The organism is Bacillus ndiopicus (assembly GCF_000612805.1).
GTDB classification, from domain to species: domain Bacteria; phylum Bacillota; class Bacilli; order Bacillales_A; family Planococcaceae; genus Metasolibacillus; species Metasolibacillus ndiopicus.
The window spans coordinates 115344-230686 of sequence record NZ_HG964407.1 but is presented as its reverse complement, the minus strand read 5'-3'; the positions used below and the strand labels follow the sequence as shown (position 1 = coordinate 230686).

The window sequence follows — 115343 nt, the reverse complement described above, 5'->3', positions numbered from 1 at the left end:
TCGAAGCAAGCTTAAACTTCCTTGAAGAAGGCGGGAAGCGAGTAATTATTACGAATCCTGAAAGCTTAAAAGATGCAATTAATGAAAAAGCTGGTACACATATTATTAATTAGTGTTAAAAAGTAAGTATAGCGAGAGTGCTGAAAAGTTCTGATAATATCGACTTTTCTAGCACTCTTTTTACATTAATTTGTGTTTTCCAATTAAGGTTCAACAGAAGACATAAATTTGTAGGAAATATCCTACGAAAGTTTGGCGGACTCTAAATAAGTTGTAAATCGTTGTATAAAGTGAACAAAAATTCTATGGTTAACAGAATGGTAACCTGGGTATAATAATTATTCTAAATCTTGTATAGCATGACCAATAGAAGCGTAATTATTTGTACTACATGTACAATGACAAATTTATGCATATTATATAAATTGATTACAGAGGAATAAAAAAGTTTATAGCGCGAAATACCCACAAAATACTTATTTTATGTTAGTCAAATGAAAGCGTTATCAATGGTTTATTTTCAAAAAAAATCAAGAAAGTAAGGAGTATTAGCCATGCAACAAACAAAATTAGAGCAGGATTATGAAAGATATCAGTCTTATGGCTATGCGGAAGATTTATTACCAAAAACCCCAAAGCAAAGGGATTGGAAAATGTCCAATTATGTAACACTTTGGATGGGTGCTGTTCATAACATTATGTCATATATGACAGTTGCTGGGTTCTTCGCTTTAGGATTGAATACGAAGCAAGTTTTACTAGCAGTTATGCTGTCAGCTATCATCGTATCGTTTTTCTATGTTGTAAATGGATACTCAGCTTCTAAATATGGTGTCCCTTTTGCAATGCTGTTAAGAGATTCCTTTGGTGTAAAAGGAGCAATTATACCTGCATTATGTCGTGGGTTAGTAGCGGGTATCGTGTTTTTTGGAACGACCACTGTCGTTGGTGCAGAATCATTAAATGTAATTTTCGCTAGATTTTTCCCAAGCTATATGGAGCTTGGAGGAGACTTTAATATTTTCGGTTTAAATTTACCTACAATGATTTCTTATGCAATCCTTTGGGTAATTACAGTTTTACTATTTTTAGGTGGAATGAAGTTCCTTGGTAAATTCGGTAACTGGGCTTCACCAATTGTTTATATCTTTATTATTGGTGCAGCTGTTTGGGCAATTAATATCGCAGGTGGATTTGGTCCAATTTTAGACTACGTACCAGCAAATCCAGATGGAAGCATCCTAGTATTTATTGCTTGTGTAAGTGCTTTAGTATCTAACTGGGCTGGTCCAGTTGTTAATATGGCTGATTTCACACACCGTGCTAAATCGCCAAAAGATGTAATTATTGGCCTACCATTAGGCTTCATCTTGTCGTATGTGCTGTTCGCAATTACTTGTGTAGGCTTAATTGCAGGTACAGAAATTGCATTCGGTGAACCAATTTTTAATATTGTTTATGCATTAGATAAAATGGAAAGTACATTTGCAGTTGTTGTTTTAATTTTAGCGCTTAATGTTGGAGCGATTTCCTTCGTAGTTTATGCGAATTTGCTACCATCAGGCTTGCAAATGTCAGCGTTATTGCCAAAAGTATTTACTATAAAATCAGCAGGTATTTTAACTGCAGTTATTGGAACAATCATTTTACCTTGGAAGCTTGTTGAAAGCGCCAATACATTATTCTATTTCTATAGCTTTATCGGTTCAATATTTGGTCCAATTGCAGGTATTATGCTATCTAGTTTTTATATTCACCGCAAACGCGAGTTGAATTTAGATAATATTTATGTACCACAAGGAAGCAATGGTGAATATAAAAATGGCTATAACCCAATCGCGATGATTGTTTTAGCTATAAGCTTTATTCTTCCAATGTCAGGTGCATTTTTACAAAGCGTACCATTCTTAGTGACATTAAATAAATTTGCGTTCTTTAGTGGGCTAATAGTATCGTTTGTTCTTTATACAATTTTAAGTACAACAATGAAAAAAAGTAATTAACAGTTAAACAGGGGGCATAACAATGGATTACATGAAAATGGCAGTAGACGCAACAATTGAAGGTATGAATAAAGGTCATGGTGGACCATTTGGAGCAACAATCGTACGTGGAGATGAAGTAATTGCAGCGGTTAGCAATACAATGATGAAAGATACAGACCCATCAGCACATGCCGAAATGGTAGCGATTCGTGTAGCATGTGAAAAATTAGGTACAATGGATTTATCAGATTGCGTAATTTACGCTACATGTGAGCCATGTCCAATGTGTATGGGAGCTATTATTTGGTCAGGTGTGAAAGAAGTGCACTATTGCAGCACACGTCATGATGCCGCAGAGCATGGATTCTCAGATATTCATTTACGTGAGTACTTAGATGGTTCAGATACAAGCGTTGTTAATATGATTAAAGTGGAAGAAAGAGAAGATTGCGATAATCTATGGACTCACTTCCACAAACTAAACGAAGAAAAATAAGAGCGTAAAGTGAAAGGCTTTGAGCTTAACACTTGAAATGACTCTGCTTTTGTCAAAAATACAACAAAAGCAGAGTTCCTCTATTTCGGAGGACATTTTCATATGCTTTTATATGTTCGAGATTGTGTATAAATTTTCCTTACATGTGTTAGTCGTAATAGAAAATAACCTTTAATCCCTACATAAGAAGGATAAAGGTTATTTTCTATTAATCATTTAAATGGATATGCAGGAAATCAAGCACTTCTTGCAATGCATTTTGTACAGTAGGATTGTGGAAGTCTCGCTCGAATACATGCTCACCATTTGGAATGGTAATTAATTTAGCTTTCACGTTTTCTTTAATAAGCGCGGCTCTCATAAATACAGATTGTAAATAAGGAACGTCTACATCCTTTGTGCCATGCAATAACAAAGTAGGGGGGTAATCTGCTGAAACATTATACATTGGAGAAAGCTTTTTTAATTCATCTACATGCAAAGCTGGATTTAAGTCAGTTATTAGCTGAATCCATTCACCTGTTTGGCGAGCATATAAATATAAAAGGAAGCGTTCTTCTACAGATGCATTTGTTAAAACGGCGTTACCAATAAGCTGTTGAGCCATTTCTTTTGATACTTTATCTTTTTCACAATAATGACTATTTGGTTTTGTAGCCCAGTCGGCACTAATGTCGCCATAGCCGTAAAATGACACAATGGCGCGTGGCTTTGTGGCAAATATACCAGTGCTAAGAGCGAGGAAGCCTCCTGCTGAACTACCGATGACTGCTATTTTGCTAGCATCAATGGAAAATTCTTTTGGCCCCTCTGTTGTTAACCAATTTAAAGCATCTTGTACATCATCCAAAATATGCTCTATTTTTGTTTCGGGAGCTAGTCTATAATTAATAGAAAATAGTCCGTAGCCATTGTTTGTGTATAGCTGAATCAAATCGTCGCTAATTTCTTCCTTTTCACCCCAAAGCAAGCCACCACCGTGGATATATGCAATAACAGGGGCATTTGGTCGATTAGATTCATAAAAATCAGCTTCTAAAGTAAATTGATTAGTTGCTTTATAAACGATTGTTTTTTTCATCATGTGTACAAATTCACGTCCAATCAAGTAAATGTAGTATGGATAAAGTATAGCATTATAAGAAAGTTACACCATTGTATAGTATGCACAAGAAATCACTGTTTTACTTGTGATGACTTTACAATGGCATAGTAGCAAGGAGGAGTTGCTGTATGGATAGTAAGAAAAGGTATGAGCTATTGTTTAATAATATTAATCAATATAATTCGGACGAGGGTACTGCAGGTATTACAAGGCTGGCCTATTCAAATGAGGAGCAAAGCTGTACACATGCCTTTATGCGTATGTGTATGGGCGAGCACTTGAAAATTCATATGGATCAATGTGGTAATGTTATCGCAAGACGAGAGGGGAAAGTAAAAGGGCTACCCCCTGTTGTTATTGGCTCTCATCTGGATACAGTTTATCAAGCTGGAAAGTATGATGGTGTTGTAGGGGTAACAGCTGCTCTAGAGATTATTAGAAGATTAAATGAAAAAGAAATTGAAACGGATCATCCGATAGAAATTATTTCATTTGCCTGCGAGGAGTCAGCTCGCTTTGGTGTATCAACAGTAGGAAGTAAAGCGATGGTTGGTAAATTTGATCATAACCGTTATCGTAATATAACAGATAAAGATGGCGTAACGATGGAAAAAGCTTTTGCTTTATGTGCATTAGATTTTAACAGTGTAGAGCAAGCAAGTCGTGTAAACGAAGAGTTTAAGGCCTTTTTTGAATTGCATATTGAACAAGGCCCTGTGCTGATTAACCAGGAGAAAAAAATAGGAATTGTCACAGGCATTGCGGCTCCGTTGCGACTGCATTTAAAAATAAAAGGTAAAGCCTCTCACTCTGGTACAACACCTATGGGAATGAGAAGAGACGCTTTATTAGGAGCCTCTGAAATAACATTAGCACTGGAAAAAGCAGCTAAGCAAGAAGAGGAATTTGGTACTGTAGCAACGCTGGGTGTTTTAGAGGTGCACAATAGTGCAATGAACGTAGTACCAGGCGATGTAGAAGCCAAAATCGATATACGCTCAGCTTCTATGGCATCTAGACAGCGTGTTCTAGATTATTTAAATGCAACAATTGAAGAAATAAAAATAAACCGACAGTTAGATATTGAAAGTATAGAAATCAGTAATGAGGAGCCTGTACTACTATCAGAAGCAATTAATGAGCAAATTATTAATATTTGCGAAGATAAAAATATTTCTTATCAAGTGATGCAAAGCGGTGCAGGGCACGATGCGATGAATATGACAAAACTATGCCCAGTAGGTCTTATTTTTATCCCATCAGTAGACGGTCTAAGCCATCACCCTAATGAGTTCACATCTCTGGATGATATCATGCTAGGGATTGATGTATTAGAGCAGGCTGTTTTACATTACAGTAAAGCAGATGCAACAAATTTATAAAGCAAAGGGGAGCTAGCTAAAATGCGAGCTCCCTTTTGTTATGGCGTGTACTATTCTGCTTTTGTCTCTAACGTTAATGGCAAGAAGGCATAATCTCCGTCGCGTATAATTTCACCTTTCTGAATTGCGATGGGCTGTTTGAAAATAGGTCCATCAATAACCGTTGTATGGAACTCGCCACTCTCTCCACAAGGATCAATCCCACGTTCTTTTAGCTCTTGTACATATTCATGCGTTAAAACTTTCCCTAAGTCGCTTTCTTGCATTCCGAAAGTTAAATTAACCGTTGTAATAATGGTTTTAAAGCCTAGGTTAATAAAGCGTTCTACCACTTCTGTATGATTTACTTCCCATAAAGGCATTCCAAGCTTTAGGCCTGCAATATTTGCAACTTTTTCATGCCAGCAGCCATGCTCAGGCATATCAAGATCCCCTGTTACAAGTGCCTCTGCTCCCAAGGCTTTCATTTTCTTAAGCATTTCAATAAAAGTTACTTCATAGTTTGTCCAGCTTGTTGCAGTTAAATGAATTGGTAAACCGATTGATTCTGCTTGCGCTTTTATTAAATCCACTGTCATACCGTGTGAGCGAGAGCGTGTTCCGTCTTCTTCAAGTACAATAATTAAGCCGATTGCTTTTCCGGTTTTCATGGCCTCATACAAAGCTAATGTACTATCTTTCCCGCCGCTAAAAGAGGCTACAAATTTTTGTCCATCTGCACCTGTTTTCCACTTTTTTGAGTTTGTCATAGTTATGTACTCCTTGCTTTTGTTTATATCGTTATTTTAGCATGATATTGCTGGTCAGTGTTTCTTAGATAACTAGTTTGGCCTTTCTATCTTGATTCAGCAATGCTTTTCTGTACAAAAAACAACTCGTCAGGTATAAATATAAAAAGTTCCACTCCTATAGGCAGCTAGATGAATGCCCATTTTATTTTCTATGATTCAGTGGGTATACAAACTCATGCTGAGAAAGAGGAACTCAGTCTAAGAACGCTACTTACGCGTACAACGACTGAGTGACCTGCGCCAAAGCCCTAGCGGATGTCACAGATTTTGAAGAGGTTTCCCTCGCCAACAAAAAAATTGACTCAGGTTAGTTGAGGTGTAATTAAGAAAAATGCAAGATTTTGCACAAAATCCTGCATTTTTAAAATTGTATAAATAGCTTAATAAATTTCTTGGAATTCGTATTTTATGTCATTTAAACTAGTGCCGCTAAATTTAACATATATTTCTTTTGGTCCATTATTGCCGTATTTATCAATAACAAGAACATCATTTTTTGCCGTTATTGAAAATTCAAGCGGCCATTCATTTTTAGAAGCTACCATTAATGACTGGCTAATAGATGAGCCAATATTGACTAAATCAGACGTATCAATTACACGATTACCTCTAATTCGCTCTCCGTTACTATTAGTTAAAACATATTTTAATTCGAAACTACCTGCCTTATCAGATAGTATAATATCTTCATTAAAAGTAAAACGTATATACACAGTGCCGTGATGATTTTCAGAGAAAGAAATTTCCTTTAATGTAGGTTTCTCATTATCTTTATTAAATTCAAGTGTTTGCGTATAAGTCGAAACGATATTATCTGATTGAATTAAATTAATGCGAATCTCTTTTTCACCATAAAAGCGTTCATTTAAGAATACTTGGTGTTTTGCAGTCATTTTTAATTCTCCGAAAGTTACGTGTTGTACTTTTTTTCCATCAATATATATTTCATAGTAAACATCAGTTGGTTTTGAAAAATTAATAAATATACTATCTTCTTTGTCTTGTTTAATGCTTAGGATTTCTACATCAAGTTTTTTGGTTGGGTTTTGCTTTTCTAGTGAATTTTTATTTTCAGATTCAAATTGATTGTTTGAAATTTGCATAGCTCTATTAAGAAACGTACTGAACTGAGCTCGTGTTAATGGGTTATTAGGCTTAAAAGTATTATTTTCGTATCCTTTTGTTACCCCAGAAGAATAAAGGATAGTAATGTAATCATAGTATTCATAAGATTTTGCAACGTCTTTAAAAGGATTTGAAACATTAGAATTAGTAAGATTGAATGCTTTAGTTAAAACTCGTGCCATTTCACCTCTAGTTATTGCTTCGTCAGGTTTAAAATATGATTGTTTAGGAAACAAACCTAAATCAGTAGCAATTGAAATTTCTTTAAAAGCAGAGTGCTTTTTTGCAACGTCTTTAAAACCTGGGTCTTTTGCGGTTTTATTTTGAGCTTGGAGAGCACGCACCATCATTATTGCTACTTGAGATTTAGTTACATGCGAATTAGGTCTAAAAGTATTATCTGAATATCCTTTTATTATGCCCTGATTGAAAAGTTCTGTAATATCCTTATGGTTTGGATGTGAACTAGAAATATCTTTAAAATAAGCTCCATATGCTGTTGGGGAATTAATAAGTATAACTGAAAATATTAAAATTAATAAAAACTTTTTCAATATAGACTCCTCCATTTTCTATAATGCTAATATTTAAATACTACTTATGTTTGAATTATAACAAATATAAAAGGTTATAAGAGGTATTTTTGAGAATTTAGTTAACAATAAAGAATTAGTTTTGAAGTTGTGTTACATGGACTTTTTGACTAGTTGGAGGGATCGTTACATCAATTGCATCTCTGTGAGCTTTTTGGGGCTAAAAAGCGAAAACTGTTATGTCACACACATGGTTAACTAATCTCCATTGTGTGGAGGAGAGGAGCTTTTAATTGAGATTTTTTCAGTAAATAGAACGCCAGCTTTAGATACTAACATTCTCGCTTGTAATTGATACTTGCCCCGCTTGGTGATGGAATGACGTTATCAAGAGTGAAATAGTTAAAAACCCTGTAACGAAAATTTCCGTTGCAGGGTTTTTCATTTACTCGCTTAGCATCGCCTTTAAAGTTCGCTTCTGCCATCCGAGTTTGAAATAAGCATATTGCATTATGAAATGAACGCAGAATGTAATAGGGTATGCAATCCAAACACCATTCAATTCAAGTGCTGTATAATGTGATAGATAGAATGCCACAGGTACTTCTACTAACCAGATTGTTAATACTAGGAAAATAGTTGGCCATAATACAACACCTGTTGCTCGCATCGTTGCAGAAACAGTTTGTGTATGTCCAAATATTAAATAGCTCCAAAACGTAATCATTAAATAATTTTTCGCAATATCGACTGTTTCAGTTGAAGTAATAAAGAGTGATAGAATTGGCTCTGCAAATATATATGTTACTAAAATGACTGCTCCACCTAAAATGTAATTAATTTTCACACTGATGCTACGAATTTTTTGAATCATTTCTGTTGAGCTTGCACCTAATGCTTGTGCAACAAAGACGGATGTAGCGATGGCAATACTCATTGCAGGAACCTGTGCGTAGCTAGCTACTTGGTTTACAACACCATAGGCAGCTGTTGCACTTGATCCATAAGCATTAACAAAGCCTATAACAGCAATTTCTGCAACTGAAACAGCAACCATACTAATACTTGCTGGTATCGCAAGCTTAAATAATGAAATTAATATATCCTTTTTTAATTTAAAATGCTGTAAAACGGATTTATCTAAGCGTAAAAGATGATTCGTTTTATGCAAATAAGCAAGCAGTAGAATCATCGTTACTAGATTTGATAGTACAGAAGCGTATGCAGCACCGTTTAAGCCGAATGCAGGTAAGCCAAACCAACCAAAAATCAGTGGTGGAAGGAAGGCAATATTTAATACAACGCTCGTTACTAAAAAAATAAACGGCGTTTTTGAATCACCCACACCTCGAATAAATGTGGTATATGTCAGGTACCAAAATAAAACTGGTAGTGTTATGAATAAAATTTTTGCATAGCTTACACTCATACTTAAAATGTTTGCAGGCGTTTGCATAAAGCGTAAAATCCATTCAATGAAAAAGGCACCAAAAAGCGCTACTGCAATGGATAAAATCGTTGTAAATGCTAATGTAACGCCGACAACTTCCTTCATTTTTTCATGATTGCCAGCACCGTATGTTTGCCCAACTAAAATGGAACTACCTGAGCCTATACCTATTGCAAAGGCCATTAAAAAGAAGAAAAATGGGAAGAAGGCTGCAATAGCTGCTAACGCATCATCACCTAGATTGCGTCCAACAATAAACATTGCAACAACCTGCCCTAATGATTGCAGCACATTTGCTAGCATAACAGGAATTAAAAACTTAAAAAATGCTTTCCTTAGTTGTTGATCATCTTGTAATAATTGTCCATTCATTTCAATATCCTCATAAGGTTTAATAACCCATTTCTTTTAAAATACGTGACAAGGTGCGTAAACGTTCACCGATGAGCTCCCCATCCTCGCTTAATGCCTGGTTGAAAAGTTTAATATCTTCATTAATTTGTTCATTTTCTGTGCATACTTCTACTGTCATTGCGTCACCCTGTAAGCCTACGCGTTTAATAACAGGGTTGGCTTCATCGTATAAATTTTCATAGCGATAAGCATCTTTGAAGTGTAGCTGGGCCTCACAAACTAAAATAGCAAGATCCAATACACGGTGTAAAGGCAATTCCTCAGATTGACGAGACCATTTACCACCTGTATGACGCCATACTTTTGCAGAAATATCGACTTTCCCACGGTCATTCCATTGTGCTAGACCAAGCGACAAGCCTTGTGCATCTGTTTTGTAGGCTGTACGTCCATCAATATTTGCATAGTTTTCTGCAACGATTACAGGTTTATGTTTTAAATGTGTAGGTATTTTCATCATCACATTTCCTTTCGATTTAGATTTAGTAATTTACTAAATTACTGACTTAGTAAAAATAACATTGTCTAAATCAAAAGTCAATAAATTATAAATGGGTATGAGGAGAATATGCATTTAGTGTCCGATATTGATGAAACAATTGCTTTAACAAAAAAATAGTTGATGGGGTTTATTTATGTCGCATAAGAAAATTTAAGAGAGGTTGCTATGCTTCTACAAGTTCATTTTATGATTGGTTGCCTGTAGGACAATTTTAGACACCTCTTTTACAACCTGGAAGTATCTTAATTTTCATTTCAATGACTGTTGATGATATATTGCAACTTGAAAAAGAAATTAGTCTTGCACAAATGGTATGGAATTTTCATAAATATGCGGTAAGAGGCGAAATCTTGTCGATATATTTCTAAACGAATAAAAAGTGAAATCAACGGTGTGATTTCACTTTTTTCATTTCTTTTTGAGACTACTTATGCCCTAATCTCTTGCTGTTTTACTATAAATCATTCTTTTTTCCATTGGATTTTTTATTTAATTTCATAAAATCTTCAACTGAATCAATACTTGCACTGTAGGATACGTAATCACTTTTATTGAAATATATACGAGTGGCTTCAGTATACCAGAGAACAGAGTCTTCATCTTCTGTGCCTGGTTCACCATATTTCGCGACTAATGACTCATAGATTTCTTTGCTATCTTCTTCGTCTATATCCCTAAAGAAGTATTCCCCCTCTATTAATATAAAATCATTAAATTTTACATCATCAGGAAGACTATTAAATTCTTTTATACTTTCTTCGTCATTCGAAAAATCACCTGGGTACATTAAATACTTACTAATCTCATTATAAAAAATATACTGGACATCTGCTAAATATCCATTTACTACTACGTCTTCGTATTCTATAGTAATTTCATCATCATCTGAGGTGTCTTCAGTGTAAAGCTCATTACCAACTTTCTTTTCATTACTAATTACTTTTTCCATCTTCATTCCCCATGTGCCTTCTTTAAAGCCTTTTTCTTTATCTCCACAGGCAGACAGTAATAAAACAGCAAAACAAAGTAGCAAAATCCTTTTTATAAACATATGTATTCCTCCCAAAGTGATATAATTATATTTTACTATTATACAACTTCTAAGGATAGGAAAAAAAGTGTGTTACCAACATATTTTACTCTCTTTTGTGATTCTTAAATACCACTTCAACTTCTTCCTATTACTTAGTATCTAATATTGCCCATGGTATTGAAGATAACCTATCGAATGGAAATGAGTTACAATTTTAGGTAATTGATTGACCGAATATACTGCTTGTCACCTTGATCCTTCACGATAATACCTAGCTCGCTTAAATCTTCCAGCAGCTGACCAACTTTTTCTTTTTCTTCGCCTCGCAGAGCTTGGCACAATCGCACAGGCCATTACAATGCTAAATCAAGAGTTAGCATTAATTACACAGCAAAATAAAGTTATTACAGAAACTGCCTATAACGCTTCAAATATTTCTGCTCAAACAGCAGCGGCCGTAGAGGAAATTACAGCCTCAATTGATGAGCAAGTTGGCGCGATTTCACAAGTTGTTATTTCTGCTGAACAATTAACAGACTTAAGCCAAGCATTAAATGATATTGTAGTAAAGTATGAGCTATAAAAAGGGACTTGTTAGGTAGTTATTAAAAAGAAATATACCTCTTAGGGTCGGTAATGTTTTAAGTAATAAATACTTCAAGGAAATAAGGCAGGGCAGTTAGAAATACAGGTGTAAGCCTACTTTTCTAACTGCCCTTTATTAAATGTTTACGTAGTTTTGATGAATGTGAAAGCTTTACTAACAACAGATGCTAACACTTGTTGAAATAGCATTCCAAAAACAACAGGCATCGCCACTTTAGGCGGGAAGTAAGTTGTGGCAATAACCACACCTAAGGAAATATTGCGCATACCCCCCGTATAAACAAATGCAATCATTTGCGCACTGTCGGATAAAAAATAACGCCCAATGAGCAATGTGAAAATATAACCGCAGATTGCAATAAGTAATACGAGCATAATGACAAAGAGGAGCTCCATATTAAGCTCTTTCAAATATGGTGCAATTGTGCTGCTATTAATCATAATAACTGCGAATAAAGCGAGCTTAGAGAAGGGTGCTAATTTGCCTGCGATTTTATGTGGTATTTTTCCTTTCGATAGTTCATTTACGCCAATCCCTACTAGCGTTGGTAAAACGATCATGAAGATTAGGCTTGTCATTAATGAAGAGAGTTGTAGCTGAACCTTTTCTCCTGAAACGGCAAATAATAGCACAGGCATAATAATAGGTGCTAGCAATGTATCAATTAGCACAATCGACAAGCCTAGTGGAATATTTCCTTTGCATACAGTAATCCATATTATGCTTGTTACACCTGTTGGCACAGCGACAGATAACACGAAGCCTATTATTAACAAATGGTCATCGATAAGTAAAGAAGATAAAAAATAAGTCCATATAGGCATTAATATATGTAAAAAAGCAATCGATGTTAAGATAAGTATTGGGTGCTTAATAAATACATTTAAGTCCTTAAACTTCATTCGTAGACTACCTGCAAATGTCATAAAGGCAAAAATCCAAACGACGAGAAAAAGCAGGTGATGCAAAATATTTTCGAACAGCACACCGATAACTAAACTGAGTGGTGTTAAAATAGCGATATATCGTTGGAGAAAGACATTTAGTTTTTCGAGCACATAAAAGACCTTCTTTAATTTTTTAGACCTATTGTAGCATAGCTGTTTTAAGATGATAAGGGGTGAATAAAATGCAATTTGTAATAGTTGAAGGAGTGCCATATAAATATTTAGCACAATTACAAGAGCTTCATGCCCATGTTTTCAAGGGGGCCGAGCTACCGTTAGCAAAGTTAGAAAATAAGAAAGGCTTACTTTGCTTGTTCGCAATGAAGGAAGGTGAGATGGTCGGATTTAAGCTAGGTTATATACATCCAGACCAAGTATTTTATAGTTGGTTAGGCGGTGTTCATGAGGAGCAGCGAGGGCGTGGCATTGCAAGTGAATTAATGGTACGACAACATGAGGAAGTGCAGAGACAGGGAATTAAAAAAGTACGCACATATGGGCGCAATAATCGCAAGGCGATGCTAATAACAAATATTAAGCATGGCTTCGAGATTATATCGACGTTTGTTGATGCAAAAGGTAGACATAAAATTATTTTTGAGAAATCATTCGTATAGGAGATAAATGAGATGAAAGCATATTTAGCAAATGGACTTTTTTCATTAGGGGATCGCTATGTCAATGAACAACTAGCAAAGGCAATACGTGAAGCAATACCAAATATTGATTTGTATGTACCACAAGAAAATGATGCAATTAATGATAAAACGGCATATGCGGATAGTTTAGCGATTGCACAGGCAGATTTAGAAATGTTGGAGCAGAGTGACGTGCTAATTGCAGTGTTAGATGGTGTCGAAATTGATTCAGGTGTGGCAGCTGAGATAGGTGCTTTTTCGATGTTAAACCGCCCAATCATCGGCTTATTAACAGATGTGCGTCAGCAAGGTCGAGATAATCAACAAAAAATCGATGCACTTATACAGGATGGTGTTGAAAATCAATTTATTTACCGCAATCTATTTGTTGTGGGCTTAATTAAGCGTAATGGCAGCATTGTGTCAACAATTGATGAGGTAGTTAAGGTAGTACAAAACATTTCCGTTCCACATAACTAGGAGAGCTCTTGTGTTTACAAATGTGCAATTACAAAGTTTTATCTTGATTCAGCAAATATTTATCTGCTGCGTAAGTAGCCAAGTGATTAACAAGGTGTTGTCCCAAAGCTCGCACGATGCAGGTTAGTTAACTGTTGGCGCGTGTAGTGATGGTTTTAAGTGTTTGTCCAAAAAATCCGGACTAGAGTTAGCCAAGGCGTAATGGGGAAGAATTTTGAATAATATTTGGAGGTAATGTAATGGGAAAATCAATAGTTAGCTTGTGTATTATGTTAGTCGTATTGTTTTCTTTTAGTGGAGTAGTCAATGCGAAATATCAGTATTCCGATGTTAATACATCAAGCTCACATTATGAAGGAATTGAAGTATTGCGAGAGAATGGTTTAATTGGAGGCTATAGAGGAGAAAAAGGGGGGTTCCTTTTTAAACCTAATGATTATATAAATCGCTCTGAAGTAGCAGCTATATTTTATCGTGTGCTAGGGTTACCTGAACAAGATAACTATGAAGAGATTATTTCCGAATTTAAAGATTTAGATGTAACAAACCCATTAGTTATCCCACTTGCAGCTACAATAGAAAATGGAATTTTTACAGGTGAAAATGGTTATTTCAATGATAGTGAGTTAAATCGTGAACAAATGGCAACGACTATAGTTCGTGCATTCGGCTTTACATCTAACTCAAATAATGAAGTAAAATTGAATTTATCTAATGTATCACCAAGTCATCAAGCCTCTGTGAAAATTTTGTCGCAGTTAGGAATTACAACAAAAGTTGATGATTTTAGACCTAAAGAAAAGGTGACTAGAGCACAGTTTATAACATTTTTATACAGAGCAATGAAGATTGGTGGGGTAGAACAATACATTAAATACGAGTTACCTGATATAGATATACCGATTGATAAAGAAAAATATCAATCAGTCCAAATTTTGCATGATTCTATTTATATATATGCAAATGAGATATCAAATGGAATTGCAAAAAATTCAGGGTTACAACAAAAAGAAGTTGAAATGGTTGCATCATATGCCGTTGCTTTTCCTAATACAACTATAATTTATAAAAATTTGAAATCAATTCATGTTCCTCAAAAAGATGTCCTTTCATTTTGGATAGCGAATGATCTTACATATTTAAAGAAACTTAAGACATTTGATTATAAGTCAACAGATGATATCGTATTACCTCAAGGAAAAACGTTACTTGAAGTTGAAAATGATCAAGAGAGAAAAGTAAATATGCTTAGAAAGCAAAATGCTTTATCTCATGTTCGTGGATCTCACTTGTTGTATAGAGAAGGTTATGATAGAAATGTTGCATTAAAATCAATGAGTACTACTCTTGATATGCCATATGATGAATTAATATCAATAATTAATTATACAATTCAAACCGGAGACGTATATGATGGAAAATATTTCATTACGTATTTTGATTTTGACCTAGGAACACAATGGTACATCACTAAAGATTAATAAATGTTACTTTGATTTTGATTCTCGTTCATTTAAAGAACAGCATACGAATTAAAGATATTTTTTGTTGAAAAACCTAAAATATGTATTGACATTTTTTATTTCCATGTTAAATTATTTCTATAAGATTAGTTGGTTTTAGTTTTTCCAAATCGATAAATTCCTTTGTATCAAAGGGAGAACATAATTATATTGTAGTAGCTCACTAGAAAAACTAGAGGCCGCTCTTTAGAAAAGAAGTATTTCTTTTCTATGGGGTGGTCTTTTTTGTTCAATCAAGCTGAAGTGAAGGGTGTAAGGTTTTTTTGCAAGGGCCCGTTAATGCTTTGTCTGAAATGGGTTTAAACAGGAAGAAGAATATCTTAAAGTGGACTTTTCGAATAAGGATAATTAGTTATAGAAGGAGATGTTTTAAATGAAAAATCGTGTGTTGTTCAAAGGGTTAGTAGTGATTTTTTCTACTTTAATTTTGTTAGCAGCTTGCGCTAATAAGGAAGCCTCAACTGGAGATAAAGTTGAAATTTTAAATGCCTCATATGATCCAACACGTGAATTGTATGATGAATTTAATAAAGAATTTGCGGCATATTGGCAAACTGAGAAAGGGCAGAAAGTAGTAATTAAACAATCGCATGGTGGTTCAGGAAGTCAAGCACGTTCGGTTATCGATGGGTTAGATGCAGATGTAGTAACGCTAGCCTTGGCATACGATATCGATGCAATAGCAGAGAAAAAGTTAATTGATGAAGGCTGGATTAATCGTTTAGAGCACAACTCTGCGCCGTATACATCGACAATCGTATTTTTAGTTCGTAAAGGCAATCCAAAAGGTATTAAAGATTGGGATGATTTAGCAAAGGCTGATGTTTCGGTTATTACGCCTAATCCGAAGGCGTCTGGAGGGGCTCGATGGAATTACTTAGCTGCTTGGGGGTATGCATTGGAAAAATTCGGTGGTGATAATACAAAGGCAAAAGAATTTATTTCAAGCATTTATAAAAATGTAGAAGTACTAGACTCTGGTGCACGTGGCTCAACTACAACATTTGTAGAGAAGGGTATTGGGGATGTGTTAATTACTTGGGAAAATGAAGCGCTCCTAGCTTTGAAAGAAATGAAAAAGAATGAATTTGAAGTTGTAGCACCATCCATAAGCATTTTAGCGGAGCCATCCGTAGCGGTTGTGGATAAAAATGTGGATAGAAAAGGTACAAGAGAAGCTGCAGAAGCCTATTTGCAGTTTTTGTATACAGATATCGGGCAGGAAATAGCAGCTAAAAATTACTATCGTCCAAGAGCAGAGGAAATTGCAGCAAAGTATAATAGTCAATTCCCGGAAATCAAATTGTTTACGATCGATGAGAAGTTCGGTAGCTGGCAAGAGGCTCAAGAAACACACTTTAGTGATGGTGGTGTTTTTGATTCCATTTATGAGCAATAAGAGGTGGTATAAATAATGAAAAAAAAGAAGAACGTATTGCCTGGCTTTGGCTTGTCGATGGGGATTACAACGCTGTATTTAAGCTTATTTATCTTAATACCGTTATCAATGATATTTATTGAGTCTTCTAAACTAGGGTGGGTAGATTTTTGGAAGGTTGTGACGAGTGAGCGTGTAGTGCATGCATATAAAATCTCGTTTATTACAGCATTTGCAGCAGCTCTTTTTAACGGTGTATTTGGCTTATTAATTGCATGGGTACTCGTTCGCTACAGCTTTCCTGGGAAAAGATTAATAGATGGACTTATTGATTTACCTTTCGCTTTGCCGACAGCAGTAGCAGGTATTGCATTAACTACTTTATATGCGAAGGATGGCTGGATTGGTCAATGGTTTAGCGCGATAGGCATTAAAATCTCGTTTACACCAATTGGTATTACACTGGCATTAATGTTTATCGGTTTACCGTTTGTCGTTCGAATGGTTCAGCCAGTGCTGGAAGGATTAGAACGTGAAGTGGAAGAGGCTGCGTCAAGCTTAGGAGCGACGAAAGGACAGATTTTTAGAAAAATTATTTTCCCAGAAGTATTGCCAGCTTTATTAGCTGGGTTTTCTCTCGCATTTGCAAGGGGGCTTGGGGAGTACGGGTCTGTAGTGTTTATTGCAGGGAATATGCCAATGAAAACAGAAATTGCACCACTGATGATTATGACGAAGCTAGAGCAGTTTGATTACGCTGGTGCGACGGCAATTGCCGTTGTTATGCTTGTTGTCTCTTTTATTTGTTTAATTTTTATTAATTTCCTTCAAAAGTGGAGCCAGAAGCATGTATTACAAGAGGAGTAGGAGGTAGGAAAGTGGAGAAAAGCAACAATTCTGGACGTGTAAAAGGGCAGAAAAGTGCAGTGAAAGGGGTTTTAATTTCTTTAATGCTCCTATACTTAACACTTTTTCTACTTGTACCGCTTATCTTTATTTTCGTCAAAGCGTTTGAGCAGGGAACGGCAGTTTATTTTGCGGCAATTACAGATAGCGATGCTTTATCCGCCATTAAGCTGACGCTACTTGTCGTCATTATAACGGTTCCATTGAATACGGTGTTTGGAATAGCGGCAGCTTGGTGTATTACGAAATTTCAATTTAGAGGAAAACAGCTATTACTATCTTTAATTGAATTACCCTTCGCTATATCGCCAGTAATCGCTGGGTTAATTTTTATCTTATTTTTTAGTCCACGAGGCGCTTTAGGTTCGTTATTAATGGACTGGGGTATAAAAATAATTTTTTCAGTGCCAGGAATTATTATTGTAACGATGTTTGTTACACTGCCATTTATTGCGCGTGAGTTAATCCCGATTATGCAAACACAAGGAAAGGCAGAGGAAGAAGCAGCTATTTCTCTTGGGGCAAGCGGCTGGAAAATGTTTATGCTTGTCACTTTACCAACTATAAAGTGGGGTCTATTATACGGGATGATTTTATGTAGTGCTCGCGCAATTGGTGAGTTTGGTGCTGTGTCAGTTGTCTCAGGAAGAATTCGCGGGATGACTAATACGATGCCTCTACATGTAGAGATTTTATACAACGAATATCAGTTTTCCGCTGCTTTTGCTGTAGCATCGCTCATGTCATTATTGGCCTTGGTAACGTTAAGTATTAAGTCATTTATTGAATATAAGACAGAGAAACAACAAGTAGGTGAATAGGATGTCTATCGAAATACGTGATGTAACAAAGCACTATGGCTCATTTCAAGCATTAAAAAATATTAATTTAACTATTTCAAAGGGGGAACTAGTTGCACTTTTAGGTCCATCTGGTTCAGGTAAGACAACACTTTTACGGATGATTGCAGGGTTAGAGTCGGTTGAAGAAGGGAGCATTTCGTTTGATGGGAAAGATTTAAGCACAGTGCATGTGAATCAACGAGATGTTGGTTTTGTTTTTCAACACTATGCCTTATTTAAGCATATGACGGTATTTGATAATGTGGCATTTGGCTTAAATATACGAAAGAAAAGCTTGCGACCATCTAAGCAAGAAATCGAGAAAAAGGTACATGAGCTTCTAGAACTAGTGAAGCTAAGTGGCTTTGCACATCGTTATCCGTCTCAGCTATCAGGTGGGCAACGTCAGCGTGTAGCACTGGCACGAGCATTAGCTGTGGAGCCGAAAATGCTACTGCTAGATGAGCCGTTTGGAGCGCTTGATGCGAAGGTTAGAAAAGAATTACGTCGTTGGCTGCGTAAATTGCATAATGAAATGCATATAACGAGTGTATTTGTCACGCATGATCAGGAGGAGGCACTCGACGTTGCAGACCGCATTGTCATTATGAATAAAGGGAAGATAGAGCAGGTTGGGACTCCTTCAGAAGTTTATGATAAACCTGTTAGCCCGTTTGTTTATGACTTTTTAGGAAACGTGAATTTATTTCACGGTCGACTACAGCAAGGGAAATTAAATCTAGGCAGTGCTCAGCTCGATGCACCAGATTATATCGATAAAGACGAGACAGACGCGGTAGGATATGTGCGACCACATCATCTAACGGTTGAGCGTGTAAGGCAAAGTAAGGATGAAATCGCAGCAAAAATTACATTTATGCATTCGATCGGGCCAACTTGGCATATTGAGATGAGACGTGAGGACATTGATGCTTATGTCGAAGTAGAGTTAAGCAAAGAAGAGTTTATGCAATTGGATTTAAAAGTAGGAGAAATCGTTTATGTAAGTCCAAAGGAAATGAAAGTATTTATACCAGAAGATTTCATTATTTAGGGGGGAATAGCTTGTTAACGTATAATACGTGGGAAAATCCAGATATCGTGTTTGAAGTAGATGAGCAATATAAAGGAGCTTTAGAGGTCATTAAATGGAGCTACCAACAGTATGGAAAAGATATTGTTTATGCATGTAGCTTTGGGATTGAAGGAATTGTTCTAATTGATTTAATCGCAAAGGTTCAGCCAGATGCACAAATTGTTTTTTTAGATACAGATGTACATTTTAAAGAAACATATGAAACGATTGAGCGTGTGCGTGAGAAATATCCAACGTTAAATATCGTGCTAAAAAAACCTGCATTGACATTGGAGCAACAAGCACAGCAGTTTGGTGAAAAATTATGGGAAGTAAATCCAAATCAATGCTGTAATATTCGAAAATTGGAACCATTAAATGAAGTGCTATCAGGTGCAAAAGCGTGGATTTCAGGCTTGCGTCGTGAGCAGTCTGAAACACGCAAAAATGTAGAGTTTATCAATAAGGATAGTCGATTTCAATCTGTGAAAATTTGCCCACTTATTCATTGGACATGGAAAGATGTATGGCGCTATGTGTCAAAGCATGAGCTTACTTATAACGTACTACACGATCAAGGGTATCCAAGCATTGGCTGCTCACATTGCACGAAGCCTGCATTTACATTAGAAGATTTGCGTTCAGGTAGATGGCAAGGGCAGGGGAAAACAGAGTGTGGGCTTCATAGCCAGTGAGATTTAGCTATTTTGATGAAAAGGAGAAGCGCAAATGAAAGAACTTACTCACCTCGACCAGCTTGAGGCAGAAGCGATTTATATTATTAGAGAAGTAGCGGCGGAATGTGAAAACCCTGTTATGCTCTATTCGATTGGGAAGGATAGCTCTGTCATGCTGCATTTAGCGATGAAGGCATTTTATCCAGAAAAACCACCATTCCCATTTATGCATATTGATACGACGTGGAAGTTTAAAGAAATGATTGAGTTTCGTGATCGTCGTGCAAATGAATTGGGCATTGAAATGATTGTTCATTCAAATGAAGAGGGGCTTGAGCAAAATATTAACCCATTTGATCATGGCTCAGCCTATACGGATATCATGAAAACACAGGCATTAAAAGATGGTTTAAATAAATATGGATTTACTGCTGCCTTTGGTGGAGGGAGACGTGACGAAGAAAAGTCGCGTGCAAAGGAGCGCATCTTTTCATTCCGCAATAAAAATCATGCATGGGACCCTAAAAATCAGCGCCCTGAAATGTGGAAGCAATTTAACACGAAAATTCATAAAGGTGAGAGCATGCGTGTTTTCCCAATCTCGAATTGGACGGAAAAGGATATTTGGCAATATATCCGCAGAGAAAATATCGATATTGTACCACTGTATTTTGCCAAAGAGAGACCCGTCGTTTATCGTGAGGGCAATTATGTCATGGTAGATGATGAGCGCATGCGATTAGAGCCAAACGAAGAAATTTTAATGAAAGAGGTCCGTTTCCGCACATTAGGCTGCTACCCACTGACAGGTGGTGTTGAATCCAAAGCAGTGACATTAGATGAAATTATCGAAGAAACATTAGGGGCTGTAACATCTGAGCGAACAACGCGTGTCATTGATCAAGAAGCTGTCGGTAGTATGGAGAGACGTAAGCGAGAGGGGTATTTCTAAATGAGAAGTTTATTAAGATTTATTACGTGTGGCAGTGTGGATGATGGTAAATCGACGTTAATAGGCCATATGCTGTATGATGCCAAGCTATTATTTGCGGATCAAGAAAAGGCATTGGAGCTAGATAGTAAGCTAGGAAGCCGTGGTGGAGAAATTGATTACTCACTTCTTTTAGATGGACTATTAGCTGAGAGAGAACAAGGCATTACAATTGATGTAGCTTATCGTTATTTTACAACGGATCATCGTTCATTTATCGTCGCAGACACACCGGGTCATGAAGAGTATACACGCAATATGGCAGTAGGTGCTTCATTTGCGGATCTCGCTATTATTCTAGTAGATGCAACGAAGGGTGTTATAACTCAAACGAAGCGTCATGCGCGTATTTGTGCACTAATGGGCGTAAAAAATCTGGTGCTAGCTGTAAATAAAATGGATTTAATCAATTTTAATGAAGTACGGTTTACTAAAATTAAAAATGATTTCTTACAGTTGATAGAGGAGTTTCGCCTTGAAAGTGTTCAAGCGATTCCAGTTTCTGCAACGAATGGGGATAATATTACGAGGAAATCCGAAAATACACCATGGTATGACGGGTTAGCGTTGCTACCGTATTTAGAAGTAGTAGACATTGGCCATGAACAGAAGCAAAATGAATTTTTAATGCCAGTTCAGCGTGTCAGTAGACCAAACCATACATTCCGAGGCTTTCAAGGGCAAATTGAAGCTGGCGTAGTTGCAGTTGGTGATGAAATAACTACTTTACCGAGCTATGAAAAGGCGAAGGTTAAAAGTATTTTAGTAACAGATCGTGAAGTGCAATCTGCGAGTGCTGGGCAGCCCGTTACGATTCAGTTACACAGAGAGGTGGATGTTTCGCGCGGCTGTGTGCTAACAACTGATCAAAATATAGCTGTAGCAGATTTATTTACTGCCCAAATTTTATGGATGGATGATACAGAGCTTGAAGTAGGGAAAAATTATTTAATTAAAGTTGGGACAAAAATTATTCCTAGCACAATAGTGGCGATTCACCATAAGGTAGATATTAATACAGGGCAGCATTTAGTAACGGATAAAATTACTAAAAATGAGCTAGCAACTTGTGATATAGCATTGTCTGAAAAGATTGTTTTTGATTCTTTTGATAGAAATGAAGCGTTAGGCAACTTTATTTTAATTGACCGTATCACGAATATGACTGCGGCATGTGGTGTTATTAAAGAGGCAGTTTTAGACGAGAAAAATGTTATTTGGCAGCAAACAGATGTGACGCGAGAAGTACGCGCTGAACAAAAGGGGCAAAAACCATTAACATTATGGTTCACAGGGCTTTCGGGGTCAGGCAAATCGACACTTGCAAATGAGGTTGAAAAGCGCCTTCTGTCATTTGGCTACCATACGATGCTACTTGATGGCGATAATGTGCGACTAGGATTAAATAAAGATTTGGGCTTTGATGAGATTGGACGTATTGAAAACATTCGTCGCATTGCTGAAGTGGCGAAGTTGATGAACGATGCGGGATTAATTACATTAACGTCGTTTATTTCACCTTTTGAGCAGGAACGTCGAAAAGCGCAGCAAATTGTAGGGGAATCCTATATCGAAATATACATTAGCACGCCTCTCGAAGTATGTGAAAAACGTGATGTAAAAGGCCTTTACCAAAAAGCTCGGGCGCAGGAAATAGCTGATTTTACAGGTATTTCGAGCCCTTATGAGAAGCCAACAAATCCTCATATTGAAATCGATACAAGCAATATTTCTTTAGAGGAAGCAACTGATTACATTGTTAAAGAAGTATTAAAGGCATTAGCGTAAGTGATGATTCGCTCATAAGGCTAAGCAACCCCAAAATTAAAACGTAAGAAATCAATTGATTTCTTACGTTTTAATAGTAGAGACTACTTGCTTCTTGTCACAATATGAAATGGATTTTTTAACTGTGGTTTATTGTATTGTAAAGGCTCTTTTGTCGTGAAATTAAATACGTGACCGCCACTATATTTAACAATTGCTTCACCGGCAGCCGTATCCCATTCCATTGAATAACTAAGTCGGGGGTACACATCTACTTTACCTTCTGCGACAAGGCACATTTTAATGGAGCTACCAGATGTCACAAGCTCTACATGTTGATGCTGTTCTCGCTTTGCTTGGATATAGGCCTCGGTATCGCTAGAAAAATGTGACCGGCTTACTGCAATGGCAAAGGATTCTCTATTTGTATCAATGGGTAACTTTTGAGAAAGAGCGAGTAAAGTTTCTTCGGTATCGATTTCTTTAAGATTTTCTGTACAGTCAGTTAATTTATATGAACCAATTTCACTAGAAGCAAAATATATGCTATCTAGTACAGGACAATAAATTACGCCAAGCACAGGCGTACCATTTTCAATAAGTCCAATATTTACTGTGAATTCTCCATTGCGCTTAATAAACTCTTTAGTGCCATCAAGCGGATCAACTAACCAGGCAGTTTTCCAGTGGCTACGCTGTGCATAATCAATTATTACGCCTTCCTCACTGATTACTGGGATATGAGGATAGTCGTTTACAAGCTGATTATAAATCAAATGATGTGATTTTTTATCTGCTATTGTTAAGGGAGATTCATCATTTTTAAATTCTACATTAACTGTATCAGTATTATACACATCTAAAATTTCCTGACCAGCTTTGAATGCAATATTAACAATATTTAAAATTTGTATAACTGTTTCCATTATATAGACTCCATTTCTTATTTACGATGTTTTCAACTCCCGCAATGCCTCAATAAATATTTTTACATTTCTTTTTTCCTTCATTGTGGGAGTGTAAATATACGACAATGTTCGCCAAAAAGGAGGGCTCTCTAGCTGCACTATATGAATCTCTCCCATTTTTAAATCACGTTCAATAACACTTCTTGATAATAAAGAAAGACCTAAATTGTTGATAACTGTTTCTTTTATTCCCTGGATGCTGCTGATGGACAGTAATGTTTTTACTTTTAACTCGTTTGCTTGTAAAAATTGCTTTAAATATTCGCCTGTTCCTGAACCGATTTCGCGAGTAATCCAATCTTCATTTTGGAGGTCAGCAATTGTTACTGTTTTTTTAGCTGCAAGTGGATGCTTGACAGAGGAAACAATGACTAGCTCATCCGCTTTAAATGGCTCTACGATAATTTCTTTTTCATTTGTTTTGCCTTCGACTAAACCGATGTCGACTTGAAACAGCCTAGCATACTGAACAATTTCGTCAGTATTACCAATAATAATTTGAAAGGAAAGCTCAGGATATTTTTCTTTTAACTCAGCGAGTAAAGGAGGAAGTATGTATTCTCCAATAGTAAAGCTTGCACCAATTTTTAGATGACCTCGAACTGCATGGTGATGATCTAAAATATCTTGTCTTGTTTGCTCATAGAGCTGGACCATCTGTTTGGCACGTTCAAGTAATATTTCTCCCGTAGGTGTAATACATAGTAGCTTTGGAGAACGCTGAAAAAGCTGAGTTTGAAATTCTCTTTCTAAATTTTTAATATGCAAGCTCACTGTTGGCTGTGACATACATAAAGCATCAGCGGTTTTCGTAAAATTTTTAATTTCACATAATTTAATAAAAGTATGTAATTCTTCGATATTCATTTAATTATCCCCTTCCTCCAATGCGATTACTATTGCTAATTGCGTTGATTATTAATTGTTATTTTACCAATCAATCTCCATATAGTAAAGTAAGTTTATTGGAATTATATAAATTAAAAACGTAGTTAATTTATTTGTATTATATGTATTTGATGGAGGGATATAAATGGGGAAAGTTTATATTGTTGGTGCTGGACCTGGAGATGTCGAGCTTATCACATTAAAAGGGCTTCGCTGCATTAAAGAAGCGGATGTTATTTTATATGATCGCTTAATTAATCGCGAGTTGCTGAGCTATGCAAAGCCAAATGCGCAATTGATTTTTTGTGGCAAACTTCCGAATCGTCACGCGATGATTCAGGAGCATATTAATCATTCTCTTGTTCAGTATGCAAAGCAAGGAAAGGTTGTAACTCGTTTAAAGGGTGGAGATCCTTTTGTTTTTGGTCGGGGGGCTGAGGAGGCTGAGGTACTTGCAGAGAATCATATTCCATATGAAATTGTTCCTGGTATTACAGCAGGCATTGCAGCTCCTGCTTATGCAGGAATTCCCGTTACGCACAGAGATTTCGGCTCAAGCTTTGCCATTGTGACAGGACATATGAAAGAAGGTAAGGACGATTCAATAAAGTGGGAAAGTCTCGCTAATGGGGTTGATACATTAGCTATTTATATGGGGGTAGGGAATTTACCATATATATGCCAAAATCTTTTAAAATATGGACGCTCTGCTACAACACCTGTGGCACTTGTTTATATGGGAACATTCGAGGAGCAGCAGACAGTAACTGGGACACTTGTAACAATTGTGGAAATTGCACAGGAAACTCAAGTGAAAAACCCAAGCATTATTATCGTTGGTGAGGTTGTTTCGCTAAGAGAGAAAATTCAATGGTTTGAACAAAAAAAGGAGGCGCTAGACTTATTAAAAGAGAGCGTCGTGTAAAAAGCGGGTGATGGAATGCAGGCGATTTTATATGTCGGTCACGGTACAAGAGTAAAGCAAGGTGTCGAAGAGGCAATTCAATTTATCGAAAATATAAAAAAAGAAATTAATATAGACATTCAGGAAATTTCATTTTTAGAGCTAGTAGAGCCGGATATTTTGCAAGGCGTAAAAAATTGTGTAGAGCGTGGAGCAACAAAAATAGCGATTGTTCCATTATTACTGTTAACAGCTCAGCATGCAAAGGAAGATATTCCAGCAGAGATAGAAAAGGCTCGGTTCATTTATCCGCATGTACAATTCACTTTTGGTCAACCATTTGGTATTCATGACAAATTGATTGATACGATTTATAAACGCATTGTTGAACAGCAAATAGATATTTTACAGGATGCGGAAGTGCTATTAATTGGTCGTGGCAGTAGTGACACAGCGGTTGTGCGTGACATGCTAGAAATAAGCGAGCATGTCCAGAAGAAATTTGGCTTTCATTCCGTAAGCGCATGTTTTTTATATGGAGCAGGTCCAGCTTTTCATGATGCATTGGAAATGATTAAAAAAAGGAATGTTAAGCAATTATTTATTGTTCCTTATTTATTGTTTTCGGGTTTGTTAAGTAGAGGGATTGAAAAAAGTATAAAGGAGCTGCAATTCGATAGTTCACGGTTTATTTTATGTGCCAGCTTAGGCTATGGCGAAAATGTTCAGCAAGTGCTTTTAGAACGAGTACAGGAGCTATTGAATAAGTGAGGAGGGGGACATCTATGTCAAAGCAAAAGAGCAATAGCGAGGTTACGTGCGAGAGCATTAAAGAAATGCTAGAAACAATTAAATTTGGAACGATTACACTCATTATTCAAGACGGACATGTTGTTCAAATTGAAAAGAACGAAAAAATTCGTTTGAAATAATTAGCTAATAATTCGAGAGGTGGAAAATTTGACTTTACAAGTATTAAACAGTCCTTTTAATGAGGAGCAAGTAAAACAATTAAATGTACTATTACCTACATTAAATGACTATCAAAAAATTTGGTTAACAGGTTATTTAAGTATTGCGCCAGCAGCAGGTGTAGCGGTTTTAGAGGAACCAGCTGCCAGCATAGAGGAAGAAGTGAAATCAATAGCTACAGAGCCACAATCTGCAACTATTTTATATGGCTCTCAAACTGGCAATGCGCAAGCCTTAGCAGAAAAGCTTGGTGCTAAGTTAGCTGAGGCTGGAGTAGATGTAACAGTTGCATCAATGTCAGCGTTTAAAACAAATCAGTTAAAGAAGCTAACAAACTTATTTATTGTTACTAGTACGCATGGTGAAGGAACACCACCAGATAATGCAATTCAGTTCCATGAGTTTTTATATGGCAAACGAGCGCCGAAGCTAGAGCATCTACAGTTTTCGGTATTAGCACTAGGGGATAGCTCCTACGAATTTTTCTGTAAAACTGGTGCTGACTTTGATGAGCAATTAGAAAAGCTTGGTGCACAACGTATCGCACCTCGCGTTGATTGTGATCTTGATTACGATGCTTTAGCAGCACAATGGTTTGAGGATGTAAAAAAAGCAATAGTTGCTAACGATGCACAAGCTGCTTTATCTCAAGTTAATACGGCAACTAAAGAAGTAGGAGGCTCAGAATACTCTAAGAAAAATCCGTTTTATGCAGAGGTGCTTGAAAAAATTAATTTAAATGGGCGCGGCTCTAATAAAGTAACGTATCATCTTGAGCTTTCATTAGAAGGATCTGGCTTAACATATGCACCTGGAGACAGCATAGGAATTTTACCAGAAAATGATGAGCAGCTAGTCGGAATTTTAATTGAAGCACTTGGCTTTCAGCAAACGGAAGTGGTAACAGTTGAGCAACAGTCCTTAACATTAGCAGAGGCATTACAAAAGAAGCTTGAAATTACTGTTTTATCAAAGCCGCTACTGCAAAAAATTCAAAACTATACGGTAAACCCAGACTTTGCGGCACTTGTGCAAGACAATTATAAATGGAAGGACTACGTGTATGGGCGTGATTTATTAGACGTAGTGCAAAACTACGGCCCCTTTTCATGGAATGCACAGCAGTTTGTTGAATTGCTACGCAAAATTCCAGCGCGTTTATATTCAATTGCCTCTAGTCAAGCTGCAAATGAAGATGAGGCACATTTAACAATTGGGAAAGTAAGCTATGAAACAGATGGGCGCGGTCGACAAGGGGTATGCTCAGGTCAGATTGCAGAGCGTATTGAAATTGGTCAAAAGTTACCTATCTACATTCATTCTAACCCTAATTTTAAATTGCCACAGGACGATGCTACAGCAATTATTATGATTGGTGCTGGTACAGGGATTGCACCGTTCCGTTCATTTATAGAGGAGCGTGCAGCACGCGAGGCAGAGGGGAAATCGTGGTTATTTTTTGGAGATCAGCATTTTGTAACAGATTATTTATATCAAACAGATTGGCAGGGCTGGATAAAGGATGGGGCATTAACCAACTTAACAACAGCGTTCTCTCGTGATGGTGACCAGAAAATATATGTACAGCATCGCTTACAGGAGCATGCAAAGGAACTATATGAATGGATTGAGCAAGGAGCCATTATATACGTTTGTGGAGACGAAAAGGCGATGGCAGCAGATGTTGATAAAATGATTCATGCGATTGTTGCAGAGCAAGGAGGCAAATCAGCCGAGCAAGCAGCTGAATATGTAAGTAGTCTTAAACAACAACAACGTTATCAGAGAGATGTGTATTAAAGGCAAATGAAATGAGGCGAAAATAATGACTGAGAAAATCGTATTACCTTCACAGCCTGGTAAACCAAGCGATGTGGAGCGTATAAAAAGTGAAAGTAACTATTTACGCGGAACACTTGAAGAAACAATGCAAAATCCATTAAGCTCAGGTATTCCCGATGATGATAACCGCTTAATGAAGTTTCATGGGAGCTATTTGCAGGATGACCGCGATTTGCGTAACGAGCGTCAAAAACAAAAACTAGAGCCTGCTTATCAATTTATGGCACGTGTTCGTACACCAGGTGGAGCTGCGACACCAGCGCAATGGCTTGTAATGGATGAGATGGGGAGAAAGTATGGCAATGGCTCATTAAAGCTAACGACACGACAAGCTTTCCAAGTACATGGAATTTTGAAGTGGAATATGAAAAAATATATGCAGGAAATTCATGAAGCATTGTTAGATTGTATTGCGGCGTGTGGTGACGTGAATCGTAACGTGATGTGTAATGTTAACCCAAATCAATCTCAGCTACATGAGGAAGTATATACGTGGTCAGTAAAATTAAGTGAACATTTATTGCCAAAAACACAAGCATACCACGAGCTATGGTTAGATGGGGAAAAGGTTTATGACGGGCAAGAAAAAGAGGTTGAGCCAATGTATGGCGCACTTTATTTACCACGTAAATTTAAAATCGGCATTGCTATCCCCCCAAGTAATGATATAGATGTTTTTTCTCAGGATATTGGCTTTATTGCCATTGTGGAAAATAATAAATTAATCGGCTTTAATGTTGCTGTTGGTGGCGGTATGGGTATGACACATGGGGATACTGCTACATATCCACAGCTTGGACGTTTAGTCGGCTATATTCCGAAAGAGCGTTTACTGGAAACGGCAGAGAAAATTTTAACGATTCAACGCGATTACGGAAACCGTTCGGTGCGTAAAAATGCCCGCTTTAAATATACAATTGATGCACGTGGGCTTGATTGGTTTAAGGAGGAGCTTCACCAACGTTTAGGCTGGGAGCTTGAGGAGACTCGCAAGTATTCATTTAACCGTACAGGTGATGAATTCGGTTGGATTAAAGGTGAGGATGGTAAATGGCATTTTACGCTATTTATTCAAAATGGACGTGTTCGTGACTTTGAGGACTATCAATTAATGACAGGATTAAGAGAAATTGCGAAAGTGCATACAGGTTTATTTCGTTTAACACCAAATCAAAACTTGCTTATTGCGGATGTAGCACCTCAGAAAAAGCGAGTGATTGATGCTTTATTGAAAAAATATAAAATTACAGACGGTGCTCATTATTCTGCACTACGTCGTAACTCTATTGCCTGCGTATCGTTACCAACATGTGGTTTAGCAATGGCCGAGGCAGAGCGATATTTGCCAACATTAATTACAAAAATTGATAGTATACTAGAAGAGTTTGGTTTACTTGAAACGGAAATTGGTATAAGAATGTCAGGCTGCCCAAATGGCTGTTCAAGAGCTGCAATGGGAGAAATCGGCTTTATCGGAAAAGGACCTGGCAAATATAATTTATATTTAGGTGGCGATTTTACAGGTCAACGCTTAAATAAAATTTACCGTGAAAATATAGGTGAAGAGGAAATCCTTGCAATATTGCGTCCGATATTCGAGCGTTATGCAAAAGAGCGAGAGGAGCAGGAGCATTTTGGCGACTTTGTTATTCGTCAAGGTTATGTAGAGGCAGTAACAGATGGTCGCTATTTCCATTCGTAATAAACTTTTTATACCAAGTAGCTTTGAGGTTTAGAAATAACTATTTATCCCGCTTTTTAAGCGGGATTTTGTGTTTGTCACAACTTATTTTCGAAAGGTAAAAGAGCTAATAATTAGTCAGAATTTTAATATAAAAATTTTACCATTCTTTATAGAAAAAATAGTCTAGCAGAAAAAAATTTTTTTGAAAGGTTGAGCTTTTGATAAAGTATTTATATGATTGGTTTTTGAGAGGGGACAATTTTTATGTTAAACAAAATTAGCAGAATTTTCGGTATTGACATATTTAGGCTCTAAAATATATAGTTATTCCAGCGCAATTTTCGGAATATTCAAGGCAATATATTACACTAACTTGTACCTACAACCTGTTGACATGTAGTGGTGTTGTCGTGAATATTTTTTACGCTTGTTATCTTGATTCAAAAAATGTTTTACAAAGGCATATATACGAAAGATTGCTATTTTTGTAGTGTCTTAAACATCGTTGAAGCAAGATAAGAGCTCTGACGGATGTTACAGAGCATGACTATTTAGGTTAACCTTCACGAATCAGCTTAAAAAAAGCTGGACAATGACTAGCTAAGATGCAATTGATGAAAGCGTTTACGTGAAGTGCATATTTATATGAGGGGGAAAATTAATGAAGAAAGTACGAATCGGCGTTATCGGCGCAGGATTACGAGGCAGTTTAGCGCAATACTGGCATAAGCCTGATGGAGAATCTGAAATTGTAGCTTTAGCAGATATTTCAGAAGAAAGACAAGAAAAATTTCAAGCGAAGTTTGATACACCATTATTTTTGACTAAAGATTATAAAGAGCTGTTAACAAAAGATGATATTGATGCTATTGCTGTATTATCGCCAGACTACCTACATGAAGAGCATGTGATTGCTTGCTTAGAGGCTGGGAAGCATGTTTATGCTGAAAAGCCATTAGCGATTACGGTAGAGGGCTGTGACCGTATTTTAGATGCATGGAAAAAATCAGGCAAGCATTTAATGGTTGGCTTCAATATGCGTTATATGAGCATGTACCAAACGATGAAAGGTTTAATTGACTCTGGTGCAATCGGAGAATTAAAGGCAATTTGGGTACGCCATTTTGTAGGCTTTGGTGGCTACTTCTACTATCATGATTGGCATGGTAACTCAAGAAATACAACATCTCTATTATTACAGAAAGCATCGCATGATTTAGATGTTATCCATTGGATTTCAGGCAAATACGCTACAAAGGTATCAGCTTTTGGTAGCTTAGATTACTATGGTGGCAACCAGCCGAACACATTAACATGTCCAACATGCGATAAAAAAGATACGTGTCCTGAATATGTACCGCATACATTTACGGAATGTGCATTCCGAGAAGAAATCGACGTCGAAGATAACAACATGCTTATTATGGAGCTTGAAGATGGCATTAAAGCTTCTTATCTACAATGTCACTTCACGCCAGATTACTCAAGAAACTATACATTCATTGGTACGAAAGGTCGTATTGAAAATGATGATGTTAACAATAAAGTGTATTTAAAAACACGTAAGCAAAATTCTTGGCAAGAATTGAGCGATGTAGTGTATGAAATGAAGCCTGAAAACGGTGGTCATGGTGGCGCAGACCCTAAAATTGCACAAGATTTCGTAGACTTAGTGCTTTATAATAAAGAGCCTTTAACAACGCCATTTGCTGGACGTATGAGTGTTGCAGTAGGCTGTGCAGCAACAGAATCGCTTCGCAATGGAGGTAAGGTTGTAGAAATTTCACAGGAATCTACAATTTAGCAAAATCAATAAAACAGGGGGATGGGTATGACACTGTTAAATAAGACCACTGTTGAAGAAGCATCTAAGGATCAAGGTTTTTCTAGCAAAAAAACAAAGGTAAAGAAAAATCATTGGCTTGAATGGAAAAAGGCTTTTAAGAAAAACTGGCAGCTCTATTTATTACTTACACCAGTTATCCTTTACTTCTTAGTTTTCCATTACTACCCTTTATATGGTTTGCAAATTGCCTTTAAGGATTTTATAGCTACTAAAGGGATTACAGGAAGTCCATGGGTAGGCTTTAAACATTTCGAACGCTTCTTTGATAGTTATTACTTTTGGAGATTAATTAAAAATACGATTGGTATCGGGGTATTTACATTGCTTGTATCATTCCCAGTACCTATTATCATCGCACTATTGTTAAATGAGGTAAAAAGCCTGCGCTTTAAAAAGTTTGTCCAAACGGTTATTTATGCACCACACTTTTTATCAACAGTTGTTGTTGTCGGAATGTTGCTGTTGTTCTTAAAACCTGACGGAATGATTAACCAAGTGCTTGTATTATTTGGCGGCACACCACTTGACTTTATTTCTGAGCCGGCATGGTTCAAATCTATTTATGTGCTATCAGATGTATGGCAAACAATGGGCTGGAGTTCGATTATATATATTGCAGCATTAGCAGCTGTAGACCCAGCGCAGCATGAGGCAGCAATGATGGATGGGGCATCGAAATTCCAAAGAATCATTCATATTAATATACCTGCAATTATGCCGACGATTATTATTTTATTCATCTTGAACATGGGTTCAGTAATGGCTGTCGGATTCGAAAAAGTATTTTTAATGCAAAATGATTTAAACATGTCTGCATCAGATGTTATTTCAACATTTGTATACCGTAGTGGTATTTTAGAGGCGCAATATAGCTTCTCAGCTGCTGTAGGATTGTTCAACTCAATCATCAACTTTATCTTACTTATTATGGTGAATAAAGTAGCTAAAAAAGTAAGTGACACAAGTTTATGGTAAGGGAGTGATGGGATTGAGAGAATCAAGAGGCGATCGAGCGTTTACAATTTTTAATTATATTTTCCTTGCAGTTGTTGCGATAATTGTACTTTATCCGTTGCTGTTTGTCTTAAGTGCTTCGTTTAGTAATCCACAATACGTTATTTCAGGAGAAATGTGGCTATGGCCAAAAGAATTTACTATTGAGGCATATGAAAAGGTATTCAAAAACCCAGATATTATTAACGGCTTCATTAACACAATGAAATATACGTTTTTTGGTACACTACTGAACGTTGTAATGACAATTTGTGCAGCTTACCCTCTCTCTCGTAGAGATTTAAAAGGAAAAGGCTTCATTATGGCATTTATGGTATTCACAATGTTTTTTAGTGGAGGTCTAATTCCTACCTATTTACTTATTCGTGATTTAGGGATGATTAATACATTTTGGGTAATGATTATCCCGAATGCAGTGGCTGTATGGAACATCATTATTATGCGTACATTCTTCCAGTCAATTCCTTATGAATTAGAGGAATCTGCAACAATTGATGGAGCAGGGAACTTCCGTATTTTGTGGAGCATTATTTTACCACTCTCATTCCCTGTAATCGCTGTTATGGTGCTGTTTTATTCAGTAGGACATTGGAATTCATATTTCCAAGCATTAATTTATTTACAAGACCAAAATAAGTTCCCGCTTCAGCTAATCCTTAGACAGATTTTAATTCAAGGACAGGCTGACGATATGATTCAAGCAACTTCAGAAAGTTTCTTAGCTCAAAAACTTAGCGTTGAAGGGTTAAAATATGCTGTTTTAATCGTTGCTAACCTACCAATGCTAATGCTTTATCCATTCTTACAAAGATATTTTGTAAAAGGTGTCATGATTGGTTCATTAAAAGGTTAAAGAATAGGGGAGATTTCTATGACAGTAAAAAAGAAACATGTATATGGTTTAGTTGCAAGTATGATGTTAGCTACAAGTATTTTAACTGCATGTGGAGATAAAGGTGGTAATAATGAGGCTAATACTAACGCTAATTTAGACAACTTTAATGAAGCTAGTATGCCAATAGTAAAGGAAAAAATCGATGTGGATGGCTTTGCAGCTAAATTCTTTGCTTCACAGGATTGGAACAAACTAATGCTTTGGGAAGAATATGAGAAAATGTCTAACATTCATATTAACTGGACTACTGTGCAAACAGAAGCATTAGCAGAGAAAAAGAATTTATTACTAGCTGCGGGTGATTATCCAGAAATTTTCTTTGCATCAGCATTTTCAAGAACGGACTTAATTAAGTATGGGCAACAGGGTGTATTTGTACCATTGAATGATTATATTGAAAAGTATGCGCCAAACTTTAAAAAGCTTTTAGAGGAATATCCAAGTGTAAAACAAGGGATTACAATGGCAGACGGCAATATTTATGGCTTCCCAACAATTTACGACCCAAAATTCCAATCTCTTCGTGTAGGTGCACCATGGATTAATCAGGAGTGGCTTGATAAATTAGGTTTAAAATCACCTGAAACAACAGAAGAATTATATCAAGTGCTAAAGGCGTTTAAAGAACAGGACCCTAATGGTAATGGCATTCAAGATGAAGAAGGTTGGGGAACTGGCTACGGTATTAGACAGCATATTAATTATTTAAGAGGTTCATTTGGCTTAAACAAGCAAGGTACAATGAATATTAACCTTGATTTTAAGCCAGGCACAGAGGAATTCCGTTTCGTTCCAACAACAGATGAGTATAAACAATTACTACAGTTTTTAAATAAGCTATATAGTGAAGGCTTAATTAACAAAGATATTTTTACAACAGAGCCACAAAAATTTGCAGCAGAAGCGGTTAAGGGAACATTCGGTATGCTAAGCGAGGTAGACCCAAAAGAGCTGTTTAAATTAGATAACTACGTAGGAGCACAAGTGTTAGAGGGACCAAACGGTGACCGTCAATATACTGCGATGTCTAATGGTCTTGGAAACTTAGGGATGTTTGTAATTACAGATAAAGCGAAAAATCCAGAGGCTATGGTGCGTTGGATTGACCATTTATATGGTGAGGAAGGAACAAAAATGTTCTTCATGGGCTTTGAAGGTGTTACTTATGAGGAAGATGCTGAAGGAAACTTTAAGTATTTAGAAACAATTACAAATAACCCAGATGGTAAAAATTTAGACCAAGCAATTAGTGATTACTTAACATGGCCAGGTGGTTATTATCCAGGAATTGTAACGCAAAAATATTTCCAAGGAGCAGAGGCAAAAGAAAACTCAATTAAAAATGCAGAGCAAGTAATGCCATATGCATTAAAGGACGAGGATATTATTCCGGGCTTGAACTTTACTTTAGAAGAAAATGATAAAGTATCAGCTATTTTAACGGATATTCAAACATATGTAGATGAAATGGCTGCAAACTTTATTACAGGGAAAGCAAGCTTTGATAAATGGGAAGAATACAAAAAGACAATTGAAAAAATGGGCTTAGAAAGCTATATGGAAGTAGCTCAAGCAGCATACGATCGTACAAAACAATAAAGTAAAGCTTTAATTAGTGGGAGACTTTTATCCACCACTTATTGTTTGTTAATGCAGGATAATGTAAACAATCATGCACGATGCATATCATCGTGCATGCATTTCTATCTAATAGTATAGAGAAGTATGAGGGGGCATAGTAAATGAAATTTGAGGGCTGGAAAGGAAAGCTATATTGGGCTGTTGAATTAATTACACTGTTAGCAGTATTACAACTACTGTGGATTGGTTTAACAATTGTTGGCTTTGGGCTGTTCGGTATAACACCTGCTACAATAGCTATGTTCACTGTACTAAGAAAAAGATTACAAGGAGAAGATGATTTAAAATATCTTACGAAAACTTATTGGAAAACATATAAGCAGGAGTTTATTGCTTCTAATAAAATAGGTTTGATTATTTTAGTTGTTGGCTATTTTTTAACAATTAACTTCCAAATTATTTCTTCGATGAGGGGTACAGTAGGTTTATTATTGTTCACTGTATTTATTACATTTAGCATACTCTATGTAATTATGGTGTTGAATATTTTCCAAATCTATGCCCACTATGAGCTACCCTTTACGCGTTATTTTGCTGTCTCTATAGTATTTAGCATATCCTACCCTCTTCAGATGATCGGGTCAGCTATTGGTCTTGCTATTTTATACCGAATTTTTACTTGGGTTCCAGGACTACTACCGTTCTTTGGAATTAGTATAACAGCTTTATTTTTAACATGGATGTCTTCACATATTTTTAAAATGAAGGAAGAGGCAGAAGGGAAATCGAAAATCGGTCATTATCATGAGGAAGGAGTAACTTCATGAAGCATACTTGGCTTATTCATGCCAATATTGTAATGGAAGATGGCATTTTATTTAATGGCTTTTTACAAATGAAAGATGGAAAAATTGCAGCGCTAGATAAAATGGAGCACTGCCCTCCCTTATTAATGATGGAAAATGTAATTGATTGCGAGCAGCAAGGCTATGTGATACCTGGCATGATTGATATACATATTCACGGTGCAATCGGCTATGATTTTATGGATGCTAATCCAAAGTACTATGCTGAAATAGCTAGGCATTTGGCCAGTGAAGGTGTAACTTCCTTTTTAGCAACTACAATGACTTGCCCAATGCCAGAAATTGAAGCAGCTATTTGCGCACTTGCGGTATATAATGCTAACCAGCCAAATGATGTAGCGCAAATGTTGGGCATTCATTTAGAAGGTCCTTTTATTAATCGTTCTAAAAAGGGGGCGCAACCTGAAGCAGCTATTTTGAAGCCTAACGTACAGCAGTTTCATCATTTACATGAACAGTCGAATCATATAATACGCCTTGTAACATTTGCACCTGAAGAGGATATAGATTTCGCATTGCTAAAAACATTATGTCAAAAAGGTATTATTGCCTCAATTGGCCATTCAGATGCGGATTATGCTACGACAATTCAGGCAATTAGGGCAGGTGTTACACATGCAACACATTTATTTAATGGGATGCGAGGTATTCATCATCGCGATCCAGGTGTTGCAGGTGCAGTGTTGCTAGAGGATGAAGTATACGTCGAGTTAATTCCAGACAATGTGCATTTTCATAAAGATTTACTAGCATTAGTACGCAAAATGAAAGGGCTAGAGCGAATGCTTGTTATTACTGATGGTATTCGTGCGAAAGGGATGCCAGATGGAGTATATTCGCTTGGTGGCGAAGAGGTAGAGGTAGTAAATAATTGCTGTATCCAACGCAAGACAGGCTCATTAGCAGGAAGTGTATTAAATATGAATGAGGCAAGAAAAAATATAGAAGCATGGCTCTCTTTATCATTAAGTGAACAAGTTCGCCTTGTATCTTTGAATCAAGCAATTCATTTAGGTATTGCTGATAAAAAAGGCTCGCTTGCTGTAGGAAAAGATGCTGATATAGTATGGTTAAATACTAATGGAGAAGTAGAAAAAACCTTCTGTTTAGGGAGCTTAGCTTTTGAACAGAAATAATATAAGAATAGGCATCCTTTTAATTAGATGATATATTGATGATAACAACAGATGAGGAAGAGGATGTGAAAATATGAGACCTTTAGATTCAACGAGTGTAATTCCATTGTATCACCAATTGAAACAAAGATTATCAGCTAAAATCCAATCAGGCGAATGGAAGCCAGAGGATAAAATAGATTCAGAAAATCAATTGATGGAAATGTTTTCGGTGAGCCGTAATACAGCCAAAAAAGCGATTGAAGAATTAGTGCAAGAAGGGAAACTGTATCGTATTCAAGGCAAAGGTACATTTGTTTCGAAGCCACGATTCGAACAGTCACTTGGTGGTTTCTATAGCTTCAGCCGCGTTTTACAGGAAAAAGGGTTAAATCCAAGGGATGAAGTATTGGAAATCCAAGTAGTATATCCTTCTACAAAAGTAAGACAGGGTCTTGAATTAGAAGAGGATGAACAAGTTATTGAAGTGAAGCGACTACGTTTTGCAGACAATGAGCCAATCGTATTGGAATCTTCTTTTTTACCGAAAAAAATCATCAAAGATATCGATATTCTAAACGAGGTTAGCTCAGTTTCATTATATAGTTTATTAGCACAGCGTTTAGATATTGTTGTTGTAAGAGCTAAAGAAGCTTTTGAGCCTGTACTTATTCGAAAGGATGAGGCACATTTATTAAAAACAGATGTAGGGCGACCTGCTCTATTACTTGAGCGAACAGCATTTGATACATTAGATCGGCCTGTAGAATTTTGTATTTCCATTGTAAGAGGTGACCGTTGTCGCTTCTACACAGAGCTAAACTAAACTCATAGTCATTTTCTATGAGTTTCTGCGTTTTAAATTATACCAACAACCCGTTGACGGAGGAGTAAAAATGACATTAGTTACTACAACTGAAATGCTACAAGATGCTTATAAAAATAATTATGCTATTGGCGCTTTTGGGGCGCATAATTTAGAAATTATTAAAGCGATTATAACTGGGGCAGAAAAAGAAGGGGCTCCAGTTATTTTACAAACAACTTCAAGCACATATAAGTATGTTGAGATGCCATATATGATTGCAATGGCAAAGGCTGCTGCTGAACAAGCTAAAGTGCCAGTAGCATTACATTTAGACCACGGTGAATCGTTTAGTGTAGTAATGGAATGTTTAAGAGCAGGCTATACATCAGTTATGATTGATGGTTCTCATCTACCTTTTGAAGAAAATATCCAACTAGTAAAAAAAGTTGTTGAGGTAGCTAGTGCGGTGAATGTACCTGTCGAAGCAGAGCTAGGTACGATTGGCGGCGTAGAGGATGATTTAGAGGTAGATGAAAAAAATGCCTTCTTTACAGACCCAAAGCTTGCGGAACGATTTGTGCAAGAAACAGGGATTCAATCATTTGCACCAGCCTTTGGTACAGCACATGGCAAGTATAAGCAAGAGCCGAAGTTACAGTTTGAGCTTTTAGAAGAAATTCACAATGTAACCAACATACCGTTAGTAATGCATGGTGCATCAGGTGTCCCAGAAGCAAGTGTACGCAAAGCAATGAATTACGGTATTGCCAAAGTGAATTTTTCAACAGAGCTAAAGGATTTATTTGCTGAGCAACTGCGAGCTTTCTTTATCCAAAACCCAAATGAAAATGATCCTAGAAAATACTTTCTTCCAGCACGTGAAGCATTAGTAGAGCTAGTACAGCAAAAGATTGTGATGTTACAAAAATGATTACAACAATTACTTTAAATGCAGCAATTGACCAAGTTTATGAGATGGATAGTTTTATAGTTGGTCAGACAAATCGCGTTATCAACAAGCGTCAGCAAGGTGGAGGCAAAGGCGTAAATGTTGCACGTGTTATTACAGCTCTAGGTGGTCAGGCATGTATTAGCGGTTTCGTTGGAGGCTTAAATGGGAAGAAAATCGACTTGCTATTAAAAGAGGAAAAAATGCATGCTGAATTTGTTCATATAGCGGGAGAAAGTCGAGTTTGCTTAACTGTCATTGATAAGCAAACAGAAAATATAACAGAACTATTAGAACAAGGACCGACAATTCAACCTGAGGAATGGCAGCGATTGCTTTTATGGCTGAAGGAGCAAACAAAGAAATCCACTTATTTCGTATTATCAGGTAGCTTACCTAAAGGACTTCCGACAACTGCTTATGCAACGATGATTACGCTATTAAAGCAAAAAGGGGCTCGGGTCATGCTTGATACAAGCGGCGAAGCTTTATATGAAGGGGTACGAGCAGTACCTTTCGCGATTAAGCCAAATGAGGATGAGGTTACACAGCTTCTTGGTAAAGCAGTTGAATCAGAGCAGGATTTAATACAGGCTGGTGAAAGGCTACAAGCGTTAGGCATTGAACATATTTGCTTTTCTCTAGGAGCTAAAGGAGCGCTATTCATTAATGAATCTGGTGTATTTCGAGTAAATGCACCGAAAATAGAAGTTGTTAATACAGTAGGTAGCGGAGATTCCTTTTTAGGGGGGCTCACGTATAAATTATCACAAGGTGCACCGTACAGCGAGGCTTATAAATGGGCTGTTGCATGCGGCTCAGCCAACGCAAGTGAAAAAGACATTGGCAAGGTACATTTACAGGTTGTCGAGGATTTTGCCAAACAGTTACTTATAACAAAAATAAAATAAAAAGAGGGATTTATTATGCATACGTATAATGAAATTATGACACAGGCTAATCAGCTAGAAAAAACAAATAAAATTGTACAAGAACAAATATTTAACGAGGAAGCTGTAGACATCACATTATTTACAGGCTGTGGTACATCATTTTATTTAGCAATTGCCGCTGCACGCTATTACCAAGCTGTAACAGGAGAGCTAGCTCTAGCAGTTCCAGCATCGGAGTTATTTTTACACACTAGTACGCATATTTTACCAAGTAAAAAATACCGCATTGTTGGGATTTCACGTTCCGGTACAACTTCGGAAATAATTATTGCATTAGAACATTTAAAAGGTGCATCTAATATTAAGACAATGGCAGTTACATGTAATGGTGATACACCTATGGCTGAAGTGACTCAAGAAGTAATTGCTTTAAATAGTATTTCAGAGAAAAGCGTAGTTATGACACAGTCATTCTCAAATATGCTTTATGCATTGCAGCTCTATGCAGCGAAACAGAGCAAACGTGCTGATGTATTAGAACAGTTAAATAAAGTACCCGCATTCGTAAGTGCTGCGCTGGAAAAAGGGGAACAATTAAAGCAAGTAACAGAGGATGTAACGAAAAAACGCTTTATTTTCTTAGGCTCAGGTGCTTATAATGGCTTGGCAAAGGAAGCAACACTGAAGCTAAAAGAAATGACACAAACAGAATGTGAAAGCTACTCTAATTTAGAATTCCGACACGGTCCAATTTCTATTGTAGATAAAGAAACAGTTGTTGTTTTATTTACACAAAAGGAAACGAAGGAGTATGACCAAGCATTAATTAAAGATATTCAAAAGCTTGGTGGGTTCGTTATCGTAATAGGGGTTGCTAATGAGGAATTACAATCTGATTTAATTATTAAACTGTCGGATGAATTAGACGATTTAAACCGACTTGTCGAGGTTGTTCCTTACTTCCAGCTTTTAGCGTATCAACGCGCGATATTTAAAGGCTTTGACCCAGATAAGCCACGCAATTTAACGCAAGTAGTAAGCCTTTAATTCCCTATAGCATTCGAACGCCTTGTTATTTCCAGATTTATTAGTAGGTTTCAAAACAAGAACTTTAGTTCGTTGAGGCGGAATAGATTAGTCATTTGGTGGTGATAGTATGAGTTTTATTTTAGTAGCAGATATAGGCGGAACAAAGTTAGCGACAGCTTTGTTCAATCAAAATCAGCAATTAATAAATAGAAAAGAAGTGCCTAGTGATAAAACGAGTCGAGAAGCGTTATTCAATTGTTTACTTGCAAGCTTTCAAACCTTATGTGAGGAGCAAGAAATCTCAGTAAAGGATATTTCGAAAGTGTGTGTAGGTGTACCAGGTATTGTTGAACCACAGCAAGGAATTGCTGTTTTTCAAAATAATATCCCATGGGAGAAGTTCCCTATTTGTGACCGGTTAGCAAATATTTTCCCACATGCTCATATTAAGATGGATAACGATGTGTATATGGCTACATGGGGAGAATATAGAGCTAGGTCATTTTCCAAGGAAACAATGGTTTATATGACATTAAGTACAGGTATTTCTTGCTGCACAATTGTTAATGGAGAGTTTGTTAGAGGGGCTGGCTTTGCAGGAGAGATTGGTTTTAATGTTGTTAGTACAGACGGAGCAACATTGGAGGAAAAAGTTGCAGGTCCAGCTATTGAAAAGCTAGGAAGGCAGTTGCTAAATGCTCACAGCATAACATTAAAGGATATGATGATACTTTATTATCAAGGAAATGCAATTATTTCAAAAATTATTGAGCAATTAGTTCAGCAAATAAGCAAGCAGTTAGAGCAAATTATTTTATTACTTGACCCACATTGTATAGTACTAGGAGGTGGCTTCTTCAATCACCACCCTATTATTGTAGAGCGCATTCAAGAAGAGTTAAAAGACCGTTTTGAAAATACTATCTTTGCAGGAAAAGAGAGAGCTATCGAAGGCAGTATAAATAGAGGAGATGCAGGACTCTACGGAGCAGCATTAAAATAAAAATAAATTATTATACCCCAGCTTAACTATAGTCCAGACTTTTCTGAGCTTGCTCAGAAAAATCTAGACAAGGATTAGCTGGGGTAATTGTTTTATCTTAGCGGATGCGTACCTCAGTATCCAAATCGAAGAAATGGGCGCGTGACATATCAAAGAAGAGCTTAGCTAATTGTCCTTGAGCAATTTTTGTATCAGAGTTAACACGCGCGATATATGGCTGACCATGAAGCTGTGTATGAAGCATTAACTCCGCTCCTGTTAATTCAGATACTTCTACATTAGCTGTTACTTCTGTAAAGAATGATTCTAAATTGACAGAGGAACCCTCATAAATATGCTCTGGGCGAATGCCAAGGAATAGCTCCTTTTGAATATAGCCTTGCTCCTTTAGTAGCTGATGTTGCTCTGCTGGAACTGTTAGCACAGTATCTCCAATTTTAATACCACCCTCTTGTAAAACCCCTTTAAAGAAATTCATAGATGGGGAGCCAATAAAACCACCAACAAATTTGTTTTCAGGTGTTCCATATACTTCCTCGGGTGTGCCTATTTGCTGTACAATACCATCCTTCATAACAACAAGGCGAGATGCCATCGTCATAGCCTCTGTTTGGTCATGCGTTACATAAATCGTAGTTGTTTTTAAACGTTGATGTAGCTTAGTAATTTCAGCTCGCATTTGTACACGTAATTTAGCATCTAAGTTAGATAAAGGCTCATCCATTAAGAAGATATGCGCATCACGAACGATTGCTCGGCCAAGTGCAACACGCTGTCTCTGTCCCCCCGATAAAGCCTTTGGTTTACGGTCTAAATATTTCTCTAAATCAAGAATAGCTGCTGCATTATGTACACGCTCTTTAATTTCCTGTTTCGAAAATTTGCGTAGCTTTAAGCCAAAAGCCATATTATCAAATACCGTCATATGCGGATATAGCGCATAGTTTTGGAAGACCATTGCAATATCTCGGTCTTTTGGAGGTACATCATTCATTCTTTTTCCATCAATTAAGAAATCCCCTGATGAAATTTCCTCCAGCCCTGCAATCATACGTAAAGTCGTTGATTTCCCACAGCCAGAAGGACCGACAAGTACGATAAATTCTTGATCTTGAATTGCTAAATTGAAATCTTTAACTGCAGTTACGTCACCTTCATATTTTTTGAAAATATTTTTTAATACTACTTTTTCCATCGTAATACCCCTTTGCTTGTTTTTTTTAGTGTATAGAAAACAAGCGAAAAAGCCTATGTTGAAAACGCCCAATTTTCAGACATTATTTTTGTGCATTTTTTGAAAAGGTCTGCAAAAAGCTTGCAAAATAAACAACGATTGCTCCATCCATACTTTTTGTTGAGATATTTGTTATATCTTGAAATTTTTGAAGACGATAATTAAGTGTATTGCGATGAATATGTAATTTTTTTGATGTGATTGAACTATTCAAGCCACATTCATAAAATACCTTTACAGTATTTAGTAGCTCCTCGTCAGATTGTAATGGTATTACGATTTGCTGCTCAATAAATTGTAATATTGAAGAAGGCATTTGTTTCATAAGTAAAATGGGTAATATCATCTCGAAAGAATACACTTGCCCCGTATTTTTATAATGGATACATTCTTCAAACCATTGTACTTCGCGTTGAAATTTTAGTGGAAAGTTCTCATCCACTACATAAAACTCACCTTGATATAAATGAATTCGAGCGAAAAAATCTACTTCGAGTGTGCGTATAAGTGCAATGAAATCCTCCTTACCATTTATAGATTGGGCTTTATATTCAATGACTATAAAATGCTTCGAGGAAGCTTGGAGTATTATTGAATTTGAATGAAAAAAATTTAATAAAGCCTCTGATAAATCCTCAAAGGAAGGTGAGTCGTTAGAAAATACTAATTGAATAACTCGCATTTGCTTTGCGGCTTGCTTTACAGGTATATCACCCTGTGTATATAAAAATGCATGCCACTCCTCTCGAGGAGTACTTACTGTAGCCATTATTTCAATATAAAGAGTGCTTAGCCATTCATAATCGCGTGTGCTAACCTCTCGCTTAGCAACAGAAAACCATTCTTCTGCTTGAGGGGAGTAGAAACAGTAAGAATCATCTTGTAAACTTACAGGCTTTACTTTATAGCGTTGATATGTTGAAAATAATTCTTGGAGTTGAATGGTCATAGTGCATTCCCTTTCCTAAATATTATTAAATGCGTTAATCTTATTTTAAAGAAAAACCTTTATTTTATAAAGAAAAGGAGGAGATACAATGTATGAGCCAAAAACGAAAGAAACGGACAGCAGTGTTATTGAATTTATTGAAGGTGTAGATAGTGTGAAAAAACGGGAGGATGCTTACGCATTATTAGAAATTTTTACTGAGGTAACAGGCTATGAGGCAAAAATGTGGGGACCAAGCATTATCGGTTTTGGTAAGTATCATTATAAATATGCTTCAGGGCATGAGGGAGATGCACCATTGGTTGGCTTTTCACCTCGCAAGGCAAAAATTAGTTTATATTTTGCACCAGGTGATCCAGCACGTGAGGCACTGCTTAATAACTTCGGTAAGCATACAACAGGAAAGGCCTGTGTTTATATCAATAAAATAGCAGATATTGATGTGGATATTTTAAAGGCATTAATTAAGCAATCGGTTGTGTTTTTACAGACAACATATCCAGAATAAAAAAGTGGATTTTGCAGTTTTTTGCAAAATCCATTTTTGTTTAGAAAGTAGAAAACATAGCCCAGAAAGCAAGGGCAAATAAAGTAAATAAAATAACGAAAAGAATGGTAACAGGAACCATGAGCGTGAAAAATGCTCTCCAATTTGAAAAACGATGTGCTTCAGCTACCACACCAACAGATAATACAAAGCCCCAAATGAGAATTATAAATGATAATAAAGCAATAACTGTAAAGAAAGCTGGGTATGGTGGTAAATAATCATAATATAACATAACTTCAGGCTCTACAATAAACCAAATAAGATAAAAAGGGCTAAGAATTATAGAGGGGATGGATACAATGCTCATCGCTTTAAACATATCTGCGTATGTTGAGCTTCCTTTAAACAGCTTTCCAATCCCCCATATGATTAACACAGAAAATGCTACGCCCAATATAGTTACGATAGGTGAAAAAATCGCCATTGATATAACTGAGCCCAATGACACAGGTTCACCCCAACCTAGTAAATTAACAGGTAAAGAGATGATTGAACAAACTAGTAAAATGACCGCGGCAAAGCCAAGTGTTTTATGATCAATCATATAACGAGCGGTTTGCTTAGGGTGCAACCACACAGATAGAAATGGGTTTAACGTTTTGTTATCCATAATGTCCCTCCAAAATAAAATATGTATTTACTTACAGTATAGCAAATAAAATAATCATATGTTTAATAATTTACTATAATGCTAAAGTAATAGTTAGCAACGCATCATTATTTATTTTAGTTATTTTACAATTTGGCTTTGTCGCATTAAACTAATGAAGAAAGTTATTAAAGGAGGCATTTTTATGCACAAAACTGAGGATATTTTAGCAGCTAAGCAATTTATTATGGATAAAATCACAGAGCAGCCAACAATCGGTATGATTTTAGGTTCGGGTTTAGGCCCACTTGCAGATGAAATCGAAAATGCAGTAACAATTCCATACAATGAGATTCCGCATTTTGCTAAATCAAGTGCTATTGGGCATGCAAATGAGTTAGTAATTGGGCAGCTAAAAGGAAAAACTGTTGTGGCAATGAAGGGGCGTTTCCATTATTATGAAGGATTTACTCTAGATGAAGTAACATTCCCTGTGCGAGTAATGAAGGCGCTAGGCGTTGAAAATTTACTAATTACAAATGCTTGTGGAGCTATTAATACAGATTTTAAACCAGGTGATTTAATGTTGATTACAGACCATATTAATTTAGTTGGTACAAATCCATTAATCGGACCGAATAATGATGAACTGGGGACACGTTTCCCAGACGTATCACAAGTATACAATCGAGAGCTACGCAATATTGCTTTAGAGGTAGCAGCAGCACAAGGAATGGCGTTACAGCAAGGTGTTTATGCTTGGTGGAGCGGTCCTTCTTATGAAACACCAGCAGAAATTCGCATGATTCGTACATTAGGTGCTGATGCTGTAGGAATGTCTACAGTACCTGAAGCTCTAGTTGCTGTACATGGCAATATGAAAGTATTAGGTATTTCATGCTTAACAAATATGGCATGCGGTATCTTAGATCAGCCCCTAAGCCATGATGAAGTAATTGAAGTAGCGGCACAAGTGAAAGAGAAATTTATCCGACTAGTGAAAGAAACAGTGGCGAAAATATAATTATTTGACTAATTCAAATTATGTTTATAGTAGTAAAAGTATCCATTTGAAATAGCTACCTAAAAAGTAAGCTTATACAGTGTTTTTAGGTAGCTATTTTTTTATGTAAAAAATGCAATTATAGATAAATGTTTTAGAAAATTCGGATATTTGCGTATTGCTTATGGATTACCATAAATTTATAATGAAACTATCCGTGTATTTATTCAAGGTCTTTTATTTTATAGAAGGATTTGAGTGAAAATAATAGTGTAGTATTAATATGAATAGGGGGACTTGCTATGAAGCGAGTTAGTCTTAGAAAGAAACTTATTTTCTCATTTCTACTGATTCTTTTAGTTCCAGCAATAATTATTGGTTATGTATCTTATCAAAGTGCTAAAGAACAGATTATGCATGAGCAGCAAGCGAGTGCAAAAGAGAGTGTGCGAGAGCTTGATTCTAATATCACAAATTTGATTGCGCCTAAAGTACATGATATAGAATATTTTGCCAACAAATTTAATGAGGCTTCCTTACAGCCTGAGCGACGTGAGGAGCTTAAGGAATTATTTAAGGAATATATCAATACGCATCCAGAGGTAGAGTTATTTTATATTGGTACAGGTGATGGAGAAATGATTGATGAACCAGTGAGTCAATATTCGAGTGATTTTGACCCTCGTAAACGTGCATGGTATACACAGGCGATGGAGAATAAAGATGTCATATCCATTTCGCCACCGTACCTAGCGCTGTCAACGAACAACATCGTAGTATCTGTGATGAAGCCTTTAGCCGATTACTCTGGAGTAATTGCGATTGATTTGAATATGTCTGTTTTAAGTGAAGTTGTGGATAATATTAAAATTGGACAAACGGGCTATACGGCATTATTAGATAGTCAAAAGTTATACATAGCACAGCAAGATAAAGAAAGTGGATCAGAAGCAACAGACAGTTATATTGAAGAGGTTTATGCTCAAGATAAAGGAATCGTAACTGAAAAAGATCGTCACATCTTGTTTGGAACAAATGAGTTAACGGGCTGGAAAGTACTAGGTACAATGTATACTGCAGAGGCAACGGCATCAGCAGCTAAAACATTAACCGTTATCATTATAATTGTTGCTATTGCCATTGTTTTAGGTATCGGATTTGTGTTATTAATGATTCGTTCGATTGTTCACCCAATTAAAGAGCTACAGGCTAGTGCCTTGAAAATTAGTGAAGGGGATTTAACAACTTTTATTAATATTCATACGAAAGATGAGATAGGACAACTAGGAGAAGCTTTCGTATCGATGAAGGTCAGCTTGAAAAACTTATTACAGCAGCTAGAGCAAAGTGCTCAGCAAGTACAAAACTCTGCACAAAACTTGGCAGCAAGTGCATCGCAAAATATAGCTGCTTCTGAACAAGTAACTGATGCGATGCAAGAAGTAGCGAGTAGTACAGAAAAGCAAACTGTAGGAATTGAGCAAAATGCCATTTCTATTGAGGAAGTAGCAAAGGGAATTGTTGAAGTAACAGATAGCACGATGCAAGTATCAGATTTGTCAGGATACGCGATTCAATTGGCAGATGAGGGTGGTCAATCTGTACAGCAAACTGTGAAACAGATGCAATCAATTCATACATCCGTTGTACAGTCAGATGAAACAATTAATTCACTTTATGCACGAACAAAAGAGATTGGTTCTATTTTAGAAATTATTACAGCAATTTCAGATCAAACAAATTTACTAGCATTAAATGCTGCAATTGAGGCAGCAAGAGCTGGTGAGCATGGTAAAGGTTTCGCAGTCGTTGCGGATGAAGTGCGCAAGCTAGCAGAGCAATCATTGCAATCGACGAACCAAATCTCCGAGCTGATTGCTGCAATTCAACAGGATACAGCGCAATCTGTACAAGCGATGGGTAAGGCATCAGCTGATGTAGAGGATGGATTAAAGCTAACTGAGCAAGCAAGCGAAAAATTCACAAGTATTGTGGAAAGCCTTCAAAATATTGCACCAAAAATTGAAGGCATTTCGGCAGCCTCTGAAGAAATTTCAGCCGTAGTGGAAGAAGTGTCAGCAACAGCATTAGAGCTGTCAGACCATGCAAAATCAAATGCCGCAGCTTCAGAGGAAGTGGCTGCATCGACAGAGCAGACATTAGCATCAATGCACGAAATGGCAGCAGCGGCTAAAGCTTTACAAGTGATGGCGGACGAGCTGCACGGATATATGGAGCAATTTAAATATTAATTTTTTGCAACTAAAGAAAAGCGGGAAATCAATTGTGAAAAACATTGATTTCTCGCTTTTTATTTATTCGTTAGTAGGGCGTTCGACTTCAATGACAATAGGATCATGCTCGACTATTTTTAAGGGAGCTGTGCTATTACTATATAGAACGAATGAAAGACTAATTTTTTCGCATATAATATCCAATTTTTAAGTTAATTGTAATACAGAACAAAATATACTACACTATCGTTTAAAGTGAAAAGGAGAGTGAAAGAAATGATTGAGGTAAACGGACGTTTTACAAATGCAAAAATTTATACGAATACAGCACAGCCAGCTGCGATTGAGCAAATTAAAGAGCTAACAGACCAAGCATTTATGGCAGATACAAAAATTCGTATTATGCCAGACTACCATGCAGGAAAGGGGTGTGTTATTGGCACGACGATCCAATTGCAGGGGCGTGTTGTGCCGAATCTTGTCGGGGTAGATGTTGGCTGTGGAGTTTTCGTTGCGCAACTAGATACACCTAGTATTAATTTTACAAAGCTGGATGCAACAATTCGCTCGCATGTGCCAAGTGGTCAGGATTTACATATAGAGCTATCGCCAGCACGTCAATTTGAGGAATTTGAAAGTGGAAATTTTATCGCCACAGGCATTAAAGATGACTATACGAATTTATCGCTTGGTACATTAGGCGGTGGCAATCATTTTATTGAACTCGCTAAGGATGATGAGGAAAAATACTATTTGTTGATTCATACAGGCTCCCGCTATATCGGTGCAAAAGTAGCGAATTGGCATCAAAAAAGAGCCTTTGAAGCATTGCGTCACAACGATGTGACTGCGATTATTAAACAGCTAAAAAATGAAGGTCGTGAGCAGGAAATTCAGGCTGCAATCGAGGTATATAAAGGGCAAAATCCAGCGATACCAAAAGATTTAGCCTATTTAGAGGGACAGCCTTTCCACGACTATATTCACGATATGAAAATTGCGCAGCGTTACGCGGTGATGAATCGTTGGACGATTGCTGAAACGATTGCTCAGCATATGGGATGGGCGTATACAGAGACGTTCGATACGATTCATAACTATATCGACACAGATACGATGACGCTACGCAAAGGGGCTGTGCGAGCGAATAAAGGAGAAAAGCTTGTTATTCCAATGAATATGCGAGACGGCTCGTTAATTTGTATTGGTAAGGGCAATGCGGATTGGAATTATTCAGCGCCACATGGAGCAGGCCGAGTTTATTCACGTCGCGCGGCAAAAAAAGAACTAAATATGAGCGATTTTAAAGAAACGATGCAGGGTATTTGGACGACATCAGTAACAGAGGACACGTTAGATGAAGCACCAATGGCTTACAAGCCGATGGAGGAAATTACGTCAGTGATTGGCGAAACGGTCGATATCATCAAAGCAATTAAGCCCGTTTATAATTTCAAGGCAAGTGAGGAGCAGAAGCCTTATATGAGGAGGAAGTAAAGGGTGTACTTTGAAACACTGCCAAACTGGTTTTGGATTATTTACTATTTATTTTTATTCGCAACAATAATGACAGCAATATCTACTATTTAAAAAAGAACTAGGATAAAGCGCAATATTTTGCTTGTAAAGAGCAAAAGGATGTATACATTGTTAGAACTAGGATTACAGGCAAATAAATTTCTAAGAAAAGAGAGATAAGACCATGATAAAAAACTTTTGCAGATAGAGTATGTAAAGAAGTAACATTAAAAAAATCGCATGCGGTTGTAGGACTTGACCCTGTAATAAATCGTATTCCTAGTTTTATCTTGAAAGAGGCAGAGCTAAAGTATGGCAAGAATCCTAGTGGAGCAGGCTATGCATTTTACGAATTCAATAAAATGATTATTGATACGATCCATGACAAGGTAGCTGTTGTTAAGCCTCAGCTAGCCTATTATGAGGTTTATGGTGCAGCGGGAATCGATGCATTTTGGAAAACAGTCGCTTATGCTAAGGAAAAAGGGTTGCTTGTAATTGCAGATGCGAAACGCGGAGATATAGATTCGACAGCAGCTGCCTATGCACAATCATTTTTCGGTGACTTACATAATGACTGGAAAGAGCATGTTGGTGTAGATTCATTAACGATTAATCCGTATTTAGGTGATGATAGTTTACAACCTTTTATTGATTCTGCCGTTAAAAATAATGCAGGGTTATTTATTTTAGTGAAGACAAGCAATCCGCGCTCTGGTGATATACAAGAATTAGTTGCGAATGGACAAGATGTGGCTGAGATAGTAGCAAAAATGGTGGATGAATACGCGCAAAATACATTAGGCGATTCAAATTATTCATCTGTAGGTGCTGTTGTAGGTGCGACTTATCCAGAAGCGCAAGCGAAATATAGAAAATTAATGCCGAATTCATTATTCCTTGTACCAGACTATGGAACACAAGGCGCTAAAGGTAAGGATATAGTGAATGCATTCAATGATGATGGCTTAGGAGCTTTAATTAGTGCATCTCGTAGCATTATTTATGCTTATGAAAAGTTAGATGCTGAAGAGTTAAATCAAGAAAGTATAAAGCACTATATTAGCTATGCAGTTAAGGTGATGAATGAAGATATTAATATGGCGCTAGATGCAGCTAATAAATTGGTATGGAATTAATATAGAGAGATATCAACTTAATCTAGCCTACAAAAAATCCACGGTCTATACCCTATATTCGGGATGTCCGTGGATTTTTTAACTTATTCAATACGCAAAAGCGGTTGTGTGCTACAGCGGAAGGAGCCACCGAAGCTACGTGAAATTTTAAAGTCAATATATTCAACTTTAATGCCGCGTTGCTCTAATTCAGCACCAATAAAATCAAATTCGAAGTCTGTAATGTAGACCTGGTCATTGATTGGTAAGCCATTTGTTGCAAGGCGTGAAGCTTGCTCAAGTGTCACATTAATTTTATCCCAATTTTTAAATTGCTTAGGAATGCCATCTAAAAATGCTTCCTCACAAATGATAATTAAGCCTTCACGTACGATGCTAAGTGCACAATCAAGATGTAAAATCGTATGGTGCAACGGCACTTCGATTACTTCATAACCAAAATTGCTCGTTAAATTTTTTAACCATTGTACACCATTGCTATTCGAAGCAAGACCAGAGTTTCCAACATAAATAGTTTTATCTAAAACTAATACGTCACCGCCCTCTAAAAATGGTCCATCCTCTGAATCGAGACCTGATGAAATGTCCGGTTTCGGAATTGAAACGTAGATACAGCTATATTTATTTGCTTCTTCTGCTAATATGTGACGCACTGGTAGCACTTCATTGCGGCGATGTGGGAAGCGCAAAGAGCCTTCGATTAGCATATTACCAATTGTGAAGAAAGGGTCTCTAGTAAAGAAGTTGCTGTAGCCATCCTCATAACCTATTTCTTTCTCATAATCTGTTAGCATGCGAGGTAAAAGCACCTCTACATCATATTTCTCTAAAACTTTTTTTAAATTCGCGCGTTCCTCTTCCCAAGCTTTTTGTCTTTCTGGGAAAACTTCTTTATAATTTTTCCCATTCACATCTGCATTTTTATATAGTTCAAGGCTTTCCTCTGTTAAAAAATCTTCATCTGTACCGGTATTATTTGCTGCAAAAGCAAATTCAGACTGTGCAAGGACAACTCTCTTTAATGGAGCAAATTCACTTTTCACAAAAATATTATTCATACTTTATCTCCTCCTTAAGAATTTCTCTGTATCGATAGTTATCGTAAGGTATATAGTTACAATATAGTCAAGAGTGTTTTAAGTAAAGAAATTTTTGTATCGAAATTTAGCAATAGCACCTTATTATCATTGGAAATTAGGTATTATTGCTTTAAGGAGCAAAAGCTTAGTTAAGCATTGGCACTACTATAAGAAAATCTGAAAATTCATTTCCTATTTGTGTTACATTAAAAGGAAGGGGGCGTTCGTATGCGTTTACAGGAGAAGCGACTTCGTCAGGCTGTACAGGGAAAGACCGTGTTGATTACTGGAGCTAGCTCAGGTATTGGGCGTGATGTAGCTTTGCTCTTGGCTCATTACGAGGCTAACTTGATACTTGTTGGACGCAATGAAGAGCGTTTGCGAGATGTTGCTTTAAAGACAGGTGCACAGATATATGTGATGGATTTGCGTGAGAAGGAAAATCGCCAGCGATTATGCCAAGAAATCAATCAACTTGATATTTTTATCAATAATGCAGGATTATCTATTCATCGTTCTATTTATGATTCATTAGAACGCGCACATGATTTTACACGTACGATGGCCATTAATTATTTTGCACCTGTTGAGTTAATGTTGCATTTTATTCCATTATTAGACGTAGCGCAGGGGCAGATTGTCAATGTTTCTACTATTAATACAAAATTTCGTCCAATGGCAAAATGGGCAGCTTATCAAGCATCAAAAGCTGCATTTGATACATGGCTACGAGCTGTTGCACCAGAAGTAAAGCATATAGTTTCTACAATATACTTGCCACTTGTTCGGACACCAATGATAGCATCAACGAAAAAATATGAGTATATGCCAGCTATGTCAAGCGAGACGGCAGCTAAGCGTATTGCTCGTCTACTTTATACAAAAAAGAAGGAGGATAAACCGTGGTGGCTATTATTTCTACGCTTCGTGAGACCTTAAAAATCAAAGCTTTTTTACGTATGCCTTTGAATCAGCTACTCAGAGCTGTTGTTCAGGAGGGACTATCAATTAATGCATTGTTAGCTTTTCACGCTAAAAGACAGCCACACTCTCCACTTTTTATTGAAAATCATTTAATCACTACATATGGTCAGTTTTACGATGATGTTGTTTATATGAGCTATGCTTTGTATGAATATGGAATTCGTGCAGGGCAGCATGTTGGCTTTCAATGCGACAATAGCGTAACACTATTGCGTGCGGTTTTTGCGGCAGAGCGAATAGGGGCGACAGTTGTATTACTACATACCGGGCGCTCTGTGAAAGGACATTTTGATTTTTTATTTACTGAAGAACAGCTAAAAGTATTACCACAAAAAGCGGCAGCTATATGTTTTCCAAAAAAGCAGGGGAAAGTTGTTTTACAAACAAGCGGTACAACGGGAGAGCCAAGAAGTGTACATACAGCCGTGCATACGCTGCTAGCTCCATTTCGAGCGTTGTTAGAGCGTATGCATTTTCATACATATCGTTATGTTTATGTTGCCACACCGTTTTTTCATGGCTATGGATTAGCCTTTTTAACTGCAACATTAGCAGCTGGTAACACAGTTATATTGAGCAAACGCTTTGATGTATCTTTGTTAAAAGCATATCCAATAGAGGCGATAACTGTTGTTCCAACACTGTTATCTCGTTTTAATCAAACGCCTTCATTACGCTGTATAGCTAGTGGAAGTGCACCGTTACAAAATAGCGAGCGCTTTGACGCTATTTTATACAATTTATACGGCACATCTGAAGTGGGGTTGGTGAGCATTGCAACGCCAGAACAACGCGCAATGTATCCAGCAACAATTGGATTACCTATTGATGGGCTAAATATTGTATATGATGAGAGCGAATTAATTGTTAATAATAAGCGGACTGGAGATTTAGTTGAAGAGAAAGAAGGTTTGCTGTTTATAAAAGGGCGCTTGCATGACAGAATTATTTCAGGTGGAGAAAATGTGTTTCCACAACATATTGAGCAAATAATAAGGACACATCCTAAAATAGATGATGTTGCTGTTACCAGTGTTGAGGATTCACAATTTGGCGAGCGCGTCATTGTTTATATTGTAGGGGATGGGGTAAGTGAACAAGAAATTTATACCTTTTGTAAGGAAAATTTAGCGAATTATGAATGTCCGAAACAAATTTATTTTGTAGCGGAATTACCGTATAGTGAGCTTGGAAAATTAAATCGTAGGGCTTTACCGAATTTATTGTAAGTACGATTGGTTTTTAGTCTTTTCTTGTAAAGAAAGAGTGAAGGGTACCTAAAAATTTTTTAGAGACACCCATTCACTCCTTTAGTATTTAATATTGTATACAATTCACTCGACATTATAAAAATACTTATAGATCTCTTCTAAATTCTTTTTACTGCGATTGACCGATTGAATCTGTACCCCATTTTTTATTAACCATTCAAGATACTTCTCCACATTATGCGCTGCATCTGTCAGTAGACGATTTTCACTAACTTGGAAGGGGAGGTGGCTGCCCTTCATCAATTGTTCTATGTTATCAAGGTACATAAATTCAATTTCATAAGGTGCCTCTAAACTTGATATTTCATCATTTGTGAACAGCTTACCTTCTTTAATAAACCAAATCGTGTCTGTTAAATCCTCTAATATATCCAAATTATGAGTTGAAATAAGAATGCTTATTTCTTGCGAATGTAAGGTGCGAATCAATTGTTTTAACTCGATAGTGCTCGTCGGATCCAATCCGTTAAATGGTTCATCCATTAAGATGATAAGCGGCTTTGTTAGTATGCTTAAAGCGATTAAGAGATGCTGTCTCATCCCATACGAATAAGATTTAACAGGCTGGTTGACATAGGAGCGTATACCGATTAAATCAATGACCTCATCTATTTCCTTCTTTTCTAAATCATAAATATTTGCCACAAAGGATAGGTGATCATAGCCAGATAGGTGCATATATAAGTAATTATCACTCGGTAAAAAAGAAATATATTTAAAAAAGTCAGGTTGGTTATTGGTAGTGTCCTTCACGGTAATTGTGCCGTTTTCAATATTTTCTAATGCGAGTATAGAGCGCATTAAAGTAGATTTTCCAGCTCCATTTGGTCCGACAAGGCCAATTATTTCTCCTGTATTGATAGAAAAAGAGATATTTTGTAGGACAGCTTTATTTTTATACTTCTTTGTCAGTTGATTTACTTGTAATACCATTATAATGCCCCCTTCCTTTTTGATAGAAGCCCTATACAGAACAGTATGCTTCCACTAATAAGTAAAATAATACTGCCATTTAAGTAATTTATTTTTGAATCCCTTGCTAAAATAGATTTCCAACCATCCACAACGTTCCATGTATCGAAGTAAACGAATGGATTGATATACATACCGCTCAAGGCAATATAGCGGTTTGCCAAAAAATAACCTACAGCTGCTACAATTAATGTAACTACAATTGTGGCATAGTGATTTTTCATCCACTTACCAATCAAGCTGAACAAGCTATTTAAAAAGAAAATTTGCGCAAAAATTAACAAACTACTTTTTAAAATAAGTGTGGACAAATTTTCAAAATAAAAAGAGGCATCATCAACTATTGAATAGAAATAAAGATCCGGATTTCGATCTACTGTATAGACTAAAATGGGATACCCGGCTTCCCCTAAACCACCAATTATAGTACTTAAGAGGAAAATAAAAATACTACTAATTAATAATAAGCTATAAGCGATAGCAAGATTATACGCCCATTTCGTCATATAAATGGAGGTAATGCGAATCGGCTTCGTAGTTAAAAAGTTGATTGACGGATTTGGCTGTCGCTCATCAGACATTGTCGTCCATAGCAAGAGCACGAAAACGGCTAACACGGATAGCATTATATTCCAATTTAAATATTTATAAATAGAAAACAAACTACTATTTCCGTATTTTGTATTTCGATCCTGATAGCGTTTTATGATTTTAGAGTTATCAAATGCTTTCCTTAGTTCATCGAAATTAGAAACCCAATGGTTCCCAAGAGGCCATGCTATTATTCCTTTTTCATCTAAAATATGTTGTTGCTCCTCAGACGCCATTACGGTTACAGTCCATAGTGCTCCATCGATTTCCTTATAAGTTGGATAATCAAACGATTGCAATGTTTCTCGAAATTTTTCAGGGAAATCATCAGAATGAATCTCGCCTTTTAAGCTTTCTAGCGCATTGTAAATATAGTTCGAATCTTCTACCATAGCTGTAAAAGGGTTTTCCTGAGGAGTATCTATTTCTTCGCCTGATTGCTGCTGTTTCAGAAGCTGCATTTCTTTTTCTAATTCAAAGTCATCCTCCATCATTTTCCATTTTGCGCGATTTTCAATAGTGAAGTTATGGAAATCTTCAATTGCTTTCAATGCTTTAATAGGCATGGATTGAAATTGCTGATTCACAATGACCACTGTTCCGCCAGTAATGCCGGATAGCAGAAGAAGTGTAAAGAGAATATGTCCTTTGCGCTTTTTTTTCAAATGTTCAAATTGAAAAAGCTTCCACTTACTTTGCGGGTGATATTGTTTTTTGTTCATATTAAAAACAGGTGTTCTAAAAATCATCCATTGCGATTTGATAATCGGATAAGAAATAATAAAGCATAAAATAAGTAAAATGAACATCCCTACCAAATAGCTGATATAGCGTTGTGTCGTCAATAAATGGACTTCGTATGAAACAAGTAGATGTATGGGGTTCGCCATATAGAAACCAAATCGTAATGAAATAATATATGCAATAATAAATGGTGTGCTTATCATTGCCGAGGTCATACCTAAAGAACTGCGTTGCTTCAATAAGCATGTGGCTAAGATTAATAAAAGTGTTATAAAAATGCCCCAGCTAATAGGAAGAAAGACGAGCCACTTCCAGACAGGTACCATTACAAGTGTAGAGCCTACAGTCACTTCGATTGGATAATGAATTGTATTAATATTGCCAGTGATAAGTGCTGGCAATAATGACAATGAGCTCGCTATTACTATGTATATAACGATGGTTAGTAAAAAAGGAATTAAGTAGCCGTAGTATGTTGCCGCGGAAGATAAAGAATTTATTTTAAAAAAATCAAACAGTCGATTCTCTCTATCAGATAAATATTTATAGCAAAAAATAAGCAAAAAAAGAAAAGCGGTGACAGGGCTAAATAATAATTGAAATAGTTGTTTGGTAAACAATGCTGTGTTATATGGCGTTGTTTGCTCAGTGTAAGATAAGCCGTATTCTATCAGTTTTTCGGCTTTACGTCGTTCAATCTCTAATAAATTTTTATTATTGTAAGGGATAGAATCAAAGCCTTCAAATTGTTCGTACTCGTTTAGGTATGCCAGATGTGCTGAAGCAATGTCTAAATCATTTGCCTTTAGCTTGCTTGAAATTTCTTTTATGTGCTGCTCTTGTAATAGCAGGCTATCTAGTGATTGGCGCTGTTCCTTCGTTAGCCCGATCTGCCTTTCCTTGCTAGTTGCTCTACCAATCAAAAAGTTCACAGTAATTTTGCGCTCTTTAAAAATTTCTACTAGCTCTTGTTGGGTGGCTCCTGTTTGATTGTGATTAATGATAAAGAGGGATGCGATAAGTAAAATAATTGCAAGTGGTAACAATAAAATACATTTGTTTTTAGTGATTCCTTTTAAAATAAAATAAACTACGTCTTTCATTGTATGCACCTCCAAATCTTTATTTATTATTTTTATTTATAAAAAATCCCCTTTAAAATAATGTACTTAAAGGGGATGATAAAAAATTATAAATTAATCATTTTCAAAAACGTATGGCTCTACATGAGAACCTACTCTAATAGTTCCAGTAAAAATAGAGTAATTTCCAGTGCTATCTGTTCCTCTGTTGTAAATATAACCTGAATATGTTTTGCCATTTCTAGTTTCAGTTACCCACATGGCAGATGTGTATGTCAATGGTACTGTTCTTGAAACGAAAATTGTATCTGATGCTGGAGTTATTACTGGTTCTAAATTTTCAGCAGCTTGGACACTTGAAAGAGTTACTGGTGCACTTAACGTGAAGGCTGTAATTAAACTTAAACTTAACATCTTAAATTTTTTCATAATTCTCCTCCATCTATTAGTAATGTTATAAGCAGTAAAAACTTGTATCTAGCGAAGAATATTGGCCAATAATTCTTACAATTTAATTTTGCCATATAAATACCTTTTTGTAAACTATGATTAATAATGGATGTTTATATTTTGTTAGTATAATAATTTTTGACCTTATTGCTAATTATCTTATTTTTATTGGTATATTTATTTTCAAAGAGTCTCCTCTTTCGTATTTGAATAAAAATAAAAACTTGTGACGAAATAAAGCACAATAGAAAAACCGACAATCGAATAAAAGGCTTTCATATTGAGTGAATTAATGTAGAGGAGATAAACAACGATAACGATTGGTATCACAATAAATCTGATAAGAGGATTTGACCATCCTTTCTTCATAAATACACCCCCCATTCTAAATGGTAAAAATAAAAGACCAAAAAACAATACTCCTAAAATATTTTGTAGCCATTTCATATTTTGTACTCCTTTCGTTTGTGTGAAATCAACAAAACGCAATTGTGTATCTAATGCATGTTCTATTAATTTTAGTGAAATAGGGTCGGGAACACTTTTGTCTAATTCCCATTTAGAAATCGTTTGTCTAGTGACAAATACTTTGTCTGCTAATTGCTGCTGTGTTAAATTTAATTCTGCTCTTCTAGAGCGAATTTTTTCTCCTAGCTTCATAATGTACCTCCTTCTGATTTCAGCATAAGTTACTTATTGTTTAAATTATAGCAATGACAGGTGTTGCGCCCGCAACAATAACTTATTTTTCTTGTTGCTGGGGGAAAAATAAAAAGTCTGGGACAGGTAAATAACAAACTGCCTTCCAGACTTTTTTAATTATGGGTTGATTGTAAATTTCATTACGGATTGCTCAAGCTGCTGTACTAATTGGTTTACTTGTACTATCTTTTCAGTAATTTCCTGAATATGCCCAACTTGCTCTACAGAGTATGTTGCAACGCCCTCTGTAGTTTGTGCAGCTTTACTTGCTAAATCTGTAGTTACTACAATTGACGCAGTTACGTCTTTCGAAAATATGGATATTTCCTCGGAAATTGTAGATACTTGTTTTATTTGAGTGACAACATCTTGAATTGATTGCAAAATTGTCGCAAAGGATTGCCCAGCAGCTTCAACGGCTTTTGAGCCTTCGGAAACATTTGTTGTTACAATAGTCATTGCTTGCACTGCAGAGTTTGTATCAGCATGGATTTTCTTGATTAGTGAAGCAATGCTATTAGCAGATTTTTCGGATTGCTCGGCAAGTTTTCGTACTTCCTCTGCTACAACGGCGAAACCTTTTCCTGCTTCACCAGCTCTGGCCGCTTCAATGGCCGCATTCAAAGCTAATAAATTTGTTTGGGACGCAATTTCACGAATAATATTAATAATCAATGATACTTCATTAGACTGATTTTCTAATGTTTGAATTGCTTGTGCAGATGTTGCAACTGAGCTATTAATAACATTCATTTGCTGTGAGACCTTTTCAATATGGTTATTCCCTAGCTTAACATTGTGTAAGCTCGTTGCAGATAGTTGCGCCACATTAGCAGATGCTTCATTAATTTGTTGAATACCATCTGCCATTTGTTCTAATGTTAAAGAACTTTGTTCAGAGCTTTTGTATTGGATTTGTGCTCCGGCAGATATTTCTTGAATAGCACTTGAAATATTGCTACTTGCTTCACTTGCTTTGTCGCTATTTTTTAGAACAGTATCTGTTGTAGCGCTTAACTGGGTTGAACTTGCATTAATATTAATAATAATATTTTGCAAATCCATTACCATTTGCTGCACAGCTCTTGTTAATGAGCCTATCTCATCTTTACGCGTAGTGTCGATTGTGACAGTTAAATTACCTTTGCCAATTTCACGTACTTGTGTAGCTAGTGTTCGCAATGGTTTTAGTAAATAGTTTGTTAAAAAATAAATAACGACTAAGCCTACTACTAATATAATCACTGTAATTATCATTATTTGTAGTTGTGTATTACTCATTGCTTTATGTATTGCTGAAGCGTCTAAATCTGCGCCGATAATGCCAATTACTTCTCCTGCTTCATTTGTAAAAGGGGCATAAATAGCAAATACAGCCCCATATGTAGAATCGTTAGAAAGCTGATATTGTACTTGTCCTGTGTCGAACGCTTCTTGTATTTTAGGGTATAGCTGTGGCTCTTCTTCCTGCACACCGATAGTTTGTTGAGTATTACTTGGTGTACCATCGACCATATAGTAATACTTAAGATCATCGCCATTTGAAATGCGAGACATCACATATAAGCTTGAAACATTATGTGTTTTTTGAAGATCGCCTAGATTATTTTGTAGCTCTGTATAATAGCCTTGCTTTGGTGCTCCAACTTCAAGCTGTTGATATTGTCGAATGTTGATAGTGGAAATTGCTTGTTCAATCATATCTAAGTTTTGGTGACCAACTGTTTCACTTACAACATTTAATGTAGTGCGCCCTGAAATATAACTAATAATAAGGCAGGATATAACGAGCAACACTGAAAACACGAGCAGCATTTTAAATTTCAAACTTGTTTTCATTTTTTAACCTCTTATAAATTATTTTGCAAACCTTTTTTGTATAGAAGGCTTCTTAGACATCGAAAAAGCAAAAAGAACACCACATGTGCGAACTTGGCAATATGTATCTAAGTGATATTTAGTTTATTAAATTTATGTAAATACTATGTTTTATAAGAAAAATAAACACTATTTATGTATAAAGTACCGTATAGAATCATTAGCCTTCTATAGAAAACATGAAACTTAAGTCCTTTTAATTGGTATTTTAACCTAATATCACAATCATAAAGTAACATAATCGAGTAGTGTCGTCAATTCTTACACTTAAAATATTAAGTGCATTTTGACTAATGTAAATTTAGATGAATAGGAAATAAGTTGCGTCTTATATGAATGAATAAAAGCATTGGGGGGAAGGCTAATAAAAGCCTGTTTTCCCCCAATGCTTTTGGTAGTTTATTTCAAGATAAATGATGAAATTTTTTCTACAAGCCCTTCAGTTAATTGTAATGTGGGGTTTGCATATGTTGCAAGATTACCATCTCGGTCAGCTGGAGCATCCTTCAATACGTGATTCATCGTATCAAAATAGATGATTTCAGCATCTGATTTCGCTGTGTGTAATCGTTCAGCATCAGTTTTTGTTATTTGTAAATCATTGTTTCCTTGAATAATTAATGTTGGTACATCTAACTCAGCTAATTTTACGGCTGGATCATATTTTAACCAAGATATTAGATAGGGCTGTACAGAAGGGCGGAACAGGGCATATAAGTCTTCTGGCACATTATCTACTATCTTGTCATTTTTCAATTGCTCTAAAATAGCTGCAACCTTTTCTAATGATGGCTGGGAGAATTGTACAGATAGTTGCTCAAGTAAAATTTCATCAATCGGACGACCCGCGCCAGCAATCGATGTAATCGATGCTACTGTTGATGTTTGCGCAGCTATAATACCTACTAGCGAGCCTTCACTATGTCCGATTAAATGAACAGATGAGAAACGAGGGTCTTGCTGTACGAATTTAATAATTTGCTCGACATCTTGTGAATAGCTTGTAAAGCGTAAATCTCCCTCATCTTTGAGTAGTTGGATATTATCGCCAACACCACGCTTATCAAAACGGATTGATGCGATACCTTGCTGCGCTAAGCCCTCCGCTAGCATTTTTAAGCTGTTATTTTCACCAGCGATTGAGTTGCCATCTTTAGTTGTTGGGCCAGACCCTGCGATAATAATAGCTACTGGCACTTTATCTGTAATATTTTTAGGCATTTCTAATGCGACCTTTAATTGTCCACCTTCAACAGGTACTGTTAATTCCTCATATGTGACAGTAGGTGGCTCATAAGGTGTTAAAATAAGTGGGAATGTCATACCATTTTGCGAGAAAGTTGCTGTAATACGGTCTTCCTCCACTTTTCCTTCAATGGTCATTACTGTCCCCGCGATTTCAACAGTAATTTGTAATTGGTCTTTTATTGTTTTGATTGAGCTAATAGGATAGTTATTTAATCCCTGAGCTGGTACAGAGAAGTATGCTTTTCCATCTTCATTAATTTGTAAAATAACAGATAGTGGGCTTTGTGGGATAGCAATTTTACCACTCCATTGACCAATTGGCATTATGCTTTCCTCCAGTTCGTTTTGCAATAATAATCTTTCTAAAAATACAGCAAATTGTCCACGTGTTAATGGCTCATTTAAGAAAAATTTATCGGAAGGTGTAATAATACTGTTGCTGCTTAATGCTTGTACATATGGATAGCTCCAATGGGATTTCGGTACGTCTAACAAAGGTATTGTTTCTGTTGCTTGTAAATTAAATGCTTGCGCTAAAATTTTTGCGATTTGGGCATAAGTAATAGGGGTGTTTGGATTAAAGCTAGCGTCAGGCTGTCCATCAATTAAGCCAGCTTTATAAGCGTTTTGAATTGTTTCATAGTAAGAATGCTCTTCTGATACATCAGAAAATCTCTTTCCATCTCTAATTGAAGGGAATTCAATTAAGCGTTCTAATACAACTAATACATGCTGGCGTGTTATTGTCTCCTGAGGTCGAAAGGTGTTGTCAGAAAAACCTGTAATAGCGCCTTTGTCATGTAGTAATTTAATAGCGCTTGCATAAGAGCTTGAAGGTACAATATCGCTAAAGATTGGCTGTTCGGCAGACGTCACTGTAGGTATGACAACAGCAGGCGTAATCGCTGTTGCCGCAATCATTGCTGCAAAATGCTTTTTCTTCATAATTCCTACTCCTCTCTATTATTCTATTTTTATGATAAATGGTTTTCTCTTATGTGGAAAGTGAAAGCCATTCATTAAATCTTTATAAGAAGTTTAATAGTGAGTGGAAACGGGAAGAGCTAAGAACAAATGGAAAGTAGGCACAATTCTGTCATAGTTCAAAATGTATGAAAGCTTTTGGACAGGGTTATACTTGAAGTAGTTTCTATAGACATGCTATGGTTTAAACGTAAGGTAAAATATACAAAATGAGGTGTTATTATGGCGAAGCGATTAATGCACGTAGTGTTAGCAGGTGGATTGGCGGTATTTGGTTTAGCTGCATGTGGTGGAAATAAGGCAAAAGAAGAGCCGACTCCTCCTACAAATGAGCAAGCTGGGGATACTGTAGCAGTTGGAGAAAGTGTTGCTAAAGCAAATTGTATTGGCTGTCATGGTGGCGATTTAACAGGTAGTATGGGACCAAGCTTACATGGTCTAACATTATCTAAAGAAGAAATTGTTGATATTTTAAAGAATGGCAAAGGTAATATGCCAGCAGGTCAAGCTAAGGGCGACGAAGAAGCAGTGGCAGATTATATTTTAACATTGAAATAATTTATATGGGTGTAGGGATGACAAATAAGAATTTGCCATCCCTACACCTTTTATTTATTCATTTTAAACTGAAAGAAAACATATAGAAATCAGTGTTTTCAATCATTTAAAAAATTCTTATATTTTTCAAGATGGTAAACATTTCAATCAGAAAACCATTTTCCATTACAATAATTCTTTACGTAGCTCTGCAGCGGATTTTGGTGATAATAAACCGAATGGGATATCGAAAACAGTTTTTGCTCCTTTATCGCCTGCTTTATTTAAGCGATAGGCTGCGCGTGCATATGCAACAATTACGCTTGATGTAAAATTTGGATTGCTTTCAAGCTTTAAAGAGAATTCTAAAATTTGCTTGTCATTATCTCCGCTTTCTCCACTGCGAATAACAAATCCACCATGTGGCATACCTGTATGATTCGCTTTAAAATCGTTTTCAGTAATAAAATGAACTGTCGTGTCATACTCATCGAAGTAGTTTGGCATCGTTACAATTTCCTGCTCAATTTTTGCAGCATCAGCGCCTTCTTCTAACACAACCCAGCATTCACGGGCATGCTTTTCGCGTGTTGATAGCTCAGGGTTTTCCCCGTTTCTTACACGTTCTACAGCTTCTTTAATTGGCAATGTGTATTGTACTGCGTGCTTAACACCTGCAATGCGACGTACTGCATCTGAATGGCCTTGGCTTAGTCCATCTCCCCAGAAAGTATATGTTGAACCAACAGGTAAAACAGCTTCGCCAATTAAGCGATTTAATGAAAATAGGCCAGGATCCCAACCAACAGAAATAAGCCCTATTTTTTCAGATTTTTGCGCAACAGCATCTACAGCATCGAAAAACTCTGGGATTTTCGCATGTGTGTCGAAGCTATCTACGATATTAAACCATTGTGCAAAATGTGGACTATGCTTTGGTAAATCAGTTGCAGAGCCACCGCACAAAATCATTACATCGATATCATTCTTAAATTTTTCAGCTTCATCTATTAAATATACTTTCGCATTGCTAGCAACTTTCACTGTTGCTGGATCACGACGTGTAAAAACAGCAACTAGCTCCATATCAGGATTTTGAGATATTGCGTGCTCTACACCACGACCTAAATTTCCATAACCTACGATACCAATTCGAATAACAGTCATTTAAAATCCTCCTATATCCCACAAGTTTATGTGAGTTTTTGCATAATTATTATAATACGTGTTGCCTATAAAATTCACAATAGTCCGATTATATATATTTTATGACAATTAATTCGCTTACATGTTGCTTGCTAGTAATAATTTAGGGTACACTAACATTCGCTTATATTTCAAAAACAAGGAGGAATTGAGAATGGAGCAGCTATTACAGCTTATTAAGAATTGGGCAAATGGCCAAAATAAAAGAATTGTAATCGGTATATCAGGGCATGGGGCTGCTGGAAAAACGACCTTTGCACAGAAGTTAATCGCATTATTTGAGCCCAATTCAATCAACTATATCAATACAGATCCGTATATCGTTGATTCAGAAATGCGCAAAAAAACGATGATTGATTATACATATAATAATGAGCAGCATCATTATAAAATGACTGCCTGTCACCCTGCGGCACATCATTTGCCATCGTTAGAAAGAGACGTAGAAATGGCTCGACAAGGGCTAGATTTTTATACAATTGATACGCATTATCTACCATGCACATTAATTTCATCTAACAATAAACTAACGATTGTAGAAGGGATGAGCGTTGCTTTTATAAATCCATCGCTCTTCGATTTAAAAATATATTTTTATACGGATGATGATACAGAGTTTATCAGAAGGGCAGGGCGAGATATTACGGAAAGAGGGATGGAGTTACAATATTTGCAGCATTCCCATAATGAACGAAGAATTCAATATAAAGTGTTTATACATCCATACAGTGAAAACTTTGATATAGTTGTGAAATCGTCGCAAGAGAAGATTTTTATTGAAAAAATGACAGGTCTAAAGTAATGATTCGCTCAATTAGCAGGCAAATTCGCCCGCAAAACGGATGAATTCGCCCGATTCAGAATTAGTTTCGCCCGCAAAGTCAAAATGATGAATAATTTGGGTTCTAATCAAATTGATAGGCATGCACAATATGTCCATTGCGTCCTAAAGTTGTCTTTGCTTGCGATAAAGAATTTAAAATTGCTTCCTCTGTAGCCTCTGCTGCAGCTGCAAATAATTTATTCATAACGGGATGATCCTCGCGTAGCTGTGTCCGTGTTTCGAATAATTCCTCAGTTTTATGTGCAATTGTACGGGCTGTGGTAAAGCCAATAACAATATCTCCGCTGCCATGTGAAAAATGGCTGCCAGTACGTCCAAGACCTATGCCGCAGCGTTTAATAACACGTAGTAATTGTCTACTGCTAAGTGGAGCATCAGTTGCTAAAACAATAATAATTGAGCCATCTGTTGGTGTTACAGTATCTGTAGACTGTTTCTTAGGGGGCATATAGTGCTCAGCTAAAAAATCATCCTTGCTACCAAAGTTGCTTAACACTAAACAACCAACTTTATAGCTTATTTCATCATTGGCTTCGACGATGCGTGAGGACGAGCCAATGCCCCCTTTATAGCCAAAGCAGACCATGCCTTTACCAGCGCCGATAGCTCCTTCGGCAGCAGTAACATCTGAAGCATTGTGAATTGCTTCAATTGCATGTTTTGGCGTAACAGCGCAATGTCGGATTGAGTTCAGATGGCTGTCATTACATTCACCAATGACAAGATTAATTGTTCCTGTTGTTTGCCCAATTGCTTCATTTGTCTCAAGCATATATTGTAGTGTCCCTTGAGTAACAGCAGGAACACTCAATGTATTTGTAAGCATAATAGGTGATTCTAGCACACCAAGCTCATTTACTTGCACAAGTCCCGTTGTTTTGCCAAAGCCATTTAATACATAGCTAGCGGCTGTTACCTTTTGTTCAAACAAATTGCCAGCATGAGGCAGTATCGCTGTTACACCAGTGCAGGCATAGTCTCCTTGTTCACTTAAGGGAGAGTCCAGTGTAATATGGCCCACTTGAACACCTTCTATATCCGTAATGCAATTTTTTTCGCCTGTAGGAAGTTTTCCTATAATAATACCGTGTTCTCGTAGTTTTTTGCTCATCTTCATACCTCCTAAACTGTTATTTTATATAGTAACTAAAGGCTTACTAATTACATAATATAAGGGCAAACTAAATAATATTATCTCACCTTATTGTTGAGTATAGTAAACAAAATCCTATTTCTTAAGGTAAGAAGTTAATCAATGCATAGTTATAAAGTAAAACTAATATGAATGATTAGTAGGTCTTTCTTTTTTCTATTAAAATTAAATTTAAGGTAATAATACTTTGGATATCACGGTTATGCACGTTATAATAATTAATATATAGAAAGGGAATGGATTTTTAAAATATGGATATGCTAAGTAGTACTAAATTCATAAATGTTAAAGCTGTCGAGGAAATACGATAGCTAAAAAAACTTATAAACAAAGGGAGGTCGCTGCTACTAAACAAGGCGTCTATATTTAGATATAAGGCTTTGTTCATATTTTGAGTAGTAGAATGCTCGTGTGGGATTTTTTTAAAAGTCATGGCTTTAAGAGGTTTATGATTTTAATAGGTATTGGGATTGCGTTATATTTAATGCGTAGTATGCTTGATCTAATTTTGTTCACATTTATTATTACATATTTAATGAATCGTCTAAGCACAAAGCTAACAAGTACTATTAAAAAGTATGTGCCGATAAAAGAGGCGGTCATTACGGTTATCATTTACTTATTGTTTGTCGCAGGAGTTGTTGGAACGGTATATAAATATTTACCTCTTATTTCGCAGCAAATTACACAGCTATTTAATTTAATGATGAATTTTAATATTAATCCGAATGAAAACGAAATTACGAAATATTTAGCGCCAACGATTGAGAAAATTGAGTTGGAACAGTATTTACAGCAAGGTGTAAATTTTATCGTAGAAAATATTACGAATATTGGGAAGTTGCTTCTGCAAATTTTAATTGCGGCTATTTTAAGCCTATTTATTATGTTAGATAAACATCGTATTGTTGAATTTACGATGAAGTTTAAAAATAGTAAAATTGCCCCTTTATACGACGAATTAGAATATTTCTCTAAAGTATTCATTCGTTCTTTTGGTAAGGTAATTGAGGCGCAATTTATTATTGCAACGGTAAACTGTGCATTATCCGTTGTAGTTTTATCAGTTATGGGATTCCCACATTTAATTGCGCTAGGGGTTATGATTTTCGTGCTTGGGCTAATACCAGTAGCGGGTGTCATTATTTCATTAATCCCATTAACAATTATCTCCTACAGCATTGGTGGCTTTATGTATATCGTGTACATTTTGGTTGTCGTTGTTGTTTTACATGGCATTGAGGCATATTTCTTAAATCCAAAGTTAATGTCTGCGAAAACGGATTTGCCAATTTTTTATACGTTTATGGTGATTTTATTCTCAGAACATTTCTTAGGAGTGTGGGGGTTAATTATCGGTATTCCACTATTTATGTTCCTATTGGATGTACTTGATGTAACTTCCTCAAAACAACAAAAAATAGAGTGAAAAAGGATGCTTCTCAAATTTGCTGAGAAGCATCCTTTCTTAATGTGTAATACGTTCATATGCTTGCAAAATGAATTGTTTATCGAAACTATTTTTAAACTCCTTCACACCATCCATCGCATATAATATATCGCGCTTGGCGTTTACGATATCGCCTTCTTCGAAATAGCATAGCGCACGAACGGCAAAGGCGCGATAGGATATACCTAAATCTAATGGGTGATGCTGATTTTCTGAAACGAATAGATTTTCTAATAATTTTTTTGCTTGTGCATATTGTTTTAGCTGTAGATGGGCATAAGCATACTCACCATTTGTGAATAAAAGGGCATCAATAAATGCATCTTTGGGTACATCAAAGTAATCAATTTGAATTGATAATGTTTTTTCGAAATCTTTTTCAATTTGATTTGTATATGCTAATGTCATGATTTGTGTAGAGATAGCATCGATTGGGTCCTCTAACACAGTTGAAAATGCCTTCATTTTTGTTAAGTAATCATAGCTTTTTTCCGCGTCTCCATTTGAACAATGCAAATAACATAAAAAACGATAAAAATCATTTAAGCGATACAATACTTTTTTCTCTTTCGCCATTTTTAAAGCGATTTCGAAATATTCCTCTGTTTTTTGATTATTATTCAAAGCAGTGTAAGCGGCAGCCAGGTTGTAGTAAAAATCGAGTTTTTCAAGGTCGTTAATTAAATAGTAGTAGCGGTCAATATATTTTTCCCCTTCTAATAAATAATCAAGTGCTTGTTCGTAATGGTGTGTGTTAAAAGCAATGCCACATAAAAGACTAAAACAACTAAGCATTTTAGAGTAGGCATGGACATTCTCATACATTTTAGCTAAAGGTAAAAATGGCTCGACGGAACGGTTAATTTTTAAGCGATAGCGCACTACTAAATAAATTTCTAGTAAGCGTACTTCCTCATAGCTAGTTCCTTTCAAGCTGTTAGATTGCACGAAAGGTTCGATAAGCTGTAATAATTCTCGTTCCTTTAGCTCTCTTTGTTCTTTCTCATACTCTTTTTTTAATTGCGAACTGAGCTGCTCAGCCTGCATGAACACATCATGTATTTTTTTGTTATCCTCTGATTGTATTAATTCAGCAACATCTATTTGGAGCTGACTTGCAATATAATGCAAGCTCTCCATCGAAGGTTGCGCTTTGCCGTTTTCAATTAAGCTTAACATTCCTTTTGTTAGACGATCCCCTGCTACTTGTGCCAAAGTCATTTTTCGTTCTTTGCGTAGCTCTTTTATTTTTGCACCTATATTCAACATAAGGTCACCTCACTACGTAAGATTATAGCAAATATTATTGTAGAAGGATATTAATTTTAATTTAATTAAACAAAAGAGGGGATTAATACTGGATAAAATGAATTAATTTTAAATTTAATTAAACTTTATATTGAAAATTCAAAATGTATGTTTTACAATAAGTTTAATTAAATTAAACAAAAGGTGTGGGAAGCTAATGGATGAAAAATTGAAGTATAAAAAATCAACGTATCATTTGTATACATTCCTGATGAGTAAAATGATTGGTTCACTTGGTTCTAATGTATACGCATTTGGTATTAGTATGTATATTCTTTCTTTAACGGGCTCTTCTTTAAGTTTTGCTGCAAATATACTATTAAGTATTATACCTAGAACAATTATTTCTCCTATTGCAGGAATTATAGGGGATCGTGTCCCACGTAAATGGCTAGTAATTGGCGGTCAGGCTGGAGTAGTCTTAACGGTTAGTGTTATGTTGATTTACACATGGGTAGAGGGTTTATCTTTAGTAGCAATATATTTAGCAACATTGTTCAATAGTATTTTTAGTTCGTTTTCTAGCGTGGCCTTTTCGGCATCTATAGCGAATTTAGTTGATGAAGAGCGTCTCCAAAAGGCGATGAGCTTTAATCAGCTATCGTATTCCGTTTCAGGTATAGGCGGTCCGGTTTTTGGGGGAATGTTATTTGGCTTCGTATCAATGGAGATATTTTTACTCGTGTTTATTATCGCAGAAACAATTGCTTTATTATTAGAATCTACGATGAATTTTACGCTGCATAAGAAGCCTAAAGAAGCAACTGCTTCAGAGCAGAAAGAAACGATGTTTGAAAGCTTTAAGGCTGGATTTGTTTACTTAAAGCAAAAACCTGTTGTCCGTGCAATTTTATGGACAGCATTATGGTTGAATTTATTTTTCACATGTTTAAATGTCGGTGGAAATTATATATTGTTAACAATTTTACATTTAGATCCGAAACTTATCGGCGTTGTTGAAGCGGGAGCAGCAATCGGGATGTTGATTGCGTCGATTTATTTTGCTACCCGATCAAATTTAAAATTCCCTTTAGTAGTCGTGAAACGCTCAACGCTACTAATGTCAATTTTAGTAATCCTGACTGCTGTACCGTTGCTATTTACTTTTTCAAACATGACAATTTTCATTTATTACTTGGTGATTATGTTTTTATCGGGTGGATTAGGCGTTATTACAAACACACCAATAGGAGTAATTATGCAAACATCAATCGATGAGGAATATAAGGGGCGTGTGTTTGGTATCGTGGAAATGATGGCAATGAGCATGATGCCAATTGGAACATTAGTATTCGGTATTTTATACGATATCGTTCCAGCTCAATATATTTTGATTGTCAGTGGTACAATTTTAGTATTTATCGTCTTAATATTGCTACGCCGCTCAGTAATTGAAATGGCACACCCAGAGTTAAAAAATAACAAAAAATTAAATGTTTTAGAGGAAGTAGAAGGGTAAGTGAATGCCCTTCTTTTTTTCTTTGGAAATACTTGTATAAAAAGAAAGATTGAATTATAATATAGGGAACATACATTCTGTTTAGGGGGTTAGATATGAATCATCACCAGTTAAAGGAACGGGCACTAGCTATTGCAAAGCCATCTAAGAGTTTCCAAATAATGTTTGAAGAAATTAATGCACAGCCAGGGGAAGAATCTTTATTTATTTGGGGAGATAATCAAGAAAGTATAAAGGTGCAGTTAGATTACGATGGTACTTTAAAGAGTTATTTTATTTCAAAGGAAAGCTATGAAGTGCCTGTAGACAAGGAAATATCACAGGAAGAAAGGTACAAGCTTGCGGAGCAATTTTTGCTACAATACTATCCAAATGCGCTAGCTGATTTTACATTTTATAAGGTGGAACCAATTGACGAAATTGAGCAATTTCATTATGGACAGCTTGTAATGGATTTGCCACTTGCCAATGCAGGGATTATTATCGGTCTAGATAAAGCGGGGAATTTGGTGGAATTAATGCATATGGGCAAATTATCTGAACCTGAAATTCCTAAAAAATTAGTTGGTAAAAAGGCTTTATACGAAAATGCTAAAAAGCATATACGTATGCGCTTAGCAATTGCTGAAATTGCAGGGCAGCTACGCCTTATTTATGAGCTAGATGATGTGTATCCAGTTTATCAGGCGGATATTTTGGAGCCTGTTATAAATGAACAACGATGTAATATACATTACGAGATATTACCGTCATTAGGGGCTAACTTTAGTAGGTCGTTGGAGGATATAATAGGGGTAAGTAGCGGAATGCAAATAATCGATGAAATTACATCTAACAATGTAAAACGGATTGTTTGGGCTGAGAAAAAAGGAGAGGATTTATACGAGGATACTGTTCATGCAAGAATAGATATGAACACAGGTCAACTTCTAAGCATGACATGGTTTAAAGAGCGTCAAGGCAATTTGCAATTAAATGAAAAGGAAGCGTTACAAAACGCAGTGACATTTTTACAGCATGCTGCACCAGAAATGTATCCTTATTTACAACTAGAAGTAGATAAAAATAGACAATATCCTAGATTTATGTTTCGTTTAATAAAAGCACAAAATATCAAAACTCATTTTATGGTATCCGTTACAATTAATTGTTCGACAGGAGATGTGGAGTCGTTTCATGGCAGACCTATTGATATGGAACAATTTGAACACGTTCCTAGTGTACCAGCTATTTCAGCGCAGCAAGCGAAGAACATATTTTTGGCGCATTTAGATTTTCGCTTAGAGTGGGGTATGGGTAATGCAATAGGCAGCTCTGTACTGAGATATGACTGCTATGATAAAAAAACAGGCAAAGTGCTAGGTTATATTGATGCGTTAGATGGTACAGTGATAACATTCCAAGATTAGGGGGAGCAATTATGCAGCGTTGCGCATGGGTAAAATTAGATGAACCATTGTATGTTGAATATCATGATAATGAATGGGGCAAGCCTATTTACGATGATCAAAAGCTTTTTGAAATGCTTTGCTTAGAGGGGGCACAGGCAGGGTTAAGCTGGTGGACAATTTTACAAAAACGCGAAGGCTATCGTGAAGCATTTGATGGATTTGATGCCGAGAAAATTGTTCATTATACTGATGAAAAATTAGCTGAATTAAAGGAAGACACACGTATTGTACGCAATAAACTGAAAATCGCTAGCGTCGTGACAAACGCACAGGCTTATTTACGCATGCAACAACAGTATGGGTCTTTTTCAAATTACATTTGGCAATTTGTTAATCATGAGCCACTCATTAATCATTGGCCAACAATAAGTGAAGTACCTGTAACAACAGTTGTTAGCGATAAAATGAGTAAACAATTAAAGAAGGACGGCTTTAAATTTGTTGGTAGTACAATTTGCTATTCTTTTATGCAGGCAGTAGGAATGGTGAATGACCATGTACAAGATTGCTTTTGCTACAAAGGAGACTCAAATGAATAATTCATATGAACAAGCTCTAACCGATTATATAGAAGCTACAAATACACATGATTTTACTAATGTAAAACAAATGCTACATCCAAATGTTGTTTATTGGTTCACAAATCAAAATTGTACAACGATGATTGAAATACAGCATTATTTTGAAAATGCCTGGGAAACAATTAAAGAAGAAGTATATGAAGCAAAGGATGTTCAGTGGCTCGTAACGAATCAAGATACAGCTACTTGTCTGTATACTTACAGCTATTCTGGTTATCACAATAGAGAATTTGTTTCAGGGCAAGGTAGAGCAACGAATGTTTTTGTGAAAAATAAGCACGGTGAATGGAAGCTCATACATGAGCATTTAAGTAATTAATAAGACAGTATAATTTTGTTGTAAAGCCTATAAGTATGTTAGTAGGTTTTACACCCCTCAAAAAAATGACTGATTGTCAGTCATTTTCTCTTGACTATTTATTTTGACACATATATACTATAATCAAGCAGTATGAAAGAGAGGGATATTAAATGTCGAAGAAAGAAAAAATTGTGCAGGCCGCGATTTCTGTATTTCGTGAAAATGGCATTGCAAAAACAAAAGTATCCGATATCGTAAAAGCTGCTGGTATCGCACAAGGAACATTTTATCTATATTTCCCATCACTGCTTTCCATTATGCCTGCTATTGCTAAGGAAATGGTAGATAAAATGGAGGAAGTTGTTGAGCAAAACGTGGTGACAGATGCTCCATTTGAAGAGCAAATTGTTCAAGTCGTTGATGCGATTTTTGGGTTAGTAGAGAAAAATAGAGATATATTCGCTGTTATTTACGCTGGTATCGCACAAACAGAGCATATAAAAGAATGGGAAAGCATTTATGCTCCGTTTTATGAATGGATGCACCATTTTTTAGAGAGCGCACAGCAACAGGGAATAATCAGAGCCTCTTTCAATGTAAAGCAAGGAGCAAAAATTGTAATAGGATTAATAGAATTTGCTGCTGAACAAATTTTCCTGTATGACGAAAGTACGGAGGAGTCTATTCAAGAGCAGAAAAAGATGCTTCTCGATTTTTTATACAACGCGTTAGGAATGCGCCATGATTAAGTGGCGTTTTAATTTTAAATTAAAATGACTGACAGTCAGTCAGTCATAAAAAGAGTGTGCTAAATGATTAAATGCTATTGATGTTCAACTTGTGTGAATCATTACAGGGAGTTAGTTAAATACAATTAATTTAAGGGAGTAAATTATTATGAGTAGATCTTGGTTATATGTAGGTTTAACATCTTTATTTGAGTTATTTTGGGTGTTTGGTTTTAATGTTGCAAACGCTTGGTGGCATTGGGGAATTATTTTAGGGATTTTAGTGATAGATTTCTATTTCTTATCAAAGGCATGTGAGCAGCTACCAACAGGAACCGTTTATGCGATATTTGCTGGTGCAGGAACAATCGGCACTACATTAATGGATATTTTTATCTTTGACGGGGAGTTTAGTTTAGTGAAAGCTTTATTTATGGTTATTTTAGTTGTAGGTGTAATTGGATTGAAGCTTGCTGATAATTCAACAGAGGACGACAACATGGGAGAAGGAGTGCAGGGATAATGGGTTGGTTATTTATTTTAGTTGCAGCAATGGCTGAAATTGTCGGTGTAGTAGGTTTGCGTTTTTATAGTCAAAATAAAACATTACGTAATTTGCTTATTTATATTGGTGGCTTCGGTACATCTTTTGCTTTCTTATATGCATCATTTAATTATTTACAATTAAGTATTGCTTATGTTGTATGGGTTGGTATTGGCACTTTAGGGGCAGTGCTAGTTAATATGGTCTTTTTCGGTGAATCTAAAAACATTGCACGTATAGCAAGTATTTTTGCGATTATTATTGGTGTCGCAGGGTTAAAAGCATTTGCGTAATCAATCTAGTAAAAATAATAAATAAAGCGTTTGAAGTCATAATGAAAATTTTGATTTCAAGCGCTTTTATTTTAAGATTATTGATTAGTCTTGCGTGCGAATCATTACCTTATATCTATTAAAACCATAGCTTCGTTTTCTTTCTACACTAATATTTGTATAATATATTGTAATTGGAGGGGGGTTATGCCATGCTATTGGAACAATTGAAGCAAGATTTCTTAACTATAAATAAAACAGTTTATTTTGATGAACATCAATATTTGCGTGAACAAACTAAAGATCCTAAAAGTGTTCAGGCATTTATAAAACAAGCAGAGATGCTACTACAGCAAATCGAGAACGCCGAGGAACAATATTATTTATTAGGGACACTTGGTTATTGCTATCGCATTTTGAATCAAGCTAATAAAGCCATCTACTATTTAGAACAATGTCTAAAAAAAGTAGAGGAAAATCCTGCCCGAAAAATGGTTACGCTTATTCGGCTAGGTGAGGCATTTAAATACAACAATCAGCATCATAAAGCTTTAAAATTATTTGAAGATGCACAAGCAATCCAAAAAACACATAACATCGAAAACTATGAGGATTTTATCTATCAGCACAAGGCAAAATGTTTAATGGAGCTAGGGGACAATGTTCAAGCAAAGGAGCTTTTGAAATTGGCTTTGGCAATTAGAAAAGATAAAGGCGTAGACTCGTTAATTACATCTACAGAAAAAGCTCTACAGCTATTAAAGGAGGAATAAGATGCTAGAACGATTAAAAAAAGGGGATTCGATTGGGATTTTTACACCATCATCTCCAGCCACTGTGACAGCGCAAGTGCGTTTTGAGAGAGCAAAGGATTTTTTAAAAGCAAAAGGCTTTCACATTGTAGAGGGAAATTTAACAGGAAAATCTGATACTTACCGTTCAGGGTCACCAAAAGAGCGAGCAAAGGAGTTAAATGAATTACTACATAACCCCAATATTAAAATGATTATGTCCACAATTGGCGGTACGAATTCCAATAGTATCCTGCCGTATATTGATTATGATGCATTTAGAGCAAACCCTAAATATGTTGTTGGTTATTCAGATGCGACAGCTATTTTACTTGCGCTTTATGCGAAAACAGGAATTTCAACATATTATGGCCCAGCATTAATTCCTTCTTTTGGTGAATTTGAGCCATTAGTAAATGATACATATGACTATTTTCAATCTTATTTTATGGAAGAATCTACATTACCTTATGAAGTGCCAATGCCTGCCTTTTGGTCAGACGAGCCTGTCAATTGGCTTGAGAAAACAACAGAAAAAGCACTTTTTGCGAATGAATGGCTGACAGGGCAATCTGGTGTGGCAGAGGGGCGCTTAATAGGTGGCAATAATAATGCGATGTATGGTTTTATCGGAACGGAGTATTTCCCTGAAATTCAGCAAGGCGATATTTTACTAATTGAGGACTGTATGAAGGATGCCTCTGTTGTCGAAAAGAACTTTGCGATGCTGAAGTTGCATGGGGTTTTTGAGCGTGTTAAAGGCATTATTTTAGGCAAGCATGAACGTTTTGATGATTTAGGGACAGGAAAGACACCACTTTCTCTTTTATTAGAGCAACTGGATGGAAAAGATATACCGATACTTGCTGACTTTGATTGTTGTCACACGCACCCTATGCATCCGTTAGCGATTGGAAAAAAAGTAAGACTAAATGCAACTGCGAAGAAAGTGTACTGTGTAGAGCCTTGGTTGTAAGTGTATTTTTACTGAACATGGAATAAACTTTGAGAAACATGGAATAAATCACAAAAAACATGGAATAAACTTTGGGAAACATGGAATAAATCACGAAAAACGTGGAATAAAACTATAAATGTAGCTGTCGGGAATTCGTGTCCCGACAGCCTTTTTATAATCTTGGATCAACCGCATCGCTTTCCAATGCTAATGTGGCTAGTACGCATTCATGGATGCGAGCTAAGCTTTCTTTTTGTACGAAGCGTTCGATTCCTTCTAAGCCTAATGCAAATTCTTGTAAGGCATGCTTCATTTTTTTACTTGGTTTACGCTTTTTTAGTTGTGCGAGCTGTTTAAGGTCTGTATAATCCATGCCGTAAATGATGCGTAAATATTCACGACCGCGCACTTTGATTGCGGGCTGAATAAGCTTATCTTTATTTTTAGGAATAAAGGTTAAAGGCTTAATGACAATACCTTCATGCCCCACAGCCGTCATTTCCTCCCACCAGGCAATCGCCTTTTGCTCGTCTTGCTCGTTGTTAATAACTTGATACTCTGTTGCAATAAAGATGGTGGAATCTTGAGCAAGCCAATGATTCATTTCCATATGCCACGTATGGGGCTGATGGAAGCAGGTTCCGTTACTATGTGCGAGAATATGGAACGGTGCAATTTGAATAGCTGATAAGTCTTCCACGGACCAACAATAATTTTGATAAACCGCATCAAAGCGTACCGCATTGCGTAAAAGCTCCTTATATTGCTGTTGCCACTCTGTTACATCAACAAGTGTTGTTTGTAGCTTTGTAGCTAGCTTTTGGCGATCCATTAAAGCGTGCTCCGCTACATGTGCATATTGTTCGTCAATAAGTGGTTGCGCTTTTAAATTCCACGGTAAAATTTCAGCATCAAGCAAGACGAAATCTGTGTCCATTTTCTCGAAATAGTTTTTTGCGACTAATTCTGCATGTAACTTGTGCACGATGATTCCGTGGGTATTTGAAGCAAAAAAGGCTCGTCCACTACGTGTTGTGATAATGCCGAGTGTTTCTGTATCTACCCATTCTTTCGCGATTCGCTTATTTTTGAACAATAAAAGAACAGCGCGGCTCCCCATATGCTTTTTCTCAGCGATGAGCTCAGTAAATCCATGCTTTTTATAATAGGCAAAAGCTTCAGTAGGGTGTTCTAAATAATCCTCGAGCTGTGATGTTTGCGGTGTTGGACTCATCGTTGGCGGAATATAAATGAGCTGCTCCAATGGCACAGTATAGTGTGACACTGTGTCAATTGCAGCCTTTGCATAGCCATCCCTAATCCAAACAGTGCCACCATGTGTTGTTGCAACCTCGAAGCCATCAATAAATGCACGGATATTCGGTGGAGCAAAATGCTTTACAGCAGCTTCTAATAAAGGATTTTGATGCTCACCTGCATAGTTTTCATACGCTTCTACTGCCTCAAATGTTCCCTCAGGATAACGAAAAGCTGTAAGCTGTCCACCAAAAACAACGCCTTGGTCGATATTTACTGTATTATTTATTTTTAAAGGCTTGAGCTTTGGCTCATGTCCCCAAATAATAAGCTCTGATGTATGATGGTCAGCATACCATTCAGCGCGAATCGGTCGACCGTTTTCGCTTGTACCAACAACATCACCGTAGCGGCAAAAATCACGGATACGTGGTGAGTTTTTGCCAATATAGCGATCGCGGATGCCTGCATGTGTGACAACTGCTTTACCAATGCCATTTTCTGTGATGATATAATGAGAAGGAGCGTTCAGCAGCATTTTAGCAAGACGTTCTTTTAAAGTTGTTAATTCATCTATGCCATGCGTAGTTTCAAATTGCTGCATCTCTTGTTCCACTAATTCATCTCCATGGGATAGCTGAACATCTCGACCTTCTAGCCAACGTGCAATTTTCCAGCCATGATTGCTGTCTGTCATAAAGCTTAGTCCTGCTTCAATTTGCTTTAGCCAAAATTGCATCGTGGCAAGTGATTTCGGCCCACGGCTCATAATATCACCAACAGAAATTAGCTTGCGTCCTTTAGGATGTCTATAAAGACCATTTTCTTCGATATAGCCTAATTTTTCGATTAATGCCATCATTTCATCATAGCAGCCATGTATATCTCCAATCACATCAATACCTGTGCCAAGCTCAATTGTAAGTGGCGAAGGCTTACGAACGATAGAATAAGCATCCGTATCTGGATTGAATAAATGCAGCCTTGTGAAGGCTTCTTTTTTCAAGAGGCGCTTTTCGTCTTTTAATTTACGTGCCTGTTGCTTAATGCGAGCAGCACCTCTTGGGTTTTCTCGCATTTGGTCACGTAGTAATAGTTGCTCTACCGGTACATCGAAAATGATTCCTTCAATGGGAACGTGCTGTCTTTTGGCAATAGCAAAATATTTTTCGCGTTCCTTAGCATTTAAATGGGTTGCATCGACAAAGGTTAAGCGATTTAGCTTTGCCCTTGCTGTAACGACCTGCTCCATTAGCTGGAATGTTTCCACTGAAATAGCGCTATATTGCTCGTATAATAGATCCGCCTCTTGCTTTGTTGCACCTTGGAAGTCAATAAAATCTATATCAGCAACCGTTATTCGATAGTCATCTGAGCTAACAATTTCGCTTGGAGTAATGATATTGTCAACAACAAGCTTCTGTAAAAATGTTGATTTGCCACTGTTAGATGGACCGATACATAGTACGATTGCTGCCTGTGATAAATGAAGCTGCATTACAGTCCCTCCATTCGTTTAAAAATACACATTTGTGTTGGTGTGCCATGCACTATATGCTGTTCGCCAATTCCATAAAAAGCCGTAGAGTATGGGGTCCCTTGTGACATTGCTACACACCAGCTTTCGAATTGCTGACGTGTCCATTCGAAGCGATGATCGTCATGACGCATCTCCTCTAGCTCATACACTTGGTTATAATCCGCATTTGGTGTTGTAATAATTAATGTTTTTGGCGAGTATTGTTGTAGCAACATTGACATAATTTTCGGCAAACGCACTTCATTAATATGCTCAATAACCTCGCATAAAATAAGAATATCTTTATTAACTAAAGTATTATCATAGTAAAATAATGAGCCCCATTGAATCTTTGGTGCTACAGCCGTATCAAGCCCTTCGAAGCGCTTTGTTGCTTTACGGATTGCAGCCTCACTTGGCTCAACTGCAATTAGCTCATGAATTGTTGGCAGCTCGCTTAATAAAGCGGTTAATTTTCCTTCTCCAGCACCTAAATCAACGACTGATTGATGCGAAAGCTGTTTGACTTGTTCTACAATCGCCTCGTAGCGCTGCGTATTCAGTAAGGGTTTTGTAGCAATATTAGTCTCAGTGCTAATTAAATGACGAAAACGTAGTGCCTTTTTATAAATAAAATTCTTTTGAGGGTGCTGTTCGAGCCAGCCTTCGCCGTAGCGCTCCAATCGCTCACGCTCTGCCTCATCGATAAAATAATGCTTATAATCATCCATTACAGGAATAAGAACGAAAATTTGTCGTAGTGCCTGCTGCAAAGTAGTTAGGGCACTTATTTTGATAAAGCGGGCTCGCTGCGCTGAAGAAATTGCTTCAATATCAACATGAAAGCCTAACGGTGTAAACAGTTGTTGAATTTCTACATCCGATAACGAAGTAGCAACAGGACCAAATTCAAATGTGAAAGGAAAAGCTTGCTCAGCAAATGCTATGTATTGCTCCTGTGGTTTACCATTTAATGCAGTACCGAGCATTTTGCGAATAAGTGATAAAAAAATACTACTTGTTGCAAATCCACGGTCATTAATATAATGCGTAATATCATATGCTCGCTCATGTCCAACGAGCGCGAGTGGATCAGGTGTAACGAAAATAGTTGCTTCGACTTCATTATTTGTTAGCTTGTGATAAATGAAGCGTACAGCGTGCCCTTTTTCATGACGTTCGTGTAAATTGTTTGGATTTTTAGCGAATAAATAGGAGATTTCCTTCGCATTTGGAGTTTCACAGTAAATAGTTAATTGCATTTAACCACATCCTTTCTAACTTTAACTATAATGGAAGAACAAACCTTTAGCTAGAATGTTTCACATTTCTTAGTTTTAGAAAAAAGAGAGGGGAGATTTGTGATGAAACAAAATCCATTACAACGTTTTGGGCAAGTAGTTGGTGGCAAAAAAGGAAGATGGGTCTTTCTTACAATATGGCTAGTCTTGTTAATCGTTTTAACTATGACATTGCCACAAGTAAATAGCGTAGAAAATTACGCAGGTGATGAATTGCCATCTAATATGATGTCCATTGAAGCAAATAAAATGATGAAGGAGCAATTCGCTTCAAATGCAGGTATTCCATTGTTAATTGTTTGGTTTAAGGAAACGGGGTTAGAAGTAGCAGATATAGTAAACATTCAAACTTTGTATGCAAAATTGGAGGAAGAGCCTTTGGAGGGGCAGGCAGCTTTACCTCCTTTTGCGATGTTGCCGCCAGAAGCATTGCTAGGGGCTATATCAGAAAATGGGCGCTCGCTCGTAACGCCAGTATTTTTTACAACCGATACGAATACAAAAAGCTTTAAACAAAGCCTAGAAAAAATAACATCCTATACGAAAGATGTTATGAATGAAAACCCTTATAACAAAAACTTGGATGAAAGTGGCTTACTTGCTCGCTTTTCAGGTCCTGTAGCTATTTCTGTAGATGCAGCCTCGCTTTTTGCATCAGCAGATGTAAAGCTAATGATGGCAACAGTGATTTTAATTTTAATCATTTTATTAGCGATTTATCGCTCGCCAATTTTAGCGCTTATTCCAATTATCGTTGTTAGTATTGCATTTTTAGTTATTAGCCCACTGCTTGGCTATATGGCGGAGAATGGTTGGATTCATAAAGATGCACAGGCAATCGCGATTATGATTGTATTATTGTTTGGTGCGGGTACGGATTATTGTTTATTTTTAATTACAAAATACCGCGATAAGCTATTAATGGAAAATAACAAATTTGTAGCGATTTCTGAAGCTGTACGGGATTCTGCAGGGGCTATTTTTATGAGTGGCTTTACAGTTGTTATTGGGTTAGCAACGCTTGCGCTGGCGGATTACGGCGCTTTTCAACGCTTTGCTGTGCCATTTAGCTTTGGCGTGTTATTAACAATGATTGCAGTATTAACTTTATTACCTGCACTGCTCGCTTTATTAGGTCGCAAAGCGTTTTGGCCGTTTATCCCTCGCACAATTGAAGAAGAGAAACAGCTTGCAAAAAATAAGGGCAAGGAATATAAACAGCACCAAGAAAGTCATGCAAAAATGCGGAAAATCGGTATATTTGTTACGCATAAGCCTTGGTTTATCGTGGTAACAACAAGTGTTTTATTACTTGTGTTGGCCTTTACTTCAACAAAAATCCAATATAACTATGACTTACTTTCTTCATTTCCAAAGGAAATACAATCTCGTGAAGGCTTTGTGTTAATTGAAGATAATTTTAGTGCTGGAGAATTAGCACCAGTACAACTTATTATTAATGCGGAGGGACAGCAGTTAGATGTTAAAGAACAGTTGAGTAATTTACCATATATAGCAGCGGTTAAAGAACCGCGTGTAGGTGCTACAGATACAAATATATTATTGTACGAAGTGGATTTAAATAAAAATCCATACTCGAATAAGGCAATGGCAGATGTTGAGCAAATGAAAAAAGATATAGCGTCTATTTTAGATAATGAATTTTGGATTGGCGGCGAAACGAGTGAACAGTTAGATACAAAGGAAGTGCAAATGCATGATGAGAAGTTGATTCAGCCTGTTATGATTGCCATTATTTTTGTTGTGCTACTGTTATATTTACGCGCAGTTATTACGGCTATTCAATTAATGCTAACAGTGCTTGTATCGTTTTTTGCAGCGCTTGGCTTAGGCTGGCTTATTATTCATTATGGTTTAGGGCATGAGGCGATGGCGAGTGCCATTCCACTATATTCCTTTGTATTTATTATAGCACTAGGCAATGATTACAATATTTTTATGATTTCAGATATATGGAAAAATAGACAGCGAGGGATGGACTATAAGCAATCTATTGCAGAAGGAGTAGCATCTACTGGTGCAGTAATTACATCAGCGGGCTTAATTTTGGCAGGGACATTTGCAGTGTTGGCTTCGTTGCCAATTCAATTATTAGTACAATTCGGTATTGTCACTGCTATAGGTGTTCTATTAGATACCTTTATTGTGCGTCCATTATTAGTACCTGCTTTAATTACGCTATTCGGAAGATGGTCTTATTGGCCAGGTCGTTTGTGGAAAGAATAAGTAGGTTCATTCATTCAAAATTGTGTTCTAATATTGTTTTATATTATAATTAAGAGAACGTACGTTTTGGATAAATGGAGGATACTACTTAATGGAAAACTGGAAAAGGAATATTGCACTTTTTTTAACAAGTCAGACGATTTCATTGTTCGGCTCAGCGCTTGTACAGTACGCAATTATGTGGCATGTTACGTTAACAACGCAATCTGGTATGATGATGACAATCTTTATTTTATGTGGCTTTGTTCCAACATTTTTACTATCTCCCTTTGCGGGGGTATGGGCAGATCGTTACAATCGTAAATGGCTGATTGCGATAGCGGATGGTGTTATTGCACTTTCTACGTTAGTGTTGGCTATTGTCTTTTTAATGGGCTATGAGGAGATGTGGCTATTATTTGTTATTGCAGCGATTCGTTCATTTGGTGCAGGGGTACAAACACCTGCTGTGGGGGCAATTTTGCCACAAATTGTCCCAGAGGAAAAGCTGACAAAGGTAAATGGTATTAATGGGAGTATTCAGGCAGGTATCATGTTTATTGCCCCAATGGTAAGTGCAGCATTACTCAGCTTAGCTACATTAGAGATTATATTCTTTATTGATGTTGTAACGGCAGCTCTAGCCATTTTTACATTGCTCTTCTTCTTAAAAATAGCTGTGCACGAAAAGGCAATGGGAGAGCAAGTCGGCTATATTGAAGACTTTAAGCAAGGATTGCGCTATATTCGAGAGCACGCATTTTTAAAATCATTCTTCTTATTTTTTGCAATGCTCTTCTTTTTGATTGCACCAATGGCCTTTTTAACACCGCTACAAGTAGCACGCTCCTTTGGGGATGATGTATGGCGATTAACAGTTATTGAGCTTACTTTTTCAGTAGGTATGATGGCTGGAGGAAGCGCAATTGCAATGTGGGGTGGCTTTCAAAATCGAGTACATACGATGCTATTTGCTGGGATTATTATGGCACTATGCACAATTAGCTTCGGGTTTGTGCCAAACTTTCTAGTATATTCAGTGTTAATGCTTATTTGTGGTATAGCTATGCCAATTTTCAACACACCTTCAACCGTATTGCTTCAGGAAAAAGTGGAAGGTAATTATTTAGGGCGTATTTTTGGCGTATTCGGTATGATCTCCTCGTCTATGATGCCAATAGGAATGCTTGTATTTGGCCCTTTAGCAGATGTTATTGCAATCGAATGGATTTTAATTGCGACAGGCATTTTGATGTTAGTGTTACTTTTGCTATTAGCTCGCAATAAAATATTGGTGGCTGCGGGTGTGAAGGAAGTTGAATAAAGTGAGGCTAGACTGTAAGAAAATGTAGATGGAAATCTACTTTTCTTACAGTTTTTATTTTTATTAGGAAGAATATATTTTCCTATATGGATAGTGCTAAATTATTATGGAAAATGTCTTTTATTATAAGTCGTAATTCCCTGATGTAGTGAAATTTCAATGCCTTTATTATAATTTAGCAAATTTCGTAGCGGTAGATGCAGGAAGTTCTGATTTCTGTAAATGACGGTAAGTTTGCTGATTTTATATATTTTGAAGAGTAATTTCATTTGGGGGAAAGTCTGAAATGCCTGAATTAAATATACTTTGGGGGATAAATAAGTAAGATGGAATCCGAAAAAACTATATATTTTGAAAATTCTATAAAATTAATGTTGACATATAATATATGGTCAATGTAAGATTTATGAAAATAATTATTTTCGGAAAAATTCCGAAAAATAAGGTGGAGAATAAATTGGAAAATCAAATTTTTGAGTATATTGATAAACATCGTGATTACTATTTAAAATGGCTCACAGATTTTTGTAGAATTCCAAGTGTTGCTGCACAAAATAGGGGAATGCAAGAAAGTGTAAAGTACTTAGAACAGCTTTTTGACGAGGCTTTTAATGTTTATCCTGAGATTCTTGCTACAGGGGGGCAGCCTGTCGTATTTTCACATTTACAAGGAAAAGAAGGAACGATTTTAAGCTTTTACAATCACTATGATGTCCAACCAGAAGATCCAATTGAATTGTGGAAGACACCGCCATTTGAACCGACCGTTGTTGGAAATAAATTGGTCGCCCGTGGAATTGCCGATAATAAAGGAAATTTAATAGCGCGTATGGCAGCAGTTCATGCCATTAAAAAAGTAACTGGTGAATTGCCAATTGATATTAAATTCATATTTGAAGGTGAAGAGGAAATTGGCAGTATCAATCTCGGTACATTTGCTGAAAATTATCAAGAAAAAATACAAGCAGATGCTTGTATATGGGAATTCGGTTATAAGGATGGGGAAGGTCGAATTGAAGTTTCGTTAGGTGTAAAAGGGCTTTTATACGTAGAGCTGTTCGCAAAAGAAGCAAATACTGACCTTCATTCAGCAAATGCAACTATTGTTAATAGTCCGGCATGGCGCTTAGTGAAAGCATTAAATTCGTTAAAAGATGATCAAGATCGAGTGCTGATCCCTGGTTTTTATGATGATATTACTCCATTAACAGATGAGGATTTAGAAATGCTACAGCGTTATAGCATTGAAGAGAAAAAACTGAAGGAGCATCTAGGTATTAAGCAATTTGTTAATGATTTGACAGGAGAAGAATTGAAGAAAAAGCATATTTATGAGCCTACTTGTAATATTTGCGGTATACATAGCGGCTACACAGGAGAGGGATCAAAAACGGTTTTACCTTCAGAGGCTGTTGCAAAAATTGATTTCCGACTTGTACCAGGACAGCAGCCTAATAAAATGTTGCAGTTACTGCGTAGCCATCTTGATGAAAATGGGTTTACTGATATAGAAATTCGCACTTTTGGTGAAGAAATCGCAGCGCGAACACATCCATCTGAAAAAATAGTAGGAGCCGTTTTGGAGACTGTAGAAAAATATACGAAGCAATCGCCGAATGTAGTTCCAAACACGCCTGGAACAGGTCCGATGTATGAAATATGCCAAAAGTTCGGTATACCATCTGTATCATTCGGAGTTGGAAATTTCACATCTTATACACATGCACCAAACGAAAATATAGAAATAGAAGATTTTATCGACGGGATTAAAATGGTTGCTTCACTTATCTTCACATATGGGAAAGTAATGGCACAGCAAAACTGAAAGGGGATGAAAGGTAAATGACAAAGCAACAGTTCAATAAATTAAAGGAAGTATATCCTACAGTTTATGAATCGATTATAGCTAACTATGAAAAGATTGTTGCTATTCGACAAGATTTACGTAAGCACCCTGAGCTTGGATTTCAAGAAAAAAGAACATCTAGCATTGTCGCCTCTTATTTAAAAAACTGGGGATATGAAATACAGGAAGGTATAGGCGGCACAGGTGTTGTTGGAATACTTAAAGGTAAGCAAGCAGGTCGAGTAATAGGTTTACGAGCAGATATGGATGCACTTCCAATGCCTGACGAAATCGATGAAGCATATCGCAGTGTTCATGAAGGAGTTGCACATGCCTGTGGGCATGATGTACATACGGCAAATTTACTTGGTGTTGCTAAAGTTTTTTCGGAAATAGGTTTGGAGAAAGGTGTATTGAAATTAGTTTTTCAACCAGCTGAAGAAATTGGAAGAGGCGCAGCGAAAATGATTGAAGATGGGGTGCTTGAAAATCCAGCAATGGACTTAATGGCAGGCCTTCATGTTGCTCCGGCATTGCGCGTTGGTGAATTTGGTCTATCCAACGCGGTTTATAGTGGTGCTGCAGTCGATATGTTTGAACTAGTTGTCCAAGGAAAAGGCGGACACGCTGCACACCCTCATTTAGCTGTAGATGCAGTAATGATTACTGCTCAAATCCTAGTTGCTTTACAGCAAATTGTTAGTAGACAGATTGATCCACTCGATTCGGTAGTCGTAAGTATAGGACAAATTCAAGGGGGGACGAAAGGAACAATTCTCCCTGATAAAGTTACTGTTAATGGGACAGTGCGTACTTTGAACCCAAAAACACGAGAAGGGATGGATGGGCGCATAAAGCAAATTGCAGATAATATAGCGCAAGCTTTTGGTGGTTCATGTCAATTAAGCTATACCTATGAGACCCCTGCGTTGAAAAACGACTCTACAGCCAAAGAATTCTTTGCTTCAACAGTAGGAGAGATATTCGGTTTAGAGGTAGTTCGCTATGGAAATGCATCAATGGGTGGAGAAGATTTTGCATTTTTCTCTGAAAGAGTACCATCTGTATTTTTTAGATTAGGAACAAGTTCGGGAGAATCCACTGCCCATGGGATTCATACAACAAAATTTAATGTTGATGAAGAGGCAATGCTGTTTGGGATAGGGGCTTTATGTAGCTTAGTCTGCAAATTTTTAGAGAAAGAGGGAGAGGGACTATGAAAAAAGGATTGTCTATTTTGTTGTTAGTGTTTGTACTAATTTTAGCAGCATGTTCGAAAGATAGCGGTGGCTCAGATAAAGAACAAGGTGAAAAACCCGTTGAGAAAAGCGATTCTAAAACACTCGTAGTTGGATTTGGAACAGATGTTACCTCTTTTGATATTCATAACCACAATACTACAAGTACAGAGGCTGTTCATGTCAATATGTTTAACTATTTAGTTAAAAATGGTGGTAAAGAGGGGTTTTTACCAGATCTTGCTGAAAGCTGGGAAAATGTAGATGATACAACATGGTCCTTCAAGCTTAAAGAAGGCGTAAAGTTTCATAATGGTGAAGATTTAACTGCAGACGACGTGAAATTCACATTGGAGCGTGTAGCAAATGATGAAACATTATTGGAGTACGGAAGCTATAAACAAATTAAAGAAGTAAAAGTAAAAAGTGATTATGAATTTGATATTATCACACATGCACCAGAACCAGCTTTATTAAACCGTTTATCAAGAATTGGCTCTGGGATTCTACCAAAAGATTATATCGAATCAGAAGGATGGGATACATTTGTAAATAAGCCTGTTGGTACAGGTCCTTACAAATTTAAAGACTGGAAAAAGGATGACCGTTTAACTTTAGAGGCGAACAATGATTATTTTGGTGAAGCACCGAAGTGGGAAGAAGTAGTTTTCAGAAGTATTCCTGAAGATTCAACTCGCGTTTCAGAATTATTAACAGGTGGAATCGATATTGCTGTAAATATTCCTCCAACAGATGTAGAGCGCATTGATGCAACAGAAGGTGTAACAGTTAAAAATTCTCCAACTCAACGCGTTATGATGCTTGTTCTTCGTACAGCAGAAGGCAATGTAACGGCAGACCCGCTAGTGCGCGAGGCAATTGATTTAGCGATTGATAAGCAGGCTATTGTTGATTCTTTACTTGGTGGAGCGGGTGAGGTTACACGTACACGCGTAACGCCAGGCAATGTTGGAGCAAATGAAAGCTTGTTTGGGACATCTTTATATGATCCTGAAAAAGCAAAAGAATTATTGGCTCAGGCAGGTTATGCAGATGGTCTTACATTGACACTTAGCGCACCAAATGGGCGTTATTTAAAAGATAAGGAAACTGCAGAATTAATGGTAGCAATGCTTGCAGAGGTTGGCATTACAGTAAAGCTTGAATTATTAGAGTGGAGTGCCTTCAACCAAAAGTACACGGAAAGAACATTTAACGATATGTTCTTCATTGGATACGGTAATTCAATGTTCGATGCTTCACTCGCATTAGACCGTCTACAGTTTGAACGAGCAAAAGGGGAAACGGATTATAATAACCCAGAAACAGAGAAATTATTAATTACTGCTGAAACTAATATGAACTTAGATGAGCGTGTAGAACAATACAAAAAAGCACAAGAATTCATTGCAGAAGATCGCCCGCAAATTTATTTATATCAATTACAGGCAATTACAGGTGTGAATGACCGAGTTGATTTTGAACCGAGATTAGATGAAATGTTCTACGTAGACACGATTACATTAAAATAATTGGAGATTTTCGCCCTTTAGCTATATCAAATATAGCTAAAAACAAGGTAGCCACCACAGACAATGCCATTTGAATACTCTGTGGTGGTTAAAATTGATGGCTATGGAGGTACATATGAATGAAATATTTTCTTCTAAATGTCTTAAAAACAATTCCCGTCCTTCTTCTTATAACGCTTATCGTTTTTGTGCTAGTGCGAGTAACTGGTGACCCTGTTTCAATGATGCTTCCTGAAACAGCAACAGATGAGGAGCGAGAATCGCTAAAGGAGGCACTTGGATTTAATGAACCATTACCTGTTCAATATATGAAATATTTAGGTGACCTAGTGAAAGGGGATTTTGGTGAGTCATTTCGCTATGATATGGATGCATTGGACCTAGTGTTAGAGCGGTTACCTGCGACGTTCCAGCTTGCGATTGCCTCAATGATTGTAGCAATTATTATTTCTGTTCCGTTAGGGATATTATCCGCAGTTAAGCGCAATAGCTTTATGGACCTATTTATTACAGGTGGTGCTGTATTAGGGAAGGCAATGCCAAGTTTTTGGCTTGGTATTATGTTGATTTTAATGTTTGCGGTAAATCTTCAATTGTTTCCTGTTTCCGGGAAGGGTGGACTTATGCATCTTATTTTACCAGCTATAACATTAGGCACAGGTATTGCTGCTGAGATGACACGTTTAATTCGTTCTAGCATGTTGGAAATACTGGGGCAAGATTTTATTCGAACTGCACGCAGTAAAGGATTACGAGAATCCATTGTAGTAAATAAACATGCATTTCGTAATGCTTTAATCCCAGTAGTGACAATTATGGCGCTACAAACATCCACCCTTATTGGAGGGACACTTATTACAGAAACGGTATTTGCATGGCCAGGGCTTGGGCAATTGCTAGTTCAGGCGGTTAATTTACGCGATATGAGTGTCGTTCAGGCGGCTACATTGTTGATAGCCGTATTTGTTATACTAAGCAACCTTATTGCAGACCTTATTTACAGATTACTTGATCCAAGAATCAAGTACGATTAAGGAGGTATTTATATGACAACAACACTTGAAACTTCACAATCTTCTCTTAATCGTAAAAAGAAGGGTAGATTTAAAAGCCTTTTTTTCCGACTACTTAAAAGTAAGACAGGCTTCGTTGGTTTGATTATTGTATTAGCGATGACCATTATGGCTATTTTGGCGCCTTATTTAGCAATGTATGACCCAGCTAAGACGAATATTATGAGTCGTTTACTACCGCCATTTTGGCTGGAAGGCGGAACGATGGAGCACCCATTAGGAACAGATAACCTAGGGCGAGATGTATTAAGTCGAATTATTTATGGCTCACGAATATCGTTATTAGTAGGAATAAGTGCTGTTATTCTAGCTGGTATTATCGGCATGTTTTTTGGATTGATTGCGGGGTACTATGGTAAGCTATGGGATTTCATTATTATGAGAACAGTCGATTCATTCCTTGCAATTCCAAATATTTTATTTATGTTAATTATTCTTGCAGTACTTGGACCGAGCGTACCTACATTGATTCTAGTATTAGGTGGGACATCCTGGGTTGTTTATGCAAGGATGGTACGAAGTGAAACATTAAGTGTAAAAGAACGAGATTATGTACGCTCCGCACGGGCAATTGGAGCTAAAAATTTCAGAATTATCGCAAAATATGTATTGCCGAATGTTATTTCCTCATTTATCGTTATTGCGACATTAAATGTTGCTTCAACGATTATTTTAGAAGCTAGCTTAAGCTTCCTTGGTTTAGGTATTCAGTCTCCAGATGTATCATGGGGGTTAATGCTGAGTGATGGTCGTGAGTATCTCGCAACTAGCTGGTGGGTAGCAACATTCCCAGGTATTGCGATTACTGTAACGGTGTTAGGTGTTATTTTCTTAGGAGATTGGTTACGTGACGTATTAGACCCGAAAATTAAAGATTAACTGTGAGGTGTGCATATGAGCAATCCAATTTTAGATATTAAAGATTTACGCGTTCGATTTAAAACAGAAGATGGCTTTGTGCCAACCGTTAATGGTGTGACCTTTCATGTAAACGAAGGGGAAACACTTGCGATTGTAGGTGAATCAGGAAGTGGTAAAAGTGTAACATCGCTTGCAGTTATGGGCATTTTACCTCCAAATGGTGAAGTATATGATGGGGAAATGACGTTCAGAGAACGAGATTTGCTTAAGATTAGTAAAAAAGAATATCGAGCACTGCGTGGCAATGAAATATCAATGATTTTCCAAGAGCCTATGACAGCTTTGAATCCGGTTTTCACGATTGGGTATCAATTGCGAGAAACGCTGATTCTTCATCAGCAATTAACAAAAGAGGCAGCTCATAAAAAAGGAATTGAAATGCTAGAGTTAGTAGGCATTCCGGATGCAGAAAAAGTAATGAGCCGTTTCCCTCACCAATTATCAGGGGGGATGCGCCAGCGAGTCATGATTGCAATGGCGCTGTCCTGCAATCCCAAACTTTTAATTGCAGATGAGCCAACGACTGCGCTAGATGTAACAATTCAAGCACAAATTTTAACATTGATGAAAAATTTGAAGGAAAAAAGCAATACGAGTATTTTAATTATTACACATGACTTAGGTGTAGTAGCAGAAGTCGCTGACCGAGTTATTGTTATGTATGCGGGTGAGGTAGTAGAGGAAGCTCCTGTTTTCGAGTTATTTGAAAATCCAAAGCATCCATATACACATGGGTTAATGGCATCAATTCCCAAAATTCATGATGTTGTAGAAAATCTTTATTCAATAGAAGGAACTGTACCAAATCCTACAAATATGCCGAAAGGATGTAAATTCCATCCGAGATGCCCTTTGGCGGACAAAGATTGCATGACAATACATCCAGAACTAGAATACATTAATTCAACACATGCGAAACGATGTATTAAAGTATAGGGGGTACACAAAATGGAAGTTGTAAAAGAAAAAATTGAAATAGAAGAAAAAGTAATTATGAAAGTGCGGAATTTAAAAAAGCATTTTGAAATTACCAAGGGATATATTAAAAAGCAGAGCTCCACAGTACGAGCGGTAGATGGCTTAAATTTTGATGTCTATGAAGGTGAAACGTTGGGGATTGTAGGCGAATCTGGATGCGGTAAATCAACAACAGGACAACTTATTTTAGGGTTACTCGATGCAACGGAAGGTAATATTTATTTTGATAGTAAAGATATTGCACAGATGTCGCAGGAGGAATTACGTAAGGCAAGACGAGATTTGCAAGTTATATTTCAAGACCCCTACTCGTCATTAAATCCACGCATGACTGTAGAAGAAATAATTGGTGAGCCATTAGTTGTGCACAAAATTGCTTCAGGTGAACAATTGCGTAAAGAAGTGTTAGAGCTAATAAAGCTTGTTGGACTGGGTGAACATCAGTTGAAGCGTTATCCGCATGAATTTAGCGGCGGTCAACGTCAGCGAATAGGAATTGCGAGAGCCTTAGCATTGCGCCCGAAAGTAATTGTTTGTGATGAGGCTGTATCTGCATTGGATGTTTCAATTCAAGCGCAAATTTTAAATCTTTTAAAGAAATTACAAAAGGAATTAGATTTAACATATATATTTATTGCACATGGCTTGCCTGCTGTTCGTCATATTAGCACTCGAATTGGTGTTATGTATTTAGGAAGAATGGTGGAGCTAGCAGATCGTGATGAGCTTTTTGTTAAGCCATTACATCCATATACACATGCTTTATTAGATTCTGTACCAATCCCAGATCCAAAATTGCGTAAAACACACCAACTAATAGAAGGGGAAATTCCGAATCCAAGTAATCCACCTAGTGGTTGTCATTTCCATCCAAGATGCTCATTTGCAACAGAACGTTGTAAACAAGAAAGTCCAGAATATCGAGAAATTTTGCCACGCCACTTTGTTGCTTGTCATCATCCTTTACACTAGTATTGTTATAGAAGTAGAAAGCAATTGAAAGGGGCCATGAGTGCATTGAAAGTGCGGATTGGAGCAATAGGTCCACGTGACTCATTGGATCAAATGAAAGAAGTGGCACGTACTGATTCTCGAATTGAGTTAGTTGAGTTTGAATATTTTCATCAAGATATGTTGGAGCATATTTTGAAAGATAATAGGTACGATGTTACACAATGGATTTTTTCTGGACAACAACCTTATTACTATGCGTTAGATAAAGGGTGGATTACTGAGGAAGAAGGGGCTTTTATACCACTTCACGGTATAGCGTTTTTAGGAACAATACTTCAAATATTTCTTGAAAGAAAAGAAATTACAACATCTATTAGTGTTGATACAGTTGATGAAGAAATCGTGCTACAAGTATTAAAAGAGTATAATATACACTCTTTGAACTTTGAATTGTTCTCGTATGAACGCCATGGTACATATGAGGAAATTATTGATTTTCATATTCGAAATTTTAATGCTAAGAAAACAGAAGTAGCGGTTACTTGTTTAGTGACGGTATACCAAGAGTTACAAAAACTCGGAATACCATGTTTCCGTATTGTCCCATCACAATTGGCGATTAGGTCTATTTTTAATTTACTTGTGACACGTGCTACTAGCCAAATATTTGAGAAATCAAAGGTTGCTATTGTTGGCTTCGAGCTCCATCATGGCACAATTAAAGTTATTGGTGACACGTATGAGGCTAAGAAGAAAAGATTAGCGGCGGAATTAGCCATTTTAGCAATAGCTGAGAAGCTGAACGGGACGCTTGTGAATACACAGGAAGGCCGTTTTTATATTTATACAACCTATGGTGACTTTGAATTATTGCATTTAAGTCAATCAATTACAAAGCTTGTTCAAGAAATTGAACTTGAAACATCTCTTAATTTAAAAGTGGGAATAGGCTCTGGACATACAGTGTATGAAGCGATGCAAAATATAGAGCTTGCTTTTGAAAACAATCAAAATGAAGCAGATAAAAAAATATTTTTCGATAGTCAAATGAAAGAAATACCTGAATTTATTACTGAAGGTAATCAATATTATACAGTTGAAAGATTGCCTGAAGACTGGAAGAAAGTATTAAAAGAGCATAACTACACACCAACTATCCCTGCAAAAATTTATCATTATTTAAAATTGAAGAAAATAGAAAGCTTCGATAGTGAACTCATTACAAACCTTTTAAAGAACACAGATCGAAATACGAGAAGGATTTTACAAGATCTTGAGCAAATGGGTTTACTAGAGGTTACTGAAGAATCAACGGGTAAACCAGGTAGACCACGAAAAATTTATCAGTTTAAAAATAATTGAGTCATGTTGAATCTTAGTATAATAAAATGCTAGTGCCAAAAGATTAATGAAAGCCTTGTTAATTGGAATATCTTCTAATTAGCAAGGCTTTTTTGTTCAAATTCATTTGAAGGGAAAGGAAAGCCCGTATTACTTCTGAAAAGGCAAAAAAGTCACACGTAATTATTCTTCTTTCGGATTTTGGCAAAACCCTTAGCTATACAATTTCTTAATATAATTTTTACATTTTGTAAAAAAGTGCCCACAACGCATGAGACACTAAGGTTGAGCGCGAAATTACTAACATCTAGCTATCTTGTGCATATATTTAAAATTTTTTACGATGAATTGTAAAATAACCATCTAGCAGAGGTGAACAGTGATGGATCAAGAAGAGCTACGAGTAAAGGACTATTTGTTGCAAGGTATTTTAAATGGCACATTTTCATTAGATGATAAAATGCCAAGTGAGCTTGTATTAGTAGAGCAGTTTAAAGTGCCAAGAATTAAAATTCGCAATGTCTATGAATTTATTGAAAAGATGGGCTATATATATTCAAAGCAAGGGGTTGGGCGTTTTTTAAAGCACCAAAGGAAAACGTTGGAGGTTGTAATGACCGGTGATGTGAGCTTTAGTGAAAAAATGCGGAAGCAAACAGCGAATTATAAATCGGTTGTTACGAAATTAGAGCGTGTACCAGCCAACCATGAAATTTATAATAAGCCTCAAATTGTGCCTGAGCATACAGTTTATTTAGTAGAACGCTTGCGTTATATCGATGGTGAGCCTGCCGCATTACATCGTTCTTATATAATTGCGGACAATTTTCCGCAAATTAAGCAGGCAAATAATCGATTAACATCCATGTATAGTTTTTATAAGAGCAATGGAATTAATATGTTTCACAGCACTTTTTCTAATTTGTCAGTATCTTTTCCGAATGAATTAGAGCGCGCATTACTCAGCTGTGAGGTGCTTGTGCCACTCGTCAAGGTAGAATCGGATAACTGGGATAAGGAACAAAATCAATTGCTAGAGTACACAGAAATTATTTATCGCACAGATCGCTTTTCTTTTCAACTATGAATTAAAAGGGGCTGTAGGGAGATGCAGTAAAAATCTGCTTTCCCTACAGCCCTATTTTTTACAACTTGGCGCCTTTTTTGTAAAGCGTCTTTACATATTCTTTATGAAACCTTTTCACTACAGCACTTGGCGACAAGTTAGGATGATAGTGAAAGGAGCTGGCATGATGAAAAGAGCTGAACGAACAAAGTTGTTAATTGAAGTAGGAAGAGAGCTTGCATTACAACTGGCAGCTAATATTTGCGAGCAATATGACGTACAGGAAATTAGCCCACCAAAAGAAGGACTTGTCATGATCAAAATGCGTGAAACTGCGCAAAAATCACTGTTTTATATAGGAGAAGTATTAGTTACAGAAACGAAAGTGAAGATTGGTAATCACTATGGAATTGGCTTAGTAAAGGAATCCGAACCAGAGTTGTCAAAGGCGCTGGCAATTATTGATGCAGCCTATGAGGCACAGTTACCAGAAACAATACTATGGATACCACATTTTGAAGCGTTAGCACAACAGCTTCATATAAATCAGCAGCAAATTAAACGTTCCATCGAGCGTACAAAAGTTAATTTCGATACGATGGCTACTTAAGGAGGAGCAGCATGGAAACCGTACATTATACACAACGCGCATTTCGTACATTGCTAAATTGCTTTGCGAGACCAGGTACAGCAGGGAAATTGGAAAATAACTATACAGTTAATGGTTTATATGCAGAAACAGCTACTATCTGTATGTCATTGCTAGATGGTGAAGTAAGCTTCCAAACAGCTAATAAGCATCGAGAAATTAATCAGTCTGTGCATGCAATAACAGGTTGTCAAATTAAGTCTCTAGAGCAGGCGGATTTTATTATTATTCCACATGGTACGGAGCAGCAACAGCTATTAAAGGCGATTGAGCTAGCGAAAGTTGGCGATTTAATTGATCCTCAAAAATCAGCAACTATCATTATTGAGTTAGATGAAATAGCACCAACAATTACAGCTCAGCTAACAGGACCAGGTATTAAAACAGTAGAGCATATTGAATTAGCTGTAGGTAAGGAGCTTTTAGCATTGCGCACGAGCAAAAATAAGGAATTTCCACTTGGTATAGATTGTATTTTTATCGAGCGTAGTGGACGGGTTATTGCCCTTCCTCGCACAACAAGCATGAGTGAGGTGACGAATTAATGGCATATGTAGCAGTTCGCGGTGGTGCAGAAGCAATTGAGGCGTCATTAGAGCATTTACAATATGAGCGTGTCAAAGAAGGAGCATATGTGGCAGTTGAGACATTACAGGCTACGATGCGAGGATTTTTAGATCAAGTAATGTCGGAGAGTAGCTTATATAGTGAGCAACTAGCGGGACTTGCAATGAAGCAAAGTGAAGGCAATGTAGAGGAAGCGATTTTCTTATTGCGTGCGCACCGTTCAACATTGCCGAGGCTGTACTATTCAACAACTACAGATGCGCGAAATATGTTCGTTTTACGTCGCATTTCTGCAAGCTTTAAGGATATTCCAGGTGGTCAAATTTTAGGTGCATCGCATGACTATTTACACCGTTTGCTTAATTTCGATTTACTGCAAGAAACAGCTGCGGATGTAGTAGCGCAAAAAGCTGAATTTGAGGCTATTGAAGTGCCAGATGAAAGCGAATTGCCGTTGGAAAATTTACCGAAAGTAATGGATTACTTGCGCCAAGAAGGGTTAATACGAGAGTTTCCTGAGAACGATGCTGAGCCGAGTGATATTACTAAGGAAAGCATGGCCTTTCCAACAAACCGTTCACAGCGTTTGCAAACACTAACGCGTGGACAAACGGGCACTGTTACATCGCTAGGCTATGCAGGCTTGCGAGGCTATGGTGCATCACATCCGACAGTAGGTGAAGTACGAGTAGGGTGGCAGTCTATTCATGTTGCAATGGATGATGAGGATGATCCGTATTACATTGGGGCAATTAAGCTAACAGAGGTAGAGTCATTTATTCCTGTTAATGTTGATAGCGAAGATAAACAAGTGCTGGAGTTTGATATCGGCTATGGCGCTTGCTTTGGTCAAAATGAAACAAAAGCCATTGCCATGTCTATCGTGGATCACGCATTAGAGACAGGGGGAGATACGCCAATTCATGACGAGGAATTCGTGCTACTCCATGTCGATACGATTGAATCAACAGGCTTTATTTCACATTTAAAAATGCCACATTACGTAACGTTCCAATCGAAGCTTGAGCAAATGAGAACGATTAAAAAGGAGGGCAAATCACTATGAGAGAAGTGCCGTTCGCATTATTAGATGAGCAGTCAAAAAAGGAAATACGCCGCGCAATTTTAAAGGGCGTTGCCATTCCTGGTTATCAAGTGCCGTTTGCCTCGCGTGAAATGCCGATTGGGCGTGGTTGGGGAACGGGTGGTTTACAAGTGACATTGGCGCTAATCGGTAAGGAAGATACATTGAAGGTTATCGACCAAGGTGCAGATGATTCCGTTAATGCAATCAATATTAAAAAGCTTGTACAAAAAACAACAGGTGTCGAGACAACAAGCCGTACTCAAGATGCATCAATTGTGCAGTCACGCCACCGTATTCCAGAAGTGCCGTTGACGAAGGAGCAAATTCTGGTCTTGCAAGTGCCAGAGCCAGAGCCGTTACGTGCAATTGAGCGCAGTGAATATAAGACGAAGCGTTACCATGCGGAAAAGGAATATAGCGGGGCATATTTAATGCTATTTGAACAAATTATGCGTTATAACCAAACATCACAAGGTGCGGACTATCCTGTGCTTGTAAACGGTCGCTATGTGATGAATCCTAGTCCAATACCACGCTTTGATAATCCGAAAATTGATAGCAATGAGGCGCTCATACTATTTGGTGCGGGACGTGAAAAAAAGATTTATGCTGTTCCGCCATATACAAATGTACAATCTCTTGCCTTTGAGGACTATCCATTCGTCGTGGAGCAATTTGAAGGAAAGATTTGTCGCGAGACAGGCTTATCGAATGTTTTCTTAGATGAGCTTACAGATGAGAAGACAGGCGAAACATACTATTTATGTAACGATACGAGCTATATGAAAGAGGTACTAGCACGAAAGGTGGCTGTGAAGTAATGAAGGAACAACCGATTTTACAAATTCAGAAGCTATCAAAGCAATACGGGAAAGGCTGTATTCATTGCCAAGGTGAGCATGTGCAGCTAGAAAAAAACTTCTGTCCTGTTTGTAAAACTGTTTATGCATGTCGTGATATTTCCTTTGAGCTGTATCGTGGAGAAATATTAGGGATTGTTGGGGAAAGTGGTAGTGGTAAATCGACTTTAATGAAGAGCTTGTATTTTGACGAGCAAATTACGAGCGGTATCGGTTTACTTGAGGATTATGAAAATGGTACAGCGAATATTTTCGAACAATCTCGTCAACAGCAGCGCCTTATTCGTAATACAATTCTTGGCATGGTTTATCAAAATCCGATGCTTGGCTTAAATATGGATTTTTCTTCAATGAGTAATATTGCAGAAAAGCAAATTGCAGCAGGCAATCGTCATGTACGTAATATGGAAAAGCGTAGCCTAGAGCTGTTAGACCATGTCAATATACCACTTTTCCGTAGCAAGGAAGCGCCGAGAAACTTCTCGGGTGGTATGCAGCAGCGCGTGCAGATTGCTAAAGCTTTATCGAATAACCCACCTGTTTTATTGCTTGATGAGGTGACGACAGGGCTAGATTTATCCGTGCAGGCAGATGTGCTCGATTTAATTAAATCAATTCAACGTGAATTGAATATTTCAATGATTGTTGTATCGCATGATTTAGCTGTTATTCGTATGTTAGCAGACCGCACAATTGTTATGTTAAACGGTCAAATTATTGAGCATGGCTTAACAGACCAAGTGCTTGAAGACCCGCAGCATGCTTATACACAGCAGCTAGTATATTCACTTTTATAATGCTTCAGCAAGAATCCAGCTCTTGCTGAACCAAAATAGATTTCGAATAAAGACCGAGGCGTAATTGATAAAGGAGGCTTTTTATGATTGCCATTGTAAATGGAGTAATTGTAACAGAACAGCAATTTTTATATGACCATGTGGTGCTTATCGAAGGTGCGATGATTAAACAAATTATCCATCAGTCAGATGTAGAGCTAGAGGGGCTAGAGATAATTGATGCAAATGGTGGCTACGTTTCACCGGGGTTTGTAGATATTCATTCGGATTATATCGAAACGATTGTTAGCCCACGTCCAAATTCAGTTATGAATATGAATATCGGCTTGCGCGAAAGTGAGCGTATTTTAATGACGCATGGTATTACGACGATTTTCCACTCCTTGTCATACTATGGCGATGATAAATACTCACATAAGGCAATCCGTAATCCAGAAAATGTACAAAAATGCGTGGATGCAATTAGCGCCTCGCATGATGAGCCGCATTTAATTCGCCATCGCTTACATGCACGCTTTGAAATTGATTCAGTTGGTCAATTGCAGCAGCTAGAGGAAAATATTTTAGATGGTAAAGTACATCTACTGTCATTTATGGATCATACACCGGGGCAAGGGCAGTACCGCAATCTAGAAATATATAAGGGTATTATGCGCGGCTATCGCTCAATGACAGAGCATGAAGCAGATACGATAATTAAAGAGCAAATTGACAAGGAAAAAATTACGCTAGAGGATATTGAGCGCCTAAGTCGTTTAGCTATTTCGCGTAATATCGCTGTTGCCTCACACGATGATGACGATGTGCAAAAGCTAGCGCTTGTTCAATCATATGGAACGACAATTAGCGAGTTTCCAATCACATTAGATGTAGCAAAGGAAGCAAAAAGATTAGGGCTACAAACGATTGCTGGTGCACCGAATATTTTATTAGGTGGCTCACATTCAGGTAATTTAAGTGCAGCAGAGGCGATCCAAGCACGTGTTATTGATATTATTTGCAGCGATTATTATCCACCTGCAATGCTACACGGTATTTTTGAGCTTGCTAATAAATATGAAGAGGATTTACACGCTTTATTCCAGCTTGTAACGCTTAATCCAGCTAAGGCAGTTAATATGGAGCATGAAATTGGCTCAATTGCAGTGGAGAAAAAGGCGGACATCATTATTATTGAACAAATGGCAGATGGATATCCCGTTGTGACATCAACTATTGTCGACGGTAAAGTCATTTTACAAACGAATTATCGATAAGGATGTGTGAAGATGATTACCGTAGAAAATTTGCGTAAAAGTTTTACAATTCATCATTTGAATAAAGCATTGCCTGCATTACAGGGCGTTTCATTACATGTGCCTGAGGGCAGCTTTTTAGGAATCGTCGGGAAAAGTGGTAGCGGTAAATCAACTATTTTAAAAAGCATTTACCGCACATATGAGCCACAGGATGGAAAGATTCTATTTCAATCCGAGGCATTTGGAACAATTGATTTAGTGCAGGCTACAGCGCGCGAAATCGTTTATTTGCGCAAGCATGAAATAGGCTATGTCTCGCAATTTTTAAATGTTATGCCACGTACAACAGCGCTAGAGCTAGTAGAGCAATCGCTGCTTGATTTAGGCGTGTCGAAAGAAGAGGCGACAACTAAGGCACAGCAGGCGCTAAGACATTTTGATATTGATGAATCACTGTGGAATAGCTATCCAAATATGTTTTCGGGTGGTGAAAAGCTACGCTTAAATATTGCCTGTGCTGTTGTAAAAGAGCCGCGTTTATTGCTGCTTGATGAACCAACAGCGAGCCTTGACCATTCATCTAAATTAAAGGTGCGTGAAGCAATTGAAAAGCTGAAAGCGAATGGTACGACATTAATTGGCATTTTCCACGACTTAGAGTTTATGGAAGGCTTATGTGACAATGTCTTTCACATGGCGAAAATGCAGCAAAAGGAGCTAGTGTAATGAAGGTTGATTTGCATATGCATAGCACATATTCAGATGGCTCTAATACGTTAGAGGAGCTTTTCCAACAAGCGAATGAGGCTGGTTTAACACATATTGGTGTCGTCGATCATGATACGGTTGATCATATTGAAGAAGGGCAGCAGCTTGCACAAAAATACGGCGTTCATTTTATCCCAGGTATAGAAATCTCGGCCTATGATTTTGAGCGTGGTCGCAAGGTGCATATGCTAGGCTATCAATTGCAAGGCCCGTGTGAGCATATTCGTCAGCTTTGCCAACCATTATTAGCCCGTCGCCATGAACATACGCTCTGGCAATTACGACAAATTCAAGAAGCTGGCTTTGCTATTACAGAGGAACAAGCATTAGAGCGCACTGCAAAAGCGAATGTACTTTACAAACAGCACATTATGGATGTATTAACGACAGCAGCCTTTGATTCAAAGGATTATCAAACTTTGTATAGGTCATTGTTTAAAAACAACGGTGTGGCAGCAAGTGATATACGTTATGTCGATGCCTTTGATGCGCTACGTGCTATTAAGGCAGATGGCGGGATAGCGGTATTAGCACATCCTGGACAGCTAGACTCTTATGATATTGCAGAACAATTGATACAAGAGGGGCTAGATGGCATTGAGCTTGTACATCCAGATCACAATGAACAGGATTATGAACGAATTGTAACGATGGCTAACAAGCATGGATTGCTGATGACAGGTGGCTCCGATTTTCACGGTCGATATGGCACGGAAGTAGCGCTTGGTAAATATGTTATGCAGCATTTACACATGCCGCAGTTTGTAAATGCTTAGTTAATGATTATTAAGAAACTGCCAAACTACTTTTATTATTCGATAATTATGATTAAATGTTGAATGTAGAGCACGTCTACTAAATTTTGAGCAGAAAAAAGGAGAGTAACATGAACAAAAAGTTGGTTTTACTATTTTCAATGATTTTATGTGCAATTTTTCTAGCTGCGTGTAATTCAGAAGAAGGTACGACATCAAGTAAGGCAGCTGCTAATGATGCAGATGGAAATACAGCAAAGTCTAAATCAAACGAGCCATTAGTAATGGTTTGGTATCCAAATGAATCAGGTTCTGAAATGGCTGGAGCTCGCGATGCATTCGGTAAGATTTTTGAGGAAGCAACAGGTCGTAAAGTAGAACAAAAACTAACGACAGATTATGCGATTGCTATTGAATCTATTGCAAGTGGTAATGCACAAGTCGCTTTCATGGGTCCACAAGGCTATATTGAAGCAAATAATAAAAGTGCAGATGTACAACCAATCGTTGTTCCTTCGGGTAGTTCAGGAACATTAGAAGACGCGGTTTATTACAGTTGGTTGGCAGTACCGAAAGATAAAGCTGATGACTATAAAGTAGATGGCCAATTCTCAATTGATACAATTGCAGGAAAAAAGATGTCATTCGTATCAGCATCTTCAACTTCGGGCTTTAAAGTACCATCTAGTTCAATTGTTGCTCACTTTACAAAACAAGATGCTTATAAATCTTTAACACAAGATGATTTAATTGAAGCGAATGCGCTATTCCCAGAAGTGTTATTTGGCGATTCTCACCAAGGCTCGGCGGTGAATATGTTAATGGAACGTTCTGATGTTGCAGCTTTTTGTGATACGTGTGTATCAGCATATGTAGATATAGTAGAAGGTGAACCAAATACAGCAGGCGCTGTTTATCGCGTAAAGGATGATGCAGCTGCGCCATTCAATAATTTACCTGGTAAGGAGTTTGTATTAATTTCCTCTACACCAGTATTAAACTCACCATTTGTAGTGAATAAATCTGTATTAACAGAGGAAGAGATTACAAAATTAACAGAGCTTTTAATTTCTGATGAAACAACAAATGATAAAACTATTTTTGTACCAAAAGATTCGGGTGAAGTTGGGCTGTTTTATAAATCAGCTGACGAGCGTTTTGTAAAAGTGGAAGATGCTTGGTTTGATCCAATTCGTGCATTATCTAATTAATTAAATTGCATTATAGGAGCTTTATTTTAAACATCTATTAAATTTACTTATCAATTACGCAGAAGCGTAATTGATAAGTTATTTCTTTAATAAAGAAAGGAAGAAAATGATGTCAACGATTACGTTAGATCGTCCAACTGAGCAAGTGACGTCGAAAGAAGCATCGATTGCTGCGCAAACTGTATTGGAATTGCGCAATATTGAGAAAAGCTACGATATGAAAACACTAATTATTAAAGATATTGATTTACAGTTAAAGCAGGGTGAATTCGTATCGATTATTGGACCATCAGGTGCTGGGAAATCAACATTGCTACGCTGTATTAATCGCATGATTGAACCGTCAAGTGGTGACATCATTTTCGATGGAACGAATATTACGCAATTAAGTAAATCTGCACTGCGCAAGCAGCGTACGAAAATTGGTATGGTGTTTCAGCACTATAATTTAGTTTCGCGCCTAACTGTATTTGAAAATGTGCTGCATGGTCGCTTTGGTTATAAGTCTACACTGCAAGGCATTTTAGGCTTGTATACGGAAGAAGAAAAAATGCTAGCATTATCAATCTTAGAAAAGCTAGGTATGAAGGATCATGTATATAAACGCTGTGATCAGCTAAGTGGCGGACAAAAACAACGTGTTGGTATTGCACGAGCGCTTGTGCAACAGCCAAAGTTGCTATTGTGTGATGAGCCAATTGCTTCACTTGATCCAAATTCCTCAAAGGTCATCATGGACCATTTGAAAGAAATCTCTCAATCGATGGGCATTACAGTACTTGTGAACTTACATCAAGTGGATGTAGCGTTGAAATATTCTGATCGCATTATTGGCTTAAATCGAGGCTCTAAATTATTCGATGATTTACCGAAGCGATTAAGTCAAATGGATATTCGTAATATCTATGGTGCAGAAGTAGATGAGCTTATTTTTGAATAGCGTTAGACGGAGGAAACAATGACAACAACCAATTTTTTAAGGATGAAAAAGTGGAAAATGACAGGTATTATCATCCTGTTATTAGCGATTACGTATGGTTCTTCGATGATAACGGATTTTGATGTGATGAAAGGGATAAAGTCAATTCCAGGAACCATTGCTTGGATTGCTACAAACCTTATACCTGATGCAGCGGCTATGGAAAATTTACCGAAAGTGTTATCGCGTTTATGGGAGACGATTATTTTATCAGTAATTGCTTCAACAACTGCTGCTGTTTGTGCATTCTTTTTTGCTATTTTCGGTTCTAAAACAACACAAATTAATCGTATACTTGCGTTTAGCACTCGCTTAATTGCCTCTGTATTTCGTAATATTCCTGTTGTTGCATGGGCGTTAGTTTTAGTTATTTCATTTGGCCATAATGTGGTGACGGGCTATTTTGCATTATTTATTTCTACATTCGGTACATTAGTACGTATGTTTATGGAAACAATTGATGAAGCAAGTGCGGATGGGGTTGAAGCGTTGAATGCGACAGGAGCAACTTATTTTCAAATGGTTTTTAAAGGAGTCCTGCCAGATACGATGCCGCAAATGTTAAGCTGGCTCTTTTATATGATCGAAACAAATATACGTAGTGCGACATTAATAGGCCTCTTAACAGGTACAGGCATCGGTTATTTATTTGACTTGCATTATAAACGATTAGATTATGGCACACTTGGTTTAATTACACTGTCGATTATTGTTGTTGTAATTGCGATTGAGTTTACCTCGAATAAAGTAAGGAGGATGATTTTATAGTGGAGCACACAGCCTTGTTGCAAGGGATTCATGTTAAAAATGGCAAGATTAAAACTCGCACATTGACAAAGGCGACAATTACTGTACGTGCTGTCATCATTTTTTTAACCATCTTTACTTTAATAGGTCCCTTTTTATTAAAGTATTCAACAATTGATTGGCCAACAGCCATTTTTTATACGTTTGATAACTTAAAAATGATGTTTTTACAGCCAGCCTTTAATCAAATTACATTTGGTACAGCGATTACACAAATTGTAATTACACTAGCGTTAGCTTTTTTAGCGACGATACTAGGTGCATTTGTTTCCTTTTTCTTAGCAATTAGCACAGCGAAAAATTTAGCGCCAGCTAGTCTTTCCAATGCAATTATTGCATTTAATTCAGTTATTCGTGCAGTACCAACTGTGCTATGGGTATTAATTTTTGCCATTGTCGCAGGGCTTGGAGCCGTAGCGGCGGTACTAGGGATGATGCTGCACACAATGGCCTATTTGACGAAGGCTTATGCAGAGTCCTTTGAGGAGATTGAGGAAGGGGCAATCGAGGCATTGCGCGCATCAGGTGCTAGTTGGTGGCATATTATTTTCCATTGTGTCTTACCACAATCAGCTTCTTACCTCGTATCATGGACATTTTTACGCTTTGAAACAAACTACGGTGTAGCGATCGCTATGGGAGCAGCGGCTGCTGCTGGAGGTATCGGTTTTGAGCTCTTTATGTCCTCAAGCTTCTATTACGATTTACATGAAGTCGGAATGATTACGTATTGTGCGTTAATTGTAGCAATTGTGTTAGAAGTGATTGCACTACAAATTAAAAAGCGATTGATGACGCAATAGTGAAAAGCTATATTTAGTATTTCCGTTTTTAAAACAAAAAAGTGAAACCTCGTTATTTGGTTTCACTTTTTCCGCTTAAAAGAGGTTTTGTTCCCACTTTTTTAAATAGATTTATAGTGATGTTTCGCTCGTAAGCAGGGGAAATTCGCACGTTAAAATATACTTTTCGCACAAGACTGGATGCCTTTTAAACTTTACCAGAAGAATAAAGGCGCTAATGCAATACCAGCAATTGCTCCTAAGGCGATACCAACGCCAAAGCCTGGACGGAAGCCGAACCCCCAAAATCCTAAGCGATAGCCACCAAATCCTCCATCAGGCTCCAGCCAAACCATTCTTCGATCTACACGTGTAATGCGCCCCTCATGTATACGTCCATCTCTCTCTGTAATTCGTACTCTTTTACCGTGATATTGACAACATAAATCGTACATGTCTGCTCTTCCCATATTTGTCCCCCCTTTTCATTTCATACACTTTAATATATGTAAAGAGCGTTGCTAGACACGAGCTAGTCACCTATAGCATAGGTTATGAAAAAAGGGTGAGTACGATGGGGGTTATTGCAACTGCTCCAATGCTGGCTAAAATGATAGCATCTTGCAAAAATAAGCGAGCTGAAGGATTGGCGGAAATTCACTGTGAAGTGCTATGTGCTCCTTTGCAAAAGTTATTTCCGTGGGCATCAAAGGAAGCAATCCAGTATGAACTACTCAGCAATGGCTTATTTCAACCGAACGAGTGGAAGAAGATCAAGCAAACACTCCAAGGTATGCAGCAGCTAGATATATGGGCAATTGTGCAAAAGGAATATGGGCGATTGCGTACTTTATGGGAGGGACCTGACGTACCGATTTATATTTTTCCAATAACGGCAGGTAAACCCAAAAAAAATGGTGTTGCTTATCCAAATGCACTTTTTTTATTTGTATCAACATCGCTTCCATTGGAAGAAATTCATGCATTGTTGGCGCATGAGTATAATCATATTTGTCGTTTACAATTTTTAAATCGAGCGCCTAGTAAGCTAACATTACAGGATTCATTGATTATCGAAGGGCTTGCAGAATGTGCTGTAGAGGAATTATATGGCGAGAAGTGGCTATCTCCGTGGACAAAACGTTATACGATGAAGCAAATTCTTCCTATTTGGCAGAAGCATTTTGTACCAGCATTACAGTTAATCGATGTGGAAAATCACCAGCCATATTTATTTGGAAATCAGAAAAAATTACCTCCTTGGATTGGCTATTGTATCGGATATAGATTAGTAAAATCCTTTCAGAAAAAAAAGGGTTTAACATCAGTAGATTTATTACAATTGCCAGCACAGACAATTGTTGATGATTCTTCATTTCATCGTTTATCATAAGGTAAAGGAGGGAATGCAATGAAAAAATGGCTATGGATGAGTATATTTGTTTTAGTTTTATTAACAGGTTGTACACAGGAGAACAATAAAAAGAGCAATGAAGTAACTAAGGAACAAACAATTGTAGTTTATGAGGCGGATGCAAATGCAGAATATGTTATCCCTCGAGCAGTTAATTATATGAAAGAATCAGAACAATCTATGATTCGTTTTATTTTTGATGAAGTGGTTATTGAACCAGTAAACTTAATCGACTATGAGTTAACGAACAATGATAGCACACTTATATTAAATTTGGATGATGGCGTACAGCAAGTCCAAGGTTCGGCTGGAGGTCAAATGTTTATGGGATCGCTTGCTGAATCATATTTTGAAAACTTACCTTATATTCAAGAAATCGTTTTGCTATGTAATGGTTCGTCTGAGGAATTGTTAGATCATGTTTTTATTGGGCAACCGATAACAAGGAATCAATCATTTAAAAAACCAAAATAACATTGACTTGCTTTTTACTTTATTTGTATGTATGATAAATTACAACTTGAAATGAAAAGCGTTGAAGAGGAAAGTACAGTAGGGTACGTTTGTTAGAGAGCTTCTGATGGTGGAAATGAAGCAAGCTGACCTAGTGGAAAATGGCCTTGGAGCTGCGTACCGAACGATAAGTAGGCTACGACGAGAAGAGCACTCGTTACAACAGCGACAGTATCTCGCATGTGATGTACTGAATGAGGCAAATAGTGTGAGCTATTTGTAAATATAGGTGGTACCACGTTAATTCAACGTCCTAATCTTTTTAGATTAGGGCGTTTTTTATTTAGTTTAAGCTTCTATGAAGCAAATATAGTGTCTCTGTCTGAAACAGATTAAGTGACATTAATTTTGATAGGAGGATTTATCATGACAATTGTTATTGGGGGAGCTTGGCCGTATGCAAATGGATCTTTACATTTAGGGCATATTGCAGCATTATTACCAGGAGATATTTTAGCTCGCTATTACCGACAAAAGGGGGAGCGCGTGCTATATGTATCTGGCAGTGACTGTAATGGTACGCCGATTTCCATTCGTGCAAATCAAGAAAATACAACTGTCGCAGCGATTGCGGATTATTATCATCAAGAGTTTCAAGAAAGCTTTACGAATTTAGGCTTTACGTATGATTTTTATACACGAACAGACGCATCGCATCATCATCAAACGGTACAACAGCTATTTTTACAGCTACTAGCAGAGGGGCATTTATACACAAAGAAAATTGAACAAGCATATTGTGAAGTAGATCAACAATTTTTGCCTGATCGTTTTGTAGAGGGGATTTGTCCAAATTGTGGTGCAAAGGCGAGAGGAGATCAATGTGATAACTGTTCAGCGATTTTAGATCCGCTAGATTTATTGGAAAAGCGCTGCAAAATTTGTGGCAATGAGCCTGTGATAAAAGAAACGGAGCATTTATATTTTGCTTTTAGCAAATTTCAATCGGCATTGGAACGATTTGTAGTGCAAGCGAAAAATGATAAACGTTGGCGCGATAATGCGATTGCGTTAACGGAGCGTTATTTAGCAGAGGGAGTACCAGATCGTGCTGTTACTCGTGACTTGCCAAATGGTGTGGAGGTGCCTGTAGAGGGCTTCCGCGATAAAAAAATTTACGTTTGGATTGAGGCAGTAGCTGGTTATTTAACTGCGAGTACAGAGTGGGCACGACAGCATGGTGAAGCTCTAGAAGATTGGTGGAACGAGGATACTATCGCGTATTATATTCATGGCAAGGATAATATTCCATTCCATAGTGTGATTTGGCCAGCAATTTTAATGGCATTGAAAAACCCTTCATTGCCAACACATATCATTTCAAATGAATATTTAACTTTAGAGAAAAAGAAGCTATCTACTAGTCAAAATTGGGCGGTGTGGGTGCCGTATATGATAGAGCAGTATGATGCAGATTCTATTCGTTATTTCTTAACAGCAAATGCACCTGAAAATCGCGATGCCGATTTTTCGTGGCGTGAATTTATATATAGCCATAATGGTGAATTACTTGGGGCATATGGTAACTTTGTCAATCGTACATTGAAGTTTATTGAAAAATCATTTGCTAGTGTTATGCCAAGTGGGAAAATTGATGAAACCATCCGTGAGCAAACGGTTGCACTTTATGAAAGTGTAGGTACATTAATTGAACAGGGACATTTAAAACAGGCGTTAGAGAAAATTTTTGAATACATTCGTGTTGCAAATCGTTATTTTGATGAACAACAACCATGGTTACAGGTGAAGAAAAGTATAGAAAGTACAGGACATACACTTGTAACATGCACATATATTATTGCCAATTTGGCGCAGCTACTACAGCCGTTTTTACCATTTTCGACAGAAAAGATTCGAGCTATGTTGCAAATTGAAACAATTGAATGGCGCGAACAAACTGTATTGCCAACACAGTTGCAAGCTGTTACGCCTTTATTTGAACGCATTGATGTGGCACGTATTGAAGAGGAATATAATGCATTAGTTGCTAATTCTCAGGTTCATCACTAAAAAAGTATAGGTTGACAGAATGAAACACTGTTTCCCAAAAAAAGAGATAAAAACGCCCTGAATTACTATAAATATTCAAATTATCAGTTGATTTCCGTTACGATTGGCTCGCTTTCCACGGGGCATAGCTTCAACTAATTATTTTCGGCAGGGGCCGAAATAAATTAGTTGAAGCCGTGCCTGCGGAAAGAGTCCCCCGCAACGGAAATCAACGGTTTTTTAGGCCTTTTCTATGAATAAATGGTGAAAACCACGCAATTGATTAAAACAACCTTAAGTTACAATTTTGAATAAATTCTCACTAATACAATTGACTTTCAGGAAATATTTCGCTATATTGTAATTACTAATTAACGGAAGTAGGTGTTGTGACATGATGAATAAGATTGCTATTGACAAACTGCTATTCAGCTTGTTCACTTTCACACGCCTACAGTGTGCGTTTTGACGCATGCTTATTTAGCTTCGCTATAAATGGGGAGCTCCTATTGTACGTGTGTAAAAGTCTTGAACTGCTGAATTGGCAGCTCAAGACTTTTTTTATGTATAACTATTTTTAGGAGGAACTACCATTGAATTTAAATAATTTAGGATTAACAGCATTTTTTAAGGAGCAAATTGAGAATTTAGAGGATAAATATAAAAGCTATTTACCAGCACGCATTGTATTGGAACATAAGCATTCTTATCGCTTAATTAGCGAACAAGGGGAATGGCTTGCAACGATAGCAGGAAATTTTGCTTACAATGCATTTGCACGTGAGGATTATCCGGCAGTAGGGGACTGGGTGTTAGTGGAGCAAATGCCTGGAGAGGAACGGGCGATTATTCATAAGCTACTAAAGCGTAAATCGGTATTTTCACGCAAAGTAGCTGGTTTGGAAATTGAAGAACAAATTGTTGCGGCGAATGTGGATATTGTGTTGCTTGTAATGAGCTTAAATGACGATTTTAATGTTCGTAGATTAGAGCGCTATTTAGTAGCAGCATGGGATTCTGGCGCAACGCCTGTCATTGTATTAACAAAGGCAGATTTATGTAATGATGTCGCACGCTATACTACAGAGGTGGAAAGCATTGCATTTGGTGTCGAGGTAATTGTGACAAGTATGGTTACAGGTATTGGCTTTGAACGTTTGCGAGAATTGCTGCCAGCAGGTGTGACTGGAGCGCTGCTAGGCTCTTCTGGTGCGGGAAAATCCACACTGACAAATGAGCTTTTAGGTACAGAGAAGATGAAGGTTTCTGGTATTCGAGAGGATGATGCAAAAGGTCGCCATACGACTACACATCGCGAGCTTGTGACATTAAGCTCAGGTGGCTCCTTGATTGATACACCAGGTATGCGAGAATTGCAGCTTTGGAATCAATCGGATAGCCTTGCTTCAAGTTTCCAAGATATCGAACAGTTAGCAGAGCAATGCCGATTTAAAGACTGTACTCATAAAGGAGAGCCACATTGCGCTGTGCAGCATGCAATTGATGAAGGGATGCTAGAAGCTGCACGTCTGCAAAGCTACTTTAAGCTTCAGCGTGAACTGGCCTATATAGAGCGTAAAACGGATGCTCAAGCAAGGCAGGCTGAGCAACGAAAATGGAAGCAAATTTCTAAAGGATTGAAATCCAATAGAAAAAAATAATGAAATATTACAAATAATTTATAAATATTCACAAAATATGTAATTCCATAACATTAGGAATAATGTAAAAAGCTGTGAAAAAGTAGGTGACCGCCTGCTTTTTTCGCAGCTTTTATAATTAAAAATAATTTTTATATATATGTAGAAGGGTTGATTTTTATGAAAAATTCGGATAATATTTAAAAAAGTTAATTTTCTGAAAGTTAACTTTATAAAGGGAGGCTTTGGGAATGAAGAAAAACAAACTATGGTTATTGCTGTTAGTGTCAGCACTTATCCTTGTGCTTGCTGCATGCGGTGGTAGTGATGACAAAGGCAAAGAAAAAGAAACAGACAAAGAAGGAAACACAGCTAATAATGGAAATCAAAGCACAGAAACTGTATCGGGTGGCGAGCTTGTTTTAGAAGTGCTATCAGAAGCAGTTGAATTAGACCCACATGGTTCAAATGATGTACCATCTAATAACGTACAAGCTAATATTTTTGAAACATTAGTAGTGCGTAATTTTGAAACAGGTGAAATCGAACCTTTATTAGCAGAATCATGGGAACAAATTGATGATGTAACATTACAATTAAAATTACGACAAGATGTGAAGTTCCACGACGGAACACCTTTCAATGCGGAAGCGGTAAAAATCAACTTAGATCGTTTACTAGATCCAAAAGTAGCATCACCACGTGCTACAAACTTTGAACCAATTGAATCGGTGACAGTTGTTGATGAATTCACAGTAGACATTAAAACAAAAACACCTTATGGTCCACTTTTAGCAGTATTAACACATGCTGGTGGCTATATGATTAGCCCAGAAGTTATTGCGAAAGATTATGCAGAAGCAGGCGATGATACATCAAAACTTCGCGCTTATGTAAATGCAAACCCAGTAGGTACTGGTTTCTTAAAATTTGATAAATGGACACCTGGACAAGAAATTCGCTTTGTGAAAAATGAAGAGTATTGGGGCGATAAAGTCGCTTATGATTCAGCTGTATTTAAAACAGTACCTGAAAGTGCAACACGTGCTGCGGACTTAGAAGTAGGTAACGCGCAAATTATCGATCCAGTACAACCTACAGAGGTTCCATTAGTAGAATCATTTGCAAACATTGTTCAACAACCATCTATGTCGATTGCATATGTTGGTTTCAATGCTGAAAAAGCACCTTATGATAATGCCAAAGTACGTCTAGCAATTTCAAAAGCAATTGATCGTGAAGAGATTTTACAAGGGGTTTATGATGGCTTTGGTTTAGCTGCTAAAGGTCCATTATCACCGATGATTTGGGGCTATAGTGATGATGTTACACCTCAAGATTCTAATATTGAAGAGGCGAAAGCATTACTGGCAGAAGCTGGATTCCCAAATGGTTTCAAAACAACAATTTGGACAAATGATAACCCACAACGTCAACAAATTGCAGTTGTTTTACAAGAAAAATTAAAACAATTAAACATTGAAGTAACAATTGAAGTAATGGAGTGGGGCGCATATTTAGAGAAAACAGGCGCTGGTGACCATGATATGTTCATTTTAGGATGGTCTGCATCAACAGGTGATGCGGATGGCGCATTGTATCCATTATTCCACTCAAGTGATATTGGTAATAACAACCGTACTCGTTTCTCTAATCCAGAAGTAGATAAATTATTAGATGAAGCTCGTGTTGAAACAGATAATGATAAGCGTTTAGCTTACTATAAAGACATCCAAAATATACTGAATGTAGAGGCTCCAGCAGCGTTTGTTTACCACCAAGCTTATTTAACGGGTGTAAGCAAAAAGATTACTGGCTTCACTATTGATCCAACAGGTATTTACAAAATTCAAAATGTGAAATTTACAGAATAATCATTATGTAGGCAAAGTCGATTTCGACTTTGCCTACATATGTGTTTTCAGTGGGTGTTCAAACACCCGCTGAAATAGAGGAACACAGTCTAAGGGTGCCGTAACGACTGAGTGATCAACATCGTATTACCCCAAATGCCCCAGCGGATGTTACAGATTTTGAAAAGAAGGCCTGCACGATGCAGATCAATTAACCGCTGGCGCGTGTCGTGATAGTTTTAGGTTAACTTCCACTAAAGCTCTAAAGAAATCTGGACAAGAGTTAATTATTATTATGTTATATTTAAAGGAGCTAAATAGATAAGAGAAATGGGTGAAAATGATGCGACAAAATAGTTTACTACCGATAATTGATAAGCGGACGCAGGTGCTTATTTTAGGTTCAATGCCAAGCGTGCAATCACTAGACAAACAACAATATTATGGGAATGCTCGCAATCATTTTTGGCCAATTATCGCTGCTATTATAGACGAAGATATATCGGAAGATTATACACAGCGTGTGGAGTTGTTAAAAGAAAAAGGCATTGGGCTATGGGATGTCATCCAATCCTGTGAACGTCAAGGTAGCTTAGATGCAAATATTCGAAATGAAGTGCCGAATAATTTTTCACTACTTTTTCAACAGTACCCTCAAATACAAGCAGTATTTTTTAATGGTGCTAAATCCTTTGATGTATTTAAAAAGCATGTTGGGCTGGAAATTCTTGATGGACGTTATTACGAAAAAATGCCTTCGACAAGCCCAATACCAGGGAGAAATATTAAAACTTTTGAAGAAAAAATTGAGACTTGGCGCACTTTAGGACGGTATATAGTATAGGCAGCAAACTAATTGAAATTTGATGTTTTTTTGATTATGCTGTAGATAATAGGAAAGCACTAGCAGTGAGATTTCTGCTAAGTGCTATGCATTAATTGAAATTAGATAAGCACATGGGAAGGGGATTTTTTATGTATCGTACAGTAGAGGATTTTTCAAAGGATTGGCACGTATCTTCAAAAGGCACTCTAAATGTATTGAAGGCAATTACTGATGAAAAAATGGGTCAGTCAATTGTGGAAGGTCACAATACGTTAGGCTGGTTAGCTTGGCACTTAGTAGGAACAGCAGGTGTATTTGGACAATTTGCGGGGTTACAAATACCTGCACCGGGACCAGATATGGCTGTGCCTAATAATATGGCAGATATTATAGAAGCGTATGAAATGGTAATTGAAGCATATAAAAAAGAAATTCCAGCATTATCTGATGAACAGCTAACGGAAGAGGTACCTGCATTTGGAGGTTCGATGCCGCGCGGTGCGTTGTTTAGAGTATTAGTTGATCATCAAACACATCACCGTGGACAAATGACCGTTTTATTACGTCAAGCAGGTTTAACAGTGCCTCCAGTAATGGGACCGACTGTTGAAATGAGCTAACATTACGGAGGGATTGTAATGGCACAACCGATATATTGGACAAATTTTAATTTTGGGGATATCCAGTTTGTCATCGCAGCAATTGAGCAAGGGTTATGTTATACAGGGTCGTTGCACGAAAATGAAGAGAAGCTGTTTGTATGGGCTAATAAGCATCATAAAGGTAGCGAAGTAAAAGAGGATGCTAGTAAATTAACGTCCTATATACAGCAGTTTACTGAATATTTTCAAGGACAACGACAACAATTTGATTTCTCCATACATTATAGGGGAACTCCTTTTCAAGAAAGCGTATGGCGAGAATTGCAGCAAATTCCTTACGGAGAAACATGCACATATTCTGATATAGCTCTACGTATAGGAAACCCGAAGGCAGTGAGAGCTGTTGGTGGTGCTATTGGGGCAAACCCAGTAATTATCGTTGTGCCATGTCATAGAGTTATTGGAAAAGACGGCACTTTAACAGGCTTTAGTGCAGGCATTGAATTGAAGAAGGCATTACTGGCGGTTGAAGGGCAATAATATGTATAAAAATGAGCATGTTGAATAGCAGCATGCTTTTCATTTAAACTTTTATTAAGTGACCAACAACATATTGCCTTAATGGCTCTGGCAAATATCATAAATTTTGAAGATGGGTGCAGCCTCATTAGCACAAAAGTTTGATAAAGATGTAATAGAAGGCTAAGGGGAGAGGTTTCGTGTTAATAAATGACTTTGATCA

The 115343-nt window shown here is 37.1% G+C and carries 107 protein-coding genes, 2 pseudogenes and 1 other annotated feature (2 of these 110 cut by a window edge); of the genes and pseudogenes, 83 read left to right on the top strand and 26 right to left on the bottom strand.

Features of this window, described 5'->3' with window-relative positions; all coding sequences use genetic code 11:
- From arcC to TY13_RS14450, 3 genes are all read left to right on the top strand, one after another.
- Window positions 1-113, top strand: the end of a protein-coding gene (gene arcC / locus TY13_RS14460) for a carbamate kinase (RefSeq protein WP_042477452.1). It extends 838 nt beyond the left edge of the window; only the last 113 of its 951 coding nucleotides appear in the window; its start codon lies beyond the left edge, outside the window; its stop codon occupies window positions 111-113.
- Window positions 114-554: 441 nt separating this feature from the next.
- Window positions 555-2003 (top strand): NCS1 family nucleobase:cation symporter-1, encoded by a 1449-nt coding sequence (locus tag TY13_RS14455; RefSeq protein WP_042477448.1) that lies wholly within the window; start codon window positions 555-557, stop codon window positions 2001-2003.
- Window positions 2004-2025: 22 nt separating this feature from the next.
- Window positions 2026-2481 carry a nucleoside deaminase gene (locus TY13_RS14450; RefSeq protein ID WP_042477445.1) on the top strand — a complete coding sequence of 152 codons (456 nt, stop codon included), beginning with the start codon at window positions 2026-2028 and terminating at the stop codon, window positions 2479-2481.
- A 208-nt stretch (window positions 2482-2689) separates the two neighbouring features.
- Here TY13_RS14450 and TY13_RS14445 read toward each other — a convergent pair whose 3' ends face one another.
- A complete protein-coding gene (locus tag TY13_RS14445; RefSeq protein ID WP_230199449.1) occupies window positions 2690-3565 on the bottom strand; it encodes an alpha/beta hydrolase in 876 nt (291 codons plus the stop codon).
- Window positions 3566-3714: 149 nt separating this feature from the next.
- Here TY13_RS14445 and TY13_RS14440 point away from each other — a divergent pair, with 149 nt between their 5' ends.
- Window positions 3715-4968 carry a M20 family metallo-hydrolase gene (locus tag TY13_RS14440; protein WP_052344346.1) on the top strand — a complete coding sequence of 418 codons (1254 nt, stop codon included), beginning with the start codon at window positions 3715-3717 and terminating at the stop codon, window positions 4966-4968.
- A gap of 50 nt (window positions 4969-5018) precedes the next feature.
- Here the strand turns inward: TY13_RS14440 and TY13_RS14435 are convergent, their stop codons facing one another.
- The 6 genes from TY13_RS14435 to TY13_RS21430 form a co-directional block, all read right to left on the bottom strand.
- Window positions 5019-5717, bottom strand: coding sequence for a Dph6-related ATP pyrophosphatase (locus TY13_RS14435; protein WP_042477442.1), 699 nt, complete (start codon window positions 5715-5717; stop codon window positions 5019-5021).
- A gap of 422 nt (window positions 5718-6139) precedes the next feature.
- Window positions 6140-7438: an S-layer homology domain-containing protein gene (locus tag TY13_RS19905; protein WP_052344345.1), complete on the bottom strand. Its 1299-nt coding sequence runs from the start codon at window positions 7436-7438 to the stop codon at window positions 6140-6142.
- Between the two features lie 424 nt (window positions 7439-7862).
- Window positions 7863-9263, bottom strand: coding sequence for an MATE family efflux transporter (locus tag TY13_RS14425; RefSeq protein ID WP_407637738.1), 1401 nt, complete (start codon window positions 9261-9263; stop codon window positions 7863-7865).
- Window positions 9259-9738 carry a DUF6530 family protein gene (locus TY13_RS14420; protein ID WP_042477434.1) on the bottom strand — a complete coding sequence of 160 codons (480 nt, stop codon included), beginning with the start codon at window positions 9736-9738 and terminating at the stop codon, window positions 9259-9261. Before TY13_RS14420 ends, TY13_RS14425 begins: the two co-directional genes overlap by 5 nt.
- A gap of 499 nt (window positions 9739-10237) precedes the next feature.
- Window positions 10238-10834: a hypothetical protein gene (locus TY13_RS14415; protein WP_042477430.1), complete on the bottom strand. Its 597-nt coding sequence runs from the start codon at window positions 10832-10834 to the stop codon at window positions 10238-10240.
- A 188-nt stretch (window positions 10835-11022) separates the two neighbouring features.
- On the bottom strand, window positions 11023-11163 hold the full coding sequence (locus TY13_RS21430) for a CysS/YqeB C-terminal domain-containing protein (RefSeq protein ID WP_456061799.1): 141 nt from the start codon (window positions 11161-11163) through the stop codon (window positions 11023-11025).
- An 11-nt stretch (window positions 11164-11174) separates the two neighbouring features.
- On the opposite strand from TY13_RS21430, the gene TY13_RS14410 reads away from it, so the two are divergent.
- Complete coding sequence (locus TY13_RS14410) at window positions 11175-11399, top strand: hypothetical protein (protein ID WP_042477427.1); 225 nt, start codon at window positions 11175-11177, stop codon at window positions 11397-11399.
- A 146-nt stretch (window positions 11400-11545) separates the two neighbouring features.
- Here TY13_RS14410 and TY13_RS14405 read toward each other — a convergent pair whose 3' ends face one another.
- Complete coding sequence (locus TY13_RS14405) at window positions 11546-12481, bottom strand: bile acid:sodium symporter family protein (RefSeq protein WP_042477424.1); 936 nt, start codon at window positions 12479-12481, stop codon at window positions 11546-11548.
- Between the two features lie 71 nt (window positions 12482-12552).
- Here TY13_RS14405 and TY13_RS21070 point away from each other — a divergent pair, with 71 nt between their 5' ends.
- The 10 genes from TY13_RS21070 to cysC all read left to right on the top strand — a co-directional run bounded on the left by TY13_RS21070 (window position 12553) and on the right by cysC (window position 22668).
- The gene (locus TY13_RS21070; RefSeq protein ID WP_042477420.1) at window positions 12553-12987 is read left to right on the top strand and encodes a GNAT family N-acetyltransferase; all 435 of its coding nucleotides are present in this window, start codon (window positions 12553-12555) and stop codon (window positions 12985-12987) included.
- 12 nt (window positions 12988-12999) lie between these two features.
- A complete protein-coding gene (locus TY13_RS21065) occupies window positions 13000-13488 on the top strand; it encodes a nucleoside 2-deoxyribosyltransferase (protein WP_042477418.1) in 489 nt (162 codons plus the stop codon).
- Between the two features lie 239 nt (window positions 13489-13727).
- Complete coding sequence (locus TY13_RS14390) at window positions 13728-14969, top strand: S-layer homology domain-containing protein (RefSeq protein WP_042477415.1); 1242 nt, start codon at window positions 13728-13730, stop codon at window positions 14967-14969.
- A 415-nt stretch (window positions 14970-15384) separates the two neighbouring features.
- The gene (locus tag TY13_RS14385) at window positions 15385-16410 is read left to right on the top strand and encodes a sulfate ABC transporter substrate-binding protein (RefSeq protein ID WP_042477412.1); all 1026 of its coding nucleotides are present in this window, start codon (window positions 15385-15387) and stop codon (window positions 16408-16410) included.
- A 15-nt stretch (window positions 16411-16425) separates the two neighbouring features.
- Window positions 16426-17256 carry a sulfate ABC transporter permease subunit CysT gene (gene cysT, locus TY13_RS14380; RefSeq protein ID WP_042477405.1) on the top strand — a complete coding sequence of 277 codons (831 nt, stop codon included), beginning with the start codon at window positions 16426-16428 and terminating at the stop codon, window positions 17254-17256.
- A 59-nt stretch (window positions 17257-17315) separates the two neighbouring features.
- Complete coding sequence (gene cysW, locus TY13_RS14375; protein WP_407637737.1) at window positions 17316-18116, top strand: sulfate ABC transporter permease subunit CysW; 801 nt, start codon at window positions 17316-17318, stop codon at window positions 18114-18116.
- A 1-nt stretch (window position 18117) separates the two neighbouring features.
- On the top strand, window positions 18118-19191 hold the full coding sequence (locus TY13_RS14370) for a sulfate/molybdate ABC transporter ATP-binding protein (RefSeq protein WP_042477402.1): 1074 nt from the start codon (window positions 18118-18120) through the stop codon (window positions 19189-19191).
- Window positions 19192-19202: 11 nt separating this feature from the next.
- Entirely contained in the window at window positions 19203-19907 is a 705-nt protein-coding gene (locus TY13_RS14365) for a phosphoadenylyl-sulfate reductase (protein ID WP_042477399.1), read from the top strand.
- Window positions 19908-19941: 34 nt separating this feature from the next.
- Complete coding sequence (cysD, locus tag TY13_RS14360; RefSeq protein ID WP_042477396.1) at window positions 19942-20841, top strand: sulfate adenylyltransferase subunit CysD; 900 nt, start codon at window positions 19942-19944, stop codon at window positions 20839-20841.
- The gene (cysC, locus tag TY13_RS14355) at window positions 20842-22668 is read left to right on the top strand and encodes an adenylyl-sulfate kinase (RefSeq protein ID WP_042477394.1); all 1827 of its coding nucleotides are present in this window, start codon (window positions 20842-20844) and stop codon (window positions 22666-22668) included.
- Window positions 22669-22751: 83 nt separating this feature from the next.
- Here cysC and cysQ read toward each other — a convergent pair whose 3' ends face one another.
- On the bottom strand, window positions 22752-23573 hold the full coding sequence (gene cysQ, locus TY13_RS14350; RefSeq protein WP_042477391.1) for a 3'(2'),5'-bisphosphate nucleotidase CysQ: 822 nt from the start codon (window positions 23571-23573) through the stop codon (window positions 22752-22754).
- Window positions 23574-23594: 21 nt separating this feature from the next.
- A complete protein-coding gene (locus TY13_RS14345) occupies window positions 23595-24482 on the bottom strand; it encodes a LysR family transcriptional regulator (protein WP_042477389.1) in 888 nt (295 codons plus the stop codon).
- Window positions 24483-24648: 166 nt separating this feature from the next.
- Between TY13_RS14345 and cobA the strand changes: the two genes are divergently transcribed.
- The 16 genes from cobA (at window position 24649) to TY13_RS14265 (ending at window position 41904) form a co-directional block, all read left to right on the top strand.
- Window positions 24649-25428, top strand: a complete 780-nt coding sequence (gene cobA, locus TY13_RS14340) for a uroporphyrinogen-III C-methyltransferase (RefSeq protein WP_042477386.1) — start codon at window positions 24649-24651, stop codon at window positions 25426-25428.
- A gap of 15 nt (window positions 25429-25443) precedes the next feature.
- Complete coding sequence (locus tag TY13_RS14335) at window positions 25444-26178, top strand: sirohydrochlorin chelatase (protein ID WP_042477384.1); 735 nt, start codon at window positions 25444-25446, stop codon at window positions 26176-26178.
- A 14-nt stretch (window positions 26179-26192) separates the two neighbouring features.
- Window positions 26193-26339, top strand: coding sequence for a YezD family protein (locus TY13_RS14330; RefSeq protein WP_042477380.1), 147 nt, complete (start codon window positions 26193-26195; stop codon window positions 26337-26339).
- 28 nt (window positions 26340-26367) lie between these two features.
- Window positions 26368-28179 (top strand): assimilatory sulfite reductase (NADPH) flavoprotein subunit, encoded by a 1812-nt coding sequence (locus TY13_RS14325; protein WP_042477377.1) that lies wholly within the window; start codon window positions 26368-26370, stop codon window positions 28177-28179.
- A gap of 25 nt (window positions 28180-28204) precedes the next feature.
- A complete protein-coding gene (gene cysI / locus TY13_RS14320) occupies window positions 28205-29923 on the top strand; it encodes an assimilatory sulfite reductase (NADPH) hemoprotein subunit (protein WP_042477375.1) in 1719 nt (572 codons plus the stop codon).
- A 643-nt stretch (window positions 29924-30566) separates the two neighbouring features.
- Window positions 30567-31709 carry a Gfo/Idh/MocA family protein gene (locus TY13_RS14315; RefSeq protein WP_042477372.1) on the top strand — a complete coding sequence of 381 codons (1143 nt, stop codon included), beginning with the start codon at window positions 30567-30569 and terminating at the stop codon, window positions 31707-31709.
- A gap of 27 nt (window positions 31710-31736) precedes the next feature.
- Entirely contained in the window at window positions 31737-32726 is a 990-nt protein-coding gene (locus tag TY13_RS14310; RefSeq protein WP_042477370.1) for an ABC transporter permease, read from the top strand.
- A gap of 7 nt (window positions 32727-32733) precedes the next feature.
- Entirely contained in the window at window positions 32734-33618 is an 885-nt protein-coding gene (locus TY13_RS14305; protein WP_042477369.1) for a carbohydrate ABC transporter permease, read from the top strand.
- An 18-nt stretch (window positions 33619-33636) separates the two neighbouring features.
- Window positions 33637-35259: an extracellular solute-binding protein gene (locus TY13_RS14300; RefSeq protein ID WP_042477368.1), complete on the top strand. Its 1623-nt coding sequence runs from the start codon at window positions 33637-33639 to the stop codon at window positions 35257-35259.
- Between the two features lie 143 nt (window positions 35260-35402).
- Window positions 35403-36068: a YesL family protein gene (locus TY13_RS14295; RefSeq protein WP_042477364.1), complete on the top strand. Its 666-nt coding sequence runs from the start codon at window positions 35403-35405 to the stop codon at window positions 36066-36068.
- Window positions 36065-37243 (top strand): N-acetylglucosamine-6-phosphate deacetylase, encoded by a 1179-nt coding sequence (gene nagA, locus TY13_RS14290; protein WP_042477362.1) that lies wholly within the window; start codon window positions 36065-36067, stop codon window positions 37241-37243. The genes TY13_RS14295 and nagA overlap by 4 nt, the downstream gene beginning before the upstream one ends.
- A gap of 73 nt (window positions 37244-37316) precedes the next feature.
- Window positions 37317-38048 (top strand): GntR family transcriptional regulator, encoded by a 732-nt coding sequence (locus TY13_RS14285; protein WP_042477359.1) that lies wholly within the window; start codon window positions 37317-37319, stop codon window positions 38046-38048.
- Window positions 38049-38118: 70 nt separating this feature from the next.
- Complete coding sequence (locus TY13_RS14280) at window positions 38119-38961, top strand: class II fructose-bisphosphate aldolase (RefSeq protein WP_042477356.1); 843 nt, start codon at window positions 38119-38121, stop codon at window positions 38959-38961.
- On the top strand, window positions 38958-39890 hold the full coding sequence (gene pfkB, locus TY13_RS14275) for a 1-phosphofructokinase (RefSeq protein WP_042477354.1): 933 nt from the start codon (window positions 38958-38960) through the stop codon (window positions 39888-39890). Before TY13_RS14280 ends, pfkB begins: the two co-directional genes overlap by 4 nt.
- Window positions 39891-39905: 15 nt before the next feature.
- Window positions 39906-40919 carry an SIS domain-containing protein gene (locus TY13_RS14270; protein ID WP_195891704.1) on the top strand — a complete coding sequence of 338 codons (1014 nt, stop codon included), beginning with the start codon at window positions 39906-39908 and terminating at the stop codon, window positions 40917-40919.
- 109 nt (window positions 40920-41028) lie between these two features.
- Window positions 41029-41904: an ROK family protein gene (locus TY13_RS14265; RefSeq protein WP_042477351.1), complete on the top strand. Its 876-nt coding sequence runs from the start codon at window positions 41029-41031 to the stop codon at window positions 41902-41904.
- A gap of 97 nt (window positions 41905-42001) precedes the next feature.
- Here TY13_RS14265 and TY13_RS14260 read toward each other — a convergent pair whose 3' ends face one another.
- Together TY13_RS14260 and TY13_RS14255 are read right to left on the bottom strand one after the other, a co-directional pair.
- Window positions 42002-43099: an ABC transporter ATP-binding protein gene (locus tag TY13_RS14260; RefSeq protein WP_042477348.1), complete on the bottom strand. Its 1098-nt coding sequence runs from the start codon at window positions 43097-43099 to the stop codon at window positions 42002-42004.
- An 82-nt stretch (window positions 43100-43181) separates the two neighbouring features.
- On the bottom strand, window positions 43182-44087 hold the full coding sequence (locus TY13_RS14255) for a PucR family transcriptional regulator (protein WP_042477345.1): 906 nt from the start codon (window positions 44085-44087) through the stop codon (window positions 43182-43184).
- A gap of 88 nt (window positions 44088-44175) precedes the next feature.
- Here TY13_RS14255 and TY13_RS14250 point away from each other — a divergent pair, with 88 nt between their 5' ends.
- Window positions 44176-44595: a DUF1801 domain-containing protein gene (locus tag TY13_RS14250; RefSeq protein ID WP_042477343.1), complete on the top strand. Its 420-nt coding sequence runs from the start codon at window positions 44176-44178 to the stop codon at window positions 44593-44595.
- Window positions 44596-44635: 40 nt separating this feature from the next.
- On the opposite strand, the gene TY13_RS14245 is transcribed toward TY13_RS14250, so the two are convergent.
- Window positions 44636-45247 carry a Yip1 family protein gene (locus TY13_RS14245; protein WP_042477340.1) on the bottom strand — a complete coding sequence of 204 codons (612 nt, stop codon included), beginning with the start codon at window positions 45245-45247 and terminating at the stop codon, window positions 44636-44638.
- 184 nt (window positions 45248-45431) lie between these two features.
- On the opposite strand from TY13_RS14245, the gene TY13_RS14240 reads away from it, so the two are divergent.
- From TY13_RS14240 to pyrF, 5 genes and pseudogenes are all read left to right on the top strand, one after another.
- Window positions 45432-46250, top strand: a complete 819-nt coding sequence (locus tag TY13_RS14240) for a purine-nucleoside phosphorylase (protein ID WP_042477338.1) — start codon at window positions 45432-45434, stop codon at window positions 46248-46250.
- 281 nt (window positions 46251-46531) lie between these two features.
- Window positions 46532-47539 (top strand): annotated as a pseudogene (locus TY13_RS21425) (HAMP domain-containing protein); the annotation flags it as partial.
- On the top strand, window positions 47534-48481 hold the full coding sequence (locus tag TY13_RS21420; RefSeq protein WP_456061800.1) for a methyl-accepting chemotaxis protein: 948 nt from the start codon (window positions 47534-47536) through the stop codon (window positions 48479-48481). The pseudogene TY13_RS21425 and the gene TY13_RS21420, both read left to right, overlap by 6 nt.
- A gap of 258 nt (window positions 48482-48739) precedes the next feature.
- Window positions 48740-49960, top strand: coding sequence for an RNA-splicing ligase RtcB (locus TY13_RS14230; RefSeq protein ID WP_042477332.1), 1221 nt, complete (start codon window positions 48740-48742; stop codon window positions 49958-49960).
- Between the two features lie 230 nt (window positions 49961-50190).
- Window positions 50191-51120: pseudogene (gene pyrF / locus TY13_RS14225) on the top strand (orotidine-5'-phosphate decarboxylase); the annotation flags it as partial.
- 83 nt (window positions 51121-51203) lie between these two features.
- Here pyrF and TY13_RS14220 read toward each other — a convergent pair.
- Window positions 51204-52178: a dimethylarginine dimethylaminohydrolase family protein gene (locus TY13_RS14220; RefSeq protein ID WP_042477329.1), complete on the bottom strand. Its 975-nt coding sequence runs from the start codon at window positions 52176-52178 to the stop codon at window positions 51204-51206.
- Between the two features lie 249 nt (window positions 52179-52427).
- On the opposite strand from TY13_RS14220, the gene TY13_RS14215 reads away from it, so the two are divergent.
- Window positions 52428-53138, top strand: coding sequence for an SDR family NAD(P)-dependent oxidoreductase (locus TY13_RS14215; protein WP_042477326.1), 711 nt, complete (start codon window positions 52428-52430; stop codon window positions 53136-53138).
- Window positions 53102-54412, top strand: coding sequence for a class I adenylate-forming enzyme family protein (locus TY13_RS14210; protein WP_042477325.1), 1311 nt, complete (start codon window positions 53102-53104; stop codon window positions 54410-54412). Before TY13_RS14215 ends, TY13_RS14210 begins: the two co-directional genes overlap by 37 nt.
- A 105-nt stretch (window positions 54413-54517) precedes the next feature.
- On the opposite strand, the gene TY13_RS14205 is transcribed toward TY13_RS14210, so the two are convergent.
- The 6 genes from TY13_RS14205 to TY13_RS14180 form a co-directional block, all read right to left on the bottom strand.
- Complete coding sequence (locus TY13_RS14205; RefSeq protein ID WP_052344344.1) at window positions 54518-55387, bottom strand: ABC transporter ATP-binding protein; 870 nt, start codon at window positions 55385-55387, stop codon at window positions 54518-54520.
- Window positions 55387-57864, bottom strand: coding sequence for a hypothetical protein (locus TY13_RS14200; RefSeq protein WP_042477321.1), 2478 nt, complete (start codon window positions 57862-57864; stop codon window positions 55387-55389). The genes TY13_RS14205 and TY13_RS14200 overlap by 1 nt, the downstream gene beginning before the upstream one ends.
- A 93-nt stretch (window positions 57865-57957) precedes the next feature.
- On the bottom strand, window positions 57958-58272 hold the full coding sequence (locus tag TY13_RS14195; RefSeq protein ID WP_042477319.1) for a hypothetical protein: 315 nt from the start codon (window positions 58270-58272) through the stop codon (window positions 57958-57960).
- A gap of 204 nt (window positions 58273-58476) precedes the next feature.
- Complete coding sequence (locus tag TY13_RS14190; protein WP_042477317.1) at window positions 58477-58953, bottom strand: helix-turn-helix transcriptional regulator; 477 nt, start codon at window positions 58951-58953, stop codon at window positions 58477-58479.
- Between the two features lie 159 nt (window positions 58954-59112).
- The gene (locus TY13_RS14185; RefSeq protein WP_407637736.1) at window positions 59113-60252 is read right to left on the bottom strand and encodes a methyl-accepting chemotaxis protein; all 1140 of its coding nucleotides are present in this window, start codon (window positions 60250-60252) and stop codon (window positions 59113-59115) included.
- Between the two features lie 1020 nt (window positions 60253-61272).
- On the bottom strand, window positions 61273-63066 hold the full coding sequence (locus TY13_RS14180) for an S-layer homology domain-containing protein (RefSeq protein ID WP_081797003.1): 1794 nt from the start codon (window positions 63064-63066) through the stop codon (window positions 61273-61275).
- A 261-nt stretch (window positions 63067-63327) separates the two neighbouring features.
- On the opposite strand from TY13_RS14180, the gene TY13_RS14175 reads away from it, so the two are divergent.
- Window positions 63328-63663, top strand: a complete 336-nt coding sequence (locus TY13_RS14175; RefSeq protein WP_042477315.1) for a c-type cytochrome — start codon at window positions 63328-63330, stop codon at window positions 63661-63663.
- A 165-nt stretch (window positions 63664-63828) separates the two neighbouring features.
- Here TY13_RS14175 and TY13_RS14170 read toward each other — a convergent pair whose 3' ends face one another.
- Complete coding sequence (locus TY13_RS14170; RefSeq protein ID WP_042477312.1) at window positions 63829-64809, bottom strand: diaminopimelate dehydrogenase; 981 nt, start codon at window positions 64807-64809, stop codon at window positions 63829-63831.
- A gap of 193 nt (window positions 64810-65002) precedes the next feature.
- On the opposite strand from TY13_RS14170, the gene TY13_RS14165 reads away from it, so the two are divergent.
- Window positions 65003-65650 (top strand): uridine kinase family protein, encoded by a 648-nt coding sequence (locus TY13_RS14165; RefSeq protein WP_042477310.1) that lies wholly within the window; start codon window positions 65003-65005, stop codon window positions 65648-65650.
- A 103-nt stretch (window positions 65651-65753) separates the two neighbouring features.
- On the opposite strand, the gene TY13_RS14160 is transcribed toward TY13_RS14165, so the two are convergent.
- Entirely contained in the window at window positions 65754-66803 is a 1050-nt protein-coding gene (locus tag TY13_RS14160) for a DmpA family aminopeptidase (protein ID WP_042477308.1), read from the bottom strand.
- 445 nt (window positions 66804-67248) lie between these two features.
- On the opposite strand from TY13_RS14160, the gene TY13_RS14155 reads away from it, so the two are divergent.
- Entirely contained in the window at window positions 67249-68274 is a 1026-nt protein-coding gene (locus TY13_RS14155; RefSeq protein ID WP_042477307.1) for an AI-2E family transporter, read from the top strand.
- Between the two features lie 39 nt (window positions 68275-68313).
- Here TY13_RS14155 and TY13_RS14150 read toward each other — a convergent pair whose 3' ends face one another.
- Window positions 68314-69564 (bottom strand): helix-turn-helix domain-containing protein, encoded by a 1251-nt coding sequence (locus TY13_RS14150; RefSeq protein ID WP_042477306.1) that lies wholly within the window; start codon window positions 69562-69564, stop codon window positions 68314-68316.
- Between the two features lie 196 nt (window positions 69565-69760).
- On the opposite strand from TY13_RS14150, the gene TY13_RS14145 reads away from it, so the two are divergent.
- The 9 genes from TY13_RS14145 (at window position 69761) to TY13_RS14105 (ending at window position 76706) form a co-directional block, all read left to right on the top strand.
- Window positions 69761-71062 carry an MFS transporter gene (locus tag TY13_RS14145; protein WP_042477305.1) on the top strand — a complete coding sequence of 434 codons (1302 nt, stop codon included), beginning with the start codon at window positions 69761-69763 and terminating at the stop codon, window positions 71060-71062.
- A gap of 95 nt (window positions 71063-71157) precedes the next feature.
- Window positions 71158-72471, top strand: coding sequence for a YcdB/YcdC domain-containing protein (locus tag TY13_RS14140; protein WP_042477304.1), 1314 nt, complete (start codon window positions 71158-71160; stop codon window positions 72469-72471).
- 11 nt (window positions 72472-72482) lie between these two features.
- Entirely contained in the window at window positions 72483-73052 is a 570-nt protein-coding gene (locus TY13_RS14135; protein WP_042477303.1) for a DNA-3-methyladenine glycosylase I, read from the top strand.
- Window positions 73045-73413 carry a YybH family protein gene (locus TY13_RS14130; RefSeq protein ID WP_042477301.1) on the top strand — a complete coding sequence of 123 codons (369 nt, stop codon included), beginning with the start codon at window positions 73045-73047 and terminating at the stop codon, window positions 73411-73413. Before TY13_RS14135 ends, TY13_RS14130 begins: the two co-directional genes overlap by 8 nt.
- A gap of 152 nt (window positions 73414-73565) precedes the next feature.
- Window positions 73566-74144 carry a TetR family transcriptional regulator gene (locus tag TY13_RS14125; RefSeq protein WP_042477299.1) on the top strand — a complete coding sequence of 193 codons (579 nt, stop codon included), beginning with the start codon at window positions 73566-73568 and terminating at the stop codon, window positions 74142-74144.
- Window positions 74145-74292: 148 nt separating this feature from the next.
- Entirely contained in the window at window positions 74293-74646 is a 354-nt protein-coding gene (locus TY13_RS14120; protein ID WP_042477297.1) for a DMT family transporter, read from the top strand.
- Complete coding sequence (locus TY13_RS14115; RefSeq protein WP_042477295.1) at window positions 74646-74960, top strand: DMT family transporter; 315 nt, start codon at window positions 74646-74648, stop codon at window positions 74958-74960. The genes TY13_RS14120 and TY13_RS14115 overlap by 1 nt, the downstream gene beginning before the upstream one ends.
- 191 nt (window positions 74961-75151) lie before the next feature.
- Window positions 75152-75712: a tetratricopeptide repeat protein gene (locus TY13_RS14110; RefSeq protein ID WP_042477294.1), complete on the top strand. Its 561-nt coding sequence runs from the start codon at window positions 75152-75154 to the stop codon at window positions 75710-75712.
- Window position 75713: 1 nt separating this feature from the next.
- Window positions 75714-76706, top strand: coding sequence for a S66 family peptidase (locus TY13_RS14105; protein WP_042477292.1), 993 nt, complete (start codon window positions 75714-75716; stop codon window positions 76704-76706).
- Between the two features lie 154 nt (window positions 76707-76860).
- Here TY13_RS14105 and TY13_RS14100 read toward each other — a convergent pair whose 3' ends face one another.
- Complete coding sequence (locus TY13_RS14100; protein WP_042477288.1) at window positions 76861-79443, bottom strand: AAA family ATPase; 2583 nt, start codon at window positions 79441-79443, stop codon at window positions 76861-76863.
- The gene (locus TY13_RS14095; protein ID WP_042477285.1) at window positions 79443-80726 is read right to left on the bottom strand and encodes a methyltransferase domain-containing protein; all 1284 of its coding nucleotides are present in this window, start codon (window positions 80724-80726) and stop codon (window positions 79443-79445) included. The genes TY13_RS14100 and TY13_RS14095 overlap by 1 nt, the downstream gene beginning before the upstream one ends.
- A gap of 102 nt (window positions 80727-80828) precedes the next feature.
- Here TY13_RS14095 and TY13_RS14090 point away from each other — a divergent pair, with 102 nt between their 5' ends.
- From TY13_RS14090 to TY13_RS13980, 23 genes are all read left to right on the top strand, one after another.
- Complete coding sequence (locus tag TY13_RS14090; protein ID WP_042477282.1) at window positions 80829-83012, top strand: MMPL family transporter; 2184 nt, start codon at window positions 80829-80831, stop codon at window positions 83010-83012.
- Window positions 83013-83103: 91 nt separating this feature from the next.
- The gene (locus tag TY13_RS14085; RefSeq protein WP_042477279.1) at window positions 83104-84315 is read left to right on the top strand and encodes an MFS transporter; all 1212 of its coding nucleotides are present in this window, start codon (window positions 83104-83106) and stop codon (window positions 84313-84315) included.
- Between the two features lie 457 nt (window positions 84316-84772).
- Window positions 84773-86140 carry a M20/M25/M40 family metallo-hydrolase gene (locus TY13_RS14080; protein WP_042477276.1) on the top strand — a complete coding sequence of 456 codons (1368 nt, stop codon included), beginning with the start codon at window positions 84773-84775 and terminating at the stop codon, window positions 86138-86140.
- 17 nt (window positions 86141-86157) lie between these two features.
- Entirely contained in the window at window positions 86158-87381 is a 1224-nt protein-coding gene (locus TY13_RS14075; protein ID WP_042477274.1) for a M20 metallopeptidase family protein, read from the top strand.
- On the top strand, window positions 87378-88931 hold the full coding sequence (locus tag TY13_RS14070; RefSeq protein WP_042477270.1) for an ABC transporter substrate-binding protein: 1554 nt from the start codon (window positions 87378-87380) through the stop codon (window positions 88929-88931). Before TY13_RS14075 ends, TY13_RS14070 begins: the two co-directional genes overlap by 4 nt.
- Window positions 88932-89050: 119 nt before the next feature.
- Window positions 89051-89965 (top strand): ABC transporter permease, encoded by a 915-nt coding sequence (locus TY13_RS14065; RefSeq protein WP_042477265.1) that lies wholly within the window; start codon window positions 89051-89053, stop codon window positions 89963-89965.
- A gap of 12 nt (window positions 89966-89977) precedes the next feature.
- The gene (locus TY13_RS14060) at window positions 89978-90883 is read left to right on the top strand and encodes an ABC transporter permease (protein ID WP_042477264.1); all 906 of its coding nucleotides are present in this window, start codon (window positions 89978-89980) and stop codon (window positions 90881-90883) included.
- A gap of 15 nt (window positions 90884-90898) precedes the next feature.
- Window positions 90899-91861 (top strand): ABC transporter ATP-binding protein, encoded by a 963-nt coding sequence (locus TY13_RS14055; RefSeq protein ID WP_042477261.1) that lies wholly within the window; start codon window positions 90899-90901, stop codon window positions 91859-91861.
- 12 nt (window positions 91862-91873) lie between these two features.
- Complete coding sequence (locus TY13_RS14050; protein ID WP_042477259.1) at window positions 91874-92875, top strand: ABC transporter ATP-binding protein; 1002 nt, start codon at window positions 91874-91876, stop codon at window positions 92873-92875.
- Between the two features lie 45 nt (window positions 92876-92920).
- The gene (locus tag TY13_RS14045) at window positions 92921-94219 is read left to right on the top strand and encodes a hypothetical protein (RefSeq protein ID WP_042477257.1); all 1299 of its coding nucleotides are present in this window, start codon (window positions 92921-92923) and stop codon (window positions 94217-94219) included.
- A 361-nt stretch (window positions 94220-94580) separates the two neighbouring features.
- Window positions 94581-95285 carry a GntR family transcriptional regulator gene (locus tag TY13_RS14040; protein ID WP_042477254.1) on the top strand — a complete coding sequence of 235 codons (705 nt, stop codon included), beginning with the start codon at window positions 94581-94583 and terminating at the stop codon, window positions 95283-95285.
- A gap of 163 nt (window positions 95286-95448) precedes the next feature.
- The gene (gene phnG / locus TY13_RS14035) at window positions 95449-95874 is read left to right on the top strand and encodes a phosphonate C-P lyase system protein PhnG (protein WP_230199447.1); all 426 of its coding nucleotides are present in this window, start codon (window positions 95449-95451) and stop codon (window positions 95872-95874) included.
- Window positions 95875-95885: 11 nt separating this feature from the next.
- A complete protein-coding gene (gene phnH / locus TY13_RS14030) occupies window positions 95886-96458 on the top strand; it encodes a phosphonate C-P lyase system protein PhnH (protein WP_042477247.1) in 573 nt (190 codons plus the stop codon).
- Window positions 96458-97546: a carbon-phosphorus lyase complex subunit PhnI gene (locus tag TY13_RS14025; RefSeq protein ID WP_042477244.1), complete on the top strand. Its 1089-nt coding sequence runs from the start codon at window positions 96458-96460 to the stop codon at window positions 97544-97546. The genes phnH and TY13_RS14025 overlap by 1 nt, the downstream gene beginning before the upstream one ends.
- Complete coding sequence (locus TY13_RS14020; protein WP_042477240.1) at window positions 97543-98388, top strand: alpha-D-ribose 1-methylphosphonate 5-phosphate C-P-lyase PhnJ; 846 nt, start codon at window positions 97543-97545, stop codon at window positions 98386-98388. Before TY13_RS14025 ends, TY13_RS14020 begins: the two co-directional genes overlap by 4 nt.
- On the top strand, window positions 98388-99224 hold the full coding sequence (locus TY13_RS14015; RefSeq protein WP_042477237.1) for an ATP-binding cassette domain-containing protein: 837 nt from the start codon (window positions 98388-98390) through the stop codon (window positions 99222-99224). The genes TY13_RS14020 and TY13_RS14015 overlap by 1 nt, the downstream gene beginning before the upstream one ends.
- Window positions 99225-99307: 83 nt before the next feature.
- Complete coding sequence (gene phnM, locus TY13_RS14010) at window positions 99308-100480, top strand: phosphonate metabolism protein PhnM (protein ID WP_042477234.1); 1173 nt, start codon at window positions 99308-99310, stop codon at window positions 100478-100480.
- A 6-nt stretch (window positions 100481-100486) separates the two neighbouring features.
- Window positions 100487-101188: a phosphonate C-P lyase system protein PhnL gene (gene phnL, locus TY13_RS14005; RefSeq protein WP_268258013.1), complete on the top strand. Its 702-nt coding sequence runs from the start codon at window positions 100487-100489 to the stop codon at window positions 101186-101188.
- Window positions 101188-102006, top strand: coding sequence for a PHP domain-containing protein (locus tag TY13_RS14000; protein ID WP_042477228.1), 819 nt, complete (start codon window positions 101188-101190; stop codon window positions 102004-102006). The genes phnL and TY13_RS14000 overlap by 1 nt, the downstream gene beginning before the upstream one ends.
- Window positions 102007-102116: 110 nt before the next feature.
- Window positions 102117-103196: a PhnD/SsuA/transferrin family substrate-binding protein gene (locus TY13_RS13995; protein ID WP_042477225.1), complete on the top strand. Its 1080-nt coding sequence runs from the start codon at window positions 102117-102119 to the stop codon at window positions 103194-103196.
- Window positions 103197-103305: 109 nt separating this feature from the next.
- Window positions 103306-104136 carry a phosphonate ABC transporter ATP-binding protein gene (phnC, locus tag TY13_RS13990; protein WP_081797000.1) on the top strand — a complete coding sequence of 277 codons (831 nt, stop codon included), beginning with the start codon at window positions 103306-103308 and terminating at the stop codon, window positions 104134-104136.
- Window positions 104137-104154: 18 nt separating this feature from the next.
- Window positions 104155-104943: a PhnE/PtxC family ABC transporter permease gene (locus TY13_RS13985; RefSeq protein ID WP_042477223.1), complete on the top strand. Its 789-nt coding sequence runs from the start codon at window positions 104155-104157 to the stop codon at window positions 104941-104943.
- Window positions 104943-105785, top strand: coding sequence for an ABC transporter permease subunit (locus tag TY13_RS13980; RefSeq protein ID WP_230199446.1), 843 nt, complete (start codon window positions 104943-104945; stop codon window positions 105783-105785). Before TY13_RS13985 ends, TY13_RS13980 begins: the two co-directional genes overlap by 1 nt.
- 194 nt (window positions 105786-105979) lie before the next feature.
- On the opposite strand, the gene TY13_RS13975 is transcribed toward TY13_RS13980, so the two are convergent.
- The gene (locus TY13_RS13975; protein WP_042477220.1) at window positions 105980-106234 is read right to left on the bottom strand and encodes a hypothetical protein; all 255 of its coding nucleotides are present in this window, start codon (window positions 106232-106234) and stop codon (window positions 105980-105982) included.
- Between the two features lie 104 nt (window positions 106235-106338).
- Here TY13_RS13975 and TY13_RS13970 point away from each other — a divergent pair, with 104 nt between their 5' ends.
- The 9 genes from TY13_RS13970 to TY13_RS13930 all read left to right on the top strand — a co-directional run.
- Window positions 106339-107157 (top strand): DUF2268 domain-containing protein, encoded by an 819-nt coding sequence (locus tag TY13_RS13970; protein ID WP_052344342.1) that lies wholly within the window; start codon window positions 106339-106341, stop codon window positions 107155-107157.
- 18 nt (window positions 107158-107175) lie between these two features.
- Window positions 107176-107652 (top strand): hypothetical protein, encoded by a 477-nt coding sequence (locus tag TY13_RS13965; protein WP_042477217.1) that lies wholly within the window; start codon window positions 107176-107178, stop codon window positions 107650-107652.
- Window positions 107653-107704: 52 nt separating this feature from the next.
- Window positions 107705-107950, top strand: a binding site (T-box leader).
- A 107-nt stretch (window positions 107951-108057) separates the two neighbouring features.
- Entirely contained in the window at window positions 108058-109701 is a 1644-nt protein-coding gene (metG, locus tag TY13_RS13960) for a methionine--tRNA ligase (protein ID WP_042477215.1), read from the top strand.
- Window positions 109702-110273: 572 nt separating this feature from the next.
- Window positions 110274-111341 carry a ribosome small subunit-dependent GTPase A gene (gene rsgA, locus TY13_RS13955; RefSeq protein ID WP_042477211.1) on the top strand — a complete coding sequence of 356 codons (1068 nt, stop codon included), beginning with the start codon at window positions 110274-110276 and terminating at the stop codon, window positions 111339-111341.
- A gap of 230 nt (window positions 111342-111571) precedes the next feature.
- The gene (locus TY13_RS13950; RefSeq protein WP_042477207.1) at window positions 111572-113194 is read left to right on the top strand and encodes a glutathione ABC transporter substrate-binding protein; all 1623 of its coding nucleotides are present in this window, start codon (window positions 111572-111574) and stop codon (window positions 113192-113194) included.
- A gap of 322 nt (window positions 113195-113516) precedes the next feature.
- Window positions 113517-114017, top strand: a complete 501-nt coding sequence (locus TY13_RS13945) for a DNA-deoxyinosine glycosylase (protein WP_042477786.1) — start codon at window positions 113517-113519, stop codon at window positions 114015-114017.
- A gap of 131 nt (window positions 114018-114148) precedes the next feature.
- Window positions 114149-114619 (top strand): DinB family protein, encoded by a 471-nt coding sequence (locus TY13_RS13940; protein WP_042477205.1) that lies wholly within the window; start codon window positions 114149-114151, stop codon window positions 114617-114619.
- 18 nt (window positions 114620-114637) lie between these two features.
- Window positions 114638-115141, top strand: coding sequence for a methylated-DNA--[protein]-cysteine S-methyltransferase (locus tag TY13_RS13935; RefSeq protein WP_042477202.1), 504 nt, complete (start codon window positions 114638-114640; stop codon window positions 115139-115141).
- 179 nt (window positions 115142-115320) lie between these two features.
- On the top strand, window positions 115321-115343 hold the beginning of the coding sequence (locus tag TY13_RS13930; protein ID WP_042477200.1) for a tetratricopeptide repeat protein. It continues 550 nt past the right edge of the window; only the first 23 of its 573 coding nucleotides appear in the window; the start codon lies at window positions 115321-115323; its stop codon lies off the right edge, out of view.

Excerpts from the sequence above, each read along its gene's own strand:
- TY13_RS14105 (WP_042477292.1), top strand. The coding sequence starts at position 75,714 with ATGCTAGAACGATTAAAAAAAGGGGATTCGATTGGGATTTTTACACCA.
- TY13_RS14230 (WP_042477332.1), top strand. The coding sequence starts at position 48,740 with ATGATTGAGGTAAACGGACGTTTTACAAATGCAAAAATTTATACGAAT.
- TY13_RS13935 (WP_042477202.1), top strand. The coding sequence starts at position 114,638 with ATGGCACAACCGATATATTGGACAAATTTTAATTTTGGGGATATCCAG.
- TY13_RS14150 (WP_042477306.1), bottom strand. The coding sequence starts at position 69,564 with ATGTTGAATATAGGTGCAAAAATAAAAGAGCTACGCAAAGAACGAAAA.
- TY13_RS14220 (WP_042477329.1), bottom strand. The coding sequence starts at position 52,178 with ATGAATAATATTTTTGTGAAAAGTGAATTTGCTCCATTAAAGAGAGTT.
- pfkB (WP_042477354.1), top strand. The coding sequence starts at position 38,958 with ATGATTACAACAATTACTTTAAATGCAGCAATTGACCAAGTTTATGAG.
- TY13_RS14055 (WP_042477261.1), top strand. The coding sequence starts at position 90,899 with ATGAGCAATCCAATTTTAGATATTAAAGATTTACGCGTTCGATTTAAA.
- TY13_RS14445 (WP_230199449.1), bottom strand. The coding sequence starts at position 3,565 with ATGATGAAAAAAACAATCGTTTATAAAGCAACTAATCAATTTACTTTA.
- TY13_RS14305 (WP_042477369.1), top strand. The coding sequence starts at position 32,734 with ATGGGATTGAGAGAATCAAGAGGCGATCGAGCGTTTACAATTTTTAAT.
- cysI (WP_042477375.1), top strand. The coding sequence starts at position 28,205 with ATGACTGAGAAAATCGTATTACCTTCACAGCCTGGTAAACCAAGCGAT.
- cysQ (WP_042477391.1), bottom strand. The coding sequence starts at position 23,573 with ATGGAAACAGTTATACAAATTTTAAATATTGTTAATATTGCATTCAAA.
- TY13_RS14170 (WP_042477312.1), bottom strand. The coding sequence starts at position 64,809 with ATGACTGTTATTCGAATTGGTATCGTAGGTTATGGAAATTTAGGTCGT.
- phnG (WP_230199447.1), top strand. The coding sequence starts at position 95,449 with ATGATGAAAAGAGCTGAACGAACAAAGTTGTTAATTGAAGTAGGAAGA.
- TY13_RS14095 (WP_042477285.1), bottom strand. The coding sequence starts at position 80,726 with ATGCAATTAACTATTTACTGTGAAACTCCAAATGCGAAGGAAATCTCC.
- TY13_RS14215 (WP_042477326.1), top strand. The coding sequence starts at position 52,428 with ATGCGTTTACAGGAGAAGCGACTTCGTCAGGCTGTACAGGGAAAGACC.
- TY13_RS14435 (WP_042477442.1), bottom strand. The coding sequence starts at position 5,717 with ATGACAAACTCAAAAAAGTGGAAAACAGGTGCAGATGGACAAAAATTT.
- TY13_RS13995 (WP_042477225.1), top strand. The coding sequence starts at position 102,117 with ATGAACAAAAAGTTGGTTTTACTATTTTCAATGATTTTATGTGCAATT.
- TY13_RS14020 (WP_042477240.1), top strand. The coding sequence starts at position 97,543 with ATGAGAGAAGTGCCGTTCGCATTATTAGATGAGCAGTCAAAAAAGGAA.
- TY13_RS14015 (WP_042477237.1), top strand. The coding sequence starts at position 98,388 with ATGAAGGAACAACCGATTTTACAAATTCAGAAGCTATCAAAGCAATAC.
- TY13_RS14085 (WP_042477279.1), top strand. The coding sequence starts at position 83,104 with ATGGAAAACTGGAAAAGGAATATTGCACTTTTTTTAACAAGTCAGACG.
- TY13_RS14440 (WP_052344346.1), top strand. The coding sequence starts at position 3,715 with ATGGATAGTAAGAAAAGGTATGAGCTATTGTTTAATAATATTAATCAA.
- cobA (WP_042477386.1), top strand. The coding sequence starts at position 24,649 with ATGGGGAAAGTTTATATTGTTGGTGCTGGACCTGGAGATGTCGAGCTT.
- TY13_RS14390 (WP_042477415.1), top strand. The coding sequence starts at position 13,728 with ATGGGAAAATCAATAGTTAGCTTGTGTATTATGTTAGTCGTATTGTTT.
- phnC (WP_081797000.1), top strand. The coding sequence starts at position 103,306 with ATGTCAACGATTACGTTAGATCGTCCAACTGAGCAAGTGACGTCGAAA.
- TY13_RS14140 (WP_042477304.1), top strand. The coding sequence starts at position 71,158 with ATGAATCATCACCAGTTAAAGGAACGGGCACTAGCTATTGCAAAGCCA.
- TY13_RS14155 (WP_042477307.1), top strand. The coding sequence starts at position 67,249 with ATGCTCGTGTGGGATTTTTTTAAAAGTCATGGCTTTAAGAGGTTTATG.
- TY13_RS14385 (WP_042477412.1), top strand. The coding sequence starts at position 15,385 with ATGAAAAATCGTGTGTTGTTCAAAGGGTTAGTAGTGATTTTTTCTACT.
- TY13_RS14250 (WP_042477343.1), top strand. The coding sequence starts at position 44,176 with ATGTATGAGCCAAAAACGAAAGAAACGGACAGCAGTGTTATTGAATTT.
- TY13_RS14110 (WP_042477294.1), top strand. The coding sequence starts at position 75,152 with ATGCTATTGGAACAATTGAAGCAAGATTTCTTAACTATAAATAAAACA.
- TY13_RS14090 (WP_042477282.1), top strand. The coding sequence starts at position 80,829 with ATGAAACAAAATCCATTACAACGTTTTGGGCAAGTAGTTGGTGGCAAA.
- TY13_RS13965 (WP_042477217.1), top strand. The coding sequence starts at position 107,176 with ATGAAAAAATGGCTATGGATGAGTATATTTGTTTTAGTTTTATTAACA.
- TY13_RS14070 (WP_042477270.1), top strand. The coding sequence starts at position 87,378 with ATGAAAAAAGGATTGTCTATTTTGTTGTTAGTGTTTGTACTAATTTTA.
- TY13_RS14420 (WP_042477434.1), bottom strand. The coding sequence starts at position 9,738 with ATGAAAATACCTACACATTTAAAACATAAACCTGTAATCGTTGCAGAA.
- TY13_RS14135 (WP_042477303.1), top strand. The coding sequence starts at position 72,483 with ATGCAGCGTTGCGCATGGGTAAAATTAGATGAACCATTGTATGTTGAA.
- TY13_RS14195 (WP_042477319.1), bottom strand. The coding sequence starts at position 58,272 with ATGAAAAAATTTAAGATGTTAAGTTTAAGTTTAATTACAGCCTTCACG.
- TY13_RS14295 (WP_042477364.1), top strand. The coding sequence starts at position 35,403 with ATGAAATTTGAGGGCTGGAAAGGAAAGCTATATTGGGCTGTTGAATTA.
- TY13_RS14370 (WP_042477402.1), top strand. The coding sequence starts at position 18,118 with ATGTCTATCGAAATACGTGATGTAACAAAGCACTATGGCTCATTTCAA.
- TY13_RS14130 (WP_042477301.1), top strand. The coding sequence starts at position 73,045 with ATGAATAATTCATATGAACAAGCTCTAACCGATTATATAGAAGCTACA.
- TY13_RS14160 (WP_042477308.1), bottom strand. The coding sequence starts at position 66,803 with ATGAGCAAAAAACTACGAGAACACGGTATTATTATAGGAAAACTTCCT.
- TY13_RS14270 (WP_195891704.1), top strand. The coding sequence starts at position 39,906 with ATGCATACGTATAATGAAATTATGACACAGGCTAATCAGCTAGAAAAA.
- TY13_RS14185 (WP_407637736.1), bottom strand. The coding sequence starts at position 60,252 with ATGATAATTACAGTGATTATATTAGTAGTAGGCTTAGTCGTTATTTAT.
- TY13_RS13985 (WP_042477223.1), top strand. The coding sequence starts at position 104,155 with ATGACAACAACCAATTTTTTAAGGATGAAAAAGTGGAAAATGACAGGT.
- TY13_RS14200 (WP_042477321.1), bottom strand. The coding sequence starts at position 57,864 with ATGAAAGACGTAGTTTATTTTATTTTAAAAGGAATCACTAAAAACAAA.
- TY13_RS14125 (WP_042477299.1), top strand. The coding sequence starts at position 73,566 with ATGTCGAAGAAAGAAAAAATTGTGCAGGCCGCGATTTCTGTATTTCGT.
- TY13_RS14415 (WP_042477430.1), bottom strand. The coding sequence starts at position 10,834 with ATGTTTATAAAAAGGATTTTGCTACTTTGTTTTGCTGTTTTATTACTG.
- TY13_RS14100 (WP_042477288.1), bottom strand. The coding sequence starts at position 79,443 with ATGCAGCTTCATTTATCACAGGCAGCAATCGTACTATGTATCGGTCCA.
- TY13_RS14065 (WP_042477265.1), top strand. The coding sequence starts at position 89,051 with ATGAAATATTTTCTTCTAAATGTCTTAAAAACAATTCCCGTCCTTCTT.
- phnH (WP_042477247.1), top strand. The coding sequence starts at position 95,886 with ATGGAAACCGTACATTATACACAACGCGCATTTCGTACATTGCTAAAT.
- TY13_RS21070 (WP_042477420.1), top strand. The coding sequence starts at position 12,553 with ATGCAATTTGTAATAGTTGAAGGAGTGCCATATAAATATTTAGCACAA.
- cysT (WP_042477405.1), top strand. The coding sequence starts at position 16,426 with ATGAAAAAAAAGAAGAACGTATTGCCTGGCTTTGGCTTGTCGATGGGG.
- TY13_RS14205 (WP_052344344.1), bottom strand. The coding sequence starts at position 55,387 with ATGGTATTACAAGTAAATCAACTGACAAAGAAGTATAAAAATAAAGCT.
- TY13_RS14245 (WP_042477340.1), bottom strand. The coding sequence starts at position 45,247 with ATGGATAACAAAACGTTAAACCCATTTCTATCTGTGTGGTTGCACCCT.
- TY13_RS14060 (WP_042477264.1), top strand. The coding sequence starts at position 89,978 with ATGACAACAACACTTGAAACTTCACAATCTTCTCTTAATCGTAAAAAG.
- metG (WP_042477215.1), top strand. The coding sequence starts at position 108,058 with ATGACAATTGTTATTGGGGGAGCTTGGCCGTATGCAAATGGATCTTTA.
- TY13_RS13940 (WP_042477205.1), top strand. The coding sequence starts at position 114,149 with ATGTATCGTACAGTAGAGGATTTTTCAAAGGATTGGCACGTATCTTCA.
- TY13_RS14455 (WP_042477448.1), top strand. The coding sequence starts at position 555 with ATGCAACAAACAAAATTAGAGCAGGATTATGAAAGATATCAGTCTTAT.
- nagA (WP_042477362.1), top strand. The coding sequence starts at position 36,065 with ATGAAGCATACTTGGCTTATTCATGCCAATATTGTAATGGAAGATGGC.
- TY13_RS21065 (WP_042477418.1), top strand. The coding sequence starts at position 13,000 with ATGAAAGCATATTTAGCAAATGGACTTTTTTCATTAGGGGATCGCTAT.
- TY13_RS14265 (WP_042477351.1), top strand. The coding sequence starts at position 41,029 with ATGAGTTTTATTTTAGTAGCAGATATAGGCGGAACAAAGTTAGCGACA.
- TY13_RS14300 (WP_042477368.1), top strand. The coding sequence starts at position 33,637 with ATGACAGTAAAAAAGAAACATGTATATGGTTTAGTTGCAAGTATGATG.
- TY13_RS14175 (WP_042477315.1), top strand. The coding sequence starts at position 63,328 with ATGGCGAAGCGATTAATGCACGTAGTGTTAGCAGGTGGATTGGCGGTA.
- TY13_RS13975 (WP_042477220.1), bottom strand. The coding sequence starts at position 106,234 with ATGGGAAGAGCAGACATGTACGATTTATGTTGTCAATATCACGGTAAA.
- TY13_RS14330 (WP_042477380.1), top strand. The coding sequence starts at position 26,193 with ATGTCAAAGCAAAAGAGCAATAGCGAGGTTACGTGCGAGAGCATTAAA.
- TY13_RS14240 (WP_042477338.1), top strand. The coding sequence starts at position 45,432 with ATGCACAAAACTGAGGATATTTTAGCAGCTAAGCAATTTATTATGGAT.
- TY13_RS14310 (WP_042477370.1), top strand. The coding sequence starts at position 31,737 with ATGACACTGTTAAATAAGACCACTGTTGAAGAAGCATCTAAGGATCAA.
- TY13_RS13950 (WP_042477207.1), top strand. The coding sequence starts at position 111,572 with ATGAAGAAAAACAAACTATGGTTATTGCTGTTAGTGTCAGCACTTATC.
- TY13_RS14050 (WP_042477259.1), top strand. The coding sequence starts at position 91,874 with ATGGAAGTTGTAAAAGAAAAAATTGAAATAGAAGAAAAAGTAATTATG.
- TY13_RS14345 (WP_042477389.1), bottom strand. The coding sequence starts at position 24,482 with ATGAATATCGAAGAATTACATACTTTTATTAAATTATGTGAAATTAAA.
- TY13_RS14410 (WP_042477427.1), top strand. The coding sequence starts at position 11,175 with ATGCTAAATCAAGAGTTAGCATTAATTACACAGCAAAATAAAGTTATT.
- TY13_RS14145 (WP_042477305.1), top strand. The coding sequence starts at position 69,761 with ATGGATGAAAAATTGAAGTATAAAAAATCAACGTATCATTTGTATACA.
- TY13_RS14335 (WP_042477384.1), top strand. The coding sequence starts at position 25,444 with ATGCAGGCGATTTTATATGTCGGTCACGGTACAAGAGTAAAGCAAGGT.
- TY13_RS13970 (WP_052344342.1), top strand. The coding sequence starts at position 106,339 with ATGGGGGTTATTGCAACTGCTCCAATGCTGGCTAAAATGATAGCATCT.
- TY13_RS14280 (WP_042477356.1), top strand. The coding sequence starts at position 38,119 with ATGACATTAGTTACTACAACTGAAATGCTACAAGATGCTTATAAAAAT.
- TY13_RS14190 (WP_042477317.1), bottom strand. The coding sequence starts at position 58,953 with ATGAAGCTAGGAGAAAAAATTCGCTCTAGAAGAGCAGAATTAAATTTA.
- TY13_RS13945 (WP_042477786.1), top strand. The coding sequence starts at position 113,517 with ATGCGACAAAATAGTTTACTACCGATAATTGATAAGCGGACGCAGGTG.
- TY13_RS14255 (WP_042477345.1), bottom strand. The coding sequence starts at position 44,087 with ATGACCATTCAACTCCAAGAATTATTTTCAACATATCAACGCTATAAA.
- TY13_RS14315 (WP_042477372.1), top strand. The coding sequence starts at position 30,567 with ATGAAGAAAGTACGAATCGGCGTTATCGGCGCAGGATTACGAGGCAGT.
- cysC (WP_042477394.1), top strand. The coding sequence starts at position 20,842 with ATGAGAAGTTTATTAAGATTTATTACGTGTGGCAGTGTGGATGATGGT.
- TY13_RS14040 (WP_042477254.1), top strand. The coding sequence starts at position 94,581 with ATGGATCAAGAAGAGCTACGAGTAAAGGACTATTTGTTGCAAGGTATT.
- TY13_RS14075 (WP_042477274.1), top strand. The coding sequence starts at position 86,158 with ATGACAAAGCAACAGTTCAATAAATTAAAGGAAGTATATCCTACAGTT.
- TY13_RS14450 (WP_042477445.1), top strand. The coding sequence starts at position 2,026 with ATGGATTACATGAAAATGGCAGTAGACGCAACAATTGAAGGTATGAAT.
- TY13_RS21420 (WP_456061800.1), top strand. The coding sequence starts at position 47,534 with ATGAAGGTCAGCTTGAAAAACTTATTACAGCAGCTAGAGCAAAGTGCT.
- TY13_RS14285 (WP_042477359.1), top strand. The coding sequence starts at position 37,317 with ATGAGACCTTTAGATTCAACGAGTGTAATTCCATTGTATCACCAATTG.
- TY13_RS14260 (WP_042477348.1), bottom strand. The coding sequence starts at position 43,099 with ATGGAAAAAGTAGTATTAAAAAATATTTTCAAAAAATATGAAGGTGAC.
- TY13_RS14000 (WP_042477228.1), top strand. The coding sequence starts at position 101,188 with ATGAAGGTTGATTTGCATATGCATAGCACATATTCAGATGGCTCTAAT.
- TY13_RS14165 (WP_042477310.1), top strand. The coding sequence starts at position 65,003 with ATGGAGCAGCTATTACAGCTTATTAAGAATTGGGCAAATGGCCAAAAT.
- phnM (WP_042477234.1), top strand. The coding sequence starts at position 99,308 with ATGATTGCCATTGTAAATGGAGTAATTGTAACAGAACAGCAATTTTTA.
- cysD (WP_042477396.1), top strand. The coding sequence starts at position 19,942 with ATGAAAGAACTTACTCACCTCGACCAGCTTGAGGCAGAAGCGATTTAT.
- TY13_RS14120 (WP_042477297.1), top strand. The coding sequence starts at position 74,293 with ATGAGTAGATCTTGGTTATATGTAGGTTTAACATCTTTATTTGAGTTA.
- TY13_RS14180 (WP_081797003.1), bottom strand. The coding sequence starts at position 63,066 with ATGAAGAAAAAGCATTTTGCAGCAATGATTGCGGCAACAGCGATTACG.
- TY13_RS14025 (WP_042477244.1), top strand. The coding sequence starts at position 96,458 with ATGGCATATGTAGCAGTTCGCGGTGGTGCAGAAGCAATTGAGGCGTCA.
- TY13_RS14115 (WP_042477295.1), top strand. The coding sequence starts at position 74,646 with ATGGGTTGGTTATTTATTTTAGTTGCAGCAATGGCTGAAATTGTCGGT.